The 115,343-nt window shown below is 47.5% G+C and carries 91 protein-coding genes, 1 tRNA gene and 1 pseudogene (2 of these 93 running past the window's edge); 55 read left to right on the forward strand and 38 right to left on the reverse strand.

The window, feature by feature from the left end; all coding sequences use genetic code 11:
- Positions 1 to 1,894 carry the 3' portion of a SusC/RagA family TonB-linked outer membrane protein gene (locus MYF79_RS07335; RefSeq protein ID WP_247813230.1) on the forward strand. 1,304 nt of this gene lie to the left of the window's left edge, so only the last 1,894 of its 3,198 coding nucleotides appear in the window; the start codon falls outside the window, past its left edge; its stop codon occupies positions 1,892 to 1,894.
- A gap of 23 nt (positions 1,895 to 1,917) precedes the next feature.
- On the forward strand, positions 1,918 to 3,348 hold the full coding sequence (locus tag MYF79_RS07340) for a SusD/RagB family nutrient-binding outer membrane lipoprotein (RefSeq protein WP_247813231.1): 1,431 nt from the start codon (positions 1,918 to 1,920) through the stop codon (positions 3,346 to 3,348).
- 235 nt (positions 3,349 to 3,583) lie between these two features.
- Here the strand turns inward: MYF79_RS07340 and MYF79_RS07345 are convergent, their stop codons facing one another.
- Positions 3,584 to 4,369: an SDR family oxidoreductase gene (locus MYF79_RS07345; RefSeq protein ID WP_247813232.1), complete on the reverse strand. Its 786-nt coding sequence runs from the start codon at positions 4,367 to 4,369 to the stop codon at positions 3,584 to 3,586.
- A gap of 75 nt (positions 4,370 to 4,444) precedes the next feature.
- A complete protein-coding gene (locus tag MYF79_RS07350; RefSeq protein WP_247813233.1) occupies positions 4,445 to 5,569 on the reverse strand; it encodes an acyltransferase family protein in 1,125 nt (374 codons plus the stop codon).
- Positions 5,570 to 5,703: 134 nt separating this feature from the next.
- Between MYF79_RS07350 and MYF79_RS07355 the strand changes: the two genes are divergently transcribed.
- From MYF79_RS07355 to MYF79_RS07365, 3 genes are all read left to right on the forward strand, one after another.
- Positions 5,704 to 6,729, forward strand: coding sequence for a LacI family DNA-binding transcriptional regulator (locus MYF79_RS07355; RefSeq protein WP_247813234.1), 1,026 nt, complete (start codon positions 5,704 to 5,706; stop codon positions 6,727 to 6,729).
- Positions 6,730 to 8,735: 2,006 nt separating this feature from the next.
- Positions 8,736 to 9,902, forward strand: coding sequence for a galactokinase (galK, locus tag MYF79_RS07360; RefSeq protein WP_247813235.1), 1,167 nt, complete (start codon positions 8,736 to 8,738; stop codon positions 9,900 to 9,902).
- A 66-nt stretch (positions 9,903 to 9,968) separates the two neighbouring features.
- Positions 9,969 to 11,036 (forward strand): UDP-glucose--hexose-1-phosphate uridylyltransferase, encoded by a 1,068-nt coding sequence (locus tag MYF79_RS07365; RefSeq protein WP_247813236.1) that lies wholly within the window; start codon positions 9,969 to 9,971, stop codon positions 11,034 to 11,036.
- A gap of 126 nt (positions 11,037 to 11,162) precedes the next feature.
- Here MYF79_RS07365 and MYF79_RS07370 read toward each other — a convergent pair whose 3' ends face one another.
- Entirely contained in the window at positions 11,163 to 13,211 is a 2,049-nt protein-coding gene (locus MYF79_RS07370; RefSeq protein ID WP_247813237.1) for a TonB-dependent receptor, read from the reverse strand.
- 942 nt (positions 13,212 to 14,153) lie between these two features.
- On the opposite strand from MYF79_RS07370, the gene MYF79_RS07375 reads away from it, so the two are divergent.
- From MYF79_RS07375 to MYF79_RS07440, 14 genes and pseudogenes are all read left to right on the forward strand, one after another.
- A complete protein-coding gene (locus MYF79_RS07375; protein WP_247813238.1) occupies positions 14,154 to 14,999 on the forward strand; it encodes an energy transducer TonB in 846 nt (281 codons plus the stop codon).
- 208 nt (positions 15,000 to 15,207) lie between these two features.
- Positions 15,208 to 17,787, forward strand: a complete 2,580-nt coding sequence (locus MYF79_RS07380) for a phosphoenolpyruvate carboxylase (protein WP_247813239.1) — start codon at positions 15,208 to 15,210, stop codon at positions 17,785 to 17,787.
- A 169-nt stretch (positions 17,788 to 17,956) separates the two neighbouring features.
- A complete protein-coding gene (gene ureA / locus MYF79_RS07385) occupies positions 17,957 to 18,259 on the forward strand; it encodes an urease subunit gamma (protein WP_089809655.1) in 303 nt (100 codons plus the stop codon).
- Between the two features lie 38 nt (positions 18,260 to 18,297).
- Positions 18,298 to 18,594, forward strand: a pseudogene (ureB, locus tag MYF79_RS07390) (urease subunit beta); the annotation flags it as partial.
- 74 nt (positions 18,595 to 18,668) lie between these two features.
- Positions 18,669 to 20,390, forward strand: a complete 1,722-nt coding sequence (gene ureC / locus MYF79_RS07395; protein ID WP_247813241.1) for an urease subunit alpha — start codon at positions 18,669 to 18,671, stop codon at positions 20,388 to 20,390.
- An 8-nt stretch (positions 20,391 to 20,398) separates the two neighbouring features.
- Positions 20,399 to 20,902: an urease accessory protein UreE gene (ureE, locus tag MYF79_RS07400; RefSeq protein ID WP_247813242.1), complete on the forward strand. Its 504-nt coding sequence runs from the start codon at positions 20,399 to 20,401 to the stop codon at positions 20,900 to 20,902.
- A 6-nt stretch (positions 20,903 to 20,908) separates the two neighbouring features.
- Complete coding sequence (locus MYF79_RS07405) at positions 20,909 to 21,595, forward strand: urease accessory protein UreF (protein WP_247813243.1); 687 nt, start codon at positions 20,909 to 20,911, stop codon at positions 21,593 to 21,595.
- Between the two features lie 55 nt (positions 21,596 to 21,650).
- A complete protein-coding gene (ureG, locus tag MYF79_RS07410) occupies positions 21,651 to 22,289 on the forward strand; it encodes an urease accessory protein UreG (protein WP_247813244.1) in 639 nt (212 codons plus the stop codon).
- The gene (locus MYF79_RS07415) at positions 22,286 to 23,068 is read left to right on the forward strand and encodes an urease accessory protein UreD (protein ID WP_247813245.1); all 783 of its coding nucleotides are present in this window, start codon (positions 22,286 to 22,288) and stop codon (positions 23,066 to 23,068) included. Before ureG ends, MYF79_RS07415 begins: the two co-directional genes overlap by 4 nt.
- Before the next feature lie 12 nt (positions 23,069 to 23,080).
- A complete protein-coding gene (locus tag MYF79_RS07420; RefSeq protein WP_247813246.1) occupies positions 23,081 to 23,782 on the forward strand; it encodes a sulfite exporter TauE/SafE family protein in 702 nt (233 codons plus the stop codon).
- Between the two features lie 178 nt (positions 23,783 to 23,960).
- Positions 23,961 to 25,373, forward strand: a complete 1,413-nt coding sequence (gndA, locus tag MYF79_RS07425) for an NADP-dependent phosphogluconate dehydrogenase (RefSeq protein WP_247813247.1) — start codon at positions 23,961 to 23,963, stop codon at positions 25,371 to 25,373.
- 54 nt (positions 25,374 to 25,427) lie between these two features.
- Positions 25,428 to 26,933, forward strand: coding sequence for a glucose-6-phosphate dehydrogenase (gene zwf, locus MYF79_RS07430; protein WP_199657894.1), 1,506 nt, complete (start codon positions 25,428 to 25,430; stop codon positions 26,931 to 26,933).
- 5 nt (positions 26,934 to 26,938) lie between these two features.
- On the forward strand, positions 26,939 to 27,664 hold the full coding sequence (gene pgl / locus MYF79_RS07435; protein WP_247813248.1) for a 6-phosphogluconolactonase: 726 nt from the start codon (positions 26,939 to 26,941) through the stop codon (positions 27,662 to 27,664).
- Between the two features lie 309 nt (positions 27,665 to 27,973).
- Entirely contained in the window at positions 27,974 to 29,422 is a 1,449-nt protein-coding gene (locus tag MYF79_RS07440; protein WP_247813249.1) for an alpha-L-fucosidase, read from the forward strand.
- A gap of 35 nt (positions 29,423 to 29,457) precedes the next feature.
- On the opposite strand, the gene MYF79_RS07445 is transcribed toward MYF79_RS07440, so the two are convergent.
- From MYF79_RS07445 to MYF79_RS07455, 3 genes are all read right to left on the reverse strand, one after another.
- On the reverse strand, positions 29,458 to 32,268 hold the full coding sequence (locus MYF79_RS07445; protein WP_247813250.1) for a S8 family peptidase: 2,811 nt from the start codon (positions 32,266 to 32,268) through the stop codon (positions 29,458 to 29,460).
- A 119-nt stretch (positions 32,269 to 32,387) separates the two neighbouring features.
- The gene (locus MYF79_RS07450; RefSeq protein WP_247813251.1) at positions 32,388 to 33,944 is read right to left on the reverse strand and encodes an FMN-binding glutamate synthase family protein; all 1,557 of its coding nucleotides are present in this window, start codon (positions 33,942 to 33,944) and stop codon (positions 32,388 to 32,390) included.
- Positions 33,945 to 33,983: 39 nt separating this feature from the next.
- Complete coding sequence (locus tag MYF79_RS07455) at positions 33,984 to 34,802, reverse strand: mechanosensitive ion channel family protein (protein ID WP_247813252.1); 819 nt, start codon at positions 34,800 to 34,802, stop codon at positions 33,984 to 33,986.
- Positions 34,803 to 34,949: 147 nt separating this feature from the next.
- Here MYF79_RS07455 and MYF79_RS07460 point away from each other — a divergent pair, with 147 nt between their 5' ends.
- From MYF79_RS07460 to MYF79_RS07495, 8 genes are all read left to right on the forward strand, one after another.
- Positions 34,950 to 37,547 (forward strand): family 20 glycosylhydrolase, encoded by a 2,598-nt coding sequence (locus MYF79_RS07460; RefSeq protein WP_247813253.1) that lies wholly within the window; start codon positions 34,950 to 34,952, stop codon positions 37,545 to 37,547.
- Between the two features lie 223 nt (positions 37,548 to 37,770).
- Positions 37,771 to 40,356, forward strand: a complete 2,586-nt coding sequence (locus tag MYF79_RS07465) for a phosphatidylglycerol lysyltransferase domain-containing protein (RefSeq protein WP_247813254.1) — start codon at positions 37,771 to 37,773, stop codon at positions 40,354 to 40,356.
- Between the two features lie 11 nt (positions 40,357 to 40,367).
- Positions 40,368 to 41,069, forward strand: a complete 702-nt coding sequence (locus tag MYF79_RS07470; protein WP_247813255.1) for an AcvB/VirJ family lysyl-phosphatidylglycerol hydrolase — start codon at positions 40,368 to 40,370, stop codon at positions 41,067 to 41,069.
- 792 nt (positions 41,070 to 41,861) lie between these two features.
- Positions 41,862 to 42,152, forward strand: a complete 291-nt coding sequence (locus MYF79_RS07475) for a hypothetical protein (protein ID WP_199657885.1) — start codon at positions 41,862 to 41,864, stop codon at positions 42,150 to 42,152.
- A 314-nt stretch (positions 42,153 to 42,466) separates the two neighbouring features.
- Entirely contained in the window at positions 42,467 to 42,781 is a 315-nt protein-coding gene (locus MYF79_RS07480) for a LytTR family transcriptional regulator DNA-binding domain-containing protein (protein ID WP_247813256.1), read from the forward strand.
- Between the two features lie 974 nt (positions 42,782 to 43,755).
- Complete coding sequence (locus tag MYF79_RS07485) at positions 43,756 to 44,352, forward strand: response regulator transcription factor (RefSeq protein WP_247813257.1); 597 nt, start codon at positions 43,756 to 43,758, stop codon at positions 44,350 to 44,352.
- A gap of 313 nt (positions 44,353 to 44,665) precedes the next feature.
- Positions 44,666 to 47,773, forward strand: a complete 3,108-nt coding sequence (locus MYF79_RS07490) for a SusC/RagA family TonB-linked outer membrane protein (RefSeq protein ID WP_247813258.1) — start codon at positions 44,666 to 44,668, stop codon at positions 47,771 to 47,773.
- A gap of 12 nt (positions 47,774 to 47,785) precedes the next feature.
- Positions 47,786 to 49,306, forward strand: a complete 1,521-nt coding sequence (locus tag MYF79_RS07495) for a RagB/SusD family nutrient uptake outer membrane protein (protein WP_247813259.1) — start codon at positions 47,786 to 47,788, stop codon at positions 49,304 to 49,306.
- A 45-nt stretch (positions 49,307 to 49,351) separates the two neighbouring features.
- On the opposite strand, the gene MYF79_RS07500 is transcribed toward MYF79_RS07495, so the two are convergent.
- Positions 49,352 to 50,011, reverse strand: coding sequence for a siderophore-interacting protein (locus MYF79_RS07500; protein ID WP_247813260.1), 660 nt, complete (start codon positions 50,009 to 50,011; stop codon positions 49,352 to 49,354).
- 39 nt (positions 50,012 to 50,050) lie between these two features.
- Positions 50,051 to 50,911, reverse strand: a complete 861-nt coding sequence (locus MYF79_RS07505) for a helix-turn-helix domain-containing protein (RefSeq protein ID WP_247813261.1) — start codon at positions 50,909 to 50,911, stop codon at positions 50,051 to 50,053.
- A gap of 142 nt (positions 50,912 to 51,053) precedes the next feature.
- Between MYF79_RS07505 and MYF79_RS07510 the strand changes: the two genes are divergently transcribed.
- Positions 51,054 to 51,290, forward strand: a complete 237-nt coding sequence (locus tag MYF79_RS07510) for a hypothetical protein (RefSeq protein ID WP_149695242.1) — start codon at positions 51,054 to 51,056, stop codon at positions 51,288 to 51,290.
- A gap of 1 nt (position 51,291) precedes the next feature.
- Here MYF79_RS07510 and MYF79_RS07515 read toward each other — a convergent pair whose 3' ends face one another.
- From MYF79_RS07515 to MYF79_RS07555, 9 genes are all read right to left on the reverse strand, one after another.
- Positions 51,292 to 52,218, reverse strand: a complete 927-nt coding sequence (locus tag MYF79_RS07515) for a tetratricopeptide repeat protein (protein ID WP_247813262.1) — start codon at positions 52,216 to 52,218, stop codon at positions 51,292 to 51,294.
- Between the two features lie 307 nt (positions 52,219 to 52,525).
- Complete coding sequence (locus MYF79_RS07520; protein ID WP_247813263.1) at positions 52,526 to 53,002, reverse strand: MarR family winged helix-turn-helix transcriptional regulator; 477 nt, start codon at positions 53,000 to 53,002, stop codon at positions 52,526 to 52,528.
- A gap of 120 nt (positions 53,003 to 53,122) precedes the next feature.
- Positions 53,123 to 54,298, reverse strand: a complete 1,176-nt coding sequence (gene uxuA, locus MYF79_RS07525; protein WP_317233108.1) for a mannonate dehydratase — start codon at positions 54,296 to 54,298, stop codon at positions 53,123 to 53,125.
- 210 nt (positions 54,299 to 54,508) lie between these two features.
- A complete protein-coding gene (locus MYF79_RS07530) occupies positions 54,509 to 55,819 on the reverse strand; it encodes a glycerate kinase (protein ID WP_247813264.1) in 1,311 nt (436 codons plus the stop codon).
- A 90-nt stretch (positions 55,820 to 55,909) separates the two neighbouring features.
- Entirely contained in the window at positions 55,910 to 57,382 is a 1,473-nt protein-coding gene (locus MYF79_RS07535; protein ID WP_247813265.1) for an HmuY family protein, read from the reverse strand.
- A gap of 94 nt (positions 57,383 to 57,476) precedes the next feature.
- A complete protein-coding gene (locus MYF79_RS07540) occupies positions 57,477 to 60,017 on the reverse strand; it encodes a TonB-dependent receptor (RefSeq protein WP_247813266.1) in 2,541 nt (846 codons plus the stop codon).
- Positions 60,018 to 60,039: 22 nt separating this feature from the next.
- On the reverse strand, positions 60,040 to 61,026 hold the full coding sequence (locus MYF79_RS07545) for a FecR family protein (RefSeq protein WP_247813267.1): 987 nt from the start codon (positions 61,024 to 61,026) through the stop codon (positions 60,040 to 60,042).
- A gap of 40 nt (positions 61,027 to 61,066) precedes the next feature.
- Complete coding sequence (locus tag MYF79_RS07550) at positions 61,067 to 61,633, reverse strand: RNA polymerase sigma-70 factor (protein ID WP_247813268.1); 567 nt, start codon at positions 61,631 to 61,633, stop codon at positions 61,067 to 61,069.
- 264 nt (positions 61,634 to 61,897) lie between these two features.
- Entirely contained in the window at positions 61,898 to 62,326 is a 429-nt protein-coding gene (locus MYF79_RS07555; RefSeq protein WP_247813269.1) for a hypothetical protein, read from the reverse strand.
- Between the two features lie 198 nt (positions 62,327 to 62,524).
- On the opposite strand from MYF79_RS07555, the gene MYF79_RS07560 reads away from it, so the two are divergent.
- The 3 genes from MYF79_RS07560 (at position 62,525) to MYF79_RS07570 (ending at position 67,471) form a co-directional block, all read left to right on the forward strand.
- A complete protein-coding gene (locus MYF79_RS07560; protein WP_247813270.1) occupies positions 62,525 to 65,542 on the forward strand; it encodes an amidohydrolase family protein in 3,018 nt (1,005 codons plus the stop codon).
- Positions 65,543 to 65,567: 25 nt separating this feature from the next.
- A complete protein-coding gene (locus tag MYF79_RS07565; RefSeq protein ID WP_247813271.1) occupies positions 65,568 to 66,863 on the forward strand; it encodes an amidohydrolase family protein in 1,296 nt (431 codons plus the stop codon).
- A 104-nt stretch (positions 66,864 to 66,967) separates the two neighbouring features.
- Positions 66,968 to 67,471 (forward strand): pyridoxamine 5'-phosphate oxidase family protein, encoded by a 504-nt coding sequence (locus tag MYF79_RS07570; protein WP_247813272.1) that lies wholly within the window; start codon positions 66,968 to 66,970, stop codon positions 67,469 to 67,471.
- A gap of 88 nt (positions 67,472 to 67,559) precedes the next feature.
- Here MYF79_RS07570 and tyrS read toward each other — a convergent pair whose 3' ends face one another.
- The gene (gene tyrS / locus MYF79_RS07575; protein ID WP_247813273.1) at positions 67,560 to 68,843 is read right to left on the reverse strand and encodes a tyrosine--tRNA ligase; all 1,284 of its coding nucleotides are present in this window, start codon (positions 68,841 to 68,843) and stop codon (positions 67,560 to 67,562) included.
- Positions 68,844 to 68,971: 128 nt separating this feature from the next.
- Between tyrS and MYF79_RS07580 the strand changes: the two genes are divergently transcribed.
- Positions 68,972 to 69,667 carry a hypothetical protein gene (locus MYF79_RS07580; protein WP_247813274.1) on the forward strand — a complete coding sequence of 232 codons (696 nt, stop codon included), beginning with the start codon at positions 68,972 to 68,974 and terminating at the stop codon, positions 69,665 to 69,667.
- A gap of 63 nt (positions 69,668 to 69,730) precedes the next feature.
- Here MYF79_RS07580 and rfbD read toward each other — a convergent pair whose 3' ends face one another.
- The 6 genes from rfbD to MYF79_RS07610 form a co-directional block, all read right to left on the reverse strand.
- A complete protein-coding gene (gene rfbD / locus MYF79_RS07585) occupies positions 69,731 to 70,594 on the reverse strand; it encodes a dTDP-4-dehydrorhamnose reductase (RefSeq protein ID WP_247813275.1) in 864 nt (287 codons plus the stop codon).
- Positions 70,595 to 71,161: a dTDP-4-dehydrorhamnose 3,5-epimerase gene (gene rfbC, locus MYF79_RS07590; RefSeq protein ID WP_247813276.1), complete on the reverse strand. Its 567-nt coding sequence runs from the start codon at positions 71,159 to 71,161 to the stop codon at positions 70,595 to 70,597.
- Between the two features lie 2 nt (positions 71,162 to 71,163).
- Positions 71,164 to 72,219 (reverse strand): dTDP-glucose 4,6-dehydratase, encoded by a 1,056-nt coding sequence (rfbB, locus tag MYF79_RS07595; protein ID WP_247813277.1) that lies wholly within the window; start codon positions 72,217 to 72,219, stop codon positions 71,164 to 71,166.
- Positions 72,220 to 72,311: 92 nt separating this feature from the next.
- Positions 72,312 to 73,250 carry a UDP-glucuronic acid decarboxylase family protein gene (locus MYF79_RS07600; RefSeq protein WP_247813278.1) on the reverse strand — a complete coding sequence of 313 codons (939 nt, stop codon included), beginning with the start codon at positions 73,248 to 73,250 and terminating at the stop codon, positions 72,312 to 72,314.
- A 29-nt stretch (positions 73,251 to 73,279) separates the two neighbouring features.
- Positions 73,280 to 74,593, reverse strand: a complete 1,314-nt coding sequence (locus tag MYF79_RS07605; protein WP_247813279.1) for a UDP-glucose dehydrogenase family protein — start codon at positions 74,591 to 74,593, stop codon at positions 73,280 to 73,282.
- Entirely contained in the window at positions 74,590 to 75,729 is a 1,140-nt protein-coding gene (locus MYF79_RS07610) for a DegT/DnrJ/EryC1/StrS family aminotransferase (RefSeq protein WP_247813280.1), read from the reverse strand. The genes MYF79_RS07605 and MYF79_RS07610 overlap by 4 nt, the downstream gene beginning before the upstream one ends.
- Positions 75,730 to 75,835: 106 nt before the next feature.
- Here MYF79_RS07610 and MYF79_RS07615 point away from each other — a divergent pair, with 106 nt between their 5' ends.
- Positions 75,836 to 77,104 (forward strand): 3-deoxy-D-manno-octulosonic acid transferase, encoded by a 1,269-nt coding sequence (locus MYF79_RS07615; RefSeq protein WP_247813281.1) that lies wholly within the window; start codon positions 75,836 to 75,838, stop codon positions 77,102 to 77,104.
- Here MYF79_RS07615 and MYF79_RS07620 read toward each other — a convergent pair.
- A complete protein-coding gene (locus tag MYF79_RS07620; RefSeq protein WP_247813282.1) occupies positions 77,074 to 78,030 on the reverse strand; it encodes a hypothetical protein in 957 nt (318 codons plus the stop codon). The genes MYF79_RS07615 and MYF79_RS07620 overlap by 31 nt on opposite strands.
- 215 nt (positions 78,031 to 78,245) lie before the next feature.
- Here MYF79_RS07620 and MYF79_RS07625 point away from each other — a divergent pair, with 215 nt between their 5' ends.
- Complete coding sequence (locus MYF79_RS07625) at positions 78,246 to 78,731, forward strand: thymidine kinase (RefSeq protein WP_317233109.1); 486 nt, start codon at positions 78,246 to 78,248, stop codon at positions 78,729 to 78,731.
- A gap of 130 nt (positions 78,732 to 78,861) precedes the next feature.
- Here MYF79_RS07625 and MYF79_RS07630 read toward each other — a convergent pair whose 3' ends face one another.
- Together MYF79_RS07630 and accC are read right to left on the reverse strand one after the other, a co-directional pair.
- Positions 78,862 to 79,281 carry a GtrA family protein gene (locus MYF79_RS07630; RefSeq protein WP_247815081.1) on the reverse strand — a complete coding sequence of 140 codons (420 nt, stop codon included), beginning with the start codon at positions 79,279 to 79,281 and terminating at the stop codon, positions 78,862 to 78,864.
- A gap of 117 nt (positions 79,282 to 79,398) precedes the next feature.
- The gene (accC, locus tag MYF79_RS07635; RefSeq protein ID WP_247813284.1) at positions 79,399 to 80,883 is read right to left on the reverse strand and encodes an acetyl-CoA carboxylase biotin carboxylase subunit; all 1,485 of its coding nucleotides are present in this window, start codon (positions 80,881 to 80,883) and stop codon (positions 79,399 to 79,401) included.
- Between the two features lie 39 nt (positions 80,884 to 80,922).
- On the opposite strand from accC, the gene MYF79_RS07640 reads away from it, so the two are divergent.
- The 4 genes from MYF79_RS07640 (at position 80,923) to MYF79_RS07655 (ending at position 84,044) form a co-directional block, all read left to right on the forward strand.
- Positions 80,923 to 81,588, forward strand: a complete 666-nt coding sequence (locus MYF79_RS07640) for a heme exporter protein CcmB (protein ID WP_247813285.1) — start codon at positions 80,923 to 80,925, stop codon at positions 81,586 to 81,588.
- Between the two features lie 138 nt (positions 81,589 to 81,726).
- Entirely contained in the window at positions 81,727 to 82,341 is a 615-nt protein-coding gene (gene ccsA / locus MYF79_RS07645; protein WP_247813286.1) for a cytochrome c biogenesis protein CcsA, read from the forward strand.
- A complete protein-coding gene (locus MYF79_RS07650; protein WP_199657851.1) occupies positions 82,338 to 82,589 on the forward strand; it encodes a CcmD family protein in 252 nt (83 codons plus the stop codon). Before ccsA ends, MYF79_RS07650 begins: the two co-directional genes overlap by 4 nt.
- Before the next feature lie 36 nt (positions 82,590 to 82,625).
- The gene (locus tag MYF79_RS07655; protein ID WP_247813287.1) at positions 82,626 to 84,044 is read left to right on the forward strand and encodes a Glu/Leu/Phe/Val family dehydrogenase; all 1,419 of its coding nucleotides are present in this window, start codon (positions 82,626 to 82,628) and stop codon (positions 84,042 to 84,044) included.
- 216 nt (positions 84,045 to 84,260) lie between these two features.
- Here MYF79_RS07655 and MYF79_RS07660 read toward each other — a convergent pair whose 3' ends face one another.
- The gene (locus MYF79_RS07660; RefSeq protein ID WP_247813288.1) at positions 84,261 to 84,722 is read right to left on the reverse strand and encodes a type I restriction enzyme HsdR N-terminal domain-containing protein; all 462 of its coding nucleotides are present in this window, start codon (positions 84,720 to 84,722) and stop codon (positions 84,261 to 84,263) included.
- Positions 84,723 to 84,948: 226 nt separating this feature from the next.
- Between MYF79_RS07660 and MYF79_RS07665 the strand changes: the two genes are divergently transcribed.
- From MYF79_RS07665 to MYF79_RS07680, 4 genes are all read left to right on the forward strand, one after another.
- On the forward strand, positions 84,949 to 85,719 hold the full coding sequence (locus MYF79_RS07665) for an AMP nucleosidase (RefSeq protein ID WP_199657849.1): 771 nt from the start codon (positions 84,949 to 84,951) through the stop codon (positions 85,717 to 85,719).
- A gap of 15 nt (positions 85,720 to 85,734) precedes the next feature.
- Complete coding sequence (locus MYF79_RS07670) at positions 85,735 to 87,486, forward strand: ABC transporter ATP-binding protein (protein WP_247813289.1); 1,752 nt, start codon at positions 85,735 to 85,737, stop codon at positions 87,484 to 87,486.
- Positions 87,487 to 87,577: 91 nt separating this feature from the next.
- Positions 87,578 to 88,627, forward strand: a complete 1,050-nt coding sequence (queA, locus tag MYF79_RS07675) for a tRNA preQ1(34) S-adenosylmethionine ribosyltransferase-isomerase QueA (protein WP_089835339.1) — start codon at positions 87,578 to 87,580, stop codon at positions 88,625 to 88,627.
- 72 nt (positions 88,628 to 88,699) lie between these two features.
- Positions 88,700 to 89,383, forward strand: coding sequence for a 2-C-methyl-D-erythritol 4-phosphate cytidylyltransferase (locus MYF79_RS07680; RefSeq protein ID WP_247813290.1), 684 nt, complete (start codon positions 88,700 to 88,702; stop codon positions 89,381 to 89,383).
- Positions 89,384 to 89,388: 5 nt separating this feature from the next.
- Here the strand turns inward: MYF79_RS07680 and MYF79_RS07685 are convergent, their stop codons facing one another.
- Together MYF79_RS07685 and radC are read right to left on the reverse strand one after the other, a co-directional pair.
- Positions 89,389 to 90,372: a Gfo/Idh/MocA family oxidoreductase gene (locus MYF79_RS07685; RefSeq protein WP_247813291.1), complete on the reverse strand. Its 984-nt coding sequence runs from the start codon at positions 90,370 to 90,372 to the stop codon at positions 89,389 to 89,391.
- Positions 90,373 to 90,434: 62 nt separating this feature from the next.
- Complete coding sequence (gene radC, locus MYF79_RS07690; protein ID WP_247813292.1) at positions 90,435 to 91,145, reverse strand: RadC family protein; 711 nt, start codon at positions 91,143 to 91,145, stop codon at positions 90,435 to 90,437.
- A 240-nt stretch (positions 91,146 to 91,385) separates the two neighbouring features.
- On the opposite strand from radC, the gene MYF79_RS07695 reads away from it, so the two are divergent.
- From MYF79_RS07695 to MYF79_RS07710, 4 genes are all read left to right on the forward strand, one after another.
- Positions 91,386 to 92,333, forward strand: coding sequence for a ribose-phosphate pyrophosphokinase (locus MYF79_RS07695; RefSeq protein WP_236393165.1), 948 nt, complete (start codon positions 91,386 to 91,388; stop codon positions 92,331 to 92,333).
- A gap of 39 nt (positions 92,334 to 92,372) precedes the next feature.
- Positions 92,373 to 92,954, forward strand: coding sequence for a 50S ribosomal protein L25 (locus MYF79_RS07700; protein ID WP_199657843.1), 582 nt, complete (start codon positions 92,373 to 92,375; stop codon positions 92,952 to 92,954).
- Between the two features lie 146 nt (positions 92,955 to 93,100).
- Entirely contained in the window at positions 93,101 to 93,676 is a 576-nt protein-coding gene (pth, locus tag MYF79_RS07705; RefSeq protein WP_247813293.1) for an aminoacyl-tRNA hydrolase, read from the forward strand.
- Positions 93,677 to 93,739: 63 nt separating this feature from the next.
- The gene (locus MYF79_RS07710) at positions 93,740 to 94,351 is read left to right on the forward strand and encodes a fumarylacetoacetate hydrolase family protein (RefSeq protein WP_199657841.1); all 612 of its coding nucleotides are present in this window, start codon (positions 93,740 to 93,742) and stop codon (positions 94,349 to 94,351) included.
- 398 nt (positions 94,352 to 94,749) lie between these two features.
- On the opposite strand, the gene MYF79_RS07715 is transcribed toward MYF79_RS07710, so the two are convergent.
- A complete protein-coding gene (locus MYF79_RS07715; protein ID WP_247813294.1) occupies positions 94,750 to 95,184 on the reverse strand; it encodes a MarR family winged helix-turn-helix transcriptional regulator in 435 nt (144 codons plus the stop codon).
- Between the two features lie 71 nt (positions 95,185 to 95,255).
- Between MYF79_RS07715 and MYF79_RS07720 the strand changes: the two genes are divergently transcribed.
- Entirely contained in the window at positions 95,256 to 97,385 is a 2,130-nt protein-coding gene (locus MYF79_RS07720) for a thiamine pyrophosphate-dependent enzyme (RefSeq protein ID WP_247813295.1), read from the forward strand.
- Positions 97,386 to 97,479: 94 nt separating this feature from the next.
- Positions 97,480 to 97,553 (forward strand) — tRNA-Met (locus tag MYF79_RS07725).
- Between the two features lie 144 nt (positions 97,554 to 97,697).
- On the opposite strand, the gene MYF79_RS07730 is transcribed toward MYF79_RS07725, so the two are convergent.
- Together MYF79_RS07730 and MYF79_RS07735 are read right to left on the reverse strand one after the other, a co-directional pair.
- Positions 97,698 to 98,162 (reverse strand): hypothetical protein, encoded by a 465-nt coding sequence (locus MYF79_RS07730; RefSeq protein ID WP_247813296.1) that lies wholly within the window; start codon positions 98,160 to 98,162, stop codon positions 97,698 to 97,700.
- Positions 98,152 to 98,685, reverse strand: a complete 534-nt coding sequence (locus MYF79_RS07735; RefSeq protein ID WP_247813297.1) for a Panacea domain-containing protein — start codon at positions 98,683 to 98,685, stop codon at positions 98,152 to 98,154. Before MYF79_RS07735 ends, MYF79_RS07730 begins: the two co-directional genes overlap by 11 nt.
- 1,087 nt (positions 98,686 to 99,772) lie before the next feature.
- Here MYF79_RS07735 and MYF79_RS07740 point away from each other — a divergent pair.
- Complete coding sequence (locus MYF79_RS07740; RefSeq protein ID WP_247813298.1) at positions 99,773 to 100,312, forward strand: hypothetical protein; 540 nt, start codon at positions 99,773 to 99,775, stop codon at positions 100,310 to 100,312.
- Between the two features lie 572 nt (positions 100,313 to 100,884).
- Here the strand turns inward: MYF79_RS07740 and MYF79_RS32405 are convergent.
- Positions 100,885 to 101,007: a hypothetical protein gene (locus MYF79_RS32405; RefSeq protein ID WP_262922384.1), complete on the reverse strand. Its 123-nt coding sequence runs from the start codon at positions 101,005 to 101,007 to the stop codon at positions 100,885 to 100,887.
- Between the two features lie 353 nt (positions 101,008 to 101,360).
- Here MYF79_RS32405 and MYF79_RS07745 point away from each other — a divergent pair, with 353 nt between their 5' ends.
- The 3 genes from MYF79_RS07745 (at position 101,361) to MYF79_RS07755 (ending at position 104,286) form a co-directional block, all read left to right on the forward strand.
- A complete protein-coding gene (locus MYF79_RS07745; RefSeq protein ID WP_247813299.1) occupies positions 101,361 to 102,554 on the forward strand; it encodes a hypothetical protein in 1,194 nt (397 codons plus the stop codon).
- A 261-nt stretch (positions 102,555 to 102,815) separates the two neighbouring features.
- The gene (locus tag MYF79_RS07750) at positions 102,816 to 103,583 is read left to right on the forward strand and encodes an SDR family NAD(P)-dependent oxidoreductase (protein ID WP_247813300.1); all 768 of its coding nucleotides are present in this window, start codon (positions 102,816 to 102,818) and stop codon (positions 103,581 to 103,583) included.
- A gap of 94 nt (positions 103,584 to 103,677) precedes the next feature.
- The gene (locus tag MYF79_RS07755) at positions 103,678 to 104,286 is read left to right on the forward strand and encodes a Crp/Fnr family transcriptional regulator (RefSeq protein ID WP_247813301.1); all 609 of its coding nucleotides are present in this window, start codon (positions 103,678 to 103,680) and stop codon (positions 104,284 to 104,286) included.
- Between the two features lie 583 nt (positions 104,287 to 104,869).
- Here MYF79_RS07755 and MYF79_RS07760 read toward each other — a convergent pair.
- From MYF79_RS07760 to rhuM, 3 genes are all read right to left on the reverse strand, one after another.
- Positions 104,870 to 106,285: an aldehyde dehydrogenase family protein gene (locus tag MYF79_RS07760; protein WP_247813302.1), complete on the reverse strand. Its 1,416-nt coding sequence runs from the start codon at positions 106,283 to 106,285 to the stop codon at positions 104,870 to 104,872.
- Between the two features lie 151 nt (positions 106,286 to 106,436).
- Positions 106,437 to 107,204: a class I SAM-dependent methyltransferase gene (locus MYF79_RS07765; protein ID WP_247813303.1), complete on the reverse strand. Its 768-nt coding sequence runs from the start codon at positions 107,202 to 107,204 to the stop codon at positions 106,437 to 106,439.
- Positions 107,191 to 108,183, reverse strand: a complete 993-nt coding sequence (gene rhuM / locus MYF79_RS07770) for a virulence protein RhuM/Fic/DOC family protein (RefSeq protein ID WP_247813304.1) — start codon at positions 108,181 to 108,183, stop codon at positions 107,191 to 107,193. The genes MYF79_RS07765 and rhuM overlap by 14 nt, the downstream gene beginning before the upstream one ends.
- 532 nt (positions 108,184 to 108,715) lie before the next feature.
- Here rhuM and MYF79_RS07775 point away from each other — a divergent pair.
- The 3 genes from MYF79_RS07775 (at position 108,716) to MYF79_RS07785 (ending at position 115,013) form a co-directional block, all read left to right on the forward strand.
- Positions 108,716 to 111,169, forward strand: a complete 2,454-nt coding sequence (locus MYF79_RS07775) for a glycoside hydrolase family 2 TIM barrel-domain containing protein (RefSeq protein ID WP_247813305.1) — start codon at positions 108,716 to 108,718, stop codon at positions 111,167 to 111,169.
- Between the two features lie 133 nt (positions 111,170 to 111,302).
- Positions 111,303 to 113,189, forward strand: coding sequence for an alpha-L-fucosidase (locus MYF79_RS07780; protein WP_247813306.1), 1,887 nt, complete (start codon positions 111,303 to 111,305; stop codon positions 113,187 to 113,189).
- A gap of 27 nt (positions 113,190 to 113,216) precedes the next feature.
- Positions 113,217 to 115,013 (forward strand): glycoside hydrolase family 36 protein, encoded by a 1,797-nt coding sequence (locus MYF79_RS07785; RefSeq protein ID WP_247813307.1) that lies wholly within the window; start codon positions 113,217 to 113,219, stop codon positions 115,011 to 115,013.
- Between the two features lie 101 nt (positions 115,014 to 115,114).
- On the opposite strand, the gene MYF79_RS07790 is transcribed toward MYF79_RS07785, so the two are convergent.
- Positions 115,115 to 115,343: the 3' portion of a hypothetical protein gene (locus MYF79_RS07790; RefSeq protein ID WP_247813308.1), read on the reverse strand. It continues 563 nt past the right edge of the window; 229 of the gene's 792 nt are visible here — the last part of the coding sequence; its start codon lies off the right edge, out of view; the stop codon is at positions 115,115 to 115,117.

The following is a 115,343-nucleotide window of genomic DNA, read 5'->3' on the forward strand; positions in this document are numbered from 1 at the left end:
CAAGAACGCTGATGGTACAGACTACAACTGGAACCACAGTTACTACAGCAATCCTTACTGGATCCAGCATGAAAATACAGTAGGACAGGTGCGTAACCGTTTCTTCGGAAATGCCCGTCTCTCTTACGATATCACTAACTGGCTCTCTGCCAATCTCCGCGTAGGTACAGATACTTACAACGACAAGCGTAAGTACAAAGTAGCATTCTATACCAATGGTACGCCCTTTGGTTCCTATACAGAAGACAACTACCTGGTAACAGAAACCAATATTGAGTTCACGCTGAATGCAAAGAAGAAACTGAACAGCGATTTCTCCATTGACGGATTGATCGGCGCCAACGAGCGTACCAACCAGTTCGAGCAGAACTATCAGCAGGCGCCGAAACTGGCGGTGAAAGATGTGTATACCCTGAACAACTCCAGGGACCCGTTGATCTCTACCAGCTATTTCACCAAACTGAGAGTATACAGTGCATTTGCATCCGCACAGCTGAGCTTCAGGGACTGGGCCTTCCTGAACGTTACTGCACGTAACGACCGCTCTTCCACACTGCCCGCCGCAAACAACTCTTATTTCTATCCTTCCGTGAACGCTGCTGTAGTACTGAGCGACGCGCTGGATATTAAAGGTCCGGTACTGTCACTGTTAAAGGTCAGGGGAGGATGGGCACAGGTAGGTAAAGATGCAGATCCTTATCAGCTGATAAATACTTATCCTTTCAGCCAGCCATTTGGCAGCTATCCGCTGCTGACTGTGAATGATAAGTTCCTGAAGAAAGACCTGAAACCTGAAATTACAAAAGCAACAGAAGTCGGTCTGGAAGCGAGCTTCCTGAATGACCGCATCCGCACAGATGTGACCTATTATACTTCCAGCAGTTACAACCAGATATTGCTGGCAGACGTGAGCGCCACAACAGGTTATCTGAAAAAACTGCTGAACGCGGGTAAGATCAATAACCATGGAGTGGAAGTAACCTTGGGTGGTACACCGGTGACCACAGCTTCCGGTTTCCGTTGGGATATCAACTTCAACTATGCGAAGAATATCAGTAAAGTAATAGAGCTGGATAAGGAAGGTTTCCTGAACGACTATGTACTGGGCAGCTCCGGCAACATACAGGTACTGGCCAGCAAAGGAAAACGTTATGGCGCGCTGTATGGCAAGGCTTTCAAACGCGATGCGGAAGGACGTATCCTGGTAAGCGCTTCAGGTACGCCACAGATAGATGACAACAAAAAAGTGCTGGGTTATTTTACGCCAAAATGGACCGGAAGTGTGAACAACAACTTCTCTTTCAAAGGCTTTACCCTGGGCTTCCTGATCGATACAAGACAGGGTGGTTCCATCTGGTCAGGTACCAACTATACCGGTATCTATACCGGTGTACTGGCAGCCAGTCTTCCTGGTCGTGATGCAGAACACGGTGGTCTTCCATACTATTATGCCAATAACAATTCTTCCGGTGCTGCCGTGCGTCTGGCAGATCACAACGCTGCAGCTCCGAACGGAGAAACCGTTTACCATGACGGTATCATCTTCGATGGTGTAACTGCGGATGGTAAAAAGAATGAAGCGATCCTGCCGGCACAGCGTTATTATAAATCAGTGTACAGCTCTTCCCTGAACGAGAGCAGTGTATATGATGCCTCTTTCATCAAGCTGCGTGAGGTGAGACTGGGATATGCCCTGCCTCAGGAACTGATCCGCAAATGGGGACTGCAGGCGGTGAACCTGACAGTAACAGCGCGTAACCTCTGGTATATTGACAAGAAGGTACCGAACATTGATCCTGAAACAGCATTCAACACTGGTAACGGGCAAGGTCTTGAAACCTTACAGATCCCGACCGTACGTAGCCTGGGTCTGAACCTGAGGGTATCCTTTTAATGAACAGATTAAATGTAGCAATCATGAAATTAGTTAAATATATATTGGGTCTGGCAGGTGCAGCAGTGATACTGAGCAGTTGCACGAAACAGCTGGAAGACATCAATAAGAATCCGAATGAATCTGAAAGCGTACAGCCGGACTACCTGCTGAGCAACGGTATCAAAACCAATGTGGATACATACTGGGGCACTGATGCTTCTATGGAAACCAGCCTGCTGTATGTGCAGTATTGGGCAAAGATCCAGTATACTGATCCTGACAGGTATATTCCTGCAGCTACCAGTATTCAGGCCGTTTGGAACAACTTTTATGCACAGGGCGTAGCCGATTTTACCAAGCTCATAGAGCTGGGAGATACCCTACATAACCCGAACTATAAGGCGGTAGGTATCATCATGCGTTCATGGATCTTCCAGGTGCTGACAGATCTGTATGGCGATGTGCCTTACAAACAGACGGGCAAGATCGAGCAATACCTGACCCCTGAGTACGATCAGCAGCGTGACGTTTACCTGGGTCTCCTGGCAGAATTGAAAACAGCGGCGGGCCTGATCACGCCGGCTGAAAATCCGATAGCAGGCGATATTCTCTACAACGGCAACATGCTGAAGTGGAAGAAGTTTGCCAACTCGCTGAGACTGCGTATTGCCCTGCGTATCTCTGACAAAGAGTTTAACGCAGCAAAGGCTGTATTCGATGAAATAGGTGCTGACAACAGTAACCTGATCACAGACAATGCGGATAACGCACAACTGATCTACCTGGCATCTCCGAACCAGAACCCGGTAGCGAAGAACAGGGAAACGCGTAATGATTACAGGATCAGTAAGAGCGTGGTGGACAAGCTGAATGCACTGAATGATCCGCGGCTGTCTATCTATGGTGCATTACCAAGAGATACGAACAGGATCGTTGGTGTGACCAATGGTCTGCCGACGGATTCAGCATCCCGCCTGGGCTTCAACAAGACCTCCGATATAGGCGCCGTGTTCACTGCCACCACAGCCCCTGCGGTATTGATCAATGCGGCTGAGCTGTGGTTCATCAAAGCGGAAGCTGCGCAGGTTGGACTATTGTCAGGCGATGCAGCTGCCCTGTATACACAGGCGGTTACCACTTCGCTGAAGCAGTACAATGTAAGTGATCTGAATGTAGCCGCTTACCTGGCGCAACCTTCAGTAGTGTACAATCCGGCAAACTACAAACAATCCATCGGCGATCAGAAATGGCTGGCGCTGTTTGGAGAAGGACTGGAAGGGTTTGCAGAATGGCGCAGGCTGGACTATCCGAAGTTGCCGCCTGCATATGCAGGAACGCTGGGAGGTAAAGTGCCTTTGAGATTAACGTATCCCTCTTCGGAGCAGGCATTGAACGGGGTCAATTACAAGGCGGCAGTGGCTCACCAGGGCGCTGATCAGCTGACCACCCGTTTATGGTTTGACAAAGAGTAACATAAAAGCGGGATAGTTTTCCCGCTTGCGTAAATGAATTTCCGTTTTTGCTTTACAGGTTGGTGCAGGAATATAGAGTTTTGCGAGATCAGATACACACTTGTTCAATTTGTAATAGTAAAAAGTGATGAATTAGGCCCCGGTTTTTGCCGGGGCCTTTACTTTCTATAAAAGTTTGTTTGTGATATGCTCAGGTGGATATCTCACATAGCATGTTGTGAGATTGTAATGATGTTTATAGCACAGGTGTTTTTCCCCCGTCTACACAGATGTTGGTACCGGTAATATACCCGGCGGCCGGCGTGGCCAGAAATGCAGCTGCTGCGGCAATTTCTTTCGGGTCGGCAAAGCGTTTCATGGGTATCTCATTCAACAGTTCCTCTTCGATGGTGGCCACGGTGGTATTGCGCCTGGTAGCATTCTGTTCGAGGATGGCCTGCAGGCGGGCCGTATTGGTAGTACCGGGCAGGACATTGTTCACGGTAATGCCATAAGGCGCCAGTTCGCCGGCCATGGTTTTGGCCCAGTTGGCCACTGCTGCGCGGATGGTATTGGAGACGCCCAGGTTCCGGAGCGGTGCTTTTACCGATGTTGAAATGATATTGATAATGCGGCCATAGCCGGCAGCGGTCATGCCGGCTATGACAGCTTGTACAAGTATATGATTGATGACCAGGTGTTGCTGGAAGGCATCTGTGAATTCGTGAATATCAGCTTCCATTACAGGGCCTGTTTTAGGGCCGCTGGTATTGTTCACCAGGATATGCACCGTTTTTTGTTCTGCAATTTGCTGGATGGTCTGTTCCACCTGTTGTGTGTCCCGGAAGTCAGCTACCTTGTAACTGTGTTCCTGCAAATGATCTGTAGCCAGTGTGGGCACAACGGCTTTAAGCGTTTCCCTGTTCCTGGCCAGCAGGATGCATTCCGCACCCAGTGTTGCCAGTTCCCTGGCTGTAGCCAATCCTATACCCTGCGTGCTTCCACAGATAACGGCGGTTTTCCCCTTTAACGATAGTTCCATACTAGTAGATAACTGATTATTACACAATGATCTGCAAAAGCCGTCGATTATTTAGCTAAGATAGGACATCCTGATCTAAACACGTATGTATATACGCTTTTTATCAAGTATTTTGCCTACAGACCAGCACAGCAGCATATATAGCAGGGCAAACAGGAGGGAACCTGGTTTACCGGGAAGTATTGCCTGGAAAATGTAGGTGTTGATCCAGCGGTGCACGCTCATATCGCCTACCTGGAAGAAGTAAAGGAAAATAACAAGTACTTCAGACAGTAGATAGAGGAACAGCGGGTTTTTGCCGAAAACGGTGAAGAAGCCGGTCCAGCGGTCCTGTTTTTTATAGTCGATCACATAGATCAGTATTGCGAGGATCCAGAGGTCAATTCCCACGGTAAAGAGCACATAAGAGCTGGTCCAGAGCTTTTTGTTGATCGGGAACATGGTGTTCCACAACAAAGCCAGCAATATCAGCAGTCCGCCCATTTGTAACAGGCGCTTGCGGCCCAGGCCTGTTTTACCATGTTCCTGGATAAACAGTCCTGTATAGTAACCTGCAATGACATTGACAATTGCGGGCAGGGTACTTAACAATCCTTCGGGGTCGAATGCAATGCCTTCTCCATGATACATGTGGCTTTCGCCCAGTATCAGTTTATCGAAATGTATTGCGGCATTACCGGTCAGGCTATAGGGATCTGCCGGATCGCCGAAGAAATACATGATAGCCCAGTAGCCGAGTAAGAATAATGCGCTGACTGCCCATACCGCTTTTTTAGGCAGGTAGTGTATCAGCAGGGAGGCAAAGCAGTAACAGAGGGCAATGCGTTGTAATACACCCAGGATGCGGGTGTCTGAGATAGGGATAAATTCCAGGCCGGTATCGGTATGCCGTACAAAGGGCAGCCAGTACATCAGGTATCCCAGCAGGAAAATGAGGATGGTGCGGCGGAAGATTTTGGCCAGCACAGTTGTGTTGTCCAGCTGTGAGAACTTCCGCATGCTGAAGCTCATCGCATTTCCCACGGCAAAGAGAAAGGAAGGGAATACCATGTCGGTAGGTGTGCAGCCATGCCATTTTGCATGGTTAAGAATGGAATAGGCCGTGTCCCATCCCGGCGTATTCACAATGATCATAAAACATACGGTCAGTCCCCTGAAAACGTCCAGCGGTAAAAAGCGCTGTGGTGTAGCTTGGCTCATAGTCATAATTATGTTACCTGGAAAAATAGAAATTGGTTGCCTATAAATATAATACAACCATTTTACTACGCATAGCCAGAAATTTTAGCGTATCCGGAATGAATTTTTTACTTTAGTGGTAAAGCTACCCCTTGTTGAATAATAAAGTCACCATAGCAGACATCGCTAAAGAGCTGAATTTAACGGGTGCTACTGTATCCCGCGCACTGAACAACCGCAAAGGCACCAGTGAAGAAACACGTAAGCTGGTGCAGGCTGCTGCAGAAAAAATGAATTACAGGCGGGACAGGATCGCCTGGTCACTCAGGTCCGGGCGTACCAACATCATCGGTGTGATCATTCCCAGTGCAGAAATCAACTTTTTCGGGTCCGTTGTACATGGTATTGAAAGCATGGCGAACCAGCATGGTTACAATGTGCTGATTTACCAGTCCAATGAACAGCCGGAATATGAGAAGAAGGCGATAGAGACCTTCCTGAGCACCCGTGTGGATGGTATTCTGGCGTCCATTGCCAAAGAGACGATGGAGTTCAGCCACTACCTGGAGATCAAGGAAAGAGGGGTGCCACTGGTGTTTTTTGACCGTGCTAATGACAGTCTCAATATCCCATCCGTCGTAGTTGACGACTTCAAGGGCGCTTATTTCGCTACCGATCACCTGTTGAAGCAGGGGTACAAGCGGATTGCCCATATTGCCGGGCAGCAGCATCTCAAGATCTTCAAGGATCGCCTGGAGGGGTATAAAGCAGCTTTAACAGATCATGGTGTTCCCGTAGAGGAAGCGCTTGTCTATTTCGGCGATGTTTCTATTCATGCCGGCCGTCAGGCTGTTCAATACTTTTTATCTTTACCTCAGCCGCCGGATGCTGTCTTTGCCGTAGAAGACTTTACGGCTTTGGGCGCGGTGAAGGAGTTGAAAGATAAGCATATCGATATTCCTGGGTCTTTCGGGGTTGTCGGATTTGCGAATGAGTCTTTTGACGAGCATATTACACCCAGTTTGTCGAGTATTGATCAGCAGACCGTAGAGATGGGGAAGGAGGCGTTCCGCCTGCTCATGGAATTGATCGAGGGTAATGGTGTGGTGAGTCAGCAGACGCGGACGAAAATTGTATTGGAGCCTGTGACGCGGTTCAGGCAGTCTTCTCAGAAACAGTGATCTTCTCTTTCCGGGCTTCCGCTTTCTTAATTTCCTTTCGGCTTTAATGACGAGGGCGTACCGTCAGCAGCAGTATGGGCTTGCTGGCTGTAGCTCTTTGAAGTTCCTTTCTATTTGGCGGTTGGCGGCGTATGTAGCTTTGGGACATTTATTAAACTCCTGGTAGGTCGCGTCAGCATACTTCAAATAGCTAAGGCCAGCAATCTCCATCTGCTGCTGCCGTATTTCATGGCCTCCGCTTTCTTAATTTCCTTTCGACTTTAATGACGAGGGCATACCGTCAGCAGCAGTATGGGATTACTGGCTGTAGCTCTTTGAAGTTCCTTTCTATTTGGCGGTTGGCGGCGTATGTAGCTTTGGGACATTTATTAAACTCCTGGTGGGTCGTGTCGGCATACTTCAAATAGCTAAGGCCAGCAATCTCCATCTGCTGCTGCCGTATTTCATGGCTTCCGCTTTCTTAATTTCCTTTCGACTTTAATGACGAGGGCATACCGTCAGCAGCAGTATGGGCTTGCTGGCTGTAGCTCTTTGAAGTTCCTTTCTATTTGGCGGTTGGCGGCGTATGTAGCTTTGGGACATTTATTAAACTCCTGGTAGGTCGCGTCAGCATACTTCAAATAGCTAAGGCCAGCAATCTCCATCTGCTGCTGCCGTATTTCAGGGCTTCCGCATCTTTAATTTCCTTTCGATAATTATTGTGAAGGCATACCGTCAGCAGCAGTATGGGCTTGCTGGCTGTAGCTCTTTGAAGTTCCTTTCTATTTGGCGGTTGGCGGCGTATGTAGCTTTGGGACATTTATTAAACTCCTGGTAGGTCGCGTCAGCATACTTCAAATAGCTAAGGCCAGCAATCTCCATCTGCTGCTGCCGTAGTTCATGGCTTCCGCTTCTTTAATTTCCTTTCGATAATTATTGTGAAGGCATACCGTCAGCAGCAGTATGGGCTTGCTGGCTGTAGCTCTTTGAAGTTCCTTTCTATTTGGCAGTTGGTAGCGTATGTAGCTTTTGGATATTTATTAAACCCCTGGTAGGTCGCGTCAGCATACTTCAAATAGCTAAGGCCAGCAATCTCCATCTGCTGCTGTCGTAGTTCATGGCTTCCGCTTTAATAATTGAGGAAGTGCTTCTGATGAGGAGGGACGATTCTGATTAAAGACATTATGCCACACCTGCCGGTAAATTATTGAAAGGAATAGGACAGGCTAAGTGCACTTTAAATAGTTATAAAACAGTCCTCAGGATATTCACTATACAGGATTCGGTATTGTATCTCAATGGATTAAGAGGAAGGGCAGAAGGAACCGGCGGTGTCAGGTGGAAATCCCTGGCCTTAGTTCTTTGAAGTGGGCTGATGCGACCTACCAGGGATTTAATGGGTATACCAAGGCCCAATACGCCCTCCAAATGCCCAATATTAAGGAACTTCAAAGAAGTACAGCCAGGGATTCCACCTGAGAGCCGCGTATCCCTTTCAGTTAACGACATATTTGGGGAATTACTAATAACAACACAAGCCAATCGGCCAACGCTTGCAAAATTGAAAGTAAACGATTACATTTAATGTCTATTCCACATCCTTTTTTCTATACGGTGTTGTTTATCAATGATTTATTGAGATAACTGCCAATAGGTTAAGCGTACTGCACCGTAATTGAGAGAGAAGTATTGTAATCGTTTACGTAAATCATTTAACTTTGAGAATTATTCCACATAAATAAAAATTCCATGAGTAGATCCACGGTTAGATTTTAATGTCAACAGGGTTTCTTCATCCATTGACAATACAGTTTACAGATGAACGCAGAACAGCCGACAATAGACAGCCTGCATAGTAGGGCCGTCAGCTGGTTTGTATGGAATGGCCCCGGCCGGGCCTAATGTTGGAAAATTTCACGACGTCTTCAGAGGAGATCGAAAACAGTTAGTAGAGAAGAGGTTACATAGAACTAAGTCTTAGGGGAGCGCAATCTCCCATTAGTATATCAAATTTAAAAAAATACACAGTGGAGCAAGCTAAATTAAACGCCTTTTCCCAGCAGCATTTTGACCAGGAACCAATTATGGTAAGAGCGGCAGGGCGTATTAACCTGATCGGAGAGCATACCGACTACAATAACGGGTTTGTATTGCCCGCTGCAATAGACAAAGCCATTTACCTGGCTATTGTAAAACGTAATGATAACAAGATCGTCTTACATGCACTGGATGTAAATGACAGCTATGAAGGTACACTGGACCAGGTGGTACGCACCGCCCAGCAATGGCCGGATTATCTGCTGGGGGTAGTACAGCAACTCCAACAGGCAGGTCATATCATCGGTGGATTTGAATGTGCTTTCTGCGGTAATGTTCCCCTGGGCGCTGGCCTTTCATCCTCCGCTGCACTGGAATGCGCAACGATCTTCGCATTGAATGAGCTCTTCGGACTGGAAATAGGTCGCAGAGACATGACCCTGCTGGCACAGGCTGCGGAAAATCATTTCGTAGGCGTGCGTTGCGGTATAATGGACCAGTTTGCGAGCATGTTCGGTAAAAAACAACAGCTCATCAAACTGGATTGCGCTTCACTGGAGTATGAATATATTCCTTTCAACTTTGATGATGTAAGCCTGGTGCTGCTGGATACACAGGTAAAACACTCCCTGGCATCCTCAGAATATAATACCCGCCGCGAAGAATGTGAAACAGGTGTGGCACTGATCAAAAAACATCACCCGCATGTGAACAGCCTGCGCGATGCCAATATGGATATGCTGGATGCTTATGTGAAAGGGCACGATGCTACTGTGTATAACCGCTGCCGTTACGTAGTGGAAGAAATACAACGCCTGCAGGATGCATGTGAAGACCTGCAACGTAATGACCTGCATGCATTCGGTAAGAAAGTGTTCGCTACACACGAAGGATTGGATAAACTATATAATGTAAGCTGCCCTGAACTGAACTGGCTGGCAGAATTTGCTGCGGGTCAGCAGGGAGTGCTCGGCGCCCGTATGATGGGTGGTGGCTTCGGTGGCTGTACGATCAACATCGTGAAAAAGTCGGCCGTGCCCGCGCTGCTGGAAAAAGCCGCTGCCGGTTATGAACAACAGTTCAAAACTCCGCTGAAGGCATACGTTACCAGCATAGAAGATGGATGCCGTACCGTAAATAATTTAGTTAACAATTAAGCGCTGATAAAAGGACTGGTCCCTATACCTATTCAAGACCAGTCCTTCATTAAATGTTCTGAGAGAATGCCTGAAAATACTTTTGATCTGACAGCTCATCCTCATACCCGTTTGAATATCCTGACAGGAGAATGGGTACTAGTATCACCCCACCGTTCCAAACGCCCCTGGCAGGGAAAGGTGGAGTCGCCTTCGCTGGTACAGCGTCCGGCTTACGTAGAGGATTGCTATTTATGCCCGGGCAATACCCGTGCTGATGGAACAAAGAACCCGGCTTATACCGGACCAATTGCTTTTACAAACGATTTCTCTGCCCTCCTGGCAGACACGCCACAGGGAGGTGAGAATGAAGACGGACTGCTGGTAGCCCGCTCACAAAAAGGCATCTGCCGCGTGATCTGCTTCAGCCCACGTCACGACCTGACATTACCTGAAATGGAACTGCCCGATATCCGGAAAGTGGTGGACCTCTGGCATACCGAACTGGAATCACTGGCCGCAGTGCCTTTCATCAAGTATATACAGATCTTTGAAAACAAAGGTGAGATCATGGGATGCAGTAATCCGCATCCGCATGGACAGATCTGGGCGTCTGAAGATGTGCCGATGGAGATAGAAAAGGAAACACGCCAGCAGCGTAATTATTATCAGCAGCATGGACGTAGCCTGTTGTCTGCTTACCTGGAAAAAGAACTGAAACAGGAAGAGCGTATCATCGCACAGAATGAACACTTTGTGGCCTTGGTGCCTTTCTGGGCTGTATGGCCTTATGAGGCAATGATCATCAGCCGCCGCCATGTACAACACCTGTTACAGTTTACACCAGCAGAACGTGACGGACTGGCAGCTATCCTGAAAGAGCTGACCACCCGCTACGATAATCTGTTTGAAACATCATTCCCTTATTCAGCAGGTATGCACCAGATGCCGTTCAATGACGGTGAAAGCCACCCTGAATGGCACTGGCATATGCACTTTTATCCGCCATTACTGCGCTCTGCCACTGTGAAGAAGTTTATGGTAGGATATGAGATGCTGGCGCATCCTCAAAGGGATATTACACCGGAATATGCTGCCGGACGGTTAAGAGACCTGCCGGTTGTGCATTATAAAAAAGCAGGGGTGCCTGCATAGACTTGTTTTTTGTTTATTCTTTTTTTGAACCAAAATGTGCAGGGCCGCTTTTTAGCGGCCCTTTATTATGCAATAGGTTTAAGGGGGGCTCACTTGCTTTGAAACGGAAGATGACCGGTAATTAAATTACAAACTCACTCTCACCCCTCCGTAATAATTCCGTCCCGGTGCCGGATTATAATACCTGGCGCCTACCGCATTCAGGTCATTGCCCAGGCTATAGTGCTGGTTCAACAGGTTGTCGGCGCCTGCATACAAGGCCAGCCATTTATTGATGCCCCAGTTGATTTTCGCCTGTACCAGGTGATATTCTTTTGCAAAGGCTGTATTGGCATCATCCAGCGGTAAACGGTCCGTATAAGTGTATTGGCCATACAATGACACCTGGGCGGGAAATACCACGAGCAGGGATGCGGTAGCTATATTTTTCGGAACGCCTGTTAAGGCATTGCCGGAAAAGTCCTTGCCTGCACTGATATAATCGCTGAAGAGGAAATGGCTGTAAGTATAACTTCCCTGGAGTTGAATACCACGGGTGAAGCCCTGTAGCCTGGGCGACTGTAACCATGCAGCCCCCTGGAACTCTACGCCGGTCTGGTGCGTACCACCGGCATTAGTGAAAAACTCCGTGCCATCGTCATGCAGCTTCCGGACAATGGCGTCCTGCAGTTCGTAGTAGAAAACAGCCGCATCTGCCTGGAAACGGTTGTTCCGGCTATTGAAGCGCAGGCCTGTTTCATAGTTCCAGCCGGTTTCTGCCTGTAATGCCGTATTGATAATATTGTCTGAAGCACGTACCTCCGCAATGGAAGGAGGGGAGTAGCCCCGGCTGATGGTGGCGCGTGCCGCCAGGTCGGGCGTGATCAGGTAGGAGAGTGAGAAGCGGGGCATTAGCTCGGCGGAAAATTTCTTTTTGCCATCTGTGCCTGCCGCCACATCGTTGAAGTGGTAACGGTAATAGTTGAGGCTCACCGCTGCTTCTGCCACCCATTGTTTACCCGGACGCAGGGTAATGCCTGTGAAGTAGAAGTATTGGCGGGCGGTGATGTCGCTGGCAGCCTGTAAGGTATCTCTTACGCCCGCCCTGTTGCCATAGTTGTCTATATCAGAGCCGGTCTGCTGCCATTCTATGCCCGTTGTCCAATCCAGGCGCATATTGCTGTTGCCAAGCGGCTGGTCCTGCAGGGCTATATAGGACCGGGCGCCAAAGGTATTCTCATCCCTGGCTTCAAAGTTGGTAATGAAGGGATTTTCGAAGTGGGTATTGCTGCCAAATACAGTGATCACATGCTGCCAGTGGGTAGCGAGCTGTGAGGTATGTACCAGGCCGCCAAACGCTGTTTTATTCCGGATGCCGGCCTGCTGGGTAATGGCGCCCGGTAATGTAGGCGTAGCAGGACGTGAAGCTTTTGGATTGGCTGCTGCCTGTGCCGCCGTCAGACCTCCAGGCGTACGGTAATCCAGGTCGCTGTAAAATGCGATCAGTTTAAGCTGATTATGAGGATGATACTGCCATTCCTGGGCCGTCTGTACAAAATATCTTTTCATGGCACTGTTATCTCTATAACCATCAGCATGATGCACAGCTTCATAGATATTCAGCTTATAATTCCCCCATTGTTGTTGCCAGCCTATCTGCTCGCGGAACAGGCCATAACTGCCTCCCTGCATATCAGCCCTCAGGCGGCTGCTGTCTGCCAGGGTACCTGCAGGATGGAGCAGTACCACACCGCCGGAATTAGCCCCGAACTGGCTGCCATCAGGCCCTTTTAATATTTCAATGCCCTGGAAACTGCCCGGGTCCGCAAGATTGAGGTAGGAATTACCACCGGCGTCCGTCAGCGGGATCTCATCCAGGTACAGTTTCACGTTGCGGATACCAAAAGGAGAGCGCAGCAGGCTACCTCTTAAAGAGAGGCGGTAGCTGCCCGGAGAACGTTCTTCCATGCGTATACCGGGTACGGTATTTAAGGCGGGCAACAGTGTAATGCCCTGTTGCAGTTGCAACTGGCGGGCAGTTAGTACAGTACTGCTGGTAGGTACCTGGAGCAGGGTAAACTGCTTGCCGGGATATGCCTGTATCACTACTTCCTGCAATTGCCGGGTAGTATCGGTTGATGATTGTGCATAAGAAGCCAGCGGCAGTATACTAAGAGCCAGTAAAATTTTTTTCATCAGATAGTGTCTTCTATTGTTTCAAATCTACTTGTATTTTCCTGATTCAACCCGCTAATTGGGATCACCGGTATTGACCGCCACCAACAATTCCTCAACAGTGTTTGCATTCACTAAGTGCAATCTGTACCAGCCGCAGAAACGCATCTGCTGAAACTTTAGCGTGCATGCATAGGTATGGATACCTGACGATCGTCTTCCCACGTGTTTTCCTACACGGTTTTTCCTGTGTGATAATCAGTAGTTTGGTATGTACAATAATGCTGCCCGAAAAAAATTATGTCTTTGAATTTGGAAATATAATTTCATGCTGTATATTTGTCTACAGATTCAGTAGACTAATAGCATTTGCCACCACCCGGAGAAGATCGCTGAGTATTCTCCTTGTTTTGTCCCACCAGCAAAGCAATATGATCAGCAACATAAAAATCAAAAACTGATTATTATATGCGTGAGCATAATACATTATTCATACATAGTAAAATGGGTGTAGTGGTGAAGGTTGATCATACCCAATCCTGTAGTACAGCTGTTTACAACAGCTGTTGCTGATCAAGAAGAAATTGTTTGCTATAAGCTGTAAATAAAAATGCCCGGTCAGGCTAGCGGGGAAGGTGTGTTGCAGATTTATTGGTGGTAAATTATAATGTAATATACCTCCCGCGCCCCCTGGCATTACCTCCTTACCTTTTTATCTACCAACTTGTTTATTACAACCTTATTTATACCTGCATGGTAGCAAGGTAATTGTTACCATTAAAAGATAGTGAATACTTCCTTTAGCAAATAGGTGATCCCGATCCGGATTTCAATCTGGGCTGGTAATATTAATACTCCTTCATTAATACGCTTCTCAAATACAATAATCCGCTTTTGAAAGTTTTTTTTAAATCTCTTATGGAAAAGAGATGACGTTGCATCTATATTGTAAATGTTTATCCCATGAATGCAACGAACATTGTTAAATCAGACTTTCTCGACATTCTCTTTGATGGTCGTAATAAAGACTACGGGGCCTATGATTTACGCAGAAGTGAAGACAGGCGTGTGCGCAACGCTATTATGGGTACAGCTTTCATCGCATTGGTCATCATCGGTGGATATGTACTCAGTAATAAACTGATGGCTGCGGACATGCATACACGAAGGATTATTGAACCTGAAGTGAGTGTCTTAAAAACGCTCGACAACATGCCGGAGGAAAAACCGTTAACCCCACCGCCACCTCCGGTGACAACACCACCTCCGCCGGCCACTTCATCCATTAGAATGACCAGTCCTCCTATTATTACAAATGATGATCTTGTGCGTCTGGAAGACGAAGTGCCAAAGATGGATAGTATTGGCAATAAAGCTATTGGTGTTGCCAATATTCAGAGTGATGATTCAGGCGGCCCTGAGAACCCTTTTGAGGGCAGCAATGGTAGCAGTCATGTTGTAGAGCCGCCTAAAGCGCCGGAAAAAGAGGAAGTATTCACCTTTGTTGAAATTATGCCTTCATTTCCCGGTGGCGAAGAAGCATTATCAAAATTCCTTCAAAAAAACCTGCGGTATCCCCATCTGGCACAGGAAACTGGTATTGAAGGAAAAGTATTTGTTCAGTTCGTGGTAGATACCGAGGGAAAGGTGAGCGAAGTGCAGGCAGTTGGAGCCCGTAAAGGTGGTGGGCTGGAAGAAGAAGCTGTAAGGGTCGTAAAGCTGATGCCGAATTGGAAACCCGGCAAGCAAAGCGGACGTGCGGTGAGCGTAAGGTACAATCTGCCTATTGGCTTTACCTTGGCCCAATAAATAACTAATCCCATTTTACCGCATCATATTACTCAATTAACAGGTTTATTCTCTCAACACACCCAAATTAAAGGGGGACTTGCGAAAAGGCCGTGGCGTAAGCTGCGGCCTTACTCTTTCCAGGAACTTTCTATTCTACTTTGTAACTATTTTATATTATTTTTAGCTCCCGGTTGGCAAAGGCTCTTTTAAATTACGAAATTTAGTTATGGAAGCACCGGTTAATAATACCTTACAATTATTCAAGAACCTGGTTGGCACCAAGTTCCAGTTATACAATAGTCTTTTTACCGCATTGCCTTTTCATAAGGTAGAAAGAACCGGCGTATTTTTATCATTGTTCCTGATCCATTGTGAAGAAGGATATGGAAAGGAAAAGAGTCCCCAGGAAATTCTCGACTCCTATTTTCAACAATACACTTCCTGCAGTAATGAGCAGCAGAAGCTGGACCTCATGTTCCGCTTTGTGCAATATGCTGAAAGACAGGTAGTGCTGTTTGACGCGTTGGAAGATGCTGCTTTCCGCGATATTCATGACATGCATGGCGCTGGTTCATTGAGCCACCTGCAGTCAGAGATCATTGCAGAGCAGGCAGAAGAAAAGCTGGCTAAGAAGCTGCAGGATTTTTCTGTGAGACTGGTACTGACAGCGCATCCTACCCAATTCTACCCGGGTAGCGTACTGACAATCATCAATGATCTGTCAAGGGCATTGATCAATGATAATACGGCGCAGGTAAATGCTTACCTGCAGCAGCTGGGTAAAACGCCCTTCTTCAAAAAGGAAAAGCCAACGCCGTATGACGAGGCTATCAGCCTGATATGGTTCCTTGAGAATACTTTCTATCCTGCCGCCGGACGTATCATTTCCAAGCTAAAAGCACAATTCCCTGCTTCTATCAATAGCAATAATCCGGTGATCAGAATGGGCTTCTGGCCTGGTGGCGACCGCGATGGTAACCCTTTCGTGAATGCCGACATCACCCTGCGTGTGGCGGAAGCACTGCGTGGAGGTATCATTAAATGTTATTACCTGGATGTACGCAGGCTGAAACGCCGCCTCACCTTTAAAGGAATTGAACAGGAACTGGCCGCACTGGAGCAACAGCTGTACAGCAACCTGTTTATTCCAGGCCATAAAACCAACATCACACAGAAAGAGATCCTGGACACACTGGCACGGATCCGTCTTGTGCTCATTGAAGAGAACAATGCACTCTTCCTGAACCTGCTCGATGACCTGGTAAGCCGGGTAGAGCTGTTCGGATTGTTCTTTGCCACCCTCGATATAAGGCAGGACAGCTCTGTGCACGGGCCGCTGCTGGATGCCGTTGCTGCGCAGTCAGACTTGTTGCCTTCGAACTATGCAACACTTTCTGATGAAGAAAAAATAAGCAGCCTGCTCAACATAAAGGGGCCCTTGAATCCGGATGCGCTGAAAGATCCGTTGCATAAAGACACGCTTGCCACTATCGCCGCTGTGAAAGAGATACAAAAGAACAACGGGGAGTTCGGTTGCCATCGCTATATTATCAGCCATAGCATGAATGCGCTGAACGTGATTGAAGTATATGGCTTGTTCCTGCTGGCAGGCTGGCAGCAGGAATCCATGAGCGTTGACATAGTGCCGCTGTTTGAAACAATAGACGACCTCCGTCAGGCCGGCAATGTGATGCGCGAGCTGTACGATAATGCTGCCTACAGGGAACACCTGCGTAAGCGCTATAATAAGCAGACCATCATGCTGGGCTTCTCTGACGGTACCAAAGATGGCGGTTACCTGATGGCCAACTGGAGCATTCATAAGGCTAAACAGGAGCTGACCCGCATATCCAGGGAATACGATATAGATGTAGTCTTCTTCGATGGCCGTGGAGGTCCTCCGGCAAGAGGTGGTGGTAAAACGCACCAGTTCTATGCTTCTATGGGACGTGATATTGCGAACGAAGAAATTCAGCTGACCATACAAGGGCAGACCATTAGTTCCAACTTTGGAACAGTGGACTCTGCGCAGTTCAACATAGAGCAGCTGGTACATGCCGGCATCGCCAATGACATCTTCTCTTCACGCGAGGTGACCCTTAGCGACGAAGAAGATGCGTTGCTGCAGGAGCTGGCCGATGAAGGCTTCAAGTCATTCAACAAACTGAAGCTGCATCCAGACTTCCTGGATTACCTGGACTTTGCAAGCCCGCTGCGTTACTATGCCGAGACCAATATCGGCAGCCGTCCTTCCAAACGGAATGCCGCCGCTAAGCTGAGCCTCAACGACCTGAGAGCAGTGCCTTATGTAGGTGCATGGAGCCAGCTGAAACAGAACGTGCCTGGTTATTATGGCGTTGGCGCTGCATTGGAAGCAATGGATAAAGCAGGTAAGTGGAATGCAGTTGAAAAACTGTATAAGAACTCCCTGTTCTTCCGCACACTGCTGGACAACTGCCAGATGGCGATGAAGAAAAGTTATTTCCCGCTCACCGCAGCATATGGCAAACATCCCCGTTTCGGAGAGGTCTGGAATATGATACATGACGAATACGAACGTTCCTGCGAATATATACTACGCCTGACAGGTCAGACACAACTGATGGGCGCATCGCCGATCGACCAGCTGTCTATACAGATGCGTGAACGTATCGTACTGCCATTGCTGACCATTCAGCAGGGAGCACTGGCCCGTATCCGTGAGCTCAATGAATCGGGTAACGGTGATGGATTGAAAGAAACGTATGAAAAACTCGTCGTACGTTGCTCTTTTGGTATCATCAATGCCGGCAGAAATTCTGCCTGAGGCGCTTACACTTACTTGCCATATAACAAACGCTCAATGCATTCCGCATTGAGCGTTTTAGTTTCTGCTTTTTTTGTGTAAATTAACACAGGGAAGATCACTTGTAATTCATTAACCCATTTCCCTGCAACAAACTGTCAGGACCAAGGCACATTTAAACCAAAATACTATGCATTTAACGGCAAGGGAAACTGAAAAACTATTGTTATACCTGGCAGGAGAACTTGCTGAGAAGAGAAAGGCCAGGGGACTTAAGCTGAATTATCCGGAGGCTATAGCACTGATCAGCAGCCGCTTACAGGAGGCTGCAAGAGATGGGCAGACCGTAGCGCAGCTGATGCAGTACGGCGCTACCATCCTGACCCGCGAAGATGTGATGGAAGGCATCCCGGAAATGATCGATGAGATCCAGATAGAAGCTACTTTCCCGGATGGGTCAAAACTGGTGACAGTACACCATCCGATCAGATAAAGACACTAATCAACCAACATCTAAATCCTCTTCAATTTATGATCCCAGGTGAATATTTTATCGTTCCCGGTGTGATCGACGCAAACAGCGGCCGTACAGTCACACAGGTAAAGGTGGTCAACACAGGAGACAGGCCTGTGCAGATTGGCTCTCATTGCCATTTTTTTGAGGTGAACCGTATGCTGTCTTTCAACCGGGAAGCTGCCTTTGGTATGCGCCTGAACATTGCAGCCGGTACTGCCGTGCGTTTTGAACCGGGGGAAGAAAAGACAGTATCGCTGGTGACCCTGGGAGGTAACAGGAAAGCCTTTGGTATGAACAACCTGGTAAATGGCACCACTGTTGGGGAAGAGGCCAGGCAGAAAGCCATGCAACAGATAAACGCACAACAATTTAAACACCAGCCGGAATGAGCCTTCAGATAAACCGTGACCGCTATGCGGCGATGTATGGTCCTACGACGGGCGATAAAGTACGTCTGGGAGATACCGACATCATCATCGAAATAGAACACGATCATACCGTGTATGGCGACGAAGCCAAATTCGGAGGCGGCAAGACCATCCGCGACGGGATGTCCCAGTCATCCACTGCTACCCGCGATGAGGGCGTACTGGATATGGTCATTACCAGTGTGATGATCATTGACCATTGGGGCATCGTGAAAGCGGATATTGGCATCAGGGATGGAAAGATCGTGAAGATAGGCAAGGCCGGTAATCCTGATACGATGGATGGCGTAGACCCCGATATGATCATTGGCGCCAGTACAGAAGTACATGGCGGTGCGGGGCTGATAGCTACTGCAGGTGGTATTGACACACATATTCATTTTATCAGTCCGCAGCAGATCACCCATGCCTTACATAGTGGCATCACTACCATGATAGGTGGTGGTACCGGTCCTGCAGACGGGACGAATGCCACGACTGTTACACCAGGCAAATGGTTTATCCGTAAGATGTTGCAGTCGGCGGATGCTTTTCCGATGAACCTTGGTTTTCTCGGTAAAGGCAACTGTGCTACCGAAGCACCCCTCTGGGAACAGATAGAAGCGGGTGCGCTGGGCCTGAAGATCCATGAAGACTGGGGTTCGTCTCCTGCCGTTATCAATGCCTCTCTGAAAGCGGCAGACAAATACGACGTACAGGTAGCTATTCATACAGACACCCTGAATGAATCCGGCTTCCTGGAAGATACGATCAAAGCGATCGATGGCCGTGTGATCCATACCTATCATACGGAAGGCGCTGGCGGAGGACATGCGCCCGATATTATCAAAGCGGCCATGTACCCGAATATCCTGCCTTCATCTACCAACCCTACAAGACCATATACGGTCAATACGATCGACGAACACCTGGACATGCTGATGGTATGCCATCACCTGGATAAAAGTGTGCCGGAAGATGTTGCTTTCGCCGATTCCCGTATCCGTCCGGAGACGATCGCTGCGGAGGATATCCTGCATGACATGGGCGTATTCAGCATGATGAGCTCTGATTCTCAGGCCATGGGCCGCGTGGGAGAGGTGATCATCCGTACCTGGCAGACGGCCGATAAGATGAAGAAACAGCGGGGTGCACTGGCAGAAGACAATGGCAAAGGAAATGATAATTTCAGGGCTAAACGCTATGTGGCCAAGTACACCATCAATCCTGCTATCACACATGGTATTGCAACGCATGTCGGATCGCTGGAGCCGGGGAAACTGGCAGATATCGTACTGTGGAAACCAGCCCTCTTTGGCGCCAAACCGGAAATGATCATCAAGGGAGGCATGATCATCTGTAGCCGTATGGGAGACCCTAATGCGTCTATTCCCACACCACAGCCTGTGATGTACAGGGAAATGTTCGGGGCTTTCGGCGGCGCCCTGCATAAGACCTGTGTGACCTTCGTGTCGCAGGCGGCAGCAGGGAAGAATATTGCCCAGGAATATAGCCTGCAGAAGATCGTACTACCGGTGAAGAATTGTCGCAATATCGGGAAGAAGGATATGATACATAACAACAGCACACCGGAAATAAAGGTCAATCCGGAAACATATGAAGTAAGTGTTGACGGGCAGGTACTGACCTGTGAACCGGCAGCGGTATTGCCACTGGCGCAACGGTATTTCCTGTTTTAATGGCAGATATGATCATCATAGAAAAAATAGCAGGCAATGTTGCCAACTTTTCCACCGGCACACGGGTGAGGGACCCTTTGCAGCTGGAATGGTTTGAAACAGCTAAGCGGCTGCTGCGCTGGCATACGCAGGGCGGGCAGGAAGTAGCACTGCGCTTCATGCGGGAAGCGCCTTTGCTACAGCAGGGGGACATTGTGTGGATGGACGACAAAAAGGCGATCATTATCGATATCCTGCCGGCAGCAGCTATTGTGCTGAAGCCGGCTACGATGAAAGATATGGCGGCTGTTTGTTATGAGATCGGTAATAAACACCTGCCATTATTCCTGGAAGGAAATGAAGTGCTGGTGCCATATGAAGAGCCTTTGTTCCGCTGGCTGGAAGCAAAGGGATATAGTCCTGTGAAACAACAGCGCATACTGACCAACATGTTGCGAAGCAATATTATACCACATGAACACGGCAGCTCAGGATCGCTTTTTAGTAAGATCATGCAGCTTGCCTCCAAATAGATCATCATGCAGCACTGGCTACCATACCTGTTACACCTGAGTGATCCTACGCTGCCAATAGGAGCTTATACCCATTCCGGCGGACTGGAAACCTATGTGCAGCAGGGGTTGATAAAAGATGCCGGCGATGCGGCTGCTTTCATCCGGAATATGCTGGAGCATAACCTGCCGTACAATGACGCACTTTTTGCTGTGCTGGCATATCGTGCGGCGGAAGCAGGAGATGTGCAGCAGCTGGTGCAGCTGGACCAGGAATGTACTGCATTGAAAGCGCCACAGGAACTGAGAACGGCGAGCCAGAAGCTGGGCATGCGCCTGCTGAAACTCTTATCTCCGCTGGTGGTACATACTACCGGCAATGCCTATGTGGCACAGATCAGGTCGGGCGAGGCGGCAGGGCATTATTGCCTGGCATTTGGTGTATACGCCTGCCTCTCAGGTATTCCATTATTGGAAGCAATGACCGCGTTCTACTACAATGCAGCTACCGGCATGGTGACCAACAGCGTTAAGCTGGTGCCGCTGGGACAGCAACAGGGACAGCAGATCCTGTTTGAGCTCCTGCCGCAACTGCCGGCATTGGTAGAACAGACATTGAATATGCCGCGGGAACTGGCCGGACGTTGCAGCTTTGGATTTGACATCAGGAGTATGCAGCACGAAAGATTGTATTCAAGATTATATATGTCTTAGGAGCATGACGTGTGGCCGATACCGTAGCAATTGATTTACGTAAACAGGATTGGAAATGCAATCGCGTACATACATAAAAATAGGGGTGGCCGGCCCTGTAGGCGCCGGTAAAACAGCGCTGATAGAAAGGCTGTCAAGGCGCCTGCATGAGCAGTATAGCCTGGCTGTGATCACCAATGATATCTATACAAAAGAAGATGCTGAATTCCTGGTGAAGAACAGCCTCTTGCCTGCTGAACGGATCATTGGGGTGGAGACAGGTGGCTGTCCGCATACTGCCATACGTGAAGATGCCAGCATGAACCTGGAGGCGGTAGAAGAAATAGCAGCACGATTTCCGGATGTGCAGATCATTTTTATTGAAAGCGGTGGAGATAATCTGTCAGCTACTTTCAGCCCGGATCTGGCAGACCTGACCATCTTCGTTATCGACGTAGCGGAAGGAGATAAGATACCCCGCAAGGGAGGGCCGGGCATTACCCGTTCGGACCTGCTGGTTATCAACAAGATTGACCTGGCGCCTTATGTCGGCGCCAGCCTTGAAGTGATGGAACGGGACGCCCGTAAGATGCGTCAGGGCCGGCCCTTTGTTTTTACCAACCTGATGACGCAGGAAGGGCTGGACACGGTAATAGGATGGATCCGGAAATATGCATTACTGGAAATGGTGGAGGAGCCAGCCTTGTTGCAATGACGAGTGAACTGCAAATAACAGCAGGAGTAAGAGGACCACGTACCTACCTGCAACACTGCTATTATACAAAACCTTTTAAGGTGGCTGATATCAGCGGCAGCAGAACGGGTATGTTACATCTGACCATGATGACGGCTTCGCCGGGGATACTGGATGGAGATGCGTATGATATCCGGGTTACATTACAGGAAGACGCAGGCCTGCATCTGTACACGCAATCTTACCAGCGCATATTCAACATGCAGCAGGGGGCCCGGCAACGCTTTCATGTAGAGATGGAAAGGGGCAGCCGCTTATGTTATCTGCCGCATCCTGCGGTGCCGCATGAGCAGTCTGTATTTGACAGTGCCAGTCGTATTGAGCTGGGCGCCGGTTGTAGCCTGTTGTGGGGCGAGATCATTACCTGTGGCCGGAAACTGAGTGGGGAAGTGTTCAGGTGTAGGCATTTCAGGAACGTACTGGAGGTGTACAGGGATGGCAGGTTGCTGTTTAAAGACGTAACCGTATTGCAACCAGGTATTGTGCCACCCGGCAACATGGGCCAGTGGGAAGGCTATACGCACCAGGCCTCTCTGCTATGGCATGACGAGCGGCAGGACATGACAGCGATGGGAGAGGTACTGCACGAATGTTTATCCGAAGAAAAGAATATTACAGCCGGCGTGTCCCGTACAGCCTCGGGGGCATTGCTCCTGCGTGTGCTGGGAGAGGGCGGAGAGCAATTGTATGCGCTTTTTAAAAAGATAGCGCTGCTGGCCGGAGAGGAACGAAAATTATAAACCCTTGGGTATATGAATACGGAATTGCAGGTGTTGTTGCTGACGGCTGTCACAATAAGTTGTCTGCATACAATGACGGGGCCTGATCACTATATCCCGTTTATAGCCCTGAGCAGGGCGAGAGGCTGGACTGCCGGTAAAACGGTGGTCTGGACACTGCTTTGTGGTATCGCGCATGTGGGCAGTTCGGTATTATTGGGATTACTGGGTATTGGGCTGGGCTGGTCCCTGTCAAAGATCAGCGGCCTGGAAAACCTGCGCGGAGGACTGGCCGGATGGGCCCTGCTTACTTTCGGGCTGCTGTATACCGCCTGGGGCCTGAAACGGGCCTGGAGCAACAAGGTGCATAAGCATTTTGACGTGTATGACAACGGGGATATCTACGTGTATGAACATAAACACGGGGAGATTGTTTACCCTCAGGACAGGACGAGGGTCACACCCTGGATCATGCTGCTCATTTTCGGGCTGGGACCCTGTGAACCGCTGATCCCCTTGTTGACCTACCCGGCGGCGCAACATTCCACCTATGGTATGGTGATGCTCATCGTGTCTTTTACGCTGTTCACGCTGCTGACAATGACGGGCATGGTCATTTTGGGGTATTATGGCTTTTCTGTATTGAAAACCAGTAGTTTGGAGCGGTATATGCATGCCCTGGGAGGGGTCACGATACTGGTCTGCGGTATAGGAATGGTATACCTGGGCTGGTAGATTTAAGGAAAATTTAAGACTCGGCGGGAGATTGCACTTATCACGGATTTTCATGTACAAACAGAGGTAATTGACATGGGATGTTCAAAGTTTTGTCAGGTCATCTAATAGTAATTGTAATTGGTAATTGATAATTCGTACTTTTACTTCATTCTTTTAGGCACTTACACGATAATTTATGGCACAAAGCGTATTCGATTTTGGCATGATTGGTCTGGGCGTAATGGGGAGGAACCTCTTACTGAACATGGCTGATCATGGTTTTTCCGTTATTGGTTTTGATAAAGATAGTACCAAGACCGGGGCTCTGGAATCGGCTGCTACAGCTGGCACTACTGTAAAGGGAGTGGCAGAACTGGCAACCATGGTACAGTTACTGGAGCGTCCGCGTAAGCTGATGATGTTGGTACCAGCCGGTCAGCCGGTGGATGATGTGATCGAATCACTGATCCCCCTGCTGGAAAAAGGTGATGTGGTGATTGACGGTGGTAACTCACATTATACAGATACATTACGCCGGGTAAAATACCTGCGGGATAAAGGTATTCATTTCATGGGCATCGGCGTATCAGGCGGTGAGAAAGGCGCCCGTACGGGACCAAGCATCATGCCTGGTGGCGACAAGGAAGCTTATGAAAAAGTAAGACCGATGCTGGAAGCAATTTCTGCAAAGGTAAACGGTGAGCCCTGCGTAGCTTACCTGGGTAAGGAAGGCGCCGGCCACTATGTGAAGATGGTGCACAATGGTATCGAGTATTCCATCATGCAGCTGATCAGCGAGGCATATGCATTGCTGAAACAGGCCGGACTGGATAACGACCGTTTACACCAGGTATTCAAAACCTGGAATGAAGGCGATCTGCAATCTTTCCTCATAGAGATCACTGCCGACATCTTCCTGCAGAAGGACGACAAGACCAGTGCAAGACTGGTAGATGTGATCTCCGATAAAGCGGGTTCCAAAGGAACCGGTAAATGGACCTCCCAGGATGCAATGGAGCTGCCTGTTGCCGTTCCGGTGATAGACACCGCCGTAGCCCTGCGCACCCTGTCCGGTTACAAGGATGAACGTGTACAGGCGGCTGCTTTATACAAAGCACCTGCTGCAAAACTCAATACACCGGTAGATACCTGGATTCAGCAGGTACATGATGCACTGTACTTCGGTGTGATCATCAGCTATGCACAGGGATTGGCCATGCTGCACCAGGCATCCAAAGAACTGCAGATGGAAATTCCTTTACCGGAAGCAGTGAAAGTATGGAGAGGCGGATGTATCATCCGTTCTACGCTCCTGGAGGTATATACCACCGCTTACAAAGCATCTCCTGAGTTGCCCAATATACTGTTGAACAAGGACGTAGCCGCCCTTGTAGAGAATGCCATTACAAACACACGTGCAGTAGTAGCACAGGCCGCACAGACAGGTACCGCAGCAGCTGGTATCATGTCAGCGCTGGCTTACTTCGATGCTTACCGCACAGAACGTATGCCTACCAACCTGGTGCAGGCACAGCGCGATTACTTCGGCGCTCATACCTACCAGCGTATAGATGCACCTGGTAGTTTCCATACCGTATGGGGTGAATAAAATGTTTGGAGTGTCCCCGCAACAGCGGGGCACACTCACATAAAATATAGAGTTATGCAAAATCATAAACGTCCGCCTGCCTCCATTGTCTTCATCTTCGGTGGCAGCGGCGACCTGAATTACAGAAAACTATCGCCGGCTTTATACAACCTGTTCCTGGATAACTACATGCCGGAAAAATTTGCTATAGCCGGTATCGGCCGTAGTCCCTATGACAATGATGCTTACCGCGAGCGCTTACTCGATGGTATCAAGAAATTTTCCCGCCGTAAAGGAGAACAGAACGGTCACTGGAAAGATTTCAGCCAACATATAAGCTACCTGCAGATGGATGCGGAAGATCAGTCTGCATATAGCGCGATCACCGACTATGTGAAGGCAAAAGAAGAAGAGTGGAATGAGCATCCCAACGTGATATTCTACCTGTCTGTAGCGCCGCAGCTGATGCCTGCTATTGCACAGAAACTGGGTAGCCTGAACCTGTGCAGTGACACGCGCAGCACCCGTATCGTGATAGAGAAACCATTCGGACACGATCTGCAGAGCGCTCACGAACTGAATACACTGCTACAAAGCCTCTTCTCAGAAGAACAGATCTACCGCATTGACCACTACCTGGGTAAAGAAACCGTGCAGAACCTCATCGCACTGCGTTTTGCCAATGCGCTGTTCGAACCGATCTGGAACCGCAATTACATCGATCATATACAGATTACCGCTTCAGAGACCGTAGGTCTGGAAGGCCGTGGCGGTTATTATGAAGGCTCAGGCGCGCTGCGCGATATGGTGCAGAACCATATCCTGCAGGTAATGTGTATGATTGCTATGGAAGCGCCCGTATCTTTTGATGCGAATGAGATCCGTAATAAAAAAGTGGATGTACTGAACGCCATCCGCAAATTCACAAAAGACAAGATACACGAAAACGCAGTACGCGGACAGTACTCTGCCGGCTGGAGAAAAGGCCAGCAGGTAGTAGGTTACCGCGAAGAAAAAGGAGTGGATAAAGAATCTGCTACTGAAACTTACGCTGCCGTTAAGTTCTATATCGACAACTGGCGCTGGCAGGGCGTACCGTTCTATGTACGTACCGGTAAGAACATGCACCAGAAAGCGACTAATATCACCCTGCAGTTCCGCCAGGCGCCGCATTACGCGTTCCCTGCAGAATCAGCAGAAACCTGGCGTCCTAACCGCCTGACCATCAGCATACAGCCTGAAATGGATATCCGTATCCGCTTCCAGGCAAAACGCCCGGGTCAGAGTATGGAACTGGACCCGGTGGAAATGGTCTTCAACTTCGACCGTCAATATGGCGACGACCATGCACCCGAAGCATATGAAACACTGCTGCTGGACGTAATGGAAGGAGATGCAACCCTGTTCATGCGTGCAGACCAGGTAGAAGCTGCCTGGAAAGTGGTAATGCCGATACTGGAAACATGGGAATCCCGTACGCCGGTAGATTTCCCTAACTACGCACCTGATTCCTGGGGACCTGAAGATGCAGACGCCCTGATCGCCAGAGATGGTCACGCCTGGATCAACTTACCTAAATAAGAGCAATGGAATTACATATAGCCAAGAACACCCAGGAACTGAGCGAGAACCTGGCCGCATGGATCAGTAATTATATCCAGGAAGTGCTGCAGGACCAGCCCATCTTCACATTTGCCCTCTCCGGAGGAAGCACGCCTAAACAGCTATATACGCTGCTCACCAAAGAGCCGTATAAACTGATCATTCCATGGGAGAGGATCCACTTCTTCTGGGGAGATGAAAGGGCAGTGCCATTTGAAGATGAGCGCAACAACGCCCGCATGGCCTACGAAACCCTGCTGGATGTTGTCGGGGTGCCTTCAGAAAATATCCATGTCATGCGCACAGATATTGAACCTGAAGCTGCTGCTGCGGAATATGAAAAGATCCTGCAGAAGTATTTCAAGGACAGCGACACAACCTTTGATCTCGTACTCCTGGGTATGGGAGATGACGGACATACCCTGTCCCTCTTCCCCGGTACAGAAGTAGTACATGAGAAAAAAGCATGGGTAAAGGCGTTCTTCCTGAAAGCACAGGACATGTTCCGCATTACACTGACAGCACCTGTGGTAAATGAGGCTGCCTGCGTAATTTTCATGGCAACAGGCGCCGGCAAGGCCCTGACGCTGAAGAGTGTGATAGAGGGTGACTTCAATGCTGAAAAATTCCCTTCCCAGATGATCCGCCCACAAGATGGAGAGCTGCACTGGTTTGTGGATGAAGCAGCGGCAGGCGCACTTGAAATGTAGCGAAATGTAGCATGTAAGTACTGCTGATAAAATGCTAAAAGGGGTGTATCATACTATGATACATCCCTTTTTATTTGGCGCCATCAGGCGCCTGCTATTTGATGCCATGGCTGTAATTTGATGCCGGTCATAAATGTTTTGCCGGCTTCCTGAAAAAACGGTTTTAATAACGACTAATATTATACCGGTCCCTGTGCAGATCCTATTAGGAATTCCTACCCGCTCATTTTATATTTAAGGCAGTTATACAATTTCGATATCATCAATTTTGATATCATTATTCCATGGTCTCATCTATCAACTACTGTTATGAAAAAATTCTTCCTTTATGCAGCTGCTTTCTTCATGGGTTGTGCGCCACTTGCCGCACAGCAATACACGGCAGACTGGGCATCTCTTAACAAGCGTGGTATTCCTGCCTGGTTCAATGAAGCCAAATTCGGCATCTTCATTCACTGGGGCGTGTATGCCGTTCCTTCTTTTGCGGTGGTAGGTCCCGGCGGTTATTCTGAATGGTACTGGTACCAGCTGGATGGCGCAAAAGATGAGACACATCAGAAAGTACGGGCTTTTCACGATAAGAACTACGGTAAGGATTTCAGCTATCAGCAATTCGAATCGCAGTTCAACGCCTCCTTATTTGACCCGGCTCAGTGGGCAGACGTATTCCGTCGTTCGGGCGCTAAGTATGTTGTGCTTACTTCCAAACATCATGAAGGTTATTGCCTGTGGGATAACAAACAGGCCGACTCTGTATGGGGGCGCCCCTGGAATGCGGTGACCGGTACGCCCAAAAGAGACCTGCTGGGCGATCTGACCAATGCGGTAAGAAAAGCAGGCCTGAAAATGGGTTACTATTATTCCCTCTATGAGTGGTTCAATCCGCTCTGGAAAAAAGACAAAGCCAGTTACGTAAAAAATGTAATGACGCCACAGTTCAAAGACCTTGTAACACGTTATAAACCTTCTGTGATCTTTTCTGACGGGGAATGGGAGCTGTCAGATACTGCATGGCGCAGCCCTGAACTACTCGCCTGGTTATTCAACGAATCTCCTGTAAAAGATGAAGTCGTGATAGACGATCGTTGGGGCAGTAATACCAGAGGGCATAACAATGGCGCTACCTATCTGACCTCTGAATATGGCAGCGGCATGCAACCCGGCGTAATATGGGAAGAAAGCCAGGGCATTGGGAACTCCTACGGCTATAACCGTATGGAAACTGTGAACGATTATAAGAAGAGTAATGATCTCATTGTATTGCTGGTGGACATCGTTTCCCGTGGCGGTAACCTGCTGCTGGATATAGGCCCCACTGCTGATGGACGTATACCTGTGATCATGCAGCAAAGACTGGTAGATATGGGCGCCTGGCTGGAAGTGAACGGTGAAGCGATCTATAATACGAAACCGTGGAAAGAGACACGCCAGTGGAGTGCAGGTAATCGCCCACAGGTGAAGGAGGCCAGCTTTATGTCAGATTACAATGTGGCAAAGATGGTGAAGCCTTCTAAAGAGCATGCACATATTGAAATGTTCTTCACAAAAAAGGATGATGCACTGTATTGCATCGCTACCGGCTACACGCCGCAATTAAAGATAAAGGATTTCACGCCTGCAAAACAAGCGAAAGCAGTGATACTCGGTTGTGATAAAGCCATCACCTGGCAGCAGCAGGGTAAGGATTGTGTAGTGAACCTTTCAGGATTACGTCCCGGAGATATTACCAGCAACCTGTTTGTAGTGAAGATAAAATAGGATGCGGTTGCGCTTAGCCAGACTATAATTGTACGTCAATCCGTCATTTTCACAAACCGTTTCGTAAATATTTTCTGTGTTCCCTCATAGATCACACATATATAAACGCCTGCTGGCATGCCTTTCAGCGAATACGTCTCCTGCATTTGCGTCAGTGGACGTGTGAACACTGTACGGCCGTTCATATCTGTAAAACGCACCTGGAAATCACCCAGCCTGCTGCTGAGCAATGTGAGTTGTTGCCCCGCAGGCACGGGGAATAAATGAAAGTCCTGGTTGATCAATACCTGCACAGACTGTACATCAGAGTAAATGCTCCTGCCATCTGTCAGCTCCAGCCTGGCGCGGTAATAAAAGATACCGGAATGGCCGGGATGGTCTTTATAGATATATTGATCACCGGAGTTGATATCCTGACCTGACAGCGTAATAAAGTCGCTGCCCTGTAAGCGCTCCCAATAGATCTTCTTCACCCTGTAGGAGGTACTGAGCACCACGGTAATATCAACACTATTATCTGCCTGCACATCTGCCAGTACCTGGCGGAAGAAGCAATAAACACCCTGTTGCTCATAGTTGTAAGTAGGCCCCTGCAATCCGGCCCAGCCATCTTTATGCACCGGCACTACTGAGATATAAGGTGAAGAAAGCTGTGCTTTGGATATTAACAGAACGGTGTCTGTTGTAGTCGTGACGGGCGACAATACCTGCCCTTTTAATGTATATACTGCATACCCCGAAGCATGATCAAGACCATGCCAGTTGATCTGCAGCGTATCAGGACAATTATACCCAACATTGACAGCTACTGGTGCAGATATATTGAAATAATCACTGATCCAGCTGGTATCGGTAGTACTCATCCGCAATAATCCCTTATTGAAAATGGCGGGAACATTCCAGCGACTGCCCGGAGCCGCCAGGGGGATATCGGTGGCGATAGGAACCCAGGTAAGCCCGCTGTCGGCACTGAAAGACAGGGTACCATTGCCGGTATGTGGCGTGCGCCAGCGTATCGCAATATTGTTGCCGGCGCTCAGTTGTTCGCCTGCAGCAGGATACTGCCATTCAAAGGACGACCGGGGAATAGCCTGCCAGGCGATATGAAAGCGCTGGCTGGTACCTGCCGACAGCTGCCGGGCATTCACGCGGATATTCACTGTCCCTGCCGCAGGCAGTTCAATGGTTATCTGCTCCAGGTTGTTCAGACTATCTCTGCCGTGGCGGGCGGGAGCCCTGATTGAATCAGCCGCGGGAAAGGTGCTCAGCAGCCAGGGTAGATAGCTATTGCCCGCATTATCTGTAACAGACAGGTCGAGGTCATTGAGCAGGGCTTTAGGGGCATTCTCGCTGGCAGCAGGGTCATTCCAGCTAAGCGTGACCTTCAGCCTGGCGGTGTTGGGTGGTATATCGACAGCAATGCCGGTAGTATTTCCCTGGCTTATCTCTCCTGAAAAAAGCCGTTTGTCTTTGATGGTATGTACAGCAGCGACGGCATTCAGTAAACCGTAGCCGCTACTATAATCGGGGCCGGGAGTATTTATCTCGTCGGCACTGTTCACCAATATGGCTTTTACCATAGCGGCAGCAGGCGTTATGCTGAATACCTGCTGATACGCCTCCTGTACGATGGTTGTGATGCCGGTTGTAGTAGCCGCCGCATCAGAGGTGCCGGCTTGCCCGTAAGCAACCAATTGCGGAGAGATGCGGCCGTCAAAAGCAGGGCCTTTGGAACTAAGCAGCGGAACATTGTAGCCGGTGTCAATACCTCCTACCACCAGCACATTCTTTGCCTGTTTGAAGGTACCACTCAGGTTGGCGTAACCTGCCAGTCCCTTGTAGGTGCCATCGGCAGGTGCCGTATTGCCAATGTTGCCCGAAGAAAAGATATGCAGCAGGGTATCCATCGTGTATATCTGCTGATCGTAGGCTGCTGCTTCCGCCCCATAATAGTTCTCAAGGCTGGTACCATAGGAATGATTCTGTACGGTAATACCGGCATTCCTGAAATAGTTGTTCTCATCTGGCAGTAGGTGCTGATAGTCAGAAGAACTCAATTTCGCTTTTACGGCAACGCCCTTGCCACTGGGACCTGTATTTCCCATGCCTGCTATTAGTGTGGCCATCATGGTGGCGTGCGGATTGAGGGTATGGGCGGCAAGCGGGGAGGGGATTGCTTTTCCCAACAGATCAATGTCGGTGGTGTCAAACAATTCCTCTTTCAGTCCTACCGTATGTTTATCGCCCTGTAAGGTGGGATATTGCTGATGAAGTAAATTGATATAGTCGACAGAAGGCAATGCATTATTGATAGCCACCTCTGTGCGCGCGGTCCGTAATCTGTCTGCAAAGCGGACATTGCTTTGTGCAGTGAACAGCGCCCAGTCTTTCATTTTCACGGCTGCTATTGCTACCCGATAGGAAGATGTTGCAGACAACGGGCGGCAATATTGCAGGGCAGTCGCCGTATTGTTGAGCGATACCTGCACCAGCAGGCTATCCTGCAGATGTAAGGTACTGATATCCCTGACCAGTGCATCACTGCACTTCCAGTTATAATTGGCCGGATAGATCTTTACAACATGTTTCGCTTCAACGGAATCAAACTGTACTTGTTGCAGTATATGATGTTGAGGACTGAGCGATTTAGTCAGCCCATGTTTTTGTAGCAGGGCATCGCCGGGGAATACATCAAACTTTACCAGGAAGTAGCCTGGAGTAGCAGCAGTGGTATCTGTATAGCGAAGTACAATACTGTCGGCAGATGTGCGTTCCTGGGCGGATACATAGGTATTGAACAGATTGATCAGCAGGAATAGAAAAAATATGGCAACGCGGGCATTCATGTACGGGCAACAATTTTGGTCGAGACATGAATGTAAATAAAAAAAATCAGGAATTAAGCATCAGGAATTAATGAGGATGAGTACCCTGCATTAAATTCCTGATCCTTAATCGTCAGCCGCTACCAGGCGTCTATACTCACGGTCTCCATCTCCTGTCCGGTTAGCAGAGAACCGGCTGGCGTACTTGGGTATATTTCTTCGAATGTCTTTACCTGGTTCATGAACACACGGCGGGAAATATGGCTGCGGGTAATGTGGTGCGGCGTTTCCAGGCCGGCAGCAGCAGCCAGTTCTATAGCGCTTTCAATAGTGTCCTGGTGGTAATTGGATACACGGTGCTTTTTGTCGTCTATCACCAGGCCGGCCATCAGCCATTTGTCCTGGGTAGCCACACCTGTAGGACAGCGGTTCGTATTACATACGAGTGCCTGTATACAACCAAGCGCCATCATCATAGCGCGGGCGCTGTTGCAGGCATCTGCACCCAGGGCCAGTGCGCGGAGTATATGGAAACCGGTCAGTATCTTACCGGAAGCGATCACTTTTACCTTATTGCGGATATTGTAACCTGTCAGGGTATCGTGCACAAACGCCAGGGCGTCCATCAGCGGCATCCCTACAGAGTTTGAGAATTCAGGAGGCGCAGCACCGGTACCGCCTTCACCGCCATCTACAGTGATGAAGTCCGGATAGCAGCCTGTTTCCAGCATCGCTTTACAAATAGCGTGGAACTCTCTTTTCTGCCCGATACAGAGTTTAAAGCCTACCGGTTTTCCTCCACTCAGCTGGCGCATACGGGTAATGAACTGCATCATCTGCCGGGGCGTATTGAAAGCGGTATGGTAAGGAGGAGAAGCAACGGTAGTATGCGGTTGTACGTGACGGATAGCCGCAATTTCAGGTGTATTCTTCGAAGCTGGTAAGATGCCGCCATGGCCGGGTTTAGCGCCCTGGGAGATCTTTAGCTCGATCATTTTGATCTGTGGAATGGCGCATTTCTCTGAGAATAGTTTTTCGTCAAAATTACCTTCAGCCGTACGGCAGCCGAAATAACCGGTACCGATCTGCCAGATAATATCACCACCCTGCGTAAGGTGATGTTCACTGATGCCGCCCTCGCCGGTATTGTGCGCGAAATTACCCAGTTTTGCACCGCCGTTCAGGGCCTGTACCGCATTGGAACTGAGCGAGCCGTAACTCATGGCTGAAACGTTCAGGATACTGGCGGAATAAGGCTGTGTACAGTCATTACCCCCGATCAGCACCCGGGGATCCTTATTCATTTTCTCAAAAGCCCTGGGCTGGATGGAATGGGCCATCCATTCATAGCCTTCGGCGTATACATTGAACTGTGTACCAAATGGTTGGGAATTCAGTTCCCTTTTTGCACGCTGGTAAATAGTAGACCGGTCTACACGGTTTACCGGGCTCCCGTCAATGTCACTTTCCACGAAGTATTGGTAGATCTTGGGGCGGATATCTTCCATGAAGTAGCGCAGGCGGCCCACAATGGGGTAGTTGCGCATAATTGCATGTTTCTTCTGGGTTATGTCGATCAATCCCATGATAATCAATGGTAATATCAGTACCAGTAACCACCAGGTCCAGGGGAAGAAGTATCCCAGACAGGTAATGAAAGCCAGGCTGACCACCGTAAAAACAATAAATCCTTTCATATTAAGCTCCCTTTGATAAGGCAGCTAAGTTAGGAAAAATCAGATCAGCTTATTGTTCTTTAACACTGTCGTGATCTTCGTAATGATCTCGTTTTTCGTGTTCTCAAAAGTGCGGATGTCCTCATTCACGATCCAGGAAGAAACTGTCACTTTCAGATTTGCGCCATCGATATTGGTGAAATAAACATCGGGCTTTTTGTCGCGGCACAGGTTATCCACATCTTTCAGCGCATCGGTGACGAGCCGTCTGATTTCCAGGGCGCTTTCATTGGTTGCCGGCACATTGAAAGTGATCTCTGCCCGTCGTTCCGGTGTGAGAGAATGATTGATGATCGGTTTCTGGAAGATCTCTTTATTGGGAATAATGACATGCAGTCCGTCGAGGGTACGTATCAGCGTGGAGCGAAGCTGTATTTCTTCTACATTGCCTGAAAAGCCATTGGTTTCTATCTGGTGGCCTACCTCAAAGGGCCTGCGGAAAGTGATAAAAATGCCTGAAATAAAATTGGCTGTCAGGTCCTGGAAGGCAAAACCGAGGGCCAGACCAATGATACCGGCGCCTGCAAGCAGGGAACTGACCGCTTTTTCAAGTTTAAGCACATCCAGCGCTACAAAGAGGCCGATCAGCGTGATCAGGACTGAAAAAAGATTGGCAAACAAACCGCTCAATGCCGAAGAATGGGAGAGTTTTAATACAAACTTATACACCAGCAATTTAAAGAGCCTTGCCAGCAGGAAAAAGGCGCCCGCGACGATGATGGCCACCACCATGTTAGGCAGCATTTTAATGCCCGCAGTCGTCCACCGGTGCAGTTTATCCCATATCAGGTCTCCCCAGTTCGAAAAATCTTTATCCATAATACCCGGTTTTAGTGAACAGATACTTACAGTATTCTAATAACTGTGCCATGTGTCGGGAAGAGTGTAACTGCGGAAAAACCTGGACACTATCAGTTTGTTTTAATAGGGTATAACCTTATCTTACGGGACAACTTATTTCAGCTTATGCAATTTCGCCATTTGATATTAGCGTGTGGCCTGCTCACGGGAGCAGTGCCCCCCTTGCATGCACAGGCGCCGTTTGATGCGTCCAGGATCAAAGTTTCATGGGAAGTAGTGGAAAATAACCACCAGGGGAAGGCCGAGTTCCTTTCTGCTTTTACTATTGTAAACAAGGGTAAAACTGCTTTCCCGGCAAAGGGCTGGCAGCTGTATTTTAACTTCGTAAGATCCATTAAGGAAGGCGTCACCACTGGCGGTGTCACGGCAGCACATGTGAACGGCGACCTGTATAAAATATCTCCGGCTGATGACAGTAAAAGCATCGCCCCGGGCGATTCCCTGCGTATAGAAATGGTAGCAGAAGCATGGGCGGTGAACTTTACGGATGCGCCTGACGGCTTGTACCTGGTATGGGACAAGGAGCCTGCTAAAGGCTACCGCCTGGCCCCACTGGAAATACGTCCGTCTACCCAGCCTAAACAATACCTGCGCTTCCCGGGCGACAAAACCGCACTGACCACTCCGGCAGATGTGTATGCCCAGAACAGGAATATCAAAGATATACCAGCTGAACAGTTGCCGCTGGTATTCCCCACACCGCAGGAAGTTGTACCCGGTACAGGCACTTATGCGCTACAGGCTGGTGTGCAGATCAATGCGGCGCCGGCATTTGCAAAAGAGGCCAGCTACCTGTCTGATGAACTGGGTAAATTGCTCGGCACAAAACCGGCAACAGGCAGTGGCAGTGGTATTGCGTTGGAGCAGGATGCCAGCCTGGCGCCCGAAGCCTATTCCCTGCAGGTAACACCTCAGGGTGTGACTATCAGGGCCGCCGATGGCGCAGGCATGTTTTACGGCATCCAGACGCTGAAAAGCATACTGCCTCCTGCTTCCTGGGCTGGCGTACAGAAAACTATACAGGTACCCGTTATACAGGTGAAAGACGCCCCCCGTTACGGATATCGCGCATTTATGCTCGATGTGTCCCGCAACTTCCACAGTAAACAGGATGTATTACGCCTGTTGGAAGTCATGTCGCTGTATAAACTGAACGTATTCCACTTCCACCTAACGGACGATGAAGGCTGGAGACTGGAAATACCCGGCTTGCCTGAACTGACACAGGTAGGCGGCCGTCGCGGGCACGGCGTAGATGAAAAGGAACACCTGCTGCCATCCTATGGTTCCGGTCCTGATGTAACAGATACGGCAGGCAGCGGCTTTTATACAAAACAGGATTTCCTGGAAATATTGAAGTATGCAAACGACAGGCATATCACTGTCATTCCTGAAATAGAAACGCCCGGCCACGCACGTGCGGCAGTAAAAGCCATGGAAGCGCGTTATGCGAAATTGCAGGCAGAAGGAAAACAGGCGGAAGCCACACAATACCTGTTGTCAGACCTGGACGATAAATCAGTCTATCACTCCGTACAGAACTGGAATGACAACGTGATCAACGTGGCATTGCCATCGGTATATACGTTCCTTGATAAGGTGGTGGCGGAGCTGCAGGCGTATTATAAGGAAGCCGGCGCGCCACTGGAATATGTACACATGGGTGGCGATGAAGTGCCTGCCGGCGTATGGACAAAATCGCCCGTGGTACAGGCTTTAATGCAGCAGGACAAGACAGTTAAAAACACGGATGATCTCTGGTATTACTATTACAGTAAAGTATACACATTGCTGAAAGCGCGCGGACTGAAACAATATGGCTGGGAAGAGATGGGAATGCGTAAGACGAGTGTTGATGGAAAACCGCATTATATCCCGAACCCTGATTTCAGCAACAACGGCTTCATGGTGGACGTATGGAACAATGTAATGGGTGGCGGAGCAGAAGACCTGGCCTACAGGCTGGCCAATGCCAACTATAAAGTGGTGTTGTCCGGAGTAAGCAATCTGTATTTCGATATGGCTTATATGAAGTCCTTCGAAGAACCCGGATTCTACTGGGGCGGTTTTGTAGATATTGATAAACCATTTTATTTCATCCCGGAGAACTATTACAAGAATTCAAAAGTAGATGCATTGGGCAACCGTCTGAACCCGGATATCTTCAAAGGAAAGGATCCGCTGACGGCTTATGGGGCAGGCAATATTATGGGCGTGCAGGGATTGTTGTGGAGTGAAACGGTAAAGAACTCCGCACGTATGGAATATATGATCCTGCCTAAGTTACTGGGACTGGCAGAACGTGCCTGGGCAAAGAATCCTGAATGGGCAACAGAGAAAGACAGTGCCCGCAGTGAAGAGTTGTACAACAAAGCCTGGAATACCTTCGTTAACGTAGCCGGTAAAAGAGAGCTGGTAAGATTAGATCATTACAATGGTGGATACAATTACCGCATCCCCACACCCGGATTGCAGGTTAGCAATGGCGCAGTAGCCGCCAATATACAGCTGCCTGGTTTCACAATACGTTATACAACAGACGGAAAGGAACCCGATAGCAAGAGTAAGGTCTATACAGGGCCGGTGACAGAGAAGGGGACGATCCGCTTTAAAGCATTCGATACGCGGGGAAGGAGCAGCCGGACTGCAACGATCATTAATCCGCTCAGAGCGCAGACATTATCAAAGGGTGGTGACTTATAGTCATCACCTTTTTACTTTAATAACAGCTTAAATTCATGTTAATCCGCCTGTTCCGAGAGGTTGAGCCTGCTGCCTGTTATTCCTTTACCGGCGGCCGTTTCCCCTGATGTATGTCCTTAAAATCTCATTAAAGTAGCAGTCACACTGGTTTTGCCTTTCAAGTTCCCCGTAGTTTTGTGGAAGAATGTAATTGAACATTTATCCATTTAAACCATAACCTGTAATGGCGCTGAAAGACAAACTGGACCTCGGAACATTAATGCGGAAGTTGCATTGGAAAGAACTATTAGCCGTACTGTTCATATTACTTGCCATCTATTTTTTCCGGCAGCAAAGACACGAATTGTATGCACTCGGCCCTGCTATTGAAAGAGCAAACCGATTTTGGGTGATTGCAGGTGTTTTATTGACGGGTGCTTATATATTAATGCAGGCATTGATGTATCGTTACAGCTTTCGTGCTGTAGGTGGAAAGCTGGACCTGCACCGTGGTACTGAGCTCTTTTTGAAAAGGAACTTACTGAGTATTTTTCTGCCTGCCGGGGGCGTCAGCTCACTGGCCTATTTGCCACAAAATCTCCGTCGCAGTCATATTAACAAGCAACAGGTGCATCAGGCATCGGGCATCTACGGGTTTACCGGTATATTTTCCGTGTTCCTGGTGGGTATACCTGTGGTAGGATATGCCATTCTGCACGATGAGTCGATGTTTGAGGCCGTGAGTGGCCTGGTTGCCATTTGTGCAGTGCTGGGCGGCGTAGCCTGGCTGGTTAGGTCTATGCAAACCAGGGGGGCTGCCTATCACCTGTTGGCAAAGTATTTCCCCGGCCTGGTAAGTCATGTGGACGAGATCTTTGCCTTTAACCTGAACAGGACCTCTTTTATTCATACAGTCCTGGTTTCTGCAGGTATAGAGATCGTGGGGATCGCCCATTTGTATATCAGTATGATGGCAACAGGCGCCCAGCCATCCCTGGAGGCGGCCTGTGTAGGATATATTGTGGCCACCATCTTCCTGATCGTATCGCCGTTTTTACGCGGTTTAGGGGCCATAGAATTGTCTCTGGCCTATCTGCTGACCAATTATGGCTTCTCTTCTTTACAAGCCCTGGAAATAACCTTATTGTACCGTCTTTTCGAATTCTGGCTGCCGCTGGTAGCCGGAGTGATTGCTTTTCTGCTGAAGGGAAAACAGCTGATACTACGCTTAATTCCCCCGGTCCTTATTTTTTTGCTGGGGATGGTGAATATCTTCTCTGTGCTCACACCGCCGCTCAGGGGCCGCTTAAGACTGCTGAAGGCTTATATACCGGTAGAAAGTATTCATGCGTCCAACCTGCTGGTCGTGTTTCTGGGGCTAATACTGCTGGTAACGGCTACTTTTCTGTTCCGCGGCCTGCGCAATGCATGGGTAGTAGCGTTGTGTGTATCGCTCCTGTCGGTGTTCGGGCATATGAGTAAGGCTTTGGACTATGAAGAAGCGTCGCTGGCATTGGTTACTTCTATTATGCTGATCATTACGGCCAGCCAGTACCGCCTGAAAAGTAACCGGCAGCTGATGAATATCGGTGTGGTGACGGCTGTTGCCACGCTGCTGGTAGTGCTCATTTTCGGGACCGTAGGCTTTTATTTTCTTCATGCCCGTCATTTCGGGATGGAGTTCACCTGGCTGCATTCCCTGCAGGCATCCTTTCATGGATTCCTGTTACTGGAAGATGATGGCCTGCACCCGCTCACCCGTTTCGGGAGGGAATTCCTGAGCGCCATCCATATATTGGGTGTTGGCGCCTGGGCCTTCCTGTTCTATACCATTATCCGGCCTTACCTGCCTGCGGGCAGGCACAGTAATGCTGCAGCGGAAAAAGCGCAGTACTACCTGAGCCAGTATGGCAGTTCTGCCATGGATCATTTTAAGGTGGGAGATGATAAGTTGCTGTATGTATCTGATGTGTACCAGGGCTTTATAGCGTATCGTATTGCAAATGGTTTTGCCGTTGTGCTGGAAGAGCCGGTATGTGCGGATGAGGTAAAGCTCCCCCTGCTGCAGGAATTTGAAAAGCAGTGCCTTAAAATGGGATTAAAGCCCGCCTTCTATCGCGTGGACGAACAGAGCGTGTACTATTTCGAGCATCTGCGTAAGAAGAAACTGCTGATAGGGCAGGAGGGAATTGTGGATGTCTCCGCGTTCACATTAAGTGGCAAGGACAGGAAGTCACTGCGTAACGGGTTGAACAGCCTCGCCGCCAAAGGATACGTCACTACTATTCATACCGCGCCATTACCACATTCCCTGGTACAGGAGTTGAAGGAAGTATCGGACGAGTGGCTGGCACAATATGAGGTGAAAGAGATGACATTCTCCCAGGGGCTTTTTGATGCAGACGAAATCGGTGAACAGAACGTTATAACAGTAACAGATCCGGAAGGAAGGATAGCGGCGTTCCTGAACATCATTCCCGATTATGCGCCGGGCGAGTGTACCTACGATCTGATCCGTAAAAGAACTGATGCGCCGGGTGGTTGTATGGATGCCCTGATCATTGCCCTGATACAGGATGCGAAGGAGAAGGGATTACAATACCTCAACCTGGGCCTGGTACCGATGTCTGGTATCAGTCAGCCGCAGAATACCGCCGAACAGGTAGTGAAATTTGCGTATGAAAAAATAAAGGCTTTCCGCCACTATCACGGTTTGCGTGAGTTCAAAGAGAAGTATGCAACAGAGTGGTCCAATAAATACCTGGTATACGGGCATGATTTTGATCTTATCCAGTTGCCGGGTGCATTGAGTAAGGTGATGAGAGCATAAACAGGAATAACATGAGAAAAGGAAAGTATGTGTTGTTATTGCTGGTCATGATGACCAGCGTCATGTCGGCGGAAGCACAGCGAGACATCAGTAAATTGCCGGTAACGGTGAAGGTGCCTGCAGTACAGGCAGCAAACCATCCGGTGGTCTTTTATATAACCGGCGACGGTGGAATGAAGAAGTTCTCGGTAGATATGGTGAATATGCTGGCGGGAAGGGGTTATCCTGTTATCGGGCTGAATGCATTAAAATACTTCTGGAGTAAAAAGACACCGGAACAGGCTGCTGCTGATGTGGCTGCGCTGATGCAGTATTATGCGGGGCAGTGGAATAATCACTCGTTTATATTTGTGGGTTATTCTATGGGCGCAGATGTGCTGCCCTTCATTTATCATAAGCTTCCTGCCATGTTGCAGGACCAGGTGCATCACCTGGTATTCATGTCTCCTTCTGCAAGTACAGATATGGTGGTGCACATATCAGACATGCTGGGCAGAACAAGCACACCCGGCAGTATGAATGTGCCTGCTGCGATGAATAGCATCACAGGCAAACCCCTGCTGCTGATATTTGGCCAGGACGAAAAAGATTTCGACAGCAAAGCGCTTACTATCAGTAACTATAAACAGGTTGTGTTACCGGGAGGGCATCACTATAATGATGATGCATCTGGTGTGGTGCAACAGATACTCTCATATATCGTTCAACGTTAACGTATACTTTCACCTTAACTGCATGTTAACGCCCCGCTTTTTTCATGCTAAAACGTTCTACCCACCATCTTTTATAAATCTTTCATATACATGAGCTTAGCTGCGGCGAGGTGGACAATTTTATTCCGTTAACATCTTATTAACTAAAATCTGCGGCGCGTATTGTAGTATTACAACGTAGTGATGCAGCGAAAGAAAGTTAAAGGATATACCACTATTTGTCAGCCATGGATACAGCCCTCAGGTATCTACCTGGGAGGTTTAAAAGTTATCTGAAGGTTACAGCTATAATGGATAAATGTTTTTTACAGAAGATGTTGCCCGGTTGTGGAGCAGTGCGGACGAAAACCGCGGTGGAAGAGACTTTTAATGGTTGGTTTTTGATGAATACTCCCCAGGTTTCAACCGGGGGAGTTTATTCTTGCTGTATGGAATACAACAACAAAAACCAGCAGGGCTGCAACAAAATAGCAGTACATTTTTTTAGCTTGCATAAGGGCCATCTTTTATGCGAAGTTGAGTTGATCGTATACCCTCAAAATATATGTTTATGAAAATTACACTTATAGCTACCGGAAACGGTGGGCCCTGTTTGTATGATCCGGATCAAATAAAGTCTTATGAAGATGCCGTTGCCAAAAGAACAATATCATCATAGCATTCAGCAATCGTTACAAAAAGACACATACACTATGGCTACTCACAACATTAGCCCGGAGACAGCCGATGCGGACCAGGAAGCAAAAAGGAATTATAATTTAATCTGTTCATTGTAAACCCCACTATGCCAGCATGCCTAAACGTTATTTTGAAAGACTGCAGACCATTGATTACCTGATCAGGATCAAAGGCACCGGAAAACCCGCCCATCTTGCTAAAAGATTGCGCATTTCCGAAAGAACATTATTTGAATTTCTTAAAATGATGAAAGAGCTGGGAGCTCCCATAGCGTACGACCGCTATAAGGAAAGCTACTACTATTCGGAAAAAGGTGGATTCAATATTCGTTTCGTGAAAAACCTGACACTTGCCCTGATATTCATTCAGGGAATGTTTACGGATATTTCATTCCTGTTACCGTAACTCGTTTTCCTCCTGCTCTTATTAGCATTTGCAGGGGATTTCCCTTGCCTGAACGGAATTGCTGCGGAGTCTGACACTCCGCAGTTAACTCCGTATTAACTATTGCATTAACAGGGAATTAACCACCCAGTGATGATTCCTTTATATCTTTCCTACATACATCCAAACAAACGAATTTTCGAAATACTTTTCTCATAAGACGGTTTAGATTTCATAAGCTTCTGTACGCAGGTTTCTGTTCAGTTACCTGCTTGTTTTAAAACTATATACTATCAGAAACTTTATATCAGCCATCACCACCGCATCCAGATAAAATGAAACACCACACTGTATTTCATGTACACTCCAAAGGCCAGCGCATCAGGATACCGCTGCAGGATTTGCAGTTTGTAGAGATCCGGGCAGACGGCTGTGTGCTCCACCTGGCGCACTCACATGTTATCGCTGACGACACTCCGGAAAAGATCTGGGCATGCCTGCCGCAGGACCGCTTCCTGGCAGTAAGACGCAAGTTTATGATCAATCTCCACCACATTGCCGGCATCTGTGACGACTATATCCATATGCAAACAGGGCTTATCCCCCAACGGGAAAGACAGACAGGTACGATCAGCGCCCACTGGCTGTAAACGCGGTTTCAATAAAGCGTAATAGTTCGCCATGACAGTCTGGCCTTCACAGGCAGGGAAGAGCATGCATTCAACAAAATGTACCAGCCCATTACAGCGGGCATTTGTTTTAAACACGGGCCGGCCGGGAGAGATACCAGGATTATCCAATGTTTTCGTTCTCTTCTACAGGATGTCATAGGGTCTCCGATAAGTGTACGTATTCGGTGGAAGTTCCTACCTACAGGCTCTTTTCTATAGCATTACGGGCACTGTTCTATAGCGAACGCTATAGAATAGTAGGATAAATGTAGGCCTGTAGCGCCTTTAGGTAGTTATCAGCAGGATACTCGCGCCCTGTTTGCACACTGATTGTGCTCTTGTGTTTAAAATTCCGCTAACCAGACCTGGAGAAGGGAAAAAAAGAGCCCTTACCAACTGATGGGTAAGGGCCCCTGAACATTCACATGTCAACCGTTGCGGATTTCAGAATGGCAAGAATATCGATAAACCGCAACAAAATAAAATATTTGATAATCAGTACTAAAAAGGGTTATTTATATCAAAACTAGAGATAATATTTTGAATCCATGGTTAACCGATTGTTAAGGACACCTCACTTTTTAGATATCATCGACGGACTTACAACTTGTTTCAGAACCTTACATAACATGACTGGTTTTTCAGTATTTACCTGTAAATTGCTGACATAAATTACTCCGCGTTACACCTATGTCAAACTCTTCCGTGGCCAGATATCCGGCTTTTCGTTATGGGATATTTTTAATATTGAATAATTTGCTTATTAGTATTTATTGAAAAATCATATACTTATCCGATTGACTACTGCTGGTATTTGTATCAAATTTGTTTCGGTATGTGAAACCATGAAATCTAGCCAGTTTTAACATATTGTGGCCATACTTTTAGACGATCACCAGTACTTGCAGTTACCGAAGGAGGTTTCGCAACATTTCAAACCCAAAAAGAACATTATGAAAAATGTGAGGCGTAACAGCGCTGGGCAGACTGATGAAGCTGATGCATTAGATGCGGAAGGACAGGGCGAAGCCAAACAACTTATCCAACAGTTAGCGAAAGATATAAGCAACATCGTATTCATGGACATGGATATTCCGGGATTAACGCCTACAGAGGCGGCCGGTATATTAAAGGCAGCTTACCCTGACATGAATATCATACTGTTCACCGCCCAGGGCAATGAATTTTCAGTAGCCAACGTTCATCCCCGTAACATATCACCGAACCCTCCGGCCTCCCTGACCTCTTTCTTTTCCCAGGTATATGAAGCTGCCATGCAGACCAACATCCTTGCGGTGCAAAAGGTACTGGCCTTTTTTAACCGTAAGACGGCGGGCAGTCACGAGCATCGTTATGGCCTGTCGCCCCGTGAGCTCGAAGTACTCGATTGTCTTGTAAATGGAGACACCTATAAAAAAATAGCCGAACATTGCCACATCAGCGTAGGCACCGTACGCTCGCACATTATGAATATCTATCGCAAGCTGGATGTAAATTCCCGTTCCGGCGCCATCGTTAAAGCTATGCAGGAAAGGCTGGTAGGTAGCTGAGCCTGTCCGATTCCCCACCCATAACTTTTTATTCCCCTGTTTTGTTATCTAACTGGAACATGCTATTTTCGACCAGACCTTATTGTCTATAGCAGCTGCTTGTCACCACGTGTTATTTAAGAATTTGCACTAACCCGCAGTACCCGTAGCATATAATCCGTGTATTGTACAGCGGTCGTTGTCCGTTTACCCATACCTCATTGTCTCATCATCTAAACTTCATATTTCGCCAGAGAACCTGAATTTTTTGAATACTTAACTATCGAATGGCATCACAGAAATTGATCAAACCCAAGCAACAAAAATCATCGTTATGAGCATTAATGGTACAAACAAAGCTGGTGTATTGCTGCTATTTGCCCTTTTTACGGCCTTTCCGGCTGTGGCACAGCAGTCGTCTGCCCCGGCAGAGGGAGCTGCCTCATCTACCCCCAACAGTAGACCGGCAGAACAGGAAGGACCTGTAAGAGGGACAGTAAAAGACAACAACGGCGTAGGCCTCATAGGAGTGACCATCCGCGTTAAGGGTACCAGTACCGGTACCACCTCGGGCCCCGATGGGATTTTCTCTATCAATCTGCCGGCAGGAAAAGATACACTCGTCTTTTCCTACCTGGGGTATATAAGCCAGGAAGTAAAGGCAGGAACATCGCCCCTGAATATTATTCTCCGTTCTTCTGAAAGCCAGCTGGAACAGGTGGTGGTAATAGGATATGGCACCCAGCGTAAAAAAGACCTCACAGGTTCTATTTCTTCCGTTAAAGGAGAGGACCTGTTAACCCAGCCGGTACAAACGGTCACACAGGCGGCTCAGGGCCGTATTGCCGGTGTACAGGTCATCTCTTCCGGGCAACCTAACTCCCAGCCACAGATCAGGGTGCGTGGTACGGGATCGGTACTGGCGGGCGCTAACCCCTTGTACGTGGTAGACGGCGTATTGACAGATGATATCCGCAATATTGCTACTGCAGATATCTTAACCATGGACGTGCTGAAAGACGCTTCTGCGGCTATCTATGGTGTGCGTGCTGCCAATGGTGTTATCATTATCACTACCCGTAAGGGGAAGGCGGGAGCTGCCCAGGTAAGGTATGATGCGAACGTGGGCTTCCGGGAAGCATCCAACCTGGTGAAGATGGCCAGCCGTGAGCAGTACATAGACTACCTGGCCGATGCTTCGCCCAGTAAAGACCCTGTGAACAACCCTTATGTTTACAGCGGTACCACCAACTGGTATAACGAAGTGCTCAGAAAGGCCTTCCAGATGAATCACAACATCTCTGTGTCGGGCGGCTCAGAGAAAAGCACTTATTACTTAAGCGGAGGTTATATACAGGAAGATGGTATTATCACTACCAACAACTTCAAACGCTTCACCTTCAGGGCCAACAATGAGATCAATATCACCGACCAGCTGCGCTTTACCGCCCAGCTTTCGTATTCCCGCGCTACCTCCCGCGATGTAGAGCTGGGAGATACCTACCGGAACGTTTACAGGGCTGCGCCCATTGTCAAGGCGATGGAAGGCGGCAGGTATGGTAACACCTCCGGCTGGGCTAACGTAGGTAACCCCCTCCTCTCGCTCAACAAAAGAAATGACGGCCGCCAGGAAAACCGGCTGCAGGGTAATGTAGCCCTGGAATATTCCCCGGTTTCTTTCCTGAAATTCCGTTCCGGCTTTAATGCCGACCTGAAATATGGGAACGACCGGATCTATGCCTACCAGTACCTTAACGACGATAAGACCTTCCTGGTGGCCGGTGGTAACCAGCAAAACCAGGAAAGCCGCCTCACCCGCGAAGAATACCGTTCACAGGGCTGGATATGGGACAATACCATCACTTTTGACAAGACCTTCAACAAACACTCCCTGACGGTACTGGCAGGTTCCGTAACGGAAGGCTTCTATAGCACATCCCTGAAAGGTGTGCGTATCAATGTGCCGGAAAGTGAAGATCTCTGGTACCTGGACCTGGGCGATCCCAATGTGCAATCCACCCTCGCGAACGTAGGAGATAAATATGCCCGTCAGTCATTTGTAGGACGTATCAACTACGGCTATGATGGCCGCTACCTGCTGAGTGCTTCCCTCCGTGCAGACGGTAGCTCCAAGTTCAGTGACCGCTGGGGATACTTTCCTACAGTAGGACTGGGCTGGGTGATCTCTGAGGAAGGCTTCATGAAAGGCAATGGTGTTTTTGATTACCTGAAACTGCGTGGTACCTGGGGAAAACTGGGGAATGACAATATACCCACCAATGCCTACATCGCGGTGACCAGTGTGGATGCTCCCTATGTATTTGGCGGTATTGTGAACATCGGTGGCGCCCTGAAAGAGATCAAAGACCCTTTCCTGAAATGGGAGGCTACCACCCAGTATGATGTCGGTCTGGAATTCACCCTGCTGAAGAACAAGTTGAGCGGCGAGGTGGACTACTACAGTAAAAAGACAACAGATGCGCTGGTGATTGTCAATACGCCGGCAATACTTGGTGACCAGGATAATTCCTTCATCACTAACGCGGCCTCTTTTAAGAACCAGGGCTGGGAGATCTCCCTTAACTGGAAGGATAAGATAACCGATGACCTGAGCTATAATATCGGGGGTAATATCACCTTTAACACGAACGAGCTGACAGGCCTTAATGGCGGGCAGGCCTTACTCGGTGGTAATGTTGGTCAGCAGAGTTTTGTGACCCGTACCGACAACGGGCATCCTGTGGGTAGTTTCTATGTCAGGGATGCTATTGGCGTGTTCAGGGACCAGGCGGAAATAGATAACTACAAGGGCACCAATGGCAATGTGCTCCAGCCGGGCGCCGCTCCGGGTGATCTGAAATACAGGGATGTGGATGGCGACGGAGATATTGACGATAATGACAAGATCTACGCAGGTTCCTTCCAGCCTAAATGTTTCTTCGGATTTAACCTTGGTCTCAATTACAAAGGTTTTGACCTGAGTGCCAATTTCTATGGCAACGCCGGCAACAAGATCTATAACGGTAAAAAGGCATTCCGTTTTGACCCGGCAGACAATATTGAGGCTGACTATGCTGAAAAGCGCTGGAAGGCCAACCGCCCCTCATCCACTGATCCGCGGCTTATTCAGTCCAATACGCCTGCATCTACCTATTTCGTGGAATCGGGTACTTACCTGCGCCTTAACAACCTGATGCTGGGATATACTTTCGCCGCCAGATCTATGAAGGCGATCGGGATCAGCAGCTTCCGCGTGTATGCCACTTCACAGAACCTTTTCACACTGAAGAAGTTTAGTGGCTTCAGTCCGGAATTGCCCGGTGGTACTATTGACGATGCCAATGCCACCAACAACAAAAGCGGTATCCTCGATGCCGGTATTGAACTGAGCGCTTATCCAACCACCCGCACTTTTGCGCTGGGCGTTAATGTCACATTTTAAAAACGGAACAAAATGAATCTTATACGCAAGCATAAAACGATCTGTTGCTGTCTCATGACGGCACTGTTGACCAGCATCACATCCTGCAGTAATTACCTGGATGTAAAACCTCAGGGACAGCTGGACCAGGAGGCTTCCGCCCTGGACCCTGCTACCGCGCAAAAATTGGTGGTAGGTGTGTACAACACTATGTGGGAAGGGGATATGCATGGCTTTGCCTATGTGCAGATGACAAACATTGCCTCTGATGATGCAGATAAAGGCAGTAATCCCGGTGATGATCTGCCTAACTCGGGGGCTATTGACAACCTCACGATGGATGCTTCGGTGAATACGCTGAACAGCATCTGGCGACTTTTCTTCCTGGGTGTTTCACGCGCCAATCAGGCCCTGTCTTCGCTGGAATCAAGTACGCTGGATGCAACAATGAAAAATCAGCTGATAGGAGAAGTGCGTTTCCTGCGGGCTTATTTCTATTTTGACCTGGTGCGTTTCTTTGGAGGCGTGCCTAAAATTGACAGGGTGATCACACCCCAGGAAGCAGGCAGCGCTGCGTTTCAAACCAGGGCCAGTGTCGATGAGATCTATGCTTTGATCATCGAAGACCTTGAATATGCACTGGCTAATGTGGCTACCAAGGGGGCGGCCAATTCAGCGGCTGGCAGGGCCTCAAAGGGGGCTGCCGCCGGTATGCTGGCCAAGGTGATGTTGTACCGTCAGAACTGGCAGCGGGCATTCAGCCTTACAGATTCCATCATCACGCAGAAGGTAGGCGCCTATGGTTTACTGGACAGCTATTTTGAGATCTGGCGTGAAACGGGGGCCAATAGTAAGGAATCCCTGTTTGAGGTACAGACCGGGATCAATTCCGCCTGTGAAGCGGCTATTGCCAACTACGCAGAATGCCAGGCTCCCCGTGCTGGTGGTAAATTTGGATGGGCTGACCTTGGCTGGGGATTTGGTACCCCATCTCAAAGCCTCGTGGACGAGTATGACGATGGCGATCTCAGGGAGGGGGCTACCATTATTTTCATCAATCCGAACGGCACCTTCCTGTGGGATGGTTTCCGCATACCCAGCCGGGACAGTGTGGAAAGTGCACGCTATAATTACAAATCCTATCATAGCCAGGCTGCCGAATCCAACTGCGGTAACAGGGGACGCCTGCCGAAGAACCTGCGTATATTGCGGTATGGAGAGATCCTGCTGATCCATGCAGAAGCAGCGCTGGCTTTAGGTAATCCCGGTGCGGCAATAGCCGATATCAACGCATTACATCCACGTGCCGGCTTAGGCCCTGTCAGCAGCGTGACCAGGGAGTCTATCTGGCATGAAAGGAGAGTGGAACTGGCCATGGAGCATGACCGCTTCTTTGACCTGATGAGGCAGAATGCACTGGCGCCCGGACGGGCAGCAGCAGCGTTTGCCGCTCATGGCAAAACATTTGCGGATAAAAACAGGGTGTTCCCGATTCCACAGCGTCAGATTGACCTGGGAGGTGGCAACCTGAAACAGAACGATGGTTATAATTGATTAATTCGGCTATAAAGATGCGCCCCGTTTTCTACGGGGCGTTTTTTATTGCCAGAATCCCTGGGCCTTGATCTGCTGGGCGCCCAGCCTTTTAAGCAGTTTCCTTACCTGCACCACCATGGGAATATGCCCGGCCACATAGAATGTTGTATCGTGCATGGGAAGGGGCTGTTGCAACAACCAGCGCTCTATGCCCGTAATGTGGTCATACGTGGTCATAATTGGCATATTCAATATTTTGGCGGGTAATGCGTGCTGATGACTGATAAGGGCGTGTAAAGGCTGTTGTGGCCCTTTACGGTGGTACAGGGAAGTGAACTGCCCGATGGCGCTGGCGTCGCCTATCCCTACCAGGTGTGCCGAGGCTGTCGGCTGATGAATGCCGCCTCCGGGGCCAACGTACATCAGGGTTTGCCCGGGCTGCAGTTGCCTGGCCCACCTGCTGCCCTGACCATCGTGGCCAACATCTATGAGCAGGATACCTTGTTTATTGGCGTCATCCCATTGTGCCAGCGTATAGTCGCGCAAGTGAGACTTCGCTGTTTCAACTTTCAGGTGCTGACAACTGCGCCATTTCTCAAAGTGAGGCATGTGTAGTTTAAGGGCGATCAGGTTATCCGTAATATATTCCGCGGCTATAACATGCGCGGTTTTTCCTAACCGCGACATCAGGAATGCCGAGGCTTTTTCTTTCAGGTATGACATAGTACAAAACTAAAGGCGTGTGTGTGGCTGGTATTTATATTATTCCGGGTTAGATAGATACTTTTCCCGGGCATTCTCTCTGAAGGCGGCAGGAGTGAAGCCTGTATGCAGTTTGAAGAAGCGGTTGAAATAAGATACTTCATTGAACTGCAGATGCCAGGCAATTTCTTTAATGCTCTCTTTGGCATGTAACAGCAGGCGTTTCGCTTCGAGTATACGTCGCTCGCTGATGTGTGCAGAAACGGTTTGCCCTGTATGTTGTTTTACCACTTCATTCAGATGATCGGCAGAGACATGCATGGCGCTGGCGTATTGTGCCGGTTTGGTCCACTCAATGAAATGCCTGGACAGTAATTCCCGGTAGCGTATCAGCAGGGCGGGGCCTGCCTGTGCATTGGGCGTGGCATGACGGTGAAAGAGCATGATCAGCAGCGCCAGGTAATGTTGTAACATTGCCACATATTGTGGTAAGCGCGCAGTATATTCTTTTTCCAGCTGGCTGAATAGCTGGATAACGTGCTGCAGGTCTGCTTCCGGCAGGTGAACAGGATCTGTTGGCTCATGCGGCAATACCGTCTGCATCGGCAGCAGGAAATCCGCTGTAAATACGATTACATAACCATCACTCCCATAGCCGTCTATCGCCATTGCCTGGTGTACCTGCCCGGGAATGAGGAGCATCATTTCTCCCGCTTTTATGGTGACCTGCTTAAAGTCCAGCATATGAGTGGTCGTGCCTTCCAGGCAAAGCCCGAGCATGTAGAAATTGTGGCGGTGCAGATGCATCATTCTTTCATCCTTCCCTACGTCAGACGATAGCTTTTCTATCATGAAGGGAATACCTGCCGGGGAAATATTCTCCAACTTGTAAGAAGTGATAAAAGGGATGGGAGCAGACATGATATAATTGTTTCCAGGAATGTAGACGGATGAAAAAGGGATAAATTGTATGGGCGCACAATAAAAAAAATATCTCCAACCCCTTGTTTATTAATTATATTATGAATAAATTTATATGCCTATGCAAAAAAACACATAACCTATGAAATGGATTGAAGAACTTAATGTAATCTACCAAAAGCTGGGAGCTGTTGGTTTTGAAGAAGTCAAAAAAGAGATCTTAAAGGCCCAGATGAGTGGCCATGGAGGAGAAACCTACTACCTCGTTCTGCAACAACTCATTATGATCAAAAAAGACAATGTCAAGATCTACGAACTGATCAAAGGAGAAGTAGAAAGTATCATTCACTTCAGCAAGCACATGATCCACCTGAACTGACCTAGTAGGACAGTTCCTCTTTGAGCCTTGCTGCTTTCCAGTAAATAGGGGCATTTTCCGGAATTTTAAGCACCCATTCCAGGCATTGCTGCTTATCTCTTTCACGGATATAACTTAATGCCATATAGAAAGCGGCATCATAGCGGAAGGGAGAATGACTGTTGAATACTATCTGAAGATCTTTACGCGCTTCCACGAGATTACCCTCGTCTACAAGGCTGACTCCCCTGTAGTAACGGGCTGTTGAATTTAAGGAGTCCCTAACTATTACCTGATTAAGCAGGCCAATCGCTTTATTGAAATGACCATGATTGAAGGCTGCTGCTGCCTGATGCATAAGTAATGCGGTATCCTGTTCTGTTGCCAGATGATTGGAATGTACCATCTCCGTTCCCGAGAACTGACGGTAGATGTCCTTATGCCAGGGGCTGACAAACAACAGGCCCGCCATGCCGGCGCCTATAATTGCCGTTATGATCACGTAGATGCTTACTTTTTTATTAGGGCCATCTTTGGTATGAAACCAGCGTTCCCGCTGGTCGGCGATTATTTCTTCCAGTTCTTCCCTGGTATTGTCCGCGCCTTGCCTGACGTGGGGTGCAGCTAATGCTGCTTCGATGTATTTGATATGCTGTTCGTCAAGGCCTGGGGCGGGCGCTACCGGATGGAAGGACATAGCCTTACCGGGCTCTTTCTGCATGAGGTCCTGCTTCCATTTCAGTTGACAGGCATACAGGAAAAAAGGCTCGAAGTGATTGGTCAGGGTTAATTTATGAAGATGGGCATAGTCGTATATCGCCATCAGCACATCTTCGAATACATTGGCTGCTTCCTTTATATTGCCTCCCCAGCCTGTTACCATATGTTTCACCTTACGGGCGAAGCGCTTGTAAATGGCGTCTACAATGGCAGGGGAGCTGTCTAGCAAACCATCAATATATTCATCGTCATTATTTATTATCCGGCTGGAAACCATAAGTTGCTACGTCTGCTACTTGATATTAAAAGTATTAAATCACTGGTCAATAGACAAAAATAATAATACAATGCCTGTGCCGGAATCTGCGTCGGAACATATAAAAGTGGACAGTTATGTTTTATTTTTCAGTCTATGACCCAAGTTTCATATTTGTATGACAGCAGTGGTCATACATTTTATACTTAAATAAGCATAAACGGGGTAGCTGTTGCCGGAATTTTAATGCATATCAGAAAGCAATAAAATAATACCGGCATCAGCATTGTTCAGGATGGAGGTGGTACACCAGCTTCCTTAATACCTGTTTCAGCGCAGTAGCGTCCTCTTCTCCGATGATGCGGGTATATTCCTCCTGTATTTCCTCGAAGCTTTCTGCCGCACAGATAATCAGTTTTTTACCTTCGTCTGTCAGGGAAATAAGTGATGCCCGGTTATCGCTGGCATGTTTGCAGGTGCTGATATACCCTTCCGCTTCCAGGTTCTTTACCACTTTGCTCATGGCCTGTTTGGTGATACGGGCTTTTTTAGCCAGTTCATTGTTGATGGTACCCTGCGGCTCAATATTCACGATCAGCACAAGGTCTCCCAGTTTGAAGTTGCTGTACCCCTTGTGCTGTAGTTTTGCGGTTATTCTACAGTCCATATCCTTTTTCAACAAGCCTAACAACCTGATAAGACTATGTTGCCGTTGCGCCAGATGCTGCTCTAATTGCTCATCCAGTGAACTGTTCATTGTCAATGATTTTTTGGAGCTATTAAATAAATATCATCAGCGTTCCTGTAACCAGCTGCTTACCCTCTCATTCCTGATCCCAACCTTATAGAGCTGCCAATGGGCAGCAGGTGTGGACTTTCATTTATTGAAAAGAGAGCGTGCAATGCCGAGCTCAAGGCCCCGTAATTCCGCCAGCCCACGCAGGCGGCCTATAGCGCTGTAACCGGGGTTTGTTTTTTTGTGAAGGTCATCCAGCATCTGGTGGCCATGATCGGGACGCATGGGGATAGACACGCTGCGCTTGTGCATAATGGCCAATAAGGCCCTTACTACCGCGTACATGTCCACATCTCCCTCCAGGTGATTGGCCTCGTGGAAGTTGCCAATACTGTCCCTTTGTGTGCTTCTGAGGTGTATAAAATGAATATGTTCACCCAGGCGTTCCACCATACCCGGCAGGTCATTGTCTGCGCGTACGCCATAAGAGCCGGTACAGAAACAAAGGCCGTTAGCCGCATATGGCGCAGCTGCCAGCAGCTCCCTGGCATCCTGCTCCGTGCTGACGATCCTTGGCAGTCCCAGGATAGGGAATGGAGGATCATCGGGATGGATAGCCAGTTTTATGCCCACTTCTTCTGCTACAGGGGCTATTTGCTGCAGGAAGTAGAACAGGTGCAGTTTCAGCTGGGTGGCGTCAATGCCTTTATATTTATCCAGGGCGGCCTGGAATTGCTGTAAGGTAAAGCTCTCCTCAGAACCCGGCAGGCCCGCAATGATATTTCTTTGCAGTAATACTTTTTCAGCATCGGTCATACTGTCAAAGTGTTCTTTTGCCATGGATATTTCTGCAGGATCATAATCATTCTCCGCACCCGGGCGCTGCAACATGAACAGGTCAAAGGCCAGGAACGCGGCTTTTTCAAAACGTAACGCTTTTGAACCATCTGCAACCGTGTAAGCCAGGTCCGTCCTTGTCCAGTCCAGCACCGGCATAAAGTTGTACGTCACAACATAAATACCGCATTGCGCCAGGTTGCGGAGCGACTGCTGGTAATGCTGTATATATTCCTTAAATCGTCCGCTTTGGGTCTTGATATCTTCATGAACAGGAACACTTTCTACTACCGACCAGGTAAGACCGGCAGCTTCGATCATCTCTTTCCGCTTCTGTATTTCATCCACCGTCCAGATCTCTCCGTTGGGAACATGATGTAATGCCGTTACAATACCGGTTGCTCCGGCTTGTTTAATATCGGCAAGGCTCACCGGATCATTCGGTCCGAACCAACGCCATGTCTGTTCCATTCTTAGCATACGCATATCAAGGTTTGAGTCCCAAAAATAGGACTTCCGGAAAATAATTAATGATTTAGTAATAAATGATTTCTTCTGCATCACAAGGCCATCGTCATATTCCTACTCCTTTTTTCATACTGGAATTACGTGTACTCCAACGGTTTATGATGACGCTGTCCCTGTAAAAGTTTTGCAAACCTAAGAAAATCCGGGAAGATGAACCAACCTTCATGAAATGATTGCGAGCATTATATCCATAACATTGGTCTGTGTAGGCCCGGTTTTGATTAGTCCTCCTGCCTTTTCAAAAAAATGATAAGCATCATGCTGTGCAAGATAATGTGTTGCATCCAGGCCCTGCGCTGCAGCGTGGAGCATAAGCTCAGGGTCTGCAACAGCGCCTGCGGCATCTGTAGGGCCGTCGGTACCATCTGTGCCTGCACTCAGAACAGTAATGCCTGCTTGTGCGGCCAGTAACAGGCCTGCTGCAAGTGCGAGGTGCTGATTACGCCCTCCCAGGCCATGCCCGGTCACTGTCACCGTACTTTCGCCGCCCATTAAGATACATGCCGGCCGGCTGCCTTTCCAGCTGCCAGCAGCCGTCACCAGTTCAGCGGCAATAGCAGTGGCCTGCCCCCTGGCGGTAGAGGTCAACACCTGTGTGGCATAACCAAAGCTGATCGCTTTCTGTGCAGCCGCCTCCAATGCAATGGCATTACTGCCGATCAGGAAATTATTTACAGCACTCAATCTCCCATGCCCCGGTTTGGGCGTCTCGCGGATAGTGCCGGCACAACCCTGCCGCAGGTGGTTTTGTATGGCTGCCGGTAACAGTGTTGTCAAATTGTATTTATCCAGTATGGCAACTGCATCAGAAAAAGTGGAAGGATCCGGTACGGTTGGTCCCGAACCGATAACAGACAGATCATCGCCCACCACATCGCTGAGTATCAGGCTGCACCAGGCATTGGTATCTGCCAGTAATGCCAGCTGACCACCTTTCACTGCCGACAGGTGCTTCCGTACAACATTCATTTCATGGATGTCTGCACCGCTTTTCAGCAACAGTTCAAACACCTGCTGCACCTGTACCAGGCTGGCCCCTTCTGGATAATCGGCCAGCAGGGCAGAGGCGCCTCCTGAAAGCAGGAACAATAACACATCAACCGCTTGTACTGATTGCAGCTGCGCTACCATTTGTGCCGTGGCCCTCACGCCATTATCATCCGGCAACGGATGCCCGGCTTCCGCAACATGGATTTGCTGCAACGGTAACGCATGTTCGTATTTGGTGATGACCATGCCCTGCAGCCTGACATGGGGCAATATTGCTTCCAGCGCCTGCGCCATTGCAGCTGCTGCCTTACCTGCACCAAATATCCACACGGGCCTTCCCGCCGGCAATGAGAATGTTTTACCGCATACCGTTAATATGTCATCGCGCAACTGCACATGCTGCTGCATGAGCTGCGATGGTTGAACCGCATGTACCGCAGCGTTGAATATAGAGATGGCGTGTTCCCGCTTTATATTGGTCATAAAACCGAAATTAAAGTAAATACGCGCGTATTTCAATAGAAAAGGTCCCGCATGTGCAGGACCTTTTTTAACAACAGGATATGGGTTGATCTATTTGACAGGAGCATACTCGATCTCCGGTGAATACTGATCGCCACGGTTGGTGACCCGCAGTTTGTAGATGCGGCCATTACCGTCTTTGATCACATAAAATACATCCTTGTGAACGGTGTATACGCCATTCCATAAAAGCCGCCAGGAGGTGCCGATGGCTATCTGGGAACTGCTGAATGCCAGGCCTGCCAGATCGGTCCTGGCGAACGATGCAAATGAACGGGTATTGGTTGATACCTGTGCCACTGTTACGTTCCTGTTCTGTATCAAAACGTTCGACTGGAAACTTGATACGTCTTCACCACTGGAAGCCTTCCCGTTGACAGGCAGCCAGGTGAGTGCAATATCCCATTGCTTCTTCTCGGGTTCTATCGTTGTCAGTCCTTCGTTAAGCGATACATAGCTGAAGAAGTACCTGTCATTTTTAGGAATATTGATGGTCTTATAACTTGTTGCAGTTATATCCGCATACTGTAAAGTGTAGCCACCGGAATTATTACGCAGTACCCGGATCTTTTGCCATGGTCTCCTACCGTTTGTCGTACCTGTGTTCCAGCCGCGGTTAACGATGTATACATTGTTGTCGGCAGCGTTGGCAGATACCGCAGTGATGGCAGTTTTTGTCAGGTCGCCGCCGGCATCGTCAAATGCAGCCGAAGAAGGTGCAAAATAATACGGGGCTTCACTGAATATAAGATCTTCTGCCTGCGCCAGGTCTACGGTATCTTTAGCTGTTACTGCATTCAGGTCGTTCTTGTTCAGTCGCTTTACCAGCATACCTGCAGATGAATTAAGTATCACCCTGAAATCGTCGCCTCCGGAATAGAAACCAAAGTCCCATTTGGTAGGCGCAACTGCTTGCTGTTTGTTTTCACTCAGGTCTACAAACACTTTGTTAACCCCATAACTACCCGTGTTGAGGTTCATCTTCATCAATGAATCGAGGGACTGCTTCTCCAGGAACCGTAGCACGTGTACAGCATCATTGCCGATCCTGACAGGCGTATCTACAGCGGTGATGCGGAAATCTATTCCATCGCCTTCTTTAAACAGTTTGTCTGCCGGCACATTTACCACAAAGCTGGATGCACTTGTGCCTGCGGCTATATTTATTTTCAGCTTTCCTAAGTCTGCCGCCGGTATCGTTGTATAGTCCTTGCCATATTCGATGGACTTGTTACTAAATTCAATCGTAACAGTGATCTGTTTTTTTGCAGGCTTGTCCAGTTTCAGCGCTACAGTCGCTGTGTTTATCTCATCAGCGATCTCCTGCCCGCGGCTGCTGAAAGCAAGGTAGTTCGCTACTATTGCGGAGTCTCCCGGCAGGGAATCTCCCGGCTGATGAGAAGAGTCGGGCGGATTAGGCAGATTGGGCCTGTCGGGGATAATGTCAGTCTCTTTCTTGCTGCATGAAGCGATCAGGTATATTACAGTCAGTAATAATAATGCTCTTAATGTTGTTGTACGCATAAGTCTAAAGGAATTAAACATGATTTCTGCAGTTAAGACAGCAGGTTTTGAAAAACTCCTATGCGCGTCAAAAAAAATAATGCGGCACTACAACTCAGAAGCTTAATTTATAATTGAAATAGGGGTTAAATCTGAATAGCTGTTCCTGATATAGGGGCATCGTATAATTGCGGGAAGTGGTGGCAACCGTTGTCATATACTGTTCATGCGATTGCATGATGGCATGAACGCCACTGCCTACCGCGTGTTTGAACCGGCCACGGGTAGGAATACGATAACTGGCATTCAGGTTCATCCTGTTATAAACAGTTCCCCTGAAAGGTACAGCGCCCATATTGGAGCCGGAGAAGCTTTCTTGCGGTTTGAAAGAGATCAATGCAGGTAATGTGATGAAATCGCCGGTATGAAAATGCCAGAGGAGGCTTATTTCAAGGTCTTTAAGCGCTTGGTATCCAAACAGTACATTAATGTTGTGGCGCCTGTCATAGCGGTAGGGCAGTTTTTCGCCCTTATTTAAACTGTCCGACCTGCGCCAGCTCCAGGACAGGGTATACGACAGGAGCATCTTCCATTTGTTAAATCTTTTTTCAATGGCAGCTTCCGCACCATAACTCCAGCCAGTACCTGTAACAATGCTTTTTTCAGTGCTGTCCGTGGTATAGAGAATATTGCTCTTTCCTGCGAACATCGCCAGGTTGCGGATCTTTTTATAATAAACGTCTGCAGTGATATTCAGCGATTGCTTGTCTTTATATTCATAACCGATATTGACCATCCTGTTCTCTGCCGGTTGCAGTCTTTCATTTGCAGGAAGCCACAATTCCCTGTCAATGCCTGTGTAAGGGCTTGTGATCATGTGCAGTAGCTGCCCGATATGTGTATATGCTACGTTGATCCTTTGTCGTTTATCGATCACAAAACTGGAAAAGATCCTGGGTTGAAAGGAGTGGTAATGAAATGTGTTTTGCCTGTACTCATTGAAATGTACACCGGCCCTGAGCAGCCATCTGTTGCCGGCCCTGAAGGCACTTTCATAATACAACATAATATCAGAGAAAGGAAGAGATGCGCTGTTGCTGAAATCATCAGCATCTTCTTTAAGGTCGCTGTCAAGCAGTGTACGGTAATGTTGTATGCTTGTATGTTCAAGTCGTCCTCCGAAAAAATGCTGCAGATGATCATTGGTGGTGATCTCAATATCTGTTTTACCCTCATATCGTTTACCGGATGAATAGTTGTTCAGGGAGGCGCGTTCAAAGAGGCCACCGCTGCCTCCTTCAAAAGGAGGTGTATACATGATGGACATGTAGTTATTATAGCTGCTATAGTTAAAGGCAGTATTCGCAAATACGCGCTTACCGATGATGCTGTTCCAGTTCACGGTTGTCAGCGTATTATTCCAGCGATGCAGGTACTGGCTGTTGTCTTGTGTCAGTTCCAGCCTGTCATTACCTATGTAACTGCTGATCATCAGTTTATTTTGCCTGTTAAGGAGATGGGTCAGCTTCAGGTGTACATCACCGAAATTGGCATCGTAAGTGAATATATCGTGGTAAACCGACTCGCCTAAACTCTGCCTGGCAGATACCATCATGGCAGTACGTTGCTGCTTCAGCGGCCCTTCAAGGGCAAAGGCCAGGGAGCTAAGCCCCAAATCTGCTTCCCCGCTCCAGTGTTCCATATTACCTTCCTTTGTGTTGATGGCAGTTATGGAAGAAAGCCCGCCGCTGAAACGGCTGGGAAAGTCATTCTTATACTGCAGTACTGACTTGATGCTGGTATTGCCCAATATGGAAACCTCTCCCAGTAAGTGCGCGGGGTTAAACACAGGATTGCCGTCCAGGAGGAACATACTTTGTCCCGGATCACCTCCGCGTACCAGCAGCTTACCACCGGATTCCTGGCTTTCCGTATTGCCTGGCAACAGGTACATAGACCTGACAGGATCTGTTTCTCCCAGCATATTGCTGTACATGCCTCCCTTGTACCTGTCCAGCTTTACAGCTGCATCCCTGCGGGGAAGGTTACCTGCATCGACCTGTACTTCCGGAAGCAGTACGGGCGAGAGCACCAGGTTCATGGCCGTGTTTTGCTGCAGGTCCACCGCTACGGTTTTGGAAGAGGTGCCTGAAAAGGAGATCGTTAGTATGTATTGGCCAGGCGGCAGGTTCAGGCTATAAAAGCCATGTACGTTCGACTGGATGGTACGGTTGCCGGGCATGATGGTGATGGATGCAAAGGGGAGGGGTTCCAGTCCGCTTTCCTGCTGGATATAACCGTACAGCAGGTATTTTTCCAGCAGGTAGCCGTCGGGGAGAGGAATGTTGCTTTTGCCAATAATGATCTTATTATTTCTTTCGGCAACGGTAACGTACTGGCCAGCCAGGATTTTATCGAGTACAGCACCCAGTGTGGTTCTTCCTGCCGCGAGGTTGTGTTTTTTAGTGGTATCCAGGCTGGAGGGTGAGAACTCAATGGCAACACCGCAATAGCCGGATAGCTCGCGAAGTATGGCTGCAGTTTTGCCGGAGGTGGCCCGGCAATAAAACTTCGTCTTTAAGAGGCTGCCCTGTGCCGCGCTTTCTGATAGTATAAAGCAGCCGGCCAGGGCAAGGATAAAACGGGATATAGGCATTGCAGAAAAGGATAGTGGATGTTTATTGTGACTGATAGAATATAATGGTGTCGTTTTGCTTGCGGTAATTCACATTGATCAGCAGTTTGATTTCCTCCAGTACCTGGTCCAAGGGCTGGTGTTCGAACCTGGCAGTTATTGTGGATAACCCGGGTTGTCTTGTCAGTACGCTGTCTGCCTTTATATGCAGGTTGTAATAGTCGGCAAGGGTTATCACCACGTCTGCAAAGGGGGTATTGTCAAACTGTAGGATGCCCGTTTGCCAGGAGAGGTAATTGGAATCTCTGACAGGAACAATGTTAATTCCCTTTTCATTCAAAACGGCATCCTGCTGTGCTGTTACCACATGCTGGCCGGCATGCTGGTCTTTGCCGCTAAAAAGCACTTTCCCGCTGACTACGACCAGCCGGTCCTGGTGTGCATTGCTGGTAATGGTAAAGGAGGTACCCAAGACCTCGATAGTGGCGCGGGCCGTTTGGATCCGGAAGGGATGACCGGTTTCCTGTTGCACGTCAAAATAAGATTCCCCGGTAACCGTAACCGCCCTTTCTTTTGGATCGAATGCTTTTGGGTAGCGGATGGAGGCACCCTCTCTTAATATCACCAGGGAGCCGTCGGGAAGCGTTACCCGCTGGCTGCCTTTACCTGCTGCCGCAATTTTTAAGACGGTCTTATCCTGCTGCTGATAGAACATCCAGCCGGCAAGAGCAAGCACGCCCACCACACAGGCCGCCAGCGCCAGTCGCATATAACGGATCCTGGCGCTTTTCGCAGATGTGCCATGATGCAGGGAACTGTCCAGCTTTTCCCATGCCCTGGCGGTATCAAAGGCGGGCTGTCCGAGCACCTGGCCCGATTCCTTCCATAAGCTGACCATCTGCTGATAAGCTTTTTTATGCTCCTCACTGCCCGCTATCCAGGCCTGCAGTGTTTCTTCCTCAGCGCTGGTCTGAATGGCGCGCAGATGCTTTATAATGATGAAGGCGATATGTTCAGGTATCTGTATCATAAGTTATCCCCGATATAAGACAAGACTTTTCTAAAAACTCCTATTGTCTTGTAAGAAAAAATGAAAAAAAAGGTAGTATCCAGATCTTAGCCTTTTGTGCAAAGGCTTTCAGCAGTTTCATGGCCTTCCAGGTCTGGTTGTTGACGGTATTGACAGAAATACCAAGATTGTCTGCAATTTCCTGGTTGCTGAGATGACCGGAGCGGCTCAACAGGAATACTTCCCTGCATTTGGGCGGAAGCTGGTCAATGCCGTTCTTAAGCAGTTCGCGGTATGCCTGCAGGTTGTCTTCTGTTGCGCCATCTGCTGTGTCCCAGCTGATTGCTGTATCTTCTTCGTTATGCCAGTCGGTGTTGGATACGGGGGAACGTTTCTTTTGTTCCAGGAAATTAAAACAACTGTTCCTCACCGCCTGATACAGGTAGGCCCTGATCTTCGGAGATGAAATAACCTCCTGGTGTTTTTCCCAGATACGGGTAAATACTTCCTGGACGATATCTTCACTACCATCCCTGTCGGTTATGAGGTGAAATGCATACTTGCAAAGAGGGTCATAGAATTCCTGGAATAGTTGGCGAAACTGTGTATAAAGATCCTGGCGATCCACATGAAATGTTTTTTGTAATAAACGGACTGGCTTATGCAGAGTATGTTATAACATACACTCTATTCAGGCAGTACAGAGAGCATAATATTAGAAAAATAATCTGATATGAGGGCTGCGGGGAAAGTTAAATAAGGCTACGGACAGGTATGCCGGAAGCAGGCGCAAGGTATACAGGGCGTTGGCTTAATCGGTCAATATCACTGCCAGGGCAGTTTCAGTATCAGCAGAAGCGTGAGGTATCAGCGTGGCAGCAAGGTGATATTGTCAGCGGGCATTACGCTTTTGTTGCTTCTTATCCAGCCGGGCTTCCATTTGTTCTTTCTTCTTCATTTCCCAGTCATTCCATTTCTTGAACTGCTCGGGCGTCAGCACTGATTTAAAACGCTGGCTGCGTTCTTCATTCAATGCTTTCATCTGCTGCATCTTATCTTTTTTGGAAAGCGTGGTGTTGTGTTTGAGCGCTTCCATACGACGGGTTATATCAGTATTGATCGTATGAATATCTTTGTCCTGCTGACTGGAAAGATTTAACCGCCGGTCAAGTTTATCGCTCATTTTATTAGCACGATCTTCGGGTGTAAAGCGTACCTTTTTTGTTGTCGTGGAGTCTCCCTGCTGTGCCATGCCGGTGCCGCTGAGAGCCAGTAACAGACAAACCAGCAGCCCGCTGATACGGATCATATTTCTTCTCATAAAAAAGGAATTGTTCTCTCCTTAAATATAGGTAATTACTGCAATATTAATACCAATCATCAAAAAACTAATCAAATATGCGGACACCACATTAATCATTTGTTACTTTTAAGGATCAGCAGGTATTATCGCCTTGGTGGCCCCTTCTGGTATTCAGGATACTATGAAACCAAAATCTAAATAGTCAAACAACAGCAAATGAGTAAAATCTTTTCGTCGCGTAAGCGGCTTTCCCGTCTGTGTCTCTTGCTGGGCGGCCTGCTTGCAGGCAGTTATGCCCGTGCGCAGGAGACCTTTCCTGTGAATGGAGTGGCCGACAACAGAGAAGGCTGTTATGCCTTTGTCAAAGCTACTATTGTAAAAAACGCAGGTACTGTTCTTAACAACGCTACCCTGGTGATACGCAATGGCCGTATCGTAAGTGTCGGTAATGGCCCTGTACCCAAAGACGCCGTGGTAATTGATTGTGAAGGTAAATATATCTATCCCTCTTTTGTAGACCTGTATAGCGATTACGGAACCTCTTCCGCAAAGAAAGCCACAGGTGGTTACAGAAGCGATGTTCAGTTCCTTTCTGCCACAAAAGGCGCCTATGGATGGAACCAGGCTATCAAAAGTGAAGTGAATGCAGCCAGCGTTTTTACGACAGATGGTACAGCGGCAGAATCACTCAGGAATGCGGGCTTTGGCGCCGTCCTCTCTCATCAGCAGGATGGTATAGCCCGTGGTACCGGTGTGCTGGTAACGCTGGCAGACGAGCGTGATAATAAAGTGTTGATAAAAGAAAAGGCCAGCGCGCATTATTCTTTCGACAAAGGCAGTTCTACACAGAACTATCCCAGTTCTTTAATGGGCAGTATCGCCCTGTTACGGCAAACATATCTCGACGCGCAATGGTATCAGTCACATCCTGCTAAAGAAGGCACTAACCTTACATTGCAGGCCTGGAATGACAACCGTGCTTTACCTCAGATATTTGAAGTAACAGATAAATGGGATGTATTGCGTGCCGATAAAATAGGAGATGAATTTGGCGTACAATATATCATCAAGGCCGGTGGTAATGAATACCAGCGTATACCTGAAATGATCGCTACCAAAGCATCGTTTATCCTGCCCCTGAACTTTCCTCAGCCTATAGATGTGGAAGACCCTAACGATGCGCGCTTCGTGGCCCTGAGTGAGATGAAACACTGGGAGCTGGCACCGACAGAAGCAGCTGCTTTTGAAAAGGCAAATATACCATTCTGCTTTACTGCTGCCGGACTGAAAGATGTAAAACAGTTGCTCGCAGCTGTGAGAAAATCTATTGAATATGGTCTCAGTGAACAAAAGGCATTGGAGGCATTAACGCTTTCGCCTGCACGTATCATTAAGGCCGACGACCAGGTAGGCTCACTGGAGCCAGGTAAACTGGCTAACTTCCTGCTAACATCCGGTACCATCTTTAACGAAAATACGGTGTTGTTCCAGAACTGGGTACAAGGGAAAAAATATGTTGTAAAAGATGAAGGCTGGAAAGATGTACGCGGCACTTATACTCTCACTGTCAATCCCGGCAATGCCGAATATACCCTCCTGTTAAAAGGAACTGCTGCCACGCCGGCATTGTCGCTCGTACAGCAGGATACCTTAGCCGGTACCCTTACTATAAATGGCCAGCTGGTAAAACTGGCCTTCCCCCTGAAAAAAGGCGGTGCTCAGTTACGTCTGAGCGGCGTAACCGGTGCGGGAGAATGGACAGGTACAGGCGTGGATACCAGTGGAAAATGGGTAAAATGGAGCGCTGTATTCAATGCGGCATATACCAAACAGGATTCAGCTAAAACAAAAACCGCTCCGCAGATCGGTAATATCTATTTCCCTTTCAATGGTTATGGATGGGAAGCATTGCCTAAACAACAGGACCTGCTGATAAAGAATGCAACTGTCTGGACAAACGAGAAAGATGGTAAACTGGAAAATACAGATGTATTGGTACGCAACGGTAAGATTGCCCAGATCGGAAAGAACCTGCCTGCCGGCAATGCCCGCGTTATTGATGGTACTGGTAAACATCTTACACCCGGTATCATTGACGAGCATTCCCATATCGCTATTTCCAGGGGCGTAAATGAAGGTACACAGTCAGTAACTTCAGAAGTCCGCATTGCCGATGTGGTAAATCCTGATGATGTGAACATCTACAGGCAATTGAGCGGAGGCGTAACTGCGTCTCACCTGCTGCACGGGTCGGCTAATACTATCGGCGGGCAAAGCCAGCTGATCAAATTACGTTGGGGGGCTGATGCAGAAGCGCTGAAGTTCGAAGGCGCAGATCAGTTCATCAAATTTGCATTGGGTGAGAATGTGAAACAGTCCAACTGGGGCGACCGCCAGCGCGAGCGTTTCCCTCAGACGCGTATGGGGGTAGAGCAGGTGCTGACAGATGCCTTTACCCGTGCACGCGATTATGAAAAGGCCGGTCCTGGTAAGCGCCGCGACCTTGAGCTGGACGCGCTTGTAGAGATACTGAACAGTAAACGCTTTATTACCTGCCACTCTTATGTACAGAGCGAGATCAACATGCTGATGCACGTAGCAGATAGTTTCCATTTCCATGTGAACACCTTCACCCATATCCTGGAAGGGTACAAGGTGGCTGATAAAATGAAACAGCATGGCGCGGGCGCCGGTACCTTTGCGGACTGGTGGGCATATAAGATGGAAGTACAGGATGCCATTCCATACAATGCTACAATCATGCAACGTGTAGGGGTGAATGTTGCTATCAATTCTGATGATGCTGAAATGGCCCGCAGGCTGAACCAGGAAGCAGCGAAAAGCATTAAATACGGCGATATGACCGAAGAGGAAGCCCTGAAACTGGTGACCCTCAACCCGGCAAAGCTCCTGCATGTAGACGCCCGTGTGGGTAGTATCAAGGCCGGTAAAGACGCCGACCTGGTACTCTGGAGCGATAACCCGCTCAGCATTTATGCAAAGGCTGACAAGACCCTGGTAGATGGTGTTGTGTATTTCGACAGAGAGAAAGACCTGGAACTGCGTCAGCGTATCAGCACTGAGCGCAACCGCCTGGTGCTGAAAATGCTGGGAGAGAAAAAGAAAGGTACACCTACCCAGAAGGCCTCGACTACACTGGAAGAAATGTACCATTGTGAAGACCTGCAGGGCGGCCATCAGCAACGCCTGACAGATGGAAACAACGAATTGTAATTGCCGGACGCATCAACTAAACATCATGAAACGGATCATCTTAACATATATCACCGCGCTTTCCTGTACGGCTGCATTGGCCCAGGAAACAATCTATCCTGCCCCGCCGCAGGGAAAGACCATTTACATCATCAATGCCACTATCCATGTTGGTAACGGACAGGTGCTTGAAAACGGCGCATTGACCTTTTCCAATGGTAAGATCACTGCCGTGGGCAATAATCTGCCCGCTCCGGGCGCCGATGGGACCATTATGGACCTGAAAGGGCAACATGTATATCCTGGCGTTATTTCACCACTCACGAACCTGGGTCTGACCGAGGTAGAAGCTGTAAGAGCTACCAACGACTATACCGAGGTGGGGGAGATCAACCCTTCTGTACGTTCACTGGTAGCCTATAATACTGATTCTAAAGTGATCAATACCCTCCGTTCCAATGGTATCCTGCTGGCACAGGTAACGCCTGAAGGAGGAATGATACCCGGTTCTTCTTCTGTAGTGCAGCTCGACGCATGGAACTGGGAAGATGCCGCTTATAGGAAAGATGGGGCCATTCATTTCTATATGCCCAGCCTCCTGCCACCGCCATCCATGCCGGGACGTTTTTTCACCGTTACGAAAGACAGGGCAGAAGAATTTGCAGAACAGACAGGTAAGGTGCGTGCCTTTCTGAATGAGGCAAAAGCTTATCTGCAGGAAGACAAACATACCGCAGTTAACCTCAAGTTTGAAGCCGTAAAAGGGCTGTTCACCAAAGAACAGAAACTATTCGTTCACTGCAACCTGGTGAAGGAAATGCTGGTAGCTGTTGACTTTGCAAAGGAGTTCGGGATCGATGTGGTGATTGCCGGAGGAGCAGATTCCTGGATCATTGCGGATGTTCTGAAACAGAACAATATCGCCGTTGTGCTCACACAGCCACATAGCCTGCCGCTGACGCCAGACGATGATGTGGACCAGCCTTATAAAACAGCCGCTCAGTTACAGCAGGCGGGAGTATTGTTCTGCCTGAGCAATGAGGGGTTCTGGCAACAGCGTAACCTGCCCTTTGAAGCAGGCACGGCCAGTACCTATGGGCTTACGAAGGAACAGGCGCTGACCGCCGTGACCTTAAATACAGCCCGCATCCTGGGTATTGATAAAAACACCGGTTCCCTGGAAACAGGCAAGGACGCCAATATCGTTATCAGTACCGGCGACCTGCTGGATATGCGCAGCAGCATAGTCACCCATGCCTTTATCCAGGGCAGGAAGATCAACCTGGACAATAAACAGAAACAGCTGTACGAGCGTTATAAACATAAGTACGGACTGAAGTAAGGAATCAGAAAATAGCTGAAAAGCAGGGTGTTGTACTAACAATACCCTGCTTTTTTTTTAGTTATGGCATGAAATTTATTGTTTCATAGCAAACACATTAAGAAATGGGAGCAATCCTCAAAAGAGAAGATGCTATCCGGAAGGTTTCCGACCTGATCAATGAAGTACGGGTATGCATGTTCACCACCATAGACGATCATGGACATGTCATTTCCAGGCCTATGGCCACTGTCGATGTGGATAAGGATGGAAATGTATGGTTCTTTTCCAATGAATATTCGGGCAAGGTTACCCAGATCTCGGAGAACAATGAGCTCAACCTGATCTATTCCCATCCGGGGCACAACACCTACCTGAATATCTTCGGTATTGGTTCTATCATCATTGATAAAGAGAAAATGAAGCAATTATGGACACCGGCAGTGGAGGTATGGTTTCCTGAGGGTATTGACGACCCCAGGTTATGCCTGCTGAAAGTGGATACGAAACAGGCCTGGTACTGGGACAATTCATCCAGCAAGATGGTGATCTTCTTTAATATGCTGACCTCGATCATCAGGGGTAAAAGGTATGAGGAAGGAGAACATGGGGAATTGGATATAGAGTAGTATAATACGTTACAGGTCCAACGGAAAAGATATAAATAATAAAGGCTGGCAATTCATTTGCCAGCCCTTGTTCTTATACTGTTTGTATTTACTTCGCTATTACCAGATTGAATTTGTTAGCGCCCCTCTGTACCAGCATATATTTGCCGTTCAATAACTGGTTTTTGGTAACCACGGTGTCTATCCCGCTCACCTTTACTTTGTTAATGCTGATACCGTTATTCTGTACCATTTTTCTGGCTTCACCTTTACTGGGTAGGATTCCGGTTTCTGCAAGGAATGAAACGATATCTTTTCCCGCTTCCAGTTCAGCGGCAGAAAATTCAAACTGAGGAACGCCATCCATTACATCCAGCAGTTGTTGTTCTGTGAGTGATTGCAAGGCATCAGCAGTGTCTTTACCGAATAGTATCTCGGTTGCCTTTACGGCAAATTCATACTCCTTTTCGCTGTGAACAAAGATAGTAAGTTCCTGGGCCAGTCTTTTTTGGAGCAGCCGCAGATGGGGCGCCTGATCATGGGCTGTGATCAGTTCATCGATCTCCTGTTGACTAAGGAAAGTAAAGATCTTGATATAGTTCTTCACATCTTCATCGGTGGTTTTTAACCAGAACTGGTAAAACAAATATGGCGATGTTTTTTGGGCATCCAACCATACATTACCATTCTCCGACTTTCCGAACTTGGTACCATCTGCTTTTTTCAGCAGCGGACAGGTAAATGCAAAGGCCTCTCCATTAGCTTTACGACGAACCAGTTCAGTACCGGTTACAATATTGCCCCACTGGTCCGAACCGCCCATTTGCAGCTTGACGTTCTTTGCAGTATATAAATGGTAGAAATCATATCCCTGGATCAGCTGATAGGTAAATTCTGTGAACGACATACCGCTGTCTCCTTCCAGTCTTCTTTTTACAGAATCCTTAGACATCATGTAGTTGACAGTAATGTGTTTACCTACATCGCGGATGAAATCGAGGAAAGAAATATCCTTAAACCAGTCGAAGTTATTGACCATTTCAGCGGCGTTCGGTTTAGCCGGATCAAAATCCAGGAATTTCTCCAGCTGTGCCTTGATACCTTTCTGGTTGTGTGCCAGGGTATCCAGGTCCAGCATTTTCCGCTCTTCTGCTTTAAAGGAAGGGTCACCCACCATACCGGTAGCACCACCTACCAGCGCAAATGGCTTATGGCCAGCCCTTTGTAAGTGTACCAGCAGCAGGATAGGCACCAGGCTGCCTATATGAAGGGAGTCTGCCGTAGGGTCAAATCCTACATATGCACTGGTCATTTCTTTTAATAATTGCTCCTCTGTGCCCGGCATTATATCCTGCACCATACCTCTCCAGCGTAATTCCTCTATCAGGTTCATGATTAATTGGGATAATTTTTGCAAACGTAAGAAAAGAATTTTAAACGATATGCGGGGGAACGGCGATGTGCCTTAAATTCGTACATTGAATCCCGGCTTAAACCGCCATCTTCTGTAAAGATCACACTATGAGAAAAATCTTGTTTTTTATCGCATGCCTGTTACTGACAGTCAATGCATTAAGTGCCCAGGACTGCAAGAATTACTACTATATGCTCAACAATGCAGAAGTAGAGATGACCATGTTCGATGCAAAGGGCTCTGCTGTGGCCAAAAATGTTTACAACGTATTGTCTGTCAGTAAGGAAGGGGCTGCCAGCGTATCCGATTTCACCTCAACCCTGAAAGATGTTAAAGGAAAGACCATCTCTTCCGGAAAGGGGAAATTCAAATGTGATGGTGGCGAGATCATGATCGACATGAAAATGTCACTGCCCAGCCTTCCCCAGCTGCAGGACATGAAAATGGAATCGGACGGGAATGCCTTTCTGAACTATCCGGCTCACCTGAAGGAAGGTCAGTCGCTGCCGGATGGCGCATTCGAAATGAGCAGCAATGCCAATGGCATGGATATGACTCTCCAGTATAAAGTGACCGACCGCAAGGTGGTGGGTAAGGAAAAGGTGACCACTGCCGGTGGTAGCTGGGATTGTTATAAGATCACTTATAATATGAGCCTCTCCATGAAAATGATGGGAATGAATATTCCGGTAGAAATGGTGGCGGCTGAGTGGTTTGCTCCCGGCTTTGGTGTGGTGAAAACAGAAACCTCCAAAGATGGTAAACTGGCAGGCCATATGGAGATCACGCATGTGAAGAAATAGCCTGATCGTATAAAAAAGAAAGCCACTGTCTCAGGACAGTGGCTTTCTTTTTTTGAACCCGGTTTACAGGTTTTTCAGGCATTCCTTCAGGCTTTCGCGCCAGTGAAGGATCTGTAATCCGAAAGTATCTTTGATTTTTTGTTTGTTCAGGACACTGTAGGCTGGCCTTTTTGCAGGCGTAGGATACTTATCTGAAGTGATTGGCGCTACAGTGCAGGATGCGCCTGTCAGTTCGCGGATCGCCACTGCAAAGTCGTACCAGCTGGTTACCCCTTCGTTGCTGAAGTGATACACCCCGCCATAACTGGCCGGAGCATCCCATACTTTTGTCAGGATATGCAGGATGGCTTTTGCCAGATCTACCGCGTAGGTAGGAGTGCCGGCCTGGTCAAATACTACGTTCAGGAGCTCTTTCTCCTGCATCAGCTCACGCATACGTTTTACGAAGTTGACGCCGAATTCAGAATACAACCAGGATGTGCGCAACACGATGGTATCCGGGTTGGCGTCTACGGCCGCCGCCTCGCCACGTAGTTTGGAGCTTCCATAGATGCTGGCAGGGCTGGCGTCGTCAGTTTCTGCATAAGGCACATTCTGTTTGCCGTCAAACACGTAGTCAGTGGAAATGTGTACGAATTGTGCATTATACTGCTGACAGATGTTTGCCAGGTTCAATACTGCTTCAAAGTTTAGTTTGAAGGCCAGTTCCTCATCGTTCTCCGCTTTATCTACCGCAGTATATGCCGCACAGTTGATACAGGCGTGTATTTCCTGCTGTGAGAAAAAATTGCTGACAGCTTCCTCACTGGTAATATCCAACTCATTGAAGTCGGTATACAGGAAGGAAAACCCGGAATGATCCGCAGCGATCTTTTTCAATGCTTGTCCCAGCTGGCCATTGGCGCCGGTTACCAGAATATTTTTCATTTACTTATTTGAATTGAAAACGAAGTTATGCGTACAATTTTCCAGTGTAGGCAGCACTATATCCTTTTCAGATACAATAGCATCGGCCAGGTCAATACCCCAGTCGATGTTCAGTGCAGGATCATTATAGATGATGCCTCCTTCACTGGCTTTATGATAGAAGTTATCGCATTTATACATCACCTCTGCTGTTTCACTGATCACGGAATACCCATGCGCAAAGCCTTTGGGCACCAGCAACTGTAATTTATTCTCAGCGCTCAGTTCTATGGAAAAGGCCTTGCCATAAGTAGGAGAGCCTTTACGGATATCTACTGCCACGTCTATGATCTTTCCTTCCAGCACTCTCACCAGCTTAGTCTGCGCATATGGCTCCAGCTGGTAATGTAATCCTCTCAGTACGCCGTAGGTGGAACGCGCCTGGTTATCCTGTACAAAAGGCAGGTGTAATCCATGCTGTTCAAAGGTTTGCGCGCTGTAGCTTTCAAAAAAATAGCCACGGCTATCATTAAACACCCGGGGTTCATATATCAGCAACCCTGGGATCCCTGTTTCAGTAAAAGGCATATTTATCTCTTTTGATACTGCTCACTGTAATAATCCTGGTACGCTCCGCTGGTTACATGATCCAGCCATTCTTCGTTGGCGAGGTACCAATCCACTGTTTTTTCAAGACCTTCTTCAAACTGGAGGGAGGGTTCCCAGCCCAGTTCTTTATTGAGTTTGGTGGCGTCAATAGCATAACGCAGGTCATGGCCCGCGCGGTCTTTTACGAAAGTGATCAGTTTAGCAGAAGTACCTGGTGCACGCTGGAGTTTCTTATCCATGATAATGCACAGCAGGTTAATAAGGTCAATATTTTTCCATTCGTTGAAGCCTCCGATGTTGTAGGTTTCTCCTACGCGGCCCTTATGGAAAATAGTATCTATTGCTCTGGCATGATCTTCCACAAACAGCCAGTCACGCACGTTTTCGCCCTTACCATATACTGGTACCGGCTTATTGTTCCTGATGTTGTGAATAGCCAGCGGAATTAATTTTTCCGGGAAATGATTTGAGCCGTAGTTATTGGAACAGTTGGATATAACAGCAGGCAGATGATAGGTGTGGTAATACGCCCTTACAAAATGATCTGAACTTGCCTTTGATGCAGAATAAGGCGAACGGGGATCATACGCCGTTTTTTCGGTAAACAGGCCTTCTGCTCCCAGGCTACCATATACCTCATCGGTCGACACATGATAGAACAGCTTGCCCTCATAATTGTCTTTCCAGTGTTTCCTGGCGGCATTCAGCAACACAGCAGTTCCCATGACATTGGTCCTGATAAAGGCCAGCGGGTCCATGATAGATCTGTCCACATGGCTTTCAGCAGCCAGATGGATCACGCCATCAAACTTATAGGTAGCGAACAGTTCATCAATGAACGGTTCGTCAGTGATATCGCCCTTTACAAAAGTGTAATTAGGCTTATCCTTAATGTCTTTCAGGTTTTCCAGATTACCGGCATAGGTTAATGCATCCAGATTAATGATCTGGTAATGAGGGTAGTTCTTTACAAAAAGCCTCACTACATGAGACCCGATAAATCCTGCGCCACCGGTGATTAATATGGTGTTGTGCATAATGATTATTTAATTCCGGCTACAAATTACGAATTGCGGATGAACCTTCACCTAACCAGTTTTGGTAGTAATGGCCCATCCGCCGTCCGGAGTTATTTATTAAGAGCTTGTTTGAAATACTCATAAGTGATCTTCAGCCCTTCTTTCCTGTCCACTTTGGGCGCCCATCCCAGTAATTCCCTGGCTTTGGTGATATCCGGTTTTCTTTGTTTCGGATCATCTTTTGGAAGTGGCTGATAGATAATCTTTTGTTTGCTGCCTGTCAGCGCCAGGATCTCTTCCGCAAATTCTTTCAGGGAGATCTCTGCCGGGTTGCCGACGTTCACCGGAAGGTGATAGTCACTCAGCAGCAGGCGGTAAATACCGTCTACCAGGTCAGACACATAACAGAAAGAACGGGTCTGGGATCCGTCACCAAAAACGGTGAGGTCCTGTCCGGTCAGTGCCTGGCTCATAAACGCTGGCAGTGCACGGCCGTCGTCGAGGCGCATACGCGGACCGTAGGTATTAAAGATCCTGATGATCCTTGTATCTACACCATGGAAATTGTGGTAGGCCATGGTGATGGATTCCATAAAGCGTTTCGCTTCGTCGTACACTCCACGCGGACCTACCGGGTTTACATTACCCCAGTATTCTTCCGGCTGCGGATGCACGGTCGGGTCGCCGTATACTTCAGACGTGGATGCCACGAGGATCCGCGCCTTTTTTTCTTTTGCCAGGCCCAGGAGGTTGTGTGTACCTAATGAACCTACTTTCAATGTCTGGATAGGCATTTTTAAATAGTCGATCGGGCTGGCGGGAGAAGCAAAGTGTAAAATGTAATCCAGGTCGCCCGGTACATGTACAAATTTGCTTACATCATGATGATAATATTCAAATTCCTTTAGGGGAAAAAGATGTTCGATATTTTTGATGTTGCCGGTCAGGAGATTGTCCATTCCTACAACACGATATCCTTCTGCAATAAAGCGATCACAGAGGTGTGACCCCAGGAAGCCGGCGGCGCCGGTAATCAGTACTCTTTTCATTTCGATAGGCATTTGCAATGTGTAACAAGTTAGTTAGTAGCAGCAGCACGTCCGACACTCTCGTAGTGGAAACCCAGTTCGGCCATACGGGCTACATCAAACAGGTTCCTTCCGTCGAATATCAGTTTGTTTTTAAGAGAAGCACCGATCTTTTCAAAATCAGGGGTTCTGAATACGCTCCATTCTGTTGCAATGACCAGTGCGTCTGCATTTGCAAGGCATTCGTACTGGCTGGAAGCATATGTTACTTTATCGCCGATAACGCGTTGTACATTGGCCATTGCTTCCGGATCAAATACTGTTACCGTTGCTCCTGCAGCCAGCAGCGCATCTATCATGTACAATGCCGGCGCTTCGCGGATGTCGTCTGTATTCGGCTTGAATGCCAGGCCCCAGAGCGCGAAATGTTTCCCTTTCAGTTCATCGTTGAACCAGGCTTTTATCTTTGGCAGGAGGAACAATTTCTGCCGCTCATTTACATCCATCACTGCAGTCAGTATTTTGAACTCATAGTCTGCGTCTTCGGATGATTTTACCAATGCCTGCACATCTTTCGGGAAGCAGCTGCCTCCATAACCGATACCGGGGAACAGGAAGCGTTTACCGATCCTGTCATCGCTGCCCACACCCCTGCGTACCATATCAACATCAGCGCCAAGTTTCTCGCACAGAATGGCAATTTCATTCATAAAAGAGATCTTGGTAGCCAGGAAAGAGTTAGCCGCATATTTGGTCAGTTCTGCAGATTTCTCATCCATGAACAGGATGGGGTTACCCTGGCGCACGAAAGGAGCGAACAGATCGCCCATCACTTTGCGCGCTCTTTCAGAGCGGGTGCCGATCACTACGCGGTCGGGTTTCATAAAGTCGTCTACCGCTACACCCTCGCGCAGGAATTCCGGGTTGGATACTACATCAAAGGGATGTTTACAGTGCTGCGCAATGGCTGCCTGTACCTTTTCAGCAGTACCTACGGGTACAGTACTTTTATCAACAATCACTTTATAATCTGTAATGAGCTTCCCCATCTCATCTGCTACGCGCAGGATATAGGAAAGGTCTGCAGAGCCGTCTTCTCCGGGAGGAGTAGGCAGGGCAAGAAAGATGACTTCCCCGTGCTTTACGCCATCAGCGAGGTTGGTTGTGAAATGAAGACGTTCTTCTTTGAGGTTACGCTCGAACAGTTTTTCAAGCCCTGGTTCATAAATGGTGATCTGCCCGCCGGAAAGTTTGTTGACCTTATTGATATCTATGTCAACACAGACAACATCGTTGCCTGTTTCCGCAAAGCAGGTTCCCGTAACCAGGCCTACGTAGCCTGTACCTACTACTGTAATTTTCATTTGGAGTTTTGATTTAAGAATGATTTAACTGAATCAATAATGTGCTGTAGCTGATCTGCATCCATTTCAGTGTGTATCGGTAATGAAATAACCTTTGAGGTAAGGCTGTCAGTAACAGGGAGATTGAACTCAGCACCACCAAAACTTGCAAACATTTTCTGGCGGTGAGCAGGTACGGGATAGTAAATCATTGCAGGCACCTGACGTTCCTGCAGGTATTGTTGTAAAGCATTGCGGTCAGCGCCGTTCAGCTGTAGCGTGTACTGGTGATAAACATGATAACTGTTGTCTGCCCTGTAAGGAGTAGTGATCTGCGGAATACCGGCAAATCCTGCATCATAGGCATCCGCTACTGCGCGGCGTGCTTTGATATATTCATCCAGCAAAGGCAGTTTGATATTCAGTACAACCGCCTGCAGTGTATCGAGGCGGGAATTTACGCCTACTACGTCGTGGTAGTAACGGGCAGATTGTCCGTGGTTGGCGATCATTCTTATCTTGGCTGCCAGCGCATCGTCGTTGGTAAAGATGGCACCACCGTCGCCATAGCAACCCAGGTTCTTCGAAGGGAAGAAGGAGGTACATCCTATCTGTCCGATGCTACCCAGTTTTTGAGTGGTACCATCAGAAAAAGTATAATGTCCGCCTATGGCCTGTGCATTATCTTCAATGACAGGGATATTATATTTCCTGGAGATCTCCATGATAGGCTCCATTTCTGCACTGTGACCATACAGGTGTACAGGAACGATCGCCTTTGTTTTTGGTGTGATGGCCTTTTCCACCTGCTCCGGATCGAGGCAGAATGTTTTAGGATCTACGTCCACAAATACAGGTTTCAGCTGTAACAGGGCAATGACCTCAGCCGTGGCAATAAAAGTGAAGGATGGTGTGATCACTTCATCTCCCGGTGCAAGGTCGAGGGCCATCATGGCTATCTGCAATGCATCGGTACCATTGGCGCAGGGAATGACATGTTTTACACCGAGATAACTCTGCAGTGCATTGGTGAATTGTTGTACCGGAGCGCCATTAATAAAAGCTGCATTATCGAGCACTTCAGCCATCGCAGCATCTACCTGCGGCTTTATTTTCAAGTATTGGCGTTTTAAATCCACCATTTGAATAGGAACCATGTGTGGGATAGATATTTTGTTTAAAGTGAGCAAATTTACAAAAATTGACATAGGAAGGGCAGTATCTTTGCAGCCGATCCAAAAAACAGTAAAAGTACCTTCAGGCATGCCGGTAAGCACCATCATATACGATCTGGGAATAAGAGGATATAAAGCAGGAGTGGCTCTGGCCGCGGCTACAGGCAATGCCAAGGCCCGGCGATGGCTGGAAGGGCGCCGTAACTGGAGAGCAGCGCTGGAACAACACCTGTCCGGCGCCGGCCCCATCGTTTGGGTACATGCTGCCTCCCTGGGCGAATTTGAGCAGGGCCGTCCGGTCCTGGAAGCGATCCGGCAGCAATACCCGCACTGTAAGATCCTGCTTAGCTTCTTTTCTCCCTCAGGTTACGAGGTGCGTAAAGACTATCCCGGCGCCGATTACGTGTGCTATTTGCCGTTGGACACCCCGGGGAATGCGCGCGATTTTATCCGTATCGCAAAGCCGGCCCTGGCCATTTTTATTAAATACGAGTTCTGGTACCATATGCTTACCCGTCTGTACAGGGAAAAGGTGCCCGTGATCCTTGTTTCAGGAATTTTCCGGGCCGGGCAGCCTTTCTTCAGGCCTTACGGGGGCATGTTCCGGAAATTGCTGCAACAGTTCAGCTACATCTTTGTGCAGAACCGTGAATCGATGTCGCTGTTGGCGCAAATAGATATCCGGCACGCAGCGCTGGCGGGCGACACCCGTTTTGACCGGGTATGGGCATTGCAGGAGGAAGAGCGTACACTGCCGGGTATCGGCGAATTTATTGGCAAGCGGCAGGCTATTATTGCCGGGAGTACCTGGGAGACCGACGAGTCATTGCTGTCGGCCTGGTGGAGGCAGCAACAGGGTGAAGGTTCCTGCCTGATCATTGCCCCGCATGAAACAGATGCAGCTCATATCACTAAGCTGATGGGATTGTTTCCTGAAGCAATAAGATATACGGAGTGGGTAAAGACGGCGCATAAGCAGCCGGGGCGTGTATTGCTGATAGATAATGTAGGCATGCTTTCGATATTGTACCGCTATGCGGCTGTGACTTATGTGGGAGGCGGTTTTGGAAAAGATGGTATTCACAATATACTGGAACCCGCTACCTATGGCAAACCCGTATTGTTCGGGCCTGTGTTCCATAAATACCCCGAAGCGGCAGCATTGATCGCTGCCGGTGGAGGCATCAGTATCCATGACCTGGGTACCTTTGCTGCACAGATGGGAAGACTGTTGCAGGACGAAGCCATCCGTCTGCAAACCGGTGCTAATGCTAAAAATTATGTGGCTGAGAATAAGGGAGCTACCAGTAAAATACTACAGTATATTCAGGAAAAGCGTTTCTTGACAAGATTGTAGAACTGTCTTACGGTACGGTTATCGTCCACCCATCCCTGACGGATCTTTAACTCTCGTTCAATCCAGTATTCTGCTTCCTGGAGGGAATTCAGCTCATTGATAGTCTTCACAGAACGCTCGTAAGTATCCACATCTCCACGGAATAATTCCTGGATGAACTGGAACTTATCATTGATACCGATGGCCTGACGCAGATCCTTGACAGGAATTTCGTTGAAACGGTCAGCCAGTTCAGTTTGAGTCTGTTTCAACCGGTCGTTGAGTGAAGGTGTGTTCTGCGCTACCAGTTGGTTCAGTTCTTTTAGTTCCTTGCGAACGCCGTTGGTTTCAGGCTTTTTCTCAGTATTAGCTGCCGGAGCACTGACTGGTTGTGGCGCTTCCGTATTACTGTAAATGGTGACGAATGCCGGTTTCCTGTCTGCTGGAACCTGTTCCATTTGTTGAGGTGCAGGAGTGGGAGCAGCGGCCGGATAGGAAGAAACACCATTGGGCGCTGCAACTGTGGCCGGAGCTGTATTTACAGGAACAGCGGAAGTCCCGTTCACAGCGGCTGCAGGAGCAGGAGCCGGTTTGGGAAGAGACGTGTTCTGCAAGGGTAATGTCAAGGTCGATGCCTCCTCAGCGGTATATGCTGCAGCAGGCGTTGCCTGTTTATTTTCCGGTAAAATTTCTCTGGATGATGTTGTTACAGGCACTTCCACAACAATAGTGGCTGGAGCTGCGGTGGTGGTCAGCGGAGTAGAAGGCATGATTACGGCAACATGGCTGTCCTGCCTTTGTTGCCTGCGTTCCTGCTCTCTTTCGAGATTCCTTGCATGTAAGATCTCTGCCTGAAGCAGCTGTACATAGTAGGAGATTGACTGCAGCCCAGCGTTTGAATTCTTTAATTCCTGTAACTTATCAATTAATGCACTTATTTTTTCCATAGCAGTAAAAAAAATAAATTGAATGCAAAATGCGTTCCATGCCTTAATTGTTAACGCGATATGGGGGAATTTATTTTATTTGCATAAAGTTAGCGCATTTTAATTAACTGTTAATCAAATACTAAAATATGTTTATTGAACCTTCTCTAGCAGGAGGGCGAAGGGGGTGGATAGAAGTGATCTGTGGCTCAATGTTTTCCGGGAAAACGGAGGAGTTGATCAGAAGATTAAAGCGGGCCCGGATAGCCAACTTAAAAGTAGAGATCTTTAAGCCGATGATAGATACACGTTACGATGTACAACACATTGTATCTCACGATGAAAGCCGCATCGTCAGCACGCCATTGGAAAACTCGCAGCAGATATTGCTCCTGGCGCAGGAAGTAGACGTGGTAGGTATTGACGAAGCCCAGTTCTTTGATGGTGAATTGCCCGAAGTGTGTGATCAGCTGGCATTACGTGGTATCAGGGTGATAGTGGCGGGACTGGACATGGATTACATGGGCAAGCCCTTCGGGCAGATGCCTTTCCTGCTGGCAAAGGCCGACTATATTACCAAATTGCACGCTATTTGTGTAAAATGCGGCAATATCGCCAATTACTCTTACCGGAAAACAAAAGATAAGAGCACGGTGCTGCTCGGGGAGACAGACCTGTATGAACCGAGATGCAGGCATTGCTACTATAATGAGGTAGAATAATAATCGTCGCATAAATGAAAAGGCCGTACCAGACATCTCTGGTACGGCCTTTTCATTTATGTTGATAACTTTTACAGCACAATATTGTGGTTACAAGAGCCAAACCCCTAGGGGCTTGTATTGCAGATCATCAGCCTTCTTTCACCTTAAATGTAAATCTCTTCTGTGTCAGGTAGCTGAAGCCCACCACGAAGATGGTTGTCAGTATTTTAGAGATGGTAGGAAAGATATGCAGATAATCCACGAATAGTTTCATAAATCCATAGTTCAGGCAGATGCAGATACCTACCAGCATGAAATAGCGGACCAGCTGTACCCGGCCTCTCAGGTTGGATTCAGAAAAAACAATGTATTTGCTCAGCAGGAAACCTGTAGGGAATGTAACCGTCATGGCCATGAACAGTGCCGCAATGTGCGCGCTGATGGTCAGGAAAGTGAAATGAACAGGTGTTTCATTCAGGATAAAATGATAACTGATGTAATACAACAGGATATCCATAGCCGTATTACCGCTGCCGCAGGCAAGGTAACGGAACGTTTGCAAAGGCATCAGCTTTGCAAAGGGTAGGTAAAAAAAATCTAATACCAATAAAATGAACCTTTTCATAAAATATTTGTACAGCAACAAAACTAGTTAGTTTTACCGTTACTGTACTGCGCTTTTGTATTATCTTAACAATTTCCTGTTCTTCCAAAGTTTTTGCTGCTGGTTCACAGGTTGTTGTTTTACCCGTCGCTGCTGCTCCTGCCATACCTGTACTGCCAGTATCGCCGCGGCTTTGGCAGCTTCAGGGTCGGCATGGTCCAGTGATTGTGGTGTGAAATACTTCCCGATAAAATTAGTGTCAAAAGCGCCATTAATAAACGCAGGCTGCTGCAAGGCCCAGCTGCCGAATGGCAATGTGGTGCGGATGCCTTTCACATGATATTCACTGATGGCGCGCAGCAGCCGTTCCCGGGCTTCTTCCCGGTCGGCTCCCCAGGCTATCAGTTTGGAGATCATAGGATCATAATAGATGGGAATATCCATACCCTGCTCATAACCGTCGTCCACACGAATGCCATATCCCTGCGGGCGGACATAGGTAGTGAGTGTACCCGTGTCCGGTAAGAAATTGTTTGCTGGGTCTTCTGCACAGATGCGCAATTCGATGGCGTGCCCGTTTATTTTCAGGTCGGATTGTCCGAAAGACAGCTTTTCGCCCCTGGCCACCCGGATCTGCTCTTTAACCAGGTCCAGTCCAGTGATCATCTCTGTAACGGGATGTTCTACCTGCAGGCGGGTATTCATCTCCAGGAAATAAAACTGCAGATTTTCATCTACGAGGAACTCGACGGTGCCCGCTCCATAATACTGGCAGGCGCGGGCCACATCCAGTGCACATTTTCCCATCGCTTCCCTGATCTGGGGGGTCAGGCAGGAAGAGGGCGCTTCTTCGATCAGTTTCTGGTGTCTTCTTTGTATAGAGCACTCACGCTCAAACAGATAGACGTAGTTTCCATGCTGGTCGCCCAGCACCTGTATCTCGATATGCCGGGGGGCGCCCACATATTTTTCAATAAATACCGCATCATCGCCAAAAGCGCTCATCGCCTCGCTTTTCGCCAGTCTGATCTGCTCTTCCAGTTCATCAACACTATTGACGACCCGCATACCTTTACCTCCGCCACCGGCAGATGCTTTGATCAGGATGGGGAATCCGGTCTTTTTTACCACCTCCCGGGCTTCGTCTATACTCCGCAGGGGCGTTTCTGTGCCGGGCACCATAGGTACACCAAAGCGCTGAGCGGCCTGTTTTGCCGCCAGCTTGCTGCCCATCACCTCGATAGAGGAAGGGCTGGGGCCAATAAAGGTAAGTCCGGCGTCTTTGACTGCCTGCGCGAAACGGGCATTTTCACTGAGAAAACCATATCCGGGATGGATAGCGTCTGCCCCCGTCTGTCGGGCAGCGCCCATGATCTTATCGGTCAGCAGATAGGACTGGCTGGAAGGGGCCGGGCCTATGCACACTGCTTCATCTGCATATTGTACAAATGGCATGGCACGGTCAGCCTCGGAATATACAGCGACTGTTGCGATGCCCATTTCCCTGGCTGATCGCATAATACGCAGTGCAATCTCACCACGGTTGGCTACCAGTATTTTTTTCATGGAAGCGAATATAAGTGATTCTCCTATCTTTGCGGCAACATGAAATCTAGCCCTTTCAGACAAACAATCACGCTGGTAAAAAAGGACATACTCCTGGAACTCAGGCAGAAGTACGCCTTTTATGGCATCCTCCTATATATTATATCTACTGTATTTGTGATTAACCTGATGATCAGCAAACCGGAGGAAAAGCTCTGGAATGCCCTCTTCTGGGTGGTACAGTTGTTTGTAGCTGTTAATGCTGTGGCCAAAAGTTTCCTGCAGGAAAACAGGGGACGTCTCCTGTATTTCTATTCCCTGGTACATCCCCGCAGTTTTATCGTAGCCAAACTGATCTACAATATTATACTGATGTGTGTCATGACGCTGATCACCATCGTGTGTTGTATGATGTTCCTGGGCAACCCAGTCACCAGTTTCCTGTATTTTATCGGCATATGCCTGTTGGGAGGTATCAGCCTGTCCCTGCTCTTCACTATGCTGGCTGCTATTGCCGCCCAGGCTAACCAGAATGCCGCATTAATGGCCATTATGGGGTTCCCTATTATGCTGCCCCTGCTCATGTTGCTGTCCAATATCGCTAAATCTTCCTTTATCACCGTATATCAGCCCGGATTGCCCAAAATGTTCCTTATGTTGGGGAGTATGGATATCCTGATCGTAGCCCTGTCCCTGGTTTTATTCCCATTTTTGTGGAAAGATTAACAACCCGGGCCCGGATGACGGGAAACAGGTTACTGAATTTTGTGATTAGTGATAAAACGTGTAGGTTTGCCCACAATATAGTTGGTTAAAATGGCAAAGCATTGGTGGAAAGCTCTAGCGGTATTAATCCTTGTTTATGTGATCATAGCTGGATTTACGATTGAAATACCGATTATCGGCACAAACGGGCAGTCTTCCCGCGGCCTTTTCTTTCACGTTCCTATGTGGATGTGCATGTACACCATGTTTACTATCTCCGTAGTCAATTCTGTTCTTTACCTCTCTAAATACGATCTCCGCAGAGATGTTTATGCCAGCGCTGCGGCCAATGTAGGCGTGTTCTATGGTATTCTTGGTTTCTCCACTGGTACCCTGTGGGCCACCTACACATGGGGAGGCTCCTTTACCAGCGATCCAAAACAGATGCTGACCGCTGTGGCGCTCATGATCTACATGGCTTATCTTGTATTGCGCCTGTCCATCCCTGACATTGACAAACGCGCCAGGATATCTGCCGTGTTTAACATTTTCGCATTCGCTTTGTTGATTCCCTTAACGTATATCATCCCGCGTATGGTAGATTCCCTTCATCCCGGAAGCGCTACCACGCCTGGATTTGCATCCAGTGACACCGATGACCATATGAGAATGGTATTATACCCTGCATTCATTGGTTGGGTATTATTGAGTGTGTGGATCTATACCCTGTTTGTACGGTATAAAAAACTAGAGCTAAAAAATATTTTTAAATGATCAACAAAGCGTTTTCTTTCTGTTGCACCTGCTTACTGTTACTTGTTTCTCTATTCGCTAATGCGCAGGAAAACCAGAACCAGAATACAGAAACAGGACCTGTAAACGAATTTTTCCGCAGCAATGGCAAGATATATGTTATAGTAGGAGTGCTACTGATCATCTTTATCGGCATTGTGATATTTTTGATAGCGCTCGACAGAAAGATCAGCAGGCTGGAACAGCGGGATAACCTGCATAGCAAATAAGTCCAACTCTACATATTTATACCAAAACAATTGTCTATGGCGCAAGAGCAACATTATGACTTCTTTAAAAGCGTAGAAAGAAGTTTTGACAAAGCCGCAAAATTCACGAAATGGGAAAACGGGATTCTTGAACAGATCAAGGCCTGCAACGCTGTGTACCAGATTAAGTTCCCGGTACGCATCGGGGACAAGATCGAAGTAATAGAAGCCTACCGCGTTCAACACTCTCACCACAAACTGCCCTGTAAAGGTGGTATCCGTTTCAGCGATGCCGTTAACCAGGATGAGGTAATGGCATTGGCTGCCCTCATGACCTACAAATGCGCTATCGTTAACGTTCCTTTTGGCGGAGCCAAAGGAGGTATCAAGATCAATCCACGTAACTATTCCCCATTCCAGTTGGAAAACATTACCCGCCGTTATACTGCGGAACTGGTAAAGAAGAATTTCATTGGTCCCGGTGTGGATGTTCCTGCCCCTGACTACGGTACAGGTGAAAGGGAAATGAGCTGGATCCTCGATACTTATATGAGCCTCCGTCCGGGTGAGGTAGACGGTTACGGTTGTGTAACCGGTAAACCGGTTTCCCAGGGTGGTGTGCGCGGTCGTAAAGAAGCTACCGGTCTTGGGGTGTTCTTTGGTTTACAGGAGCTCTGTAATATCACTGAAGACATGAAACGCATTGGCCTCGAGCCAGGCATCATCGGTAAAAAAGTGATCGTGCAAGGTATGGGTAACGTGGGTTACCATGCCGCCAAATATTTCCATGAAGCAGGCGCTATCATCGTAGGCCTGATAGAGTGGGATGGTGCATTGTACAGCGAAAAAGGGCTGGACCCGGAAGCTGTGCTGAAGCACAGGAACGAGACAGGTTCCATTGTCAACTTCCCGGGAGCAAAAACACTTGCCAAAAACGAAGAAGGCCTGGAAATGGATTGTGATATCCTCATCCCGGCAGCGCTGGAAAACGTGATCCACAAGGATAACGCTCCGCGTATCAAGGCTAAGATCATCGGTGAAGGCGCTAACGGCCCTATCACGCCGGAAGCAGATGAGATCCTGAACAAGAAAGGTGTGATCGTTGTACCTGACATGTTCCTCAATGCCGGTGGTGTAACCGTTTCTTATTTTGAGTGGTTGAAAAACCTCAGTCACGTGCGTTATGGCCGTCTGGGAAAACGCTTCGACGAGAACATGAATATCCACATCCTGAGCGTGATCGAAGACCTCACCGGAAAGAAAGTATCAGAAAGAGAAAGAAAATTCATCGCACATGGCGCCGATGAAGTTGACCTGGTATATTCCGGCCTGGAAGAAACCATGCACGCCGCACTGCACGAAGTGCGTGCCATCATGGTAAATCACCCGGACATTCATGATATGCGTACCGCCGCCTATGTTTGTGCAATTGATAAAGTGGGAGCCGCCTACGATCAGTTAGGTATCTTCCCTTGATCTTTATATCAATATAAAAGTTTACAGGAAGAGGGCGTATCTTTACAGGATACGCCCTCTTTTTATATTATCTTTCCCCTTTTGGTCCTGTTTAAAGTCCACCTCAACTCCGGAATAAGTCCACCCTTACTTCGTGTATATAAGTGTTGTGGTACAGGGTTTTGCAGGGATTTCCATATGAAGCAGGTTGCCTGATAATGGCACGCTAAAAAAGTATCAGATGTGCGCAGGTAACTGTGCAATGAATTCCCATTGTTGTGCATCCACCATATGCTGGCAACAGAAAGTATTTACTCCATTGGTGATGACCAGGTAGGCCGTTGGCAACACCATATGATAACGGACGATCTGCTCCAGCGTTGTCTGGCTAAGCGGTACGTCCATTTCCTTACATTCCACGATCATCCAGGGTTGCATGTTCCTGTTGTATACTACAATATCACAACGTTTCCGGAGCTCGCCCAGGTATATTTCCTTTTCAATACCGATCAGTGAAGCGGGGTACCCGAGCGTACTCACCAGGTAATTGAGAAAGTTCTGCCGTACCCATTCTTCCGGTGTCAGTACCACATACTTTTTACGGAAACGATCAAAAATGAGCGTTTTACCATTCTCCTGTACAATTTTAAAATCCGGTGGGGGAAACTCAATAGCGATCATTCTGCAAAGATAATTCATAGATCCCCTTTACAGATAAGGTATATACGGTATTGTGCCACCGGCCGGCTCATAGTACCTGGCTGGCATCAGGCCTTGTTTGTATAATAGCCCTTGCGATAAAAGCGCCTGTAGTGCGGCGCCGGCAGCCGCAGCACTTAGGCATATACAGGTATAACACAGGGATAACACTACCGAAAGAGCCGGAGATAGGAGATTTTTCTGTATATTCGTTTGCCAAAAGGCTATGAAGACAAAAGAAGAAATTGTAGCTAACTGGCTCCCGCGCTACACCGGAGAAAAGCTGGAGAACTTTGGATCCCACATCCTTCTCACCAACTTTAGTAATTACCTCAATTATTTTGCTGAATGGCACAACACCGAAATTATCGGTGAAGGAAAGCCTATGCAATGTGCCACTGCCGACGACATTACAATCATCAATTTCGGGATGGGAAGTCCCGGAGCTGCAACCGTAATGGACCTGCTCAGCGCTATACATCCGAAAGCAGTGTTATTCCTGGGCAAATGCGGAGGACTGAAGAAAAAGAACAATATCGGTGATCTCATACTACCTATCGCTGCCATAAGGGGAGAAGGTACTTCTAATGACTATTTCCCTGCCGAAGTGCCGGCCCTGCCATCTTTCGCCCTGCAAAAAGTGATTTCCACCACCATCCGTGAGTATGGCTGTGATTACTGGACGGGTACCTGTTACAGTACCAACCGCAGGGTATGGGAACATGATGTGGAATTCAAACGCTACCTTGAAAAGATCAGGGCAATGGCTATCGATATGGAAACAGCCACCATCTTTTCTGTCGGTTTCTATAACAAGATCCCTACCGGCGCCCTTTTGCTGGTATCAGATCAGCCGATGATCCCGGAAGGGGTAAAAACAGAGGAGAGCGACAGGAAAGTGACGACTGAATACGTGGAGAGGCATATCAGGATCGGTATCGATTCCCTGAAAAATCTGATTAACAGTCACCAGACAGTGAAACACCTGCGGTTCTAATACCGTGTTCTCAATATGCAGCAACCATTATTATCCATCCGGAACCTGACGGTTTCTTTTGGCAGTGTAAAGGCTGTCAATGATATTTCACTGGACGTCATGCCAGGTGAAATAGTGGGTATTGTGGGGGAATCCGGTTCCGGGAAATCTGTAACCGCCTTATCGCTTATGCGCCTGCTGCAAAACCCCGGTAAGATAACAGGGGGAAACCTGCTGTACCAGTTAAGGGGAAGCAAAGTCCCTTCGCGTGATATAGTCCGGCTGTCAGAAGCAGAAATGCGTTCCTGGCGGGGCAATGAAATAGCCATGATCTTCCAGGAGCCGATGACTTCCCTGAACCCCCTGCATAAATGCGGGTACCAGGTAATGGAGGCGCTGCTCCTCCACAAAAAGATAGTGAGCATGGAACAGGCCAGGCAACACACACTGGCTTTGTTCAGGCAGGTGCGCCTGCCCGACCCTGAACTGCTGATGGAGAGATATCCGCACCAGTTATCCGGCGGACAAAAACAAAGGGTCATGATCGCTATGGCCATCAGTTGCCAGCCCCGTTTGCTGATAGCAGACGAACCTACTACCGCCCTGGATGTAACCGTTCAGAAGACCATCCTTGAGCTGCTGAAAGACTTGCAACGTCAGACGGGTATGAGTGTGGTATTCATCACGCACGATCTGGGCGTCATTGCAGAAATAGCCGACAGGGTAGCGGTCATGTACAAAGGGCGCATTGTAGAAGAAGGCAGTGTACGGGAATTGTTTACCCATCCGAAGCATCCTTATACCAAAGGTTTGCTGGCCTGCAGGCCCCCGCTTGACAAACGCTTGTTCAGGCTCCCCGTAACACGTGACTTTATGGAGACCGACCCGCAAGGGAATATTATCGAAAAGGAAAGTGAAGTAAAAGCATTCGTTCGCAGCCTGGAGATCCCGGCAGATGTCATGATCAGGAGAGAACAACGCTTGTCCGAAAGTCCGGCTTTGCTGGAAGTGAAGGATCTGCATACCTGGTTCCCGGCCAGGAAGAATATATTCGGAAAGGTCCTTGCCTGGACCAAAGCTGTCAATGGTGTTAGTTTTAATGTCAGGGAAGGGGAGACGATGGGGCTTGTAGGAGAGTCCGGTTGTGGTAAAACCACCCTGGGCAGAACTTTACTACGCCTGGTGGAGCCCACATCGGGCAGCATCCTTTACAAAGGGAAGGATATTACAAGCTTATCAGCCGCAGCGCTGCGGGACCTGCGTAAAGACATCCAGATCATCTTCCAGGATCCTTATTCCTCCCTGAATCCCCGTCAGCCTATAGGAAGGGCTATCCAGGAGCCGATGAAGGTACATGGTTTATATGGCAATGAAGCCGGGCGCCGTGAAAAGGTAAGGGAACTGCTGGAAAAGGTGAACCTGCTGCCGGAACATTATGACCGTTATCCGCATGAATTTTCGGGTGGGCAGCGGCAGCGTATTGTCATAGCCCGGGCCCTGGCGTTGAATCCCTCTTTTATTATCTGCGATGAATCCGTAGCTGCTTTAGACGTCAGCATACAGGCACAGATCCTGAATCTCCTGATGCAATTGCGGGAAGAGTTCGGATTTACCAGTATCTTTATCTCTCACGATCTGTCGGTGGTGCGTTTTATCAGCGACCGGATGATGGTGATGAACAAGGGGCAGATTGAAGAAGCCGGTCAGGCTGTTGATGTTTATGAAAATCCGCAGCGTGCATATACAAAGCAGCTGATTAATTCTATACCTAAAAATATTTATGTGTAAGTTTGTGAATGAGAATTGCACCATAATCAATTTTGATAGATTGTATAATTATCAATACCTTTGCAGCCTTTAAATTTATTCATACCGTAATATGAAACTATCACAGTTTAGATTCGATCTTCCTTTAAATCTGATTGCACAGCACCCTTCCAAGACAAGAGATGAAGCACGTTTGATGGTGGTAAACCGTGCCACCGGAAAAATTGAGCACAAAGTTTTCCGTGATATAATCAACTACTTCAATGATAAGGATGTAATGGTGGTGAACAACACCAAGGTATTCCCTGCACGCCTTTATGGCCGTAAAGAGAAAACCGGTGCAAAGATTGAGGTTTTCCTTTTGCGCGAGCTGAACAAGCAGAACCGTCTGTGGGATGTAATAGTAGATCCTGCCCGTAAGATAAGGGTGGGTAATAAATTATACTTCGGCGATGACGAATCGCTGGTAGCAGAGGTAATTGATAACACCACTTCCCGTGGCCGTACTATCCGTTTCCTGTTCGAAGGTAATGACGATGAGTTCAAACAGGTGCTCGACACCCTGGGTGAAACGCCACTGCCTAAGTACATCAAGCGTAAGCCGGAAGATGAGGATAAGGAGCGTTATCAGACAGTTTATGCTAAATATGAAGGCGCTGTGGCAGCTCCGACTGCCGGCCTGCACTTTAGCCGTGAGCTGATCAAACGTCTGGAGATCAAAGGTGTTAAATTCGCAGAAGTAACTCTGCACACCGGTTTGGGTACATTCCGTCCTATCGAGGTGGAAGACCTGAGCAAGCATAAAATGGATGCTGAGTATTTCAACATCGATGAGTATGCTGTTAAGATTGTCAACAAAGCGAAAGAAGAAAACCGTAAGGTTTGCGCTATCGGTACTACTACCGTGAGGGCAGTAGAATCTTCCGTAACTGCGCAGAACCTGCTGAAAGCGGCAGAAGGATGGACCAATACGTTCATTCACCCGCCTTACGATTTCGCCATCCCTAATGCACTGGTTACTAACTTCCACCTGCCTAAAACAAGCCTCCTGATCATGGTATGCGCCTTTGCAGGATATGATCTGGTGATGGAAGCTTACCAGCAGGCAATTAAAGAAAAGTACCGTTTCTTCAGCTATGGCGACGCCATGCTGATCATATAAGCGATAACGAACTATTGAAAAAGGTCCTGTCTCGTATCCATACGGGACAGGACTATTCATGTAAGGCCATTTATGGAACAACGTAATAAAATAGCGATCATTGTTGCCGGTGGGTCAGGTTCCCGTATGGGAAGCACTGTTCCCAAACAGTTCCTCGATCTGTCAGGAAAGCCTGTATTATGGCACACAGTGAATGCATTTGTGAGTGCTTTCAGCGATATCCGTATTGTATTGGTATTACCGGAAGCGCATTTTGGATATGTTGAGCCCTGGCTGCATGAGTTTAATACGGGCGCAGGCCTTACCCTTGTCAAAGGAGGGGAAACCCGTTTTCATTCTGTAAAGAATGGTCTGCAGGAAGTGAAGGGGCCTTCAGTTGTGTTTGTACACGATGGCGTACGCCCACTCATCAGCACTTCGCTGATCCGTGCCTGTTATGAAGCTGCTTTAACGAAAGGAAGTGCTATTCCGGTTATTGATATGAAAGACAGTATCCGGCAGGTGGAAGGAGAGGGGAATAAAGCAGTAGACCGCGAACAGTTCAAGATCATACAAACCCCACAGACGTTTTTATCTGAATGGTTGTTGCCCGCATTTGAATTACCCTACGATCCTTTGTTTACAGATGAAGCGACAGTAGTGGAGCGCCAGGGGCATCGCGTACACCTGGTACCTGGCGAAGAAGCCAATATAAAGATCACGCGCCCGCTTGATCTGACCATTGCCGGCGCATTGTTAAAAGAAAAGAATCTATAGCTATTTTATTGAGCCACGTCTGCAGACAGGCTCTTATTGATCTTCGCCAGGATCTGGTGGGCAACCTCCATTGCCTGTAATCCGTCTATTGCATTTACCGGCACAGGTTTGTTGAAGACGATACTGTCACGGAACAGTTCCAGCTCCATGCGGATGGCATTCACCTGTTTGATCTCGGGATTATCAATAGCGATGGTCTTTTTACCGGAATTGGTTTCTATGTCCAGGGTAAAGAGTCCTTCATCTTCAGGCGTTTTCAGCTTAATGATCTCCGTCTTTTTATCGAGGAAGTCAATACCGATATAGGCATCTTTCTGGAAGAGGCGCATTTTACGCATTTTCTTCAGGGAGATGCGGCTGGAGGTCAGGTTGGCCACGCAGCCATTATGGAATTCTATCCGGACGTTGGCAATGTCGGGAGTATCGCTCATTACAGCTACGCCGCTGGCGGAGATGCGGTTGACGGTGGATTGTACTATGCTGAGGATGATATCTATGTCGTGGATCATCAGGTCGAGGATCACGCTGACATCTGTTCCGCGGGGATTGAATTCAGCCAGGCGATGCACCTCAATAAACATAGGTTTCAGTTCATGTCCTTTGAGGGCGAGGAAAGCAGGGTTGAAGCGCTCTACGTGGCCCACCTGGAACTTGATATTGGCTTCTTCCACCAGTTTTACCAGTGTTTTAGCCTCTTCCATGGTGTTGGTCATCGGTTTTTCCACGAAGATGTGTTTCCCGTTGCGGATAGCCTGTTCACATAATTTGAAGTGCTGTGTAGTAGGAGCGATGATGTCTATCGCGTCTGATGCTTGTATCAACTCTTCCGCGGAAGTGAATCTCGGAATCTGGTACTGTTGAGCTACACTGTCGGCATTTGCGTTACCCGGATCAAAAAAACCGACTATTTCTACGTCTTTCATAGTGGCCCATTGGGATAGATGTATCTTGCCCAGGTGCCCCACACCGAAGATTCCTATTTTGAGCATGTTAGTATCTGATAATAAAATAATTGCGAATGTAAGGAAAAAGAGAGTATTATATCGAGATATTATGTAATGAATCCTTCCTCTGCCATGCTACAGTAACCGGCCTCAGAAACTATGATGTGGTCCAGTACACGGATATCAAACAAACCAGCCGCCTGTATAAGTTTTTTTGTGGTGTGAACATCTGTTGCACTTGGGCGAAGATTGCCGGATGGATGGTTGTGGCAGAGGATAAGCTGTGTGGAACCCAGCTCGACTGCGGCTCTCAGTATGAGCCCTGTATCAACTACGGTACCGGTGATGCCGCCATTGCTGATACAGCGGTGCTGGAGCACACGGCTGGCGTGGTTGAGGTATAGTACATGGAATGATTCATAACAGGAATCGCCTAACAGGGGTTTAAAATAGAGGGCTGCTTCAGCGGCTGTGCGGATCGTTTTCTTGGCATGCATATATCCTGCCTGTCTGCGTCTTGCCAGTTCCATGGCCGCAACAATAGCACTGGCCTTGGCGGTGCCAACTCCCTGTAGCTTTTTGAGCTGCTGTACATTCAGTTTACTCAGTTCCCCAAGGTTGTTGGAAGACAGGCGTAATATTTCCTGGGCCAGTGACAGTGCAGACTTTTTTTTATGGCCATTATTGAGCAGAATAGCCAACAATTCTGCATCACTTAAAGCTGTGCTGCCTTTATTGATCAGTTTTTCCCGTGGCTGGTCATCTACTGCCCAGTCCTTGATTGCAACGTGATTTGCTGGGTTAACTACCATTTCCATTTTGCTAATATTCTTAGCAAATATATTCCTTCCTTCCGGTTTTTTTCACATCCCCCGATTTTATTTTAAATTAGCCTCCTGATAAGGCACCACGGCGCAAAGTGTGAATGTAAGGCATTGTAAATAATCACGTTATCTATTTGGGAAATAATGGAATTGTGTACCCCGGTATACAAGGACTAAAAAAATAAGAATAGCTACTCCAAAAAGCATAGTTTTGCAACCTCTTTCTAATAATCCATGCAACCATCAGTAAAAATTTTCACAGGGAACAGTAATACAGCTCTTGCAGAAAAAATTGCAAAGCGTTACGGTAACGGTCTTGGTAAGCTGACCATTCAGAAGTTCAGCGATGGTGAGTTCCAGCCCATCTACATGGAAAGTATCCGCGGTGATTATGTTTTCCTGGTACAGAGTACCAATGCCCCTTCAGACAACCTGATGGAGCTGTTGATGATGATAGACGCCGCGAAAAGGGCCTCAGCCGGTTATATCACTGCGGTGATCCCTTACTTTGGCTTTGCCCGGCAGGACAGGAAGGACAAGCCCAGGGTGGCCATTGCCTCCAAGCTGGTAGCTAACCTTCTGACTTCTGCAGGCGCTAACCGTGTGATTACCATGGATTTACATGCTCCCCAGATCCAGGGGTTCTTTGACATCCCGGTGGATCACCTGGATAGCTCCGCAATTTTCATCCCGTACATTGAGAATTTGAAGCTGGAAAATCTTACCTTTGCGTCCCCTGACGTGGGTAGCACCAACAGGGTAAGGGAAGTAGCAGCCTATTTCAATGCTGAAATGGTGATCTGCGACAAGCACCGTAAGCGTGCGAATGAAATTGCTTCCATGGTGGTGATAGGAGATGTGAAAGACAGGGATATTGTATTGATAGATGACATCTGCGACACTGCAGGTACATTGACCAAGGCCGCCAACCTGTTGAAAGAGAAGGGAGCAAGAAGTGTAAGGGCCTTTTGTACACACCCTGTATTGAGTGGTAAGGCTTACGAAAACATCAACAACTCCGTACTGGAAGAACTGGTGATCTGCGATACGATGCCGCTGAAACAGCAGAGTCCAAAGATCAAAGTGATCAGCGTAGCGGACCTCTTTGCAGTAGCTATCCGCAACATGCACGAAAACAGGTCCATCACGAACCTGTTCGTTCATAGTCACCGGAGGGGATAAGAACAAGCATTATTTATAATAATCATAAATGTTTAATCAATGAAAACGATAACAATCGAAGGACAACTCAGGAGCGAATTTGGCAAAAAAGCCACCCGCCAGGCACGTTCTGAGGGACAAGTGCCTTGTGTTATTTACGGGGGTGCAGAAACCGTAAGTTTTTCAGCGCCGGCAACAGCTTTCAAAAATCTGGTGTATACACCTGATTTCCAGATCGCTGAGATCAAGGTAGGTAGCAAAAGCTACAAATGTGTATTAAAAGACAAACAGTTTGACACTGTTACAGATGAACTGGCTCACGTTGACTTCATGGAACTGGTAGAAGACAAGCCTGTTGCTGTTACACTGCCAATCAGAATTACTGGTCAGTCCGAAGGTGTTAAAGCCGGTGGTAAACTGGTAGTAAAGATGAAGACGCTGAAAGTAAAGGCACTGCCTAAATACCTGCGTGAGAACATCGAGGTGAACATCGACAACCTGCAGCTGAACGCTAACATCCGTGTTGAAGACGTTGTTGCTGAAAACATCGAGATCCTGAACTCTCCGCGTATTCCTATCGCTTCCGTAGTAATGACTCGTCAGCTGCGTCAGGAAGAAGCTGCAGAAGGTAAAAAGAAATAATTTTCTTTCAGAATATTTTGCAAAAAGTCCCGTTCCGGCTCGTCCGGGATGGGACTTTTTCTATTTTTGCCCTGCATTACGTTTCCTTTTCCTTCGTATATATAGGCAGGGCGTAATACAGTGTTTAGCATTAAAATTGTAATCCGATGAAGTACCTGATAGTAGGATTGGGTAATATAGGTGCAGAATACGAACATACACGCCACAATATAGGGTTTGACATTGCAGATGCTTTTGTGAAAAAGCATGGAGGTAGCTTCCGGGAAGATCGGCTGGCTGATGTTGCCGAAGTGAAGTGGAAGGGGCGCACTTTTGTGGTGATAAAGCCCACCACTTACATGAACCTGAGTGGAAAGGCTGTGAAATACTGGATGGATAAAGAGAAGGTGCCACTGGAAAATATACTGGTATTAGTAGACGATCTGGCATTGCCATTGGAAGTGATACGTCTTCGCGCTGGTGGAAGTGATGCCGGTCAGAACGGGCTGAAGAGCATCCAGGAATTGCTGGGGACCAACCAGTATCCGCGTTTGCGTTTCGGTATCGGGAACAATTTTCCCCGCGGCAGGCAGGTAGAATTTGTTCTGGGTAAATGGAATAATGAGGAATGGGCCATTGTAATGGCAAAACTGGGGAAATGTGTGGAACTGATCGAGAGCTTTGCGACTGTGGGTTTACCACGTACCATGAATATCTTTAATACCCTGGTCTATCCTTATTAGCAATAAATTTACGAAATCTGATATGATCCGTTTATTTAACCTTAAAACCAAGAAAAATCTGTCATGAAAATTATTTGCGTCGGAAGAAATTATGCTGATCATGCAAAGGAACTGAAAAATGAGGTGCCAACTGAACCAGTGATTTTCATGAAGCCGAAGAATGCATTGTTGCAGAACAACCATCCGTTCTATTATCCTGAATTTACCGACAATCTTCACTATGAATGTGAGTTGGTGCTGCGTATCAGCAAGAACGGTAAACATATCCAGGAGAAATTTGCGGATAAATATTATGATCAGATAGGCGTTGGCATTGACTTTACCGCGCGCGATCTGCAGGACAAACAGAAGCAGAAGGGATTGCCATGGGAGATCGCTAAAGCTTTTGATAATTCCGCTGTAGTAGGACAGTTTATTCCTATTACGCCGGAGATGGACAAGAAAGATATCAATTTCTGTCTCTATAAGAATAAGGAACTTGTGCAGCAGGGTAATACAAAAGACCTGTTGTTCTCTTTTGATTTCCTTATTGCCTACATCTCAAAATTCTTCACGCTGAACATTGGGGATCTTGTATTTACCGGCACACCTGCTGGTGTGGGACCCGTAGAAATAGGGGATACGCTGGAAGCGTTTATTGAGAACGACAGCCTGCTGGAATTCATGATAAAATAATTTCAGGTAATTAATTATAAGGAGCGCTTAACGTAAGAGTTTACGTTAAGCGTTTTTGTTTTATACCCACCTTGTTCCTGATAGCTCGGACGTGTATTAGGCGAGCCTTATATTTCCCTCCCTTTATGGTAGAGAAGGCACTGTTACACAGGCATGCTTAACTCACATACATCCATATTCGTTACAGCATGGAAGGTCAATCACGCGATAAGTATTTGTTATGAACATAGCCCTCGGCACCGCATGTGCAGTGTATGATCTAAGCTGGCAGCACAAAACTACTATCCGGGAAATTTCAATGTTGAGATGTAGCTGTTGGCAGATAGTTGACGTTAGCGACAGATATCAGACGGTAACATTCATAGTCAGGACTCGCATAGTTTTCGACTCACAGATAATCAGGGAATATTATTATAGATCACATCCAGTATCCTTGTCAACTCAGTATAATCATTTTCAGTCAAGCCTGCCCATCCGGTTTTCCGCATTTCCAGTACCAGGGGCCTTACGTCCTTATATTTTTCCGAACCTTTGGCGGTCAGCTGGAGAAATACCTTTCGACGGTCTTGCGGGGAGCCTTCCCGGACCACCAGTTCTTTTTTTACGAGCAGTTCAATAATGCGGGAAACGGTGGTAATGTCCTTTGAGGTCACTCTGGCAAGCTCATTGTGGGTGATTTTCTTGTGCTTATAGAGATTTTCTATCAGTAACCACTGGTCTACAGTGATATCTTTTTTGTGGGCGTCAAAGGTTTTTTGCCAGTAATTCCGTATCCGTTTTAAGGTAGCGTCCAACTTAAAAAAAGACGGATTGCTTACAAAAGTATCAGTCATATTTGTTAATTTGCAGTAGCAATAGTTGCTTTAGCAACTAAAAAAGAGTCACACACCAAAACAATTCTTACGTGTTTAAAGATAGTATAAGTGTTCCAACTTTTAAAGCTGCTGTTCCCGGTAAGGAGCGGTCTTCCGGCAAACAGGTTACACTTCTGAAGGCTTACCGTTTCATGTGTCAGGCTGCTGAGATGGCGGCCATCTATGAAGCGAACCGCAATATCTGCAAATATGTACATTCTACTTCCCGCGGTCATGAGGCCATCCAGATTGCAGCCGGCCTGCAGTTAAGTCCCTGGGATTATGCCAGTCCCTATTACAGGGATGACAGCATGCTGCTGGCAATGGGTTTTACACCGTATGAACTGATGCTGCAACTATTGGCAAAGCGGGATGACCCCGCTTCTGGTGGGCGTTCTTATTACAGTCACCCCAGCAGCCTGGATCCGGAAAAGCCTTGCATCCCCCATCAGAGCAGTGCCACGGGTATGCAGGTGATCCCAGCCACGGGCATGGCACAAGGCATTCGCTACCTGGAAAAGATAGGGGCTGCCGCTTTAAGAACAGGACCGAAAGGAGAAGCACCGGTAGTGCTTTGTTCCCTGGGCGATGGCAGTGTAACGGAAGGAGAAGTGAGTGAGGCCTGGCAGAGTGCTGTATTATGGGAATTGCCCATTATTTACCTCGTACAGGACAATGAATGGGGCATTTCAGCCAGTGCAGCTGAAACACGGGTAATGGATGCCTATGAATATGCAGCTGGTTTTAAAGGCATGGAACGCATGCGTGTGGATGGCAGCAATTTCGAGGAGTGCTTTCATGCAATGGGCGCTGCGATTGGTTATGTACGACAGGAGCGGAAGCCGATCCTGGTACATGCCTGTGTTCCCTTGTTAGGGCACCATACCTCGGGCGTAAGGAAAGAATGGTATCGTACGGAAGCCGATTTGGCATTACATGCGGCAAAGGATCCTAAACCATTGCTGAGGCAGCGGCTGCTGGAGATTGGTGTACAGGAGAAGGATCTGTTGGCAATAGAGTCAGACACCCCAAAATATATCAGTCTCGAATTCGACCGGGCAAAAGAAGCCTCGGATCCTGCTGTTGATACAGTGGCCGATCATGTCTTTGCTCCGGCAGCAGTTACCGCTGAAAAAGGTAACAGGTTCCCTTCCAACGGTAATAAGGTCATGATGGTGGATGCTGCGCTGCACGCGGTAGAGGAGATCCTTCAACAATTCCCGGAAGCTATCTTTTTTGGTCAGGACGTAGGCCGAAGGCTCGGAGGCGTATTCCGGGAAGCAGCCACACTGGCGGAAAAGTTTGGCGATGACAGGGTGTACAACACTGCCATCCAGGAAGCCTATATCGTTGGTTCGACCGCCGGCCTTTCCGCTGTGGGCGTCAAGCCTATAGTCGAGATCCAGTTTGCTGACTACATTTATCCCGGCTTTAACCAGCTGGTGACCGAGATCTCCAAATCCTGTTACCTGAGCAATGGGAAGTTCCCCGTGCAGACACTCATACGTGTCCCAATCGGCGCATATGGTGGTGGCGGACCTTACCATTCCGGTAGCGTGGAATCCACCCTGCTCACCGTCAAAGGCATCAAAGTAGTGTATCCTTCCAATGCCGCTGATATGAAAGGCTTGATGAAGGCGGCTTTTCTTGATCCCAATCCGGTAGTCATGCTGGAACACAAAGGGCTGTACTGGAGTAAAGTGCCAGGTACACAGGGCGCTATCACCGTAGAGCCGGATGCAGACTACGTATTACCGCTGGGTAAAGGCAGGATCGTACAACAGGCCCACCCCCGCGATCTGAAAAAAGGGGATACACTTTGCGTTATCACTTATGGTATGGGCGTATACTGGGCACAGGCAGCAGCAGCCAATTTCCCTGGCCAGGTGGAGATCATTGACCTGCGATCCTTATTCCCGCTGGATGAAGATCTGGTCTTTTCTACCGTTAAAAAACATGGCAAGGCACTCATCTTAACAGAAGAGCAGCTGAACAATTCTTTTGCCGAGGCATTGGCCGGACGGATTCAACGCCGCTGTTTCAAATCATTGGACGCACCAGTGTTCGCACTCGGAGCCATTGATCTGCCGGCAGTACCGATCAATACCATACTGGAAAATGCGATGTTGCCGAACCCTGAAAAGGTAGCTGCAACAATGAAGGAATTGTTAGCTTATTAAATATTATAAACTTTTTAAGGGTAGCTCTTGGCTTTTAGGAAATTCCCTATTATCTTTGCACTCCCGTTTTGGACAAGTGAGACGGTTGAAATATGGCGAGGTAGCTCAGGCGGTTAGAGCGCAGGATTCATAACCCTGAGGTCAAGGGTTCAACTCCCTTTCTCGCTACAGAAATTGAAAAGGCTTTCAGGCAGACGCTTGAAAGCCTTTTTGTTTTCTAACTTACAATTTGAAAAATATTTAGAAGAAAACCATTTTTGCAACTGGAGATAATAATAAAATAACTAAAACAAGAGAGAGAAGTAAAGCCAATTAGCAATTGTGGAATAGTCCGTATTCTTTCTTTTGACTTGGGGACAATACTCTTGATTTGCAGAGTTTGATTTTTATTTCATCGAAGTGTTCTTGGCTTAAATGTTCTAAATGGCAGCCTGGATCTTTAAGAAGAATATTATAAATATCTTGTTTGGGTCTTATAATAAGCTGAGAACAATTCACGAAACTGTCCCATTCTAGACTTGTGTAATCAGCACAGAGTATTTTATAGTGCTCATCTTTTAATTTAGGAGAATGAAATATTCGTTCATTTATTTCTGAATTAATATGTACCAACCCGATCGAAAGGCCATCGTATTTAATCCCTGCGAATACAAATCTCTTTTCTTTTTTTGCGATTAAACAGTCAAATTTTAGAATGGCACCTGGTTTTAGATTCAAATCCGCCAATTCTTTTCGTTGTTCTTCGGTAAAGATTTTACCTATGCTACTAGTGCCCATCAAAGGCGCAATTTTGATTTTCAGAACTGGTTTTAATGTATTCAATCATTGCTTCATCTGCCCCAAACGCTTTTGCAATTTCAACGTAGGGTATGATAGAATTTTTTCCACAGTTCTTTATAGCCCAATCGTAAGCAGAATCATGCGACTTACTTTTTAGTTTACCGAAATTTAATCCACCGTTTTCGGCGATGGATTCGTCCAAACACTCAATGTCACTTTCTGACAAACAATCAAGATTAGGAGCCCGTTCAGCTGTGACAATATTGTCTTCGTTCTGAAAGTTGTTTGAATCTATAGTGTTGAACTTTACACTATCATAGGATGAAGAAGGCACGGGACCGTGGTTCATGGCCACCATCTTGTCACCAGTAATTGGCCTACCATATTCAACCAAATGTTTGCTCTCCGCGAAATACAGAATTTTTAAAAGACTGTACATGTCAAGAGAGCCGCCTACTTTTTGTATAATGTACAAAAGAGCAGCAATAGATTTTTCTTTATCAAGATTAAAGTCAGACATATAATACAAATTTACTAAAAAATTTAGTAATTCTAAATAAATATACACTATAATAGTGAATAATGATTGTCGAAAATTTGACTATCAATTCCGGGTATAATAATGCAAGAAACGATCAATAAGACAATAGCATAATCGCTTTGCGTTCCATTTATATAGATGTCATTTTTGACATATCATAAAAATGATAAAGAGGCTGATTGTCAATCGATTGCCTGACAAAAAGCAGACTTGTCGGTATTTTCTTATCACGGGGCTCAAATTTGATTAGATGTTTAGGATACCTACTTACCAAGTATTGTAGGCGCTCATTAACCGGAGCTAACGTCCGATTGGGGTTATCAATTTTGGGATCTTTCAGATGACTATACGCATTTAGATCATGCACAAATCGGTTAAACAATAGTACCTTTCCCGCTACGATGGTAAAAAGGCTTTCGGGCAGACGCTTGAAAACCTTTTTAGCTTAGCATAATTACAATTTCAACAATGGCAAGAATTCTGAACGTTTTTTTTCTTCTTTTCTCATCCGCGGCAATCTTAACTTCATTTGTATTCATAGTTAAAGGTGCCAAGCCATGTGGTAGTGATGGATGTCTGATTCGAATCTATCTTATATTGGAAGTACTGATATTTTTAGTCTCCGCACGCGTTTTTTATGTTTCACTTCGAAATGAAAGAATAAGGTATAAGAAGAAATCTGGATCAAGTTGAAAACCTGAGAAATTTTTTGTGATCGAGCATAAATTTTGAACGTCTGAATAAGGAAATTTCTATTTCCCTTACCCTCACATCGCACTCACGAACCGAATGGCTTCATCATTCGGCATTCAACACCTTAATGATAAGAGCTCCCAGGTACGTAGCGTCCTTTCTTCCAGGTCTGGAATAGTATCCGGTCGGCTTCGGACTAGCATACTGAATGGATACCAGGATGATACTAAAAGGTCATTTAAAGGGTATCTATATATCCTTAGATATTGAGGTGATATTTACATATACTTTTGATGTTATTATGCATAGTTATCCGTATATTAGTTGTATATAATCAGTAAGCTTGTAGTTTATAACCTCAAAAAACCTTTTTATGGCCATTGTTAAAGACAATATCCTCCTGCAGCTTATACGGGGAACCCTCGGCAAACGATTCACGATTTACGAACGGAATGGGCAGATCATTATGGCGACGAAACGCGGCCCTTCAAAGAAAAAGCCCACACAAAAACAGTTAGCAGCAAGGGATAAGATGACCATTGCTTCCGCACGTGCGCAGCAGGCGCTGGCCGATCCGGAAGTGAAAGCTTACTATGCGTCCCTGGCAGGGCCAGGGCAAAACGCCTACAATATGGCAGTCAGGGATGCCTACCGCAGTCCGGAGATCCAAAATATCCAGGTAAAAGACGAGGAGGTGGTAGTGACTGCCAAAAATGAGTTCCGTGTAGCAGAAGTGGAAGTAAAGGTGGTAGACGCTGATGGTGTTGTTACAGAGAGCGGGCAGGCATCTTTGGCTTGGAACGGGGTAGACTGGCATTATAAAGCCAGGGCGCTGCCTGTGGGTGGTAGAGTCATTGTGATAGCGGTCAATCTACCGGAGGTGCAAACGGTGAAGGAATTGTTGCTGACATAACATTGTCTTCACCTACTTACGAATGACTTCCCGGTAGGGGAGGGGGCCGGCATGTCTGGAATATGCTCCAATTTGCCAGCCGGTGTGAATTATTTTTGACAGGTGTTGTTCCCTCATGAAAAGTGGGCAGGCGTAGCTTTGCCCCTAGGTTTCAACTTGATCCTAATTGCAATGCAGCATCTTTTGTGGACTCATGATGAAGAGGAAAAAAGGCCATCCAGGTTATCTATCCACTGATACGCTTGCACGCTAAAGGTTCGTAAGGTCTCCGGAGGATAGGTGATTATTTTCTTTTATCTCTTTGGCTATCCATATATTTCGCTTTTTGTGCTGTGTCGTTTTGCCGGCTTAAATTGTTAAACCGGTAATTCTATTGGAGACAATAGCCAGGATGTACCATCTTCGAATTGTTTAACATGCCATATCGTAACGCCAAGTGTAAATGCTGCTATTTGTCTACCTTCCAACATAAAGGGGGGAATCCACATTAGCTCTATTCTCCCATCCCCAGCCCAACCTGCATCTAAGAACATTTCCCTTGCTATAGCAGTGTATTCTTCCGCGTTTTTCAGTCACTCTTCCGGATCAATGGTGAAATTCAGGTTATCTATCCACTCATACGCTTCGACTCTAAAGCTTCTTAAGGCCTCCGGAGGATAGGTGATTATTTTACTTTTATCTCTTTGTGTATTCATATATTTTACCTGTTTTTCCCCTTGTTTGACAGTTTTCATGTAGGGCGAAATCAATAATTTTTAAAGATAGCAAATCTGACGGCAACCGATGAGACATACACCTGTTTGAAGTTTTCATTACGAAGGCATTTTTTATTTATATTCGCTTACACTGCGTAGGCAGCTGATATACATTAACTCCGAAAGATATAGGCTTTGTCACAACAGTATGTATCATTCATCGACCGGGTAGTACTTGGCTTTGCTCTGACAATATAATGAATGACTCATTATATTCTCTATATATAGATCTGCAAAGTTGATATGCGAAGGTGGATGTTGCGAGTTTACCAATCAAACTTAAATATTCTCAAATGAACGAACTTCTTGACGACCTTCTTCAAAGATGGGAGCAGGCATTCAATGATATACACTTAATTGACCATTATAAGAACCAGGTCAATACGATCAAATACGCAGACGGTAGTCGATACGACATTTCAAAATTCGATCGGGCATCATTTCCAAGTGGTGGCTCAATGATAGACGATAGCTCTGGGCTGGAACATGCCGAAAAGTATAAATATGGATTCGATGAAACAGGCTTGCCCTGTTACGTATGTTTTGGGCATGTGTATAACAAAGTAAATTGGGAGGGATTTTATACATATACCGACAATGAGGTGAAATATCTGGAGTTCTGTCTTAACACGGGTGTACCGTCTGAATTTACCCGAATAGTTTTTCAGGATGGTAGGAAAGTGTTGCTGCAACGTTTGGTTGTGAATGGCCGAGGCAGCGGATACCCGCATCTGTCACCTCAGGAAAGAGTAGATACATTGAAGAATGATGAATCTTCTTTTTTTATTACAGTGATCAGCTTCAAATATGAGGCGAATAGAATTAGCAGGTCTTCCAGTATTCATATTACACCGGGTTTAGGAAAGTATACAACCTATGATGAATATACCTATGGTGAATCCGAAGTTCTGGATAGCATCAGAACCTTTTTTGAAAACGGAAGTAGTCAATTGAGTTATTACAGGAATGAAGCGAATCTTGATTCAACAACGCTTATAAATAAACTGGCATCTGCTATGGCTGATGCGATAGTTGAAGTTCTGATACATCAAAATATACAGTCACCGATTGCTTTTCTCGAGCTATACTATCATCTGGGAGATAATTATCGCCCACTTTTGTCATGGCAATCTGCTCAGGATATTGAAGATAAAATGCAGCGTGGTGATATCCCTTTTATCAATGATAAATATGGAGGTCCGAAGGTAGATATAACTTCTTTCGAAGATCTTTTTGCCTTGCTTGAACAAATGATGCAGGAAAATGATGATATGCAGCTTGGTAGTGTGATGCTACGTAAGGCCTGCACTATTTTAACTGAGAGTAAACTTTTCGGTAAAATACCGGTCAGCGAAGATTTCGCTGCGTATGCCATCGACTGGTCTATCGAGGGACATAGCGATGAAGAGCTTGAGGAAATCCTGTTGGAATGTGGGGTGAAACAAGATGTGATTACCTTATGGCGGCAAAAGGGAATGTTTATCTAACTACTACCCGTTCCGGCAAATTTAACTGAGCCATTTTCCAATAACCCAAAATGTCTAATCCTGGTTCGTGTGCTAACGCAATTGCTGTCTATAATTTGGTTCGGCACCTTGCCCTGGAAACTGAGCTGTCAAGTTTTCCCCCCGGTCATTCTTTCCTCCCCGCAACACCGTGACATTTATCACCTAAACTTTTTATCAAATGTCCTTGTACCATGGTGCCAAGGTGTCCCAACTTTGAACCGTAAAAAATCAAGGAACAAAATGAGACTAAAAGACAAAGTAGCCGTGGTAACCGGCGGTAACAGCGGAATCGGTCTGGGTATTGCCGAGGCTTTAAGGAACGAAGGCGCAAAGGGAACTATCACAGGCAGGAATCAGAAGACAATTGACACTTCCGTGCAAAGCCTGGGCGGGAATTTCGTCGGAATAAAAGGGGATGTGACCAAAATGGATGATCTCGAAAATATCTTCAAAACGACATTCGAAAAGTTTGGCAAGATAGATACCGTCGTGGTGAATGCCGGAGGGGTTGTTGATGGCGCTAAAATGGGAACGGTGCTTGAGACAGGAGAGGAAAACTATGATCAGTACATGGCCCTGAACCTGAAAAGCACCTATTTTACAGTGCAGAAAGCACTCCCATATATGAACGATGGCGGCTCAATTGTACTTATCGGTTCCATTGCCGGACATCGTGTAGCTCCGGGAATGGCCGTGTATGCTGCAGCTAAGGCTGCTGTGATATCGCTCGCTAAGGGACTTTCCCTGGATTTATTGTCCAGAAAGATCAGGGTGAACGTAATCTCGCCCGGGACGATCGATACTCCGGTATTTGACAAGTTTGTGCCCGAAGAGCAGGTTGACCAGGTCAAACAACTTTGGGTGAATTTAATCCCGACCGGAAGAATTGGTCAACCGTCTGATATAGGACATGCCGCCGTATTCCTGGCGTCTGATGAATCGTCATTCATTCTGGGAACGGAGATCCTTGTAGACGGTGGTGCGACAAATATCAGCCTGATGAAATAGCTGGAACACAAGCAGATCAAAGTATGCCCGTAGTGCCCCTGCGGGCTTTTTTTACAATTCCATGTCTTCCTGAGAGCAACCCTGTTGGCGGATTTTGCATAGTTTTGTTGAAAGCTGTGAAATTATGTTTGAGTCATTAGCCGTTTATTTGAGAGAAGGGGCGGGGCTGCGTGATGAAGAACTGGACCTTGTAAGGCAAGTCTCAATTGAAAGAAAACTACGCAAGCGTCAATACCTGCTCCAGGAGGGAGATGTTTCTATTTACAATTGTTTTGTTGTCAAAGGATGCCTTCGCCTGTATCGTATTGGTAAGGACGGCGCGGAGCATATCTTAAACTTCGCGGTTGAAAATTGGTGGATCAGTGATTGCGAGAGCTTCAGTACAGGCCTTCCTGCGCAAGGCACTATCGATGCGCTGGAAGACAGCGAAGTAATACTGATAAAAAAAGATGATTATGAAGCCTTAATACGAAAAATTCCAAAGTTTCAGCTGTTTAAGGAAAGACAGGATGCCAAAAAATTTAACGCCACTCAAAGGCGAATACTCAGCAATATCAGCGAAACTGCTGAAGAGCGATATGTAAATTTTGTGAAGTTGTATCCTGAGTTATACAGCAGGGTGCCATTGCACATGGTCGCTTCGTTCCTTGGTGTTACCCGTGAAACGCTCAGCCGGGTCAGACAGCAGTACGCAAAATCTTAATACGACCTATTTCAGTCCCTGCAGTATATCACCAGCCTGAATGCCATCATAAATACCGGGTAAACACTATGAGGAAACGTACTTGTGTCCTTGTCCATATTCTTATGTGGCTTTTTTTATCATTAGTTTATTTTTTTCTGTCAGAGTCTCTCGTCGCTTACATATTCCCGGGAATACACAATGTAGGGATATGGTTAACCTTATTGGCGGTAGGGCTTACCTTAGTTTTTATAGTAACAGTAATTTCACTGATTGTGTGCCTGAGAATAATAAGGAAAAGGCAACGCCTACAATCATATCGTTAATGTTAGGTGATGATGTTCTTTAAATCAAAGATGTTCCCGGACGGAATCGCCCTGCCAATGATTGAAAATACAGATGCTGTATCAAAAAAAGTATGATACAGCATCTGTATTTTCGGATACCAGATAGATCAAGATCATCATTTAAGTAATTCCCAGGACTTCGTTTATTTTGATCCATCCTTGGGGTTTACAATATACCGAGAGTTAGTATTTTACGATCTTTTGAAAGAGTTACTTATTTTTCGCTGCTATGTCGCTAATACTTTCTATTAAAGCAACTAAGCAATCAGCACCTTCACTTCCAGGAACCCTTCCAACCCAAGCGTACCGTTTTCCCGTCCAATACCTGAATGTTTGAATCCGCCGAATGGAGCTAGGGGATCATGCTTCAATGTGTTGATCAGTACCCTGCCTGCTTTGAGCTTAGCTGCCAGCTTTTCTGCACGACTGCCATCTTTGGAACTGATATAGGCCATTAATCCATAATCGGTATCGTTGGCAATAGCAATAGCCTCTTCTTCATCACGATAAGGAATAATACTCAGCACCGGGCCGAATATCTCTTCTCTGGCAATACGCATGTTATTGTTGACGCCCATGAAAATTGTAGGCTTCACGTAATAACCATCATTGAGGCCTTCAGGACGCCCTGGCCCACCCCATATAACTTCGGCGCCTTCTTCTATGCCGATGTTGATATATTGTTGTATACGGTCATATTGTTTCTGGCTGGCAACCGGTCCGACATTAACGTCATCATTATATGGTCTCCCTACCTTAAAATGCGCTGCTGCTTTTATCAATGCAGCTTTCACTTCTTCCGTTTTAGCTTCAGGTATCAATAGACGTGAACCGGCAATACATGCCTGTCCGTTGTTCATAAAGCCCGCCTGTAAGGCTAAGGGAATGGCTGTGGAAATATCCGCATCCTCTAAAATAATGTTAGCAGATTTACCGCTTAATTCCAGCGTCGTTCTTTTCATAGTGGCAATTGATTGCTGTGCGATTATTTTTCCCACCTGTGTAGAACCTGTAAAAGCGATCTTCGTAACCGCCGGACTTGCCATTAACGCCTTGCTGATAACGTCTCCCCGTCCATTGACCATATTCACCACACCTGCCGGTAAACCTGCTGCGTCAATGCATTCCATGATGATCTGTGCCTGCCAGGGACTAAACTCACTCGGTTTGATAATCACAGTACAACCTGCAGCCAGCGCTGGCGCAAGCTTCACGGCAATGGATCCTGAACTGGAATTCCAGGGCGTAAACAGGGCAGCAACTCCCACGGGCTCCATCACAATCTTCGATTCATTGACCTTCTTCTCAAATGGATATTGCTCCAGGATGGATATATGGCTTGAGAAAGTAGTGGCTGCAAGCATGTTTGACCACTTAGCCCGCTCTTTTGTAGCGCCATATTCTATAATGGTAGCCTCAATGAGATCATCCATTCTCTTCATGATCTGGTCATGGATGTTTTGAAGATAAGTGCTTCGTTCTTTTATTGTGCTTTGTGCATAGTGTTTCAACGCTTCACTGGCGGCGGCAATAGCATCATCTGTATCACTTTCATTTGCATAGGTGAGCTGTGCTATGGTTGAGCCGTCCACCGGGCTGATGATGTCTGCTTTCTCTGTTCCCCTTGGGCTTATAAACTTTCCGTTGATGTAAATACGATCTATGTTTTTCATTGTTCTTTTTTTAGCAAAATTACAGTGGGCTTAGACACTGACATTTGCTATAAAGTCCAATTTGCTTTGTTTTGACGGTCAGCCCTGCCACCCGAATATTGCGACCTTATGCCATAACCCGTATCAAGGGCTCGCCTTAGACAAGGTGATTTTAAACCCGGATGGAATAGTAGGAATCTACAACAGCCTGCCCGGTATAATTAGGTCCCGCCTTATCATCCGCACCAATATAAGTGAGATTGATATGGATATCCCTGGGACCTTCACATGTAACAAGTTTCCGTCGGGCATTATACCTGATCCCATTTTCCTTGAACAGTTTCTTTAGATAAGTCTCTTTTTGATCTCCTTCAATTTTAATATTATTCAAATCCAGATTGGCCATCAATATTCCATTGTCACTGATTGCCTGCAGTGCTTTCATTAATGCTTTAAGTTTATCTCCCACATAATGAAGCCCATGAACACAGGTGATCAGATCGTATTGATCAGTTTCTTCCCAATCAACGAGAGAACCGGTTTTGAATTGCAGGCAATTAATAGCCGGCGGGATTGACTGAAACTGATCCACTAGATCAATACCCTTTAAAGTAACCTGCGTCTGCAGGTTTTTGACAGCTATTTCGCCGGCGTACTGGAGCAACGCGTTGCCCTCCCCGCAACATAGATCCAGCCATTTAACATGCCCTTGTTCCTCAAGGCGCTTATTCAAATACATTCCCGGATGGAAGTGCAACTCCTTTTCATAGCTGTTTACCCCACTTGCTATTCGCTTCCGGTTCATCCGGTTATTGGCAACGACAGGCGACCAGATTAACGCATTTTCCGTTAAAAGTTCCATTGTTATTAAGGTGTATTTATAAGCATATGATAGCAACCCTGCCAAACAGCGTGGGGCATAGTTGTTAATTATATCCATTGATAAGACTTACCACCACCTGGGCTATAATGTCCTTTTCATCCGGTTTGCTCTCCGCAATCATCAATGTGAGCGCTACCAGGGCATTATCAGCAATACGTTTCGTCCCATCTTCGTGATAAAGAATACGGTTTTTCGCCAGGAACCAGACAAACAGAAATGCCGCAATCCTTTTATTACCATCAGAGAAGGAATGGTTTTTTACGACGAAGTATAGCAAATGCGCAGCCTTTTCTTCGATGCTGGGATAAAGATCATGACCGCCAAAGGACTGATAGATGGTAGCAATGGAACTCTGAAATGATTCATCTTTTTCGTTACCGAATAAGCTACTGCCTCCAAATTTGTCCCTCAGGCCCCGAATAGCTTTCATCGCCTCATCGTATGTGGCAATAAATGCCTGCTCCTGGTGCGTAGCCTCTATTGTCAATGTACGGTGATCATATTTATCCAGGATATCCAATGCATAGGTATAGTCCGTGATCACTTTTAATAAACCAGTGGCTTCATCGTTAGTCAAAGGGTTATTTTCCAATACGTTTCCCAATAAGCGGACTGTCTGTTTCAACGCATTAAACTGCTGGCCCTGCTCCTTCAGGCGATTCTCATTGATGGAATAGCCCTGAACAATGTGATCTTTCAACACTTTATTAGCCCATATGCGGAATTGTGTACCTCTTTTTGAACTTACCCGATATCCTACCGACAAAATAACATCCAGATTGTAGTGAATTACTTTCCTTTTAACCTGTCGTTTGCCTTCTTGCTGAACTACCGAGTATTCCTCGGTAGTTGACTTTTCATCTAATTCGCCATCAGCGTAAATATTTTTAATATGAAGCCCTATTGTATCGGAGTCTTTGTCAAAAAGCTCAGCCATACGACGTTGTGAAAGCCATAAGGTGTCGTTTTCCATCGTAACATCAACAAATGTCTGCCCATCTGCCGTTTGATAAATAAAAATCTGATTGTCATTCATAATTACTATATATGGTTGGTTACTATTAAATACAATTCAACAAAATACTTTCACCGGCTATAGCCGTGAAAGATCTATTCTGATGCAATACTTATAAGATTCGTAGTGCCGGTTAACAGGCACTGATGAACTAAGTAAGGTAAACCAGAACGCAATAAGTAATTAGGGGAGATATAAAGGCAATTTACATTAATTAATTAAATATTGTTGTGATATAACGAAACTTTTATAATTGGTGCCTTCAACAACAAACGTTATAGACACAACAAATCATCCTGAGCGCATTTTGAATACAAGGCGCACCATTCAACACAATTTTTCTCCAGGGATTTCATTTAATGCAAACGATTGCATAACTTAGGACAAGATTCCAGGTTTATGAAAAAGAAGGAATAAATACCCATTGTCATCCATCCCTCTTTTTCTCAATAAAACACGTCATAACGCCTGCGTTACCATCAAATGTGACGCGTGATAAACTATTGCCTGTAATCTACAAATACCAGTCAGAACGCATAATTCATTATTACCGATGATCCGTTACCTGCTCTTAACAGGACTTATCTTTTGTCTGTTTCCATTTATTGCGTCGGCACAGCAAAGCCAACGCCTTACACAGCACTGGGAATTTTTAAGGGAAGACCTTGGCAACGTCTGGGAAGCCGTACGCCCGGTGGCAGATGGTAGCCCCGAATCCGTTCCGCTGTGGGAAAAAGTCATCTTGCCTCACTGCTTTAATGCAAAAGATGCCGTAGACCCGAACCTGAACTACTACCAGGGGCCCGGCTGGTACAGAACTACATTGGAGATCAAAAACCCTTATACACAAGGCCGTACGCTGCTGCATTTCGAAGGCGCCGGACAAAAGACGGACGTCTATATTTATACCACGCTCGTGGCTCATCATACCGGTGGCTATGACGAATGGACGGTAGACCTGACCGATGCCATACAGCAGTTCCTGCAGAGCGCGGACGCTAAACGGTATAAAGGCAAAGTGCCGCTGGAAATTCGTTGCAGTAATGCCCGTGACGTGGAAATGATCCCTTCCTCGATGTCTGACTTCAATGTGTATGGAGGCCTGTACCGATATATTAACCTGGTATACAGCCCCGCTTTGTCAATTGAACAAATACATGTCCGGCCACAGGTAGATGCCCGGGGGAACACAGGTGTAGTACAATTACGCGCAGTATTCCGTAATCCGCTGCACACAGAACATGCGTCACTGGACATTGATATACTTGATCCGCAGAAAAAAGTAGTACAACACTATACACAACAGGTTTCCCTGAAAGACAGCACAGTGACTATGCCGGCCATTACTATCAGGAAACCTCTACAATGGTCTCCTGGCCAGCCGCAACTATATACCGTTCAGGCCCGTCTTAAAAGTGCTACTGGTGAAGCTATTTGGAGCGGACGTTTTGGTTTCCGGCATTTTGAATTTGTCACGCATGGACCTTTTATGCTTAACGGGCAACGCCTGTTATTGCAAGGCTCCCACCGGCATGAAGATGGTGCAGGTGTTGCTGCAGCGCTGACGGAAGATCTCATTCGCCGCGAAATGAAAATGATAAAGGATATGGGCGCCAACTTTATACGGCTGGGACATTATCAACAGTCGTCACTGGTGCTGGATCTATGCGATAGCCTGGGAATTTTGGTATGGGAAGAAATTCCCTGGTGCCGTGGCGGACTGGGAGGTGATGTATACAAAGAACAGGCTCGCCGTATGCTGACCAACATGATCGCGCAGCATGGTAATCATCCTGCTGTGATCTTGTGGGGACTAGGCAATGAAAATGACTGGCCCGGCGATTTCCCTGAGTTTGACAAACAAAAGATCCGCGCTTTCATGAGTGAACTGAATACGCTGGCACACCAGCTGGACAGTTCTCGTAAAACGACCATCCGCCGCTGTGATTTTTGTAAGGATATTGTAGACGTCTATTCTCCTTCCATCTGGGCAGGCTGGTACCGTGGCCGCTATACGGAATACAAAGATGAAACTTTAAAGGCTATTGCCGATGTGCCGCACTTCTTTCATGCGGAATGGGGCGCTGACAGCCATCAGGGCCGCCACGCTGAATACCCTGAAGCTGCTCTGAAGAAAGTAGCCACTGGCAAAGGTACCGATGAACGTACCGGCGACTTTGCCCTTACCGGTGGTAGCGCCCGTGCATCCAAAGATGGAGACTGGTCAGAAACCTATGCATGCAATCTAATAGACTGGCACCTCAAAGAACAGGAAACTATACCACAACTCACCGGAAGCGCTTACTGGATCTTTAAGGACTTCTCTACGCCTTTACGTCCTGACAATCCCGTCCCATACGTAAACCAGAAAGGTGTAGTAGCCCGCGATCTTACCCCAAAAGAATCTTACTATGTGTTTCAATCCTATTGGACCGCACAACCCATGGCCCATATTTATGGACATAACTGGCCACTGCGCTGGGGAAAGGATGGAGAAGAAAAAATGATATGGGTGTACTCCAACTGCCCTGAAGCAGAGCTGTTTGTCAATGGCAAAAGTCATGGTGTTAAAAAGCGTAACAGCCAGGACTTCCCGGCTGCGGGACTTCGCTGGCAATTGCCTTTGCATAAAGGCGATTACCAGCTGAAAGTAGTGGCCCGTAAAGGCAAGGAGTCCGTGACGGATGAAGTCTTTTTTACCTATCAGACGGACCAATGGACGAAACCTGCCCGGCTGATGATGGCGAAATCCATTAGTGGCGACACAGCAGTAATAAAGGTCAAACTGTTAGACGCACAGGGCATTCCCTGTCTTGATGCGGCAGATTATATCAATTTTTCCATTGCCGGAGGTGGCACATTGATAGATGATCAGGGAACTGCAGGCGGCTCGCGTAAAGTACAACTCGCCAATGGACAGGCACAGATCAGTGTGCACCTAAACAAAGGAAGGAGTATGGTAGGAGCCGCCGTAAAAGGGATACCAGAAGCGTTTATTGCTTTGTAACCCTTCCGTCGTTCCCCTCTTTAATATAATAGCCATTCCCGAATGGAGATAATGAGTATGCCCAAAAAAATAAGCGCGAACGATAATCATATTAAATACCTATAAACGTGTAGCACGCATAAAATATAGTACTATGAGGAACATATTTTTAAGTATAGTCATTATCATCCTGTCATGCAGGCTCCAGGCACAAACGCTGGCTGCTTCTGCTGATAAAGGTGATGAACAGGGCCTCCTGTTGCAGAAAGGCGCTGAACGTGATCAGGCGGCTATTGATGAAGCCCTGAATGGCTGGTGGAAACACAGTATGGAAAATCATGAAGCCCGTATTGCGTGGTGGCGGGAAGCCAAGTTTGGTTGCTTCATTCACTGGGGAGTATACTCTGTTGCAGGTGGAGAATGGGAAGGTAAAAAAGTGGACGGTTATGCAGAACATCTCATGCGTAAGGAAAGGATCCCCCGGGAAGTGTATAAGGAGAGACTACTGAAGACATTCAATCCTGAACAATTCGATGCGGATGCCTGGGTAAGAATGATAAAAGCAGCCGGCATGCGCTACCTGGTCATTACTTCCAAACATCACGACGGAGTGGCCATGTATCCTTCTGCGGTAAGCGATCTCAATATCAGTGCGTCCCCTTTTAAACGGGACCCTATGCAGGAGTTATCTGCCGCCTGTAAAAAGTATGGCATCCGCTTCGGATTTTACTATTCCCATGCTTTTGACTGGGAACATCCGGATGCACCAGGCAATGACTGGGACTACGATAATCCTGCCGGAGATAAACGCCTGTATGGTGGCCTGAATTGGTTCGATGTTCATCCGGAAAAACTGCCTAAGGCCGTGAAGTATGTGAACGAAAAAGCCATACCCCAGATAGTGGAATTGATCCGCAAATACCATCCGGATATACTATGGTTTGATACTCCCAGCAAATTACCTTTGAGTGAGAATATCCGCATCTTGAAAGCCATCCGTGAAGTAGATAACAATGTGGTTGTAAATGGCCGCCTGGCCCGTTCTGCCGGTATTTCCTTCGGTGATTATATCAACACATCGGATCGCCCTGCAGAATTTTATCCCGTTACCGGCGACTGGGAGGCCATTCCCACAACGAATGAATCCTATGGCTATTCCAAATTTGATAATAGCCATAAACCGGCCGGGTTCTTTGTACGATTGCAGGCTAAAGCTGCCGCCAGGGGAGGGAACCTGCTGATGAATATAGGGCCCATGGGCAATGGTTTGATAGATCCGCGCGATACCGTTATACTGCATAGTATTGGGGCCTGGATGCAAACGAACGGAGAAAGCATCTATGGTACTAGTGCGTCTCCGTTGCCTTTACAGCCCTGGGGCGAAAGCACACGCAAAGGTAATCGCCTGTACCTGCATGTATTCGACTGGCCGGAAAGAGGCCTTTTGTATGTCGGCGGATTAAAGAGCAATATCCGCAAAGCCTGGTTATTGGCAGACCGGCAGCAAAAGGCATTGATGGTAAAACGGGTGAACGACCGGGATATCACAATTGTCCTGCCGGCTAAAGCAAGCGATTCGATGAATAGTGTAATAGTACTGGACATGGAAGATGTAAAGACCGATAGTATCCGTGTACTGGACAGCAATTCGCTCCCCAATGTACTGCGGGCTTTCGATGGCACACTGCATGGCGGTGGATTTCTGTATGGAGATGGCAAAGCCCCGAAATATTATGTGTATAATTGGACAAAGCCAGATCAGTATGTCAGCTGGACGTTCCGGCTCACGGCTCCTGCGCGGTTCCGCACGAATATTAAATACGCAGCAGATTCCACTACCGGTGAAAATAAATTCATAGTAACAGTAAATGGGAAAACGCTCATTGGGAAGACCCAGGCAGTATCTTCTGCAGATAAGATCATGACGCAGTCTTTAGGCGATCTGTCTTTACCCGCCGGTGTTCATACCTTAAGCATACGTCCCGGGGAAATTACAGGTAAGGAATTGATGAAATTATTTGAGATCACTTTAGTGCCTTAATGGCCGACAGAAAAAATTATGCAGATAATGATCAGGAAACCTTTTCTAACTTCTTTATTAATTGGCCTCCTGGCAGGAGCAGACCTGTATGCCACTTCGGCCGATCAATTCCAGCAGGCCCTGAAGAACAGTAAAGGCATTGTTATTTTGGCCAATGGAGCAATGGCGCCTGCTACTGTGCAGCTCTCCCGTACCTGGGAAGGTGATTTTTGCACCACGCGGATTGTAAACACCAGTAGTACGCCAGTACGCATCCGGGAAGTAATACTCGCACAGGCCGGTAAAATACTGGCGGCCAATACGCCATTTTATGCGGAGGGGTTCCAGATGCTGACGCAGACGAGCGGTACGCTTGCAAAGCCCCAGGTACTGGGCAACTATACTGATGAAGGTCACTACAAAATACCGCAGCCTGCAGGCTACCTCGCGGTGTACAACCTGTTACGTCTATATCCTGCCGGAGAACCGGAACTATTGGCCGGGTTCACCAGTTGCAGGCGCTTTGCAGGTAAGTTCTATCTCAATGCAGATACCATCAAGGTAGTAATGGACCTGGAAAACCTGACCCTGGATCCGGGGGCAGCCTTTCAACTCGAAGAATGGACCTTGCTGAAGGGTAGGGACGGGAATGACCTGCTGGAGAAATTTGCCACGCGTATCAATCATCACCATCCGCGCCTGGGCTTTAAAGAGCCGCCTACAGGCTGGTGCAGCTGGTATTGTTTCGGACCGCGGGTAACGGCGCAGAATATCTATGATAACCTGGACTATATCAAAGCAAACATACCCTCCCTGCGATACATACAGATAGATGACGGTTACCAGCCGCATATGGGCGACTGGTTATCAACTGGTCAGTCATTCGGTGGTAATATTCAGCCGGTGTTGAACAGCATAAAGAGCAAAGGCTTCGAGCCTGCCATATGGGTGGCGCCTTTTATCTGCGACAGCAATTCAACCATCTACAAAGAGCACCCCGACTGGCTGGTAAAAGATGCCGGCGGCAAACCATTGCGTAGTGACCTGGTGACATTCGGCGGCTGGCGGCTTAAGCCCTGGTATGTGTTGGATGGCACCCATCCTGCCGTGCAAAAGCACCTCGAAGCTTTGTTCCGCACCATGCGTGATCAATGGGGATGTACCTACTTTAAACTGGATGCCAATTTCTGGGGCGCTATACACGGTGGTTATTTCTACGACAGGCAGGCTACCCGTGTGGAAGCCTATCGCCGGGGTATGGAAGCTATATTGAAGGGAACGGGAGACGCCTTCATACTGGGCTGTAATCACCCCTTATGGCCTTCGCTAGGCCTAATACACGGCTCCCGCAGCTCCATGGATATCAAACGTCAATGGTCGGTTTTTGAACGCTCAGGAAGGGAAAATCTGTACCGTGCCTGGCAGAATGGACGGCTGTGGTGGAATGATCCCGACTGCCTGCTGCTGACTGGTAAAATGCCGGATAATGAGTTCCGCTTCCACGCTGCACTGATATATGGTACCGGAGGTATGTTACTGAGTGGGGACGATCTGACCACTATTTCACCCAAACGCCTGAATATATTGCGGAAAACGGTGCCGCCGGCTGCACATGCTGCTGCCTTTGAAAACACGAAGTTTGAAATAGGCAGGTTGTCTGCCCCCAATGGTAAGTGCCTCGTCTTGCTGAACTGGGATAGTACTGCGAAATCGATCTCCGTTCAACTGGACCGGCCCTGCGAAATTGTTGATCATTGGACAGGCAAAAGCCTGGGGAAGTTCTCAGGTAAGTACACGGCGATGCTCGGGGCGCATGACGGAAGCGTAGTAGAAATAAAAGAATAGCGTTCATATCCAACATTGAAATACCCCAAAGTCCGACTTTAAGGTATTTCAACGTTGGATATGAACACTCTTATTGATCGGATTGTAACCTTGTGAAGACCTCAGTTAGGAGCGGTACCATCTCTGTATACTTTCACGCCTCTCCATTTCACAGTAGCAGTACCGGTCCTTAGTGTACCGTAATTGCCATACTTCATATAGTTAGTGACCGCTTCATTATCTGCAATATCTGCCTTCTTAACGCCATTGATATAGATTTTGATCCTGTTGCCCTTGTCCTCCTGCAGGTGAATGACGTTTATATGCACTTCCTTTCCATAGACATTTGTG

Source organism: Chitinophaga filiformis (assembly GCF_023100805.1).
Lineage (GTDB): Bacteria > Bacteroidota > Bacteroidia > Chitinophagales > Chitinophagaceae > Chitinophaga > Chitinophaga filiformis_B.

What these genes read in the sequence shown, in the direction of transcription:
- MYF79_RS07540 (WP_247813266.1), bottom strand. Translation starts at nt 60,017, where the DNA reads ATGCCTATATCCCGTTTTATCCTTGCCCTGGCCGGCTGCTTTATACTA.
- MYF79_RS07480 (WP_247813256.1), top strand. Translation starts at nt 42,467, where the DNA reads ATGAAACACCACACTGTATTTCATGTACACTCCAAAGGCCAGCGCATC.
- MYF79_RS07655 (WP_247813287.1), top strand. Translation starts at nt 82,626, where the DNA reads ATGGCGCAAGAGCAACATTATGACTTCTTTAAAAGCGTAGAAAGAAGT.
- MYF79_RS07420 (WP_247813246.1), top strand. Translation starts at nt 23,081, where the DNA reads ATGAATACGGAATTGCAGGTGTTGTTGCTGACGGCTGTCACAATAAGT.
- MYF79_RS07450 (WP_247813251.1), bottom strand. Translation starts at nt 33,944, where the DNA reads ATGAAAGGATTTATTGTTTTTACGGTGGTCAGCCTGGCTTTCATTACC.
- MYF79_RS07415 (WP_247813245.1), top strand. Translation starts at nt 22,286, where the DNA reads ATGACGAGTGAACTGCAAATAACAGCAGGAGTAAGAGGACCACGTACC.
- MYF79_RS07650 (WP_199657851.1), top strand. Translation starts at nt 82,338, where the DNA reads ATGATCAACAAAGCGTTTTCTTTCTGTTGCACCTGCTTACTGTTACTT.
- MYF79_RS07760 (WP_247813302.1), bottom strand. Translation starts at nt 106,285, where the DNA reads ATGAAAAACATAGATCGTATTTACATCAACGGAAAGTTTATAAGCCCA.
- gndA (WP_247813247.1), top strand. Translation starts at nt 23,961, where the DNA reads ATGGCACAAAGCGTATTCGATTTTGGCATGATTGGTCTGGGCGTAATG.
- MYF79_RS07380 (WP_247813239.1), top strand. Translation starts at nt 15,208, where the DNA reads ATGGAAGCACCGGTTAATAATACCTTACAATTATTCAAGAACCTGGTT.
- MYF79_RS07695 (WP_236393165.1), top strand. Translation starts at nt 91,386, where the DNA reads ATGCAACCATCAGTAAAAATTTTCACAGGGAACAGTAATACAGCTCTT.
- ureC (WP_247813241.1), top strand. Translation starts at nt 18,669, where the DNA reads ATGAGCCTTCAGATAAACCGTGACCGCTATGCGGCGATGTATGGTCCT.
- MYF79_RS07780 (WP_247813306.1), top strand. Translation starts at nt 111,303, where the DNA reads ATGAGGAACATATTTTTAAGTATAGTCATTATCATCCTGTCATGCAGG.
- MYF79_RS07735 (WP_247813297.1), bottom strand. Translation starts at nt 98,685, where the DNA reads ATGTCTGACTTTAATCTTGATAAAGAAAAATCTATTGCTGCTCTTTTG.
- ureG (WP_247813244.1), top strand. Translation starts at nt 21,651, where the DNA reads ATGCAATCGCGTACATACATAAAAATAGGGGTGGCCGGCCCTGTAGGC.
- tyrS (WP_247813273.1), bottom strand. Translation starts at nt 68,843, where the DNA reads ATGAACCTGATAGAGGAATTACGCTGGAGAGGTATGGTGCAGGATATA.
- MYF79_RS07375 (WP_247813238.1), top strand. Translation starts at nt 14,154, where the DNA reads ATGAATGCAACGAACATTGTTAAATCAGACTTTCTCGACATTCTCTTT.
- MYF79_RS07745 (WP_247813299.1), top strand. Translation starts at nt 101,361, where the DNA reads ATGAACGAACTTCTTGACGACCTTCTTCAAAGATGGGAGCAGGCATTC.
- pgl (WP_247813248.1), top strand. Translation starts at nt 26,939, where the DNA reads ATGGAATTACATATAGCCAAGAACACCCAGGAACTGAGCGAGAACCTG.
- pth (WP_247813293.1), top strand. Translation starts at nt 93,101, where the DNA reads ATGAAGTACCTGATAGTAGGATTGGGTAATATAGGTGCAGAATACGAA.
- MYF79_RS07785 (WP_247813307.1), top strand. Translation starts at nt 113,217, where the DNA reads ATGATCAGGAAACCTTTTCTAACTTCTTTATTAATTGGCCTCCTGGCA.
- ureA (WP_089809655.1), top strand. Translation starts at nt 17,957, where the DNA reads ATGCATTTAACGGCAAGGGAAACTGAAAAACTATTGTTATACCTGGCA.
- MYF79_RS07370 (WP_247813237.1), bottom strand. Translation starts at nt 13,211, where the DNA reads ATGAAAAAAATTTTACTGGCTCTTAGTATACTGCCGCTGGCTTCTTAT.
- MYF79_RS07680 (WP_247813290.1), top strand. Translation starts at nt 88,700, where the DNA reads ATGGAACAACGTAATAAAATAGCGATCATTGTTGCCGGTGGGTCAGGT.
- MYF79_RS07530 (WP_247813264.1), bottom strand. Translation starts at nt 55,819, where the DNA reads ATGACCAATATAAAGCGGGAACACGCCATCTCTATATTCAACGCTGCG.
- MYF79_RS07685 (WP_247813291.1), bottom strand. Translation starts at nt 90,372, where the DNA reads ATGCTCAAAATAGGAATCTTCGGTGTGGGGCACCTGGGCAAGATACAT.
- MYF79_RS07580 (WP_247813274.1), top strand. Translation starts at nt 68,972, where the DNA reads ATGAGAAAAATCTTGTTTTTTATCGCATGCCTGTTACTGACAGTCAAT.
- MYF79_RS07570 (WP_247813272.1), top strand. Translation starts at nt 66,968, where the DNA reads ATGGGAGCAATCCTCAAAAGAGAAGATGCTATCCGGAAGGTTTCCGAC.
- MYF79_RS07560 (WP_247813270.1), top strand. Translation starts at nt 62,525, where the DNA reads ATGAGTAAAATCTTTTCGTCGCGTAAGCGGCTTTCCCGTCTGTGTCTC.
- MYF79_RS07665 (WP_199657849.1), top strand. Translation starts at nt 84,949, where the DNA reads ATGAAGACAAAAGAAGAAATTGTAGCTAACTGGCTCCCGCGCTACACC.
- MYF79_RS07510 (WP_149695242.1), top strand. Translation starts at nt 51,054, where the DNA reads ATGAAATGGATTGAAGAACTTAATGTAATCTACCAAAAGCTGGGAGCT.
- MYF79_RS07440 (WP_247813249.1), top strand. Translation starts at nt 27,974, where the DNA reads ATGAAAAAATTCTTCCTTTATGCAGCTGCTTTCTTCATGGGTTGTGCG.
- MYF79_RS32405 (WP_262922384.1), bottom strand. Translation starts at nt 101,007, where the DNA reads ATGAATACACAAAGAGATAAAAGTAAAATAATCACCTATCCTCCGGAG.
- rhuM (WP_247813304.1), bottom strand. Translation starts at nt 108,183, where the DNA reads ATGAATGACAATCAGATTTTTATTTATCAAACGGCAGATGGGCAGACA.
- MYF79_RS07535 (WP_247813265.1), bottom strand. Translation starts at nt 57,382, where the DNA reads ATGCGTACAACAACATTAAGAGCATTATTATTACTGACTGTAATATAC.
- rfbC (WP_247813276.1), bottom strand. Translation starts at nt 71,161, where the DNA reads ATGCCTTTTACTGAAACAGGGATCCCAGGGTTGCTGATATATGAACCC.
- MYF79_RS07505 (WP_247813261.1), bottom strand. Translation starts at nt 50,911, where the DNA reads ATGTCTGCTCCCATCCCTTTTATCACTTCTTACAAGTTGGAGAATATT.
- MYF79_RS07615 (WP_247813281.1), top strand. Translation starts at nt 75,836, where the DNA reads ATGCCGGTAAGCACCATCATATACGATCTGGGAATAAGAGGATATAAA.
- MYF79_RS07470 (WP_247813255.1), top strand. Translation starts at nt 40,368, where the DNA reads ATGAGAAAAGGAAAGTATGTGTTGTTATTGCTGGTCATGATGACCAGC.
- MYF79_RS07365 (WP_247813236.1), top strand. Translation starts at nt 9,969, where the DNA reads ATGCCTGAAAATACTTTTGATCTGACAGCTCATCCTCATACCCGTTTG.
- MYF79_RS07405 (WP_247813243.1), top strand. Translation starts at nt 20,909, where the DNA reads ATGCAGCACTGGCTACCATACCTGTTACACCTGAGTGATCCTACGCTG.
- MYF79_RS07640 (WP_247813285.1), top strand. Translation starts at nt 80,923, where the DNA reads ATGAAATCTAGCCCTTTCAGACAAACAATCACGCTGGTAAAAAAGGAC.
- MYF79_RS07740 (WP_247813298.1), top strand. Translation starts at nt 99,773, where the DNA reads ATGGCCATTGTTAAAGACAATATCCTCCTGCAGCTTATACGGGGAACC.
- rfbD (WP_247813275.1), bottom strand. Translation starts at nt 70,594, where the DNA reads ATGAAAAATATTCTGGTAACCGGCGCCAATGGCCAGCTGGGACAAGCA.
- MYF79_RS07350 (WP_247813233.1), bottom strand. Translation starts at nt 5,569, where the DNA reads ATGAGCCAAGCTACACCACAGCGCTTTTTACCGCTGGACGTTTTCAGG.
- accC (WP_247813284.1), bottom strand. Translation starts at nt 80,883, where the DNA reads ATGAAAAAAATACTGGTAGCCAACCGTGGTGAGATTGCACTGCGTATT.
- MYF79_RS07710 (WP_199657841.1), top strand. Translation starts at nt 93,740, where the DNA reads ATGAAAATTATTTGCGTCGGAAGAAATTATGCTGATCATGCAAAGGAA.
- MYF79_RS07750 (WP_247813300.1), top strand. Translation starts at nt 102,816, where the DNA reads ATGAGACTAAAAGACAAAGTAGCCGTGGTAACCGGCGGTAACAGCGGA.
- uxuA (WP_317233108.1), bottom strand. Translation starts at nt 54,298, where the DNA reads ATGCTAAGAATGGAACAGACATGGCGTTGGTTCGGACCGAATGATCCG.
- MYF79_RS07445 (WP_247813250.1), bottom strand. Translation starts at nt 32,268, where the DNA reads ATGAATGCCCGCGTTGCCATATTTTTTCTATTCCTGCTGATCAATCTG.
- MYF79_RS07465 (WP_247813254.1), top strand. Translation starts at nt 37,771, where the DNA reads ATGGCGCTGAAAGACAAACTGGACCTCGGAACATTAATGCGGAAGTTG.
- MYF79_RS07345 (WP_247813232.1), bottom strand. Translation starts at nt 4,369, where the DNA reads ATGGAACTATCGTTAAAGGGGAAAACCGCCGTTATCTGTGGAAGCACG.
- MYF79_RS07460 (WP_247813253.1), top strand. Translation starts at nt 34,950, where the DNA reads ATGCAATTTCGCCATTTGATATTAGCGTGTGGCCTGCTCACGGGAGCA.
- MYF79_RS07670 (WP_247813289.1), top strand. Translation starts at nt 85,735, where the DNA reads ATGCAGCAACCATTATTATCCATCCGGAACCTGACGGTTTCTTTTGGC.
- MYF79_RS07630 (WP_247815081.1), bottom strand. Translation starts at nt 79,281, where the DNA reads ATGCCTTTGCAAACGTTCCGTTACCTTGCCTGCGGCAGCGGTAATACG.
- MYF79_RS07455 (WP_247813252.1), bottom strand. Translation starts at nt 34,802, where the DNA reads ATGGATAAAGATTTTTCGAACTGGGGAGACCTGATATGGGATAAACTG.
- MYF79_RS07610 (WP_247813280.1), bottom strand. Translation starts at nt 75,729, where the DNA reads ATGGTTCCTATTCAAATGGTGGATTTAAAACGCCAATACTTGAAAATA.
- MYF79_RS07660 (WP_247813288.1), bottom strand. Translation starts at nt 84,722, where the DNA reads ATGAATTATCTTTGCAGAATGATCGCTATTGAGTTTCCCCCACCGGAT.
- MYF79_RS07715 (WP_247813294.1), bottom strand. Translation starts at nt 95,184, where the DNA reads ATGACTGATACTTTTGTAAGCAATCCGTCTTTTTTTAAGTTGGACGCT.
- MYF79_RS07340 (WP_247813231.1), top strand. Translation starts at nt 1,918, where the DNA reads ATGAAATTAGTTAAATATATATTGGGTCTGGCAGGTGCAGCAGTGATA.
- queA (WP_089835339.1), top strand. Translation starts at nt 87,578, where the DNA reads ATGAAACTATCACAGTTTAGATTCGATCTTCCTTTAAATCTGATTGCA.
- MYF79_RS07765 (WP_247813303.1), bottom strand. Translation starts at nt 107,204, where the DNA reads ATGGATATAATTAACAACTATGCCCCACGCTGTTTGGCAGGGTTGCTA.
- zwf (WP_199657894.1), top strand. Translation starts at nt 25,428, where the DNA reads ATGCAAAATCATAAACGTCCGCCTGCCTCCATTGTCTTCATCTTCGGT.
- rfbB (WP_247813277.1), bottom strand. Translation starts at nt 72,219, where the DNA reads ATGCACAACACCATATTAATCACCGGTGGCGCAGGATTTATCGGGTCT.
- MYF79_RS07490 (WP_247813258.1), top strand. Translation starts at nt 44,666, where the DNA reads ATGAGCATTAATGGTACAAACAAAGCTGGTGTATTGCTGCTATTTGCC.
- radC (WP_247813292.1), bottom strand. Translation starts at nt 91,145, where the DNA reads ATGGAAATGGTAGTTAACCCAGCAAATCACGTTGCAATCAAGGACTGG.
- ureE (WP_247813242.1), top strand. Translation starts at nt 20,399, where the DNA reads ATGATCATCATAGAAAAAATAGCAGGCAATGTTGCCAACTTTTCCACC.
- MYF79_RS07520 (WP_247813263.1), bottom strand. Translation starts at nt 53,002, where the DNA reads ATGAACAGTTCACTGGATGAGCAATTAGAGCAGCATCTGGCGCAACGG.
- MYF79_RS07600 (WP_247813278.1), bottom strand. Translation starts at nt 73,250, where the DNA reads ATGAAAAGAGTACTGATTACCGGCGCCGCCGGCTTCCTGGGGTCACAC.
- MYF79_RS07545 (WP_247813267.1), bottom strand. Translation starts at nt 61,026, where the DNA reads ATGATACAGATACCTGAACATATCGCCTTCATCATTATAAAGCATCTG.
- MYF79_RS07500 (WP_247813260.1), bottom strand. Translation starts at nt 50,011, where the DNA reads ATGTCATACCTGAAAGAAAAAGCCTCGGCATTCCTGATGTCGCGGTTA.
- MYF79_RS07495 (WP_247813259.1), top strand. Translation starts at nt 47,786, where the DNA reads ATGAATCTTATACGCAAGCATAAAACGATCTGTTGCTGTCTCATGACG.
- MYF79_RS07730 (WP_247813296.1), bottom strand. Translation starts at nt 98,162, where the DNA reads ATGGGCACTAGTAGCATAGGTAAAATCTTTACCGAAGAACAACGAAAA.
- MYF79_RS07475 (WP_199657885.1), top strand. Translation starts at nt 41,862, where the DNA reads ATGCCTAAACGTTATTTTGAAAGACTGCAGACCATTGATTACCTGATC.
- MYF79_RS07485 (WP_247813257.1), top strand. Translation starts at nt 43,756, where the DNA reads ATGAAAAATGTGAGGCGTAACAGCGCTGGGCAGACTGATGAAGCTGAT.
- MYF79_RS07775 (WP_247813305.1), top strand. Translation starts at nt 108,716, where the DNA reads ATGATCCGTTACCTGCTCTTAACAGGACTTATCTTTTGTCTGTTTCCA.
- MYF79_RS07555 (WP_247813269.1), bottom strand. Translation starts at nt 62,326, where the DNA reads ATGAGAAGAAATATGATCCGTATCAGCGGGCTGCTGGTTTGTCTGTTA.
- MYF79_RS07605 (WP_247813279.1), bottom strand. Translation starts at nt 74,593, where the DNA reads ATGAAAATTACAGTAGTAGGTACAGGCTACGTAGGCCTGGTTACGGGA.
- MYF79_RS07565 (WP_247813271.1), top strand. Translation starts at nt 65,568, where the DNA reads ATGAAACGGATCATCTTAACATATATCACCGCGCTTTCCTGTACGGCT.
- MYF79_RS07620 (WP_247813282.1), bottom strand. Translation starts at nt 78,030, where the DNA reads ATGGAAAAAATAAGTGCATTAATTGATAAGTTACAGGAATTAAAGAAT.
- MYF79_RS07700 (WP_199657843.1), top strand. Translation starts at nt 92,373, where the DNA reads ATGAAAACGATAACAATCGAAGGACAACTCAGGAGCGAATTTGGCAAA.